This window comes from Pseudoalteromonas sp. Z9A6 (genome assembly GCF_011378805.1).
In the GTDB taxonomy this organism is placed as follows: Bacteria; Pseudomonadota; Gammaproteobacteria; order Enterobacterales; family Alteromonadaceae; genus Pseudoalteromonas; species Pseudoalteromonas distincta.
Genome location: NZ_WTKZ01000005.1, coordinates 1 through 115,343, shown reverse-complemented (window position 1 = coordinate 115,343; position 115,343 = coordinate 1). Strand labels below are relative to the sequence as shown.

Here is a 115,343-nt window from a genome sequence, read left to right as displayed (position 1 = left end):
GCGCCTAATTGATAATCACACGCACCTATTTTAATATTTTTATGAGTAATATTTTTTTGATGATTTTGACATATTAAAAATACATTTTTATGGAGCTTTTCAACGTAGCTATTCAACTCGCTAATAGAAATGTTTGGTAAGGTAACCGCTAAGTAATTAGAGTTTAGTATTTTTACCGACACATCCTTAAGTTCGGCTAATTTTTTAGTAATTAAGACTTTAAAATTGGCTTCTATATCCGTTTTTTTATCAAAGCTACAATCACACTCAATAAGTAAAAATAAGTTATGTGATGCAGTATTAACTCCATACAAAGAACTTAAATCACATTTTTTTGCCTGTTCGATTAGTTGAGTATTTTTATGCCTTTGTTGAATAATTTTAGTCGGCTGTATAACTGTATTTTTAAGCATTACTTTACGGTTTACTTTTAACAGGCTCCACCAGCGATAAGACCAATTAGCAGCGCCTAATATAATCAGATTTAAAAATATAAATAAGTAGCTTTGTGTTACCCACACTGGATAGTGATAAAGGCTCAAACTTAACGTTTTAAAAGTAAAAACTTCGCGTTCTAAATTTACTAAGTTCCTAAAGTGATCTGAAGAATTTTGCACCCCCAGCTTAAAGCCTTCATTTTTAGCTAATGCGACCAACACTTCATTATTTATAGAGGGGGATAAATTTAATTCGTAAACACGCTTAACAAACTGCTGCCCAGAAACATGTGCTTTTTGATGTAATGCATCATTTAAAATGAAATTAAAACTAATAAGTATCACCAGCAACAGAACAAAAGAGATACCTTTGAAGTACTTTAAAAGCCAGAGTTTACTCTTTTGCATAGCCTGCCACTCGTTATATTAATAGCTAAAGTGTTGTTCAATATCTATAGAAGCACAAGGTTGCAAACAAAGTTTAAACTTTTATTAATAGCACTAAACAAAAAACACTCAAATAAACGAGAGCTTACAAAAATAAACAGCTATGCCCTTTATTCTGTAAATAGATGAAAGCCATCGACAAAGCATTAAATCTCGTAACTCTTGTACTTTAGGGTGTGATTCATCTTCACTATCAGTTTGAGGTAAACCTTCAGGATTAAAAATTTTAACCTCAGCACCAAAATACGTTAATAAACGTGCACTCTCCTCTATTACCAACTTGCTATAAGAACGCGCTCTTAATGATCCATATAACAATAAAATTTTAGGTTTGTGCTCAGAAAAACTAACATTAAAATTTTTAGTGTATGGAACAACACTGTGTGTTTTATTTGTATTTGGTAACCCATTAACTTCTAACATTTATAACTCAACCTTTGCCAAGTGAATATACGAAAAATCGAATATATGAAATTTCACATACAAACACGTTAGTCAAATTCTATTTTATAAATTTTTTAAGTTATTAAAAAATCGGCTCAAGCCAATGGAAGGGATTACGGTAGGTATTTGATAAAAATATTAAATTATATGTATAGCGCAACTATTTATTTAAACAGCGAATTATAGTTTCACGTAGTTTTTGTGTTTTAATGGGTTTTGCAACATGAGCATTCATGCCAATAGATAAGTATCGTGTAATATCATCTTTCATAACATTAGCTGTTAAGGCAATTATTGGAATATTTGCGATAGTTTCATCACTATCATTACGAATAATTTGAGTCGCCTCAACACCGTCCATGATAGGCGTATGAATATCCATTAAAATTATATCAAACGACTCTAATTTTACTGTTTGGATGCACTCTAATCCATTATCAACTAAGTAAACCTGAGCGCCGCTATTTTCTAGTATGTTGGTAACTATTAGTCGATTGATTGAATTATCTTCCACAACTAATACTCTAATACCCGCCAGCGACTGTTCACTCACAGTATTTACTTTAGGCACTTCATTAAAAAAACCTAACACTCTACTGCTCACCTCCTTATACAAGACACTCGAATAAACAGGTTTTTGCAAAATTGTGTTTATATTTATTTTGTTAGCCACATCATTAAGTAAAACCTCATGATCCCTTGTAAGTACAATTATATTATTGCAAAGCTGGGGATTAATATTATAAATACGCGTTAAAAATGTTTCACTACTCATCGCTGGCATTATCCAATCGACAATAATGACTTTAAATTTTTCTTTATTCTGTTCAATAATATCAATAGCTTGCTTAGCAGACGAGCACGCAGTACATACTAAACCCATAGCTGTAAGCTGATTTTCAATTACTTTAAGGTCATCTTCATTATCATCTATAATTAATACATCAAACGGATCAGTAAAGATTAGGTTAGCCGTATCATCAATCAACGCTTGGTTGTTCAATTTAACTTCCACCGAAGCAACAAACTCACTACCCACACCTTGAGTGCTGTGTACCGTTATATCACCACCCATCAATTGGCATAAACGCTTACTAATTGTTAAACCTAACCCTGTACCACCAAACTTCCTAGTTGTAGAACTATCTGCCTGAGTAAATGATTCAAATAAATTGCTAAGATTATCCTCAGCGATGCCAATACCTGAGTCTTTAACTGTAAAATATAAGCAAACACTTTGCGGATCGTCTAATAACTTTCTTGACTCAATTAAAACCGATACAGTGCCGTGAGGGGTGAATTTAATTGCGTTAGAGCATAAATTTAACAGCACCTGATTTATTCGCACTACATCGCCGATTAAGTCCAGTTTAACTGCCTCATCAATGCTAATATCAAATGTGACCCCTTTACTTTGGGCCAATTCATTGAAGGTTGCTTTGATATAATCAACAACCGAATTTACGGAAAAAGGAAATTCTTCAAGGTTAACATTTCCAGACTCAATTTTTGAAAAGTTTAAAATATCGTTAATAACCACCAGGAGTTGATCTGAGGAATATTTAATTTTATCTAAATAATGCTCATACTCATCAGGTAAACCTTTTTCGAGCAAAATATTAGTCAAACCAATAATCCCACTCATAGGGGTTCTAATCTCATGACTCATATTTGCTAAAAACTCAGACTTAGCGGATGTCAGATGCTCTGCTTCCTCCTTGGCGTGCAAAAGCTCTTCAGTGCGCTCTTCAACGCGCGACTCTAATCTTTGCTTTTCTTCATCAAGCTCTTTTAAAAGTTGAATGCGGCGTTGGTTTAAAAACAAAAACTAAAAAACTGCTAAGAATAAAAATAATTGCAGTAGCGCTGTAAATTAATATTTTATTTTTCTCAAAGTAAGTTGGCTCGTAATAAGAGATAATTGACTCTTCTGGCAAGCTCTGCGAAGCAATATTAAACTTACTTAATTGTCGCCAATCATATGAGTATGTACTAAGCCCTTCACCACTAATTTCATTTAACGCTTTATTTTCATTATAAAAAACTATTGAATCGGCAATACGTTTACCTATTTTTTTCACCCGACAAAACATACCCACCAACAACACCTGAGCCTAATAGTACTTCCCAATAGCTAAACACTGGCGCCGGACTTTCTTCAGTTAATCGCTCTACTAGCTGATAAGGACTAAGTGATTTATTATCGAAACGCCTAAAAATGGGGGTTAATAAAATAATTGAATCTGCTGGGGCATTTCTTACTCTGGTGAGTAATTCTGGTAATGGAAGATCAAACCACTTTTCTACATTTAAATACGAAAAATCACGGTTAATAACCGAAAATAGTCCTCGATGAAAGCTCATACCAATATCGTTTTTTGTATCTAAAATCACGATCAATTTTTTAGGCTTCATTAAATTAACAGCATTTGCTGTTGCTTGCGCATAATCTAATTTAGCTTGGATCACAGCTCCGCTAGTCTTTTTTGGTAGATTAAACTGGGTGCCTGGCTCTAAGTATATTCGTGGAGCATTTATAAAAAAATCATCTAATTGAGATAGTAACGTCGCTGCAGATGGCGACTGAGTAACGATGATATCGATGTGCTTATTTTTATATTTTTGTTTGAGGTAGTCTTTCATTAACTGTTTTTGATTAACTTCATCAAAGCGATTTACATCCATATTTTCGAAAAATAGTTCATAACTAAAAGAACGTTTTGTAAGCTCTGTACGCAGTCCAAGCTCAACACTTTTATACCAAGGCATATCTTGATTTGTTGAATTTATAAATAAAATATGAGTAACGTCTGAAGGAGGTTGAGCGTGTGAACTAGGGCTCAAGAATTGAAAAACAAGAAATAAAAATAAGATATTAGTTTTCATGTTTCTCATTGTGTAATCAGGGGAAAGTAGTTTAATGGTAAGTGTTAACGATATATATCAATTAAATACAAGATAAAATTTACTGTAATTTAACATTACCAACAATACTATTTCACTTTACAGCCTAATGAGGTCTAATATTGATAGTTTTTTGATTATCATCACAGCGCAATACGCATAAAAAACCCAGTAATGACACTGGGTTATGGTATGCTTAGATCTCTATTCTTACACTCTTAGTTTAACTGTGGTTAAAATGGTAATAACCAATAAAATGCCAATATTAACTGCGAGTGAGTGAGTGAATCACTTAAATTATAAACCTCAAAGCAACACTCACCTAAAATTTAATTATACAGTTATTATGTCATTGTATAGTTAAAACCAAAAAATAGCTATCTATACGATTAAATAATACAAATTTGAACATCATTTTGTGCAATTAGTTTAGCTTCATAATTTTATGAATGCTATTCCGTAAGACCAAATCAATGGCTGGTACTGGTTCATTAATTATAGACCTGCATTTCAGATTATATTTACGTTCGAAACCCAAATGCATTCGATAAAGCTTAGTAGCTTTCACTTTAATTGAACGGCTTTTGTTGCAAGCTTACTTTTGGAAGTTCTGTTTGATTACCTAAGTCATAGCTATTCAAGTTCAAAGTAGAACTAAAATATTTACCATTTGACTGAAACATAATAAACAACTCATTCTCTGATAAAACTTGACTATCAATTACTTGTTCAATGTTGGTTAGTATTTCTTTGTAGCCTGAACCGTCAGGCTTTGATATGGCTATGGTTATTTTATCACTCGGAGTTAAGCGGTTGTCATTATTTGAATCTAGTTTAACTAGAGTGTAAAGGATAGCTAAAACAGGTTTTTTGAGGTTAAAGTCATCGCCAATACGCAAGTGACTTGCTTCCTCAATAAGGTAATTTGTATGTTCAAAAAGCCATTTTTTTGAATTAGTTCGGGTATCAATGAATAGGTAATTTCTAGTTGAATTCGAAGATTTACTAAAATAACCACGATCAAAACTTTGATCAGAATTCAGCGGAACTATTAGGATATTTTGATCCGTCAAGCTGATAAAACGACCAACCATCCAGTTTTCTTTTACCGCGCTATTTTCTTCGACGTTAACTATATTTTGGGTGTTGCGGTCCCTCGTAGTTTCTTTAAAAATCTGATACATACCGAATAAGAGAACGCAAATTGCTAGGACTCCTGCAACTGAGATAAGCAAACCATTAAAACGCCAGACTAATTTAAAGAATTTATTTTCTTCCATGTACGATATCCTATAGGCTTAAGCAGCCTTAAAATGTTAATTTTACTAGTGCTTTGACGGAAAGTCAGAGAGTAAAATTCCCGCTTACCGTGCTTGTTGGGTGCTGCACGCTAGTGCATTGTTTACTTAAACCTTGGTCCGCAAAATTGACATAATCCGCGTTCATCAAGCTCCATCACTGGAAACATATTCTCAAAATTAACTTTTGGAATATCATCCGGCGTTTTAGTATCTCTACCATATTGACCGCAAGCAGCACACTGTCTTATCCATTTCCGTGTTCTTGGGTCATCCAAGAACCATTTTTGAGTTTTAGTTTCACTTCTCATCTACACCCCCAAAATATATTCACATATACAATTGAAGTAATTTGCCATGTAAACAACAATTTAAAAATTTATTGCGTACATTCACCACTGAACATTATCATAAAAGCACATATTCAGTCATTCTTTGAACTTTTCAACAAATCAAACAAATAACTCCTTCTACTGTGCACGGTACTCTGCAATATGGTTGTTGCTTCAAAGTCGGCTCTACTTCCTACAATATGTATTTCATGCTCTGCTCGTGTAATTGCGGTATATAACCAAGACCTATCAACAATGCGGCTATTTTGGAGTGCCACAATGATTCTTGGGAACTGCGACCCCTGCGCCTTGTGCAAGGTAATACAATATCCAAGCTTCATACAATCAAGAACGTCTTGAGTTATTTTAATCTCAGAACCAGTGTCTAGAGTTACGACACCATAGTGAGTATTAGTTGGCTTAACACTACTAAGTGTTCCAAGTGAGCCGTTTTGAATGCCTTTATCATAATTGTTTTGGGTAAATAATATAGCATCGTTAAGCCGTAAGTTTTGATAAAACAGCTCTCCGTTCATCTCAAATTGTAGCACTGATCCATCTGGATTATGCTGTGTTTGAGTCAACCTGTTTATGTCAGCTACCATTTTTTTGGTTGCCGCTAGAATACGGCTGTTTGAGGCGGATTGCTGGTATAGCTTAGAGCATACATTGGCAATATCACTTGCCGCAGTTTCATGAAAGTAGATGTTACCTATGCTTAAGTACGCTGGTATCAGCCCTTTGTTTATCTGCTTTGAATATTCGGGAATACCAGTAGCACCCTCTTGTCGTTTAACAATATCCAATGTTGTATTCACTATTAATTTTGATTCAACAATGTCAGCCAAAACTTTACCGCAGCCGATTGGCGGGAGTTGGTCGGGGTCGCCTGTCAATATTATTCTGACGGATGGATGAAGTTTAGTAACTAAGCGATACATGGTTGGTAAATCTACCATTGAGGCCTCATCAATCACTAAAACATGGAGGCTTTGTTCCGACGAAGGCGAAATAGGCTCATTTCTTAAAAGCCGGGCTATTGTCATGGTTTCGAATCCAATAGACTCGTGCAGTCGTTGCGCCGCCCTGCCCGAGAGAGCAACTGCGTGAATCATAAACCCTAAATTAAAATACGCCCTAAGCGTCGTTCTCAATACTGTTGTTTTGCCTGTTCCTGCTCCACCTGTAATGCAACTAACGGCATTATCAAGTGATGCCAAAACTGCTTGCACTTGCTTTTTAGTTAAATCGTATGGCAACTCTTTAGTAGCATATTGATATGCTGCTTCGGCACTTTCGTCATACAAGTCTTTTTGTTTTACTAGTTTTAACAAACGCTTAAAAACAACTGTCTCCATCAGAAATTGAGCAGTTGGATGGAAGTTGCCCTGTTCTTTGTTTAAAACATACTGAGCTTTATTGTAGCCCACCAGAAATGCTTGTGAAACTAGCTCTTTTTCATTTAATAGCTTCTTTAAGTGGGGAGTAATGTGTTCTCGATTGGCGTAGGTGTTACCTTTTCCTACCTCATTATGAATTGAAATCTCAAGTGCTGAACTTAATCGTCTGTGATCATCTTTTGTGATTCCAAACTTTGACTGTGCTAAAGCATCGACTTTGTTGAACGCCATACCAAAGCTAATTAAAAGGTATGGGTTAGCTTTAATCGCATCTATCGAATTCTCTTGATGATACTTGAATAATCGCTCTTGCACTTTTGCAGGTATACCATGCTCTGACATCCAACCATAATGGCTAAGGTTTTTGTATTTAGCATAGCCCTTATATAGCGCATCAATAGAATCGCTGCTAAGAAGCCCTTCTAGGCGTTTGCGTGATTCTTCGCTATCAGTTCTCAGTGTTGAATGAAAAGACTTGCCTAATGCCCTCCAAAGCTCTCTAGCTTTTACTTCACCTATCCCTTTGAAGTCTGATCCTTTAGCAATAAAATTTATGAGTGCTGCTCCGCTCTCTGGCAATGTGCAAAATATTGCGCGAGGTGAATCATATACATGCTGTTGCATTACATAATCACCCTCTGCTATTTCCTGTATCGAACGAATACCTTTTACTATCCAATTTTGGCCTATTGTCGGTTCTAAAGGCTTTTGAGATGAAGAATCAATAGGCAAAACAGCAAGCTCTGTCTTGACAGAAACATAATATTTACCATTGTTGACTTTGAAAGAATCACGATCGATGGGTACGCCAACAAATATAACGTATTTGCTGCTAAGAAACTTAATGCTCGTAATGCGCACTGTTTCAGTAAAAAGTTTCCCATCATCAACAGCTTTATTCATCGTGACATCAAGCCCATTTCAAATAGTGTTTCACTAAGTTCTTGGAAGTTTTCGTGTTGTTGTTTTAACTCACTTAGCTGGGCTTTTAATTCGATGTTCTCTTGCTCTAATTGGGATAACCTCAAGGAGTCGTTTAATTTTCGACTAGCTGTTTGATCGTATTGTTTTGGCGTACTGACCGATTTTTGTGCAGCAAGCGTTAGTGGCGGAAGAATTTGTCTTTTCCGTAGTATATCCTCAAGTTCCACCAATGCATTTTTGAGTTCTGGATTTTGATTTAAGGCAGATTTTCCGCACCCAACAGCTTTAGCTATTTCGCCACGATTTAACTGCCCTCTAAAAATAATTTGTTTGAAATCTTCATCGGTTTGAGTTGCCACCCATGTCTGAAAACTATTGAGGTTTTGCTTAGCTTTTTGTTGTCCATTGGCCATTATTCACCTCCATCACTTTTAAATAGATTTGATTTAATCATGGCGACTTCGTTTGCGTTTTTTATCATCTGCTCGTGTTATCTTTGGCAACGGTCGATTTAAACTCTCAGGGTCTACGTTACGCGGTAGCGCTCTATCTTTTACCTCTTCAATGTCAGCATTAACTGGGATTGCAGCGTTCATCTCATCCATGTTATGTTCCATTTGATATAGGTTGTACATCCACCTGATAATTTGTTCTCTCATAGCAGTAACTTCACTATGAAGGCTCTTATTCTTTGATTCCAACTCGTCTATTCGCTTATATGCGTTTTGTAGTTGAACATCCTCAGTACCATGATATTGGCTAGGAGTTTCTTTTAACATAGCTTTACGGTTATTGAATGCTATCTCAATATCTTTGTAGGCCAATAAAGTATGCCTAGATACCTCTTTTTTTAATCCAAACTCTCTAGTAATGCGTTCGCATAATAGTTTCCACGTTAACTTGCCTTTCCATGTGGACAATAAGGTGAGTATGCTTTTGTGAACATCGTCACTGATAACTATTTTTGGCATTAGCTAAACCCCAATAGTTGTCTCACACTAATATTTGAGGAGATCTTATCTTCGTCTTTCTCGGATTTTGTCTCATTAAGATCAGTATTTAATCCCTTGTCTGCTAAAGCTAAACGTGTTGGTGATGGATCATGCTCAACGGGGATTCTGATGATTGTGCCGTCTGGTATGTTCTCATCGGTTTTATTTTTAATCAGGGTGCGAATATGAGCTAACTTCCAACCCAAATGTGTAACCCAACGATCAGCGCCGAACGTGTCATCAGTAGCCTCCTTCAACGCATGGTCTAATTGAGTCGCTATGTTTATTTCTAATAATTCCAACTCCTCAAGCGTTTCTGGTATCCCTTTTATACAAACATGTTCTTTGCAGGTCACACATTCCCCAGCCTTGGTGCAGGGTGTTCGAGCAAAATCATGAACACAAAATCCGATACCAGTAAAATCAGCTACACCTTCTCGATTAACTCCAATAGATTTCAGCGGAACTGGTAACCTTGCTTTTCGCAACACTAATGCACTTGGGCTGTCTTCATAGCTCGCTACCATAAGTTCTGTTTTTAGAAGATCCTTTTGTTCAAGGGTTCTCAAATCATATGCTGCGTTCTGGGTTAAATCGGCTCTACCAGACCATTGCGCGATTTTCCAATCGTCAACACCACCTATTTTTGCATGAGTATTCAACCAAACGCGAAACTGATGGGTTGTCAATGACAGTGGCTTGCCATTTTCATTGACCATTTCAAATCGCTCCCAAAGATTACTCATTTTTTTATCTTTGCGAGTAGTCTGAACATTAAATGTATCAACGGAAGGCATGACCCAACTAAAGTCTTTTGTTGCAGAAGCTGGTTTAAGTTCGAGGTCTCGAATTAGCAAAAGATTTTCCCAAATAGGCCTGTCACTCTTAGGGTTATTTGGCCACTTCTTTTTCTTATACTTTTCGTGCACTAGCGAATTCAAGCGTCGATAGGTTAACTTATTTTCCTCTAAAAGCTGATTTATCCATTTTGTGGGCGTGTTTAGCTTTTCTTTATCAGAATGATGCAATGATCCAACTACATTCATTGCATAAGCAAACTCACTATGTGACAACTGTGCATCCTCTAGATGCTCTGGCTCAGTTTTACACTGTTTATGGCGAAAGAAAGTGTTTGGGTGATCATATGCCCACTTTGCAGCCTTTCTAGCGGGTTCGCTAATATCAACTAACCTCTTAAAGGCAGACTTGACGGTGTCCAACATTAGCATTGGTACACCCTTGCGGTGATCCCGGTACTCTTTTGAACCGAACCAGACGACATACCAATCACCATCATCGCCTTGTTGAAGTGAATGAATGGTAAGCCCTCCAAGTTCATTAAATCGGGCGGGCGCAAAACATAACAAGACTAATGCACTAGTATAGTATTTATCTGCAACAGTTTTCGCTCTAGCAAAGCAATCGGCTAAACAAAGCATTTCATGCATTGAGGGGCAGCGTTCATCTCGAAACTTATCGCCTTCCTCCCCTAATTGCTCAGATGTATGGGCAGGTTTCTTGAATGGACTCTTGTATACCGGCAAAGTTAGCAAAATTTTATTTTTTAAAAGCCAGCTTACAAGGGCTTGTAGCTTGCCACCGAGATGATATTTGCGCATTGGAACAACATTATCATCTCTTATCTTTTGCTCAGTATTCTTAATCGTTTGGTTATTAACATTAAGTATGCATGGCGGCAAATCGGCATACTGTTCTTGCAGTACTTGATATAGTTTACGAAACGTTGCAATCCACATGTGGGCAGAAGAGACTTCTTTGATCGTCATCTGCTGCCTTATAAACGCTTTAGCAAAATCCATAAATGGCTTCTCAAATGGTTCTATAGGCGCATAGTTACCGTCTTGAAAGCCAAAAACGAGTGTTTGCCCCTTGTTAGGCTTCCATTTTTCAACTTCCCAACCTTGTTCTTGATAAATCGTCAAATCGTCTTTTGCAAACCTTACAAACTCTTCGAGATTCTTTTTACCATCCTGCTGGTGTTTAGCCTCCCAAATTTTGATTACATTATTCATTAACGACTCCTTCGTTTTTTTCAATTTCGGCGCAAAGTTGGACAACTTCGGTGATCGCTAACACAAGCCTATCCGTCGATTGAATGACGAACTTACTCGCCCCCCTCTCCCTAAGCCTCTCGCGCTCAGCTAACACACCATCTAACATAACTTGATGGCGACCAGTAATCCAAGGCTGAAACTTTACACATGTGTAACATGCTCTGCCGCCTTTCGCGCAAAAACCATAAGTTCCGCAGTTGCCAACTCCATCCCCTTTTTGATTGCGAATGCGTGAATGAGGATCGTTTGCTCGCAGCGCTTCGGCCTCATTTGCAATCAGTGTGCCTGCAAACGCTTGAGCCAATGGCGCTAATACTGGCGCAAGTGCCTCGTTTATTTCCTCCGTCAATTCCTTAACGTTTTCGGTATAAACTTTTACGTTCTGTATGCCGCCATGCCCTAATATTTTAGCAATTGCGAATGCACTAAGTCCTCTGCGAGCTGCATTTGTCCCCATTGTGTAGCGAAATCGTCTTGCTGTTAAGTGGACAAACTCCCCATCTAAACGCTCAGATTTGGCCATGCATTTTTTGCTAATTTGAAACAAAACTTTTGTACTACTTCGGCGCGGCAGATGAATTGCGTCAGGGGTTTTATTCATTATTTCAATAAGTTGGCGAACAGAAGATAAATTCTTAATTGCTTTCGGAAAACCGAATAATGGCATCTGTGCTCGCAGTTCTTCTGGCAGTTTGCCTACTTGCGTCTCTATCATGTTCAAGGTTCGAGTGGCTTGATTACTGAACAAGAGCGCCAGATCTTCATCAATATCAGATTCCTTCATTACCTCCCTAAAGTTTGTAGAGCCATGCTTCTTGGCTTGCGGAACGTTTAATTTGAATTCTGTACTACCGCTTTTTGATTCCTTCACTAGGTCGCATGCTTTTAGCTGACAAAACTGAGTTGGCCTAGCACCTAAGTACACATTTAACAAAAGCCATGTGTAATCACGAAGCGACATTCGATCGTCAAAAAAGGCATTCACTCCCCAAAAAAGTATCGCTTGTTGTTCTTGCAAACTGTATGCGCCAGTGTGGGGACAACCTTTCGCAACTGGGACACCTTTCGCGATACCTTTTAAAGTTATTTGCTCTAGCCAAGGAGCAAGCTTAGGGTCAATTCCATCAATTTCTTTGTCATGCCAATTCAGCAAAAAGGCTCTAATCGAGCCGAGTTTATATTCATTGCTGGCATCTAGCTGTCCTAAATAGTTTTGAACAGTAATTAGGTCTAAGGTGACACTTTTTGTTTTACGAAGCATCGCGAGTATTTCATTAAAAATGATTGAACAGCTGCTAGCCGATAGCTCACAGGCATAATCTGCCATTTGCTCTTTGAAACCAACTATGAAGTTCAAATCACACTCATTAGGAAGTAGTCCCCAGTTTAGAGTGATCGAGGTGTCAAGTTTCCAAGTCCTCTGAGTTACATCAAAGTCATATCCCATCTTACTTGTTCTTTGTTTTTCTTCGGCGAGGGGAAAGCTAACCTTTTTGTCTAGCATCTATTATATCCTTAACGGTTGCGCTTGTTTCATTCATCATTTGCTTGTGGATTTTGTTAGCGATCTTCGTAACACGTCGATCCAAATAAGGTCGAGCACTTTTAGGATCTGAGTGTCCCATAAGTCTCATCCGAGTATCGATCTCGTGCCCATCTTTAATTAGCTGTTGACGCAGACGCTTTACAGTATCGACCTCGCCTAGCGCCTCTGCCTCCTGAATTTGTTGTGATATGTTTGAGTTATGCTCATCAATACGATCTGAAAATCGTTCGTTGAAATAAATTCGGAAGCCCCTACGTTGAATATTTGTAAAATTTTTATCTACGCGCTTTAACGGCGTTATTACTCCCGATGAAAAGTTTTTATCACTCATCGCAGAACCAGAACTTTCACCCTTATGGGATATAAAAATATAAGGATGACTCTTGGCTAATTTATAATTTGGTCTAACTTTTCTGATGTAGTACTCAAGATCTGTGTACAAAGCTGGGGGGATCTCAATATCACGTTCCTGTGTTTTAAGAGTTGGCTGGACTTTTCTCGGGTCATTTGGATCATCATGCCGCCTTTTAAACCGCAACTGTGGACTCTCTATGTCATGATTGATGTCGTCGAGTGTTAACGACAAAACTTCTGATGGCCTACAGCCAGTCCAATACAAAATTTCCAGTAGTAGATAATTACGTAATCGTGTATCAAAATTCTTAAATGGATTGTCTGGGTGATCAGTTCTGGTTACTTGTCGAAAGTTTTCAAAAACAGCGGCCTCCGCATGAGTTACCTTTGAGAGGTTACTTAATCCTTTCGGATAGTGGCTTTTGAAAAGCGCCTCCATCTTATCTATGCGATCCACTAAATCACTAGCATTGGGTTTAAATTTGCAAATTTCCCACGCACAAAACTTTAAATATCGATTTATGCCTGTCATACGCTGATACTGATAATTTTTATCAACAACACTGAGCGGTGATTCGGATTTAGCGAGGCGAGTAAAGTGAACTACTTTTTCAGTTTTGCGGTTTTGTTGCTTAGCTGACAATCTACAAAAGTTCTTGATGGACTGTATAGTTTCTTTGTCTAAAAGTTTTTGCCTACGGAATTCTGCAAACAGGTCCCTACCAGTAGAACGCTCCCATTTATGCAAAAGCATGATGTTATACAGCTCTTTTTTTATCGTGTTTTGCTTACCGTCTGCACGTAATTCTACTGTAACGTAAAGCGTTGACCAGAAATCGATTGTTCCGTCGTCATTAATGATAAGAGGCCTTCGCTCTCCGTCTGAAAGTATTTCGTCTGTTACTCGCATCAACCACCCCTATACTATACAAATTTTATATTAGCATAACTAAAATGGATGGCAACTTTTTAATATACAAAAAAAAATCCCACTTTCTTTATAAATATAGGCGAAGGCTACTATTTATAAAGACTAATGGGATTTTAAATTATTTTAATATACAAAAATAACTTTATCAGAAATTAAAATGGGATATCGTCATCAAAATCAATGGTTGGTTCCATTGGGTTTGATGCACCACCTTGCGGAGCACTTTGTGGTTTAGGAGCGAAACCACCTTGCTGCTGCGGTGCACTATTTTGTTGTGGTGCAAAGCCGCCTTGCGGTTGTTGGTATTGATTATTTTGTTGTGGTGCTGGCGCTGACTGAGGTTGCGCTGCAGGTGCTGCTTGCTGTTGTGGAGCATAACCACCTTGTTGCTGGTTATTTTGGCCTTGATTATTTTGACCGTAACCACCGCTTTGTTGAGCACTTTGCGCTTGATTACCTTGGTAACCTCCACCTTGTTGCCCACCTTGTGATTGATTACCTTGGTAACCACCACTTTGCTGATCGCCACCACGTGCGCCTAACATTTGCATTTGACCAGTAAAGCCATCTACAACTATTTCTGTAGTGTACTTTTCTTGGCCTTGTTGATCGGTCCACTTACGTGTTTGAAGTTTACCTTCAACATAAATTTGTGAACCTTTACGACAATATTCACCAACAATTTCAGCTAACTTGCCAAAAAATACAACACGGTGCCACTCAGTTTTATCAACCATTTGGCCAGTGTTCTTATCTTTATAGCTATCCGAAGTTGCTAGGGTAATATTTGCTACACCGTTGCCGTTAGGCATATAACGAACTTCAGGATCTTGCCCTAAATTACCAACCAAAATTACTTTGTTCACACCGCGTGCCATGGAACCATCTCCTATAAATGTTAGATTAAACCAGCGACTTTACGCGCTTGGTCTAGGTCAAATTCTTTATCATTAATCTTTAAATAGCTGCGACTTTCATCGCGAACTACAGTTGCTTCTATTACACCTGGTAAAGCAACTAACTGAGAAGCAAGTACTTGAGCATGCTCTTCAGAATCTAATTTGGTCATTAAACTAATAACTTTACTTTTGGGTGGGACTTGCATTTTCCACGCAATAATAAGCCATATTAACCCAACAAGTGCCGCTGCCGCAAACACAGCTTGCGTCGTTGTAGTTTGTGCTACATAGCCACCTAACATACCGCCCAAAAAGGCGCCTAAAAACTGACTCGATGAGTAGCCACCCATTGCTGAGCCTTTTTGGCTTGCTGGTGCTATTCGCGATACAAGCGCAGGCATAGTGGCTTCTAAAAAGTTAAACGCCACAAAATAAAGCAGCATACACACAGCAATACCTACTACACTATTAACCCATACCGACATTGCTAACATACTAATAGTTAACAAGGCTACTGAGCCAATAAATGCTTGTTTTTCTTTCTCTTTTTTAATGGCCACAATCATTATTGGTACCATTAATAAAAATGCTAAAAATAGCACTGGAATATACAAATACCAGTGATGGTCGGCAACCAAGCCATCTTTAATTAATTGGCTCGGCAGTACCACAAAAATTGTGGTTAGCGTTAAATGCAATAACAATACACCTGCATTTAATCGTGCTAACTGAGGATGTTTAATTAATTTTTTAATGTCGCTGAAGCTTGCTAATGTATCGCCTTTGGGCGCTTTATTTACCGCCTTTGGCACTAGCATGGTCACTATAAATATACCAAAGACAGCTAAAATAGCAGTCAACCAAAATACACCAGCAATACCCCACGAAGCTGCAACAATTGGCCCAAGTAACATAGCAAAGGCAAAGCTCATTCCTATGCTCATACCAATAACGGCCATTACTTTTGGTCGTTGCTCATCGCGGCTTAAATCTGAAGCAAACGCGAGTAGCGCACTGGCTATTGCGCCCATACCTTGTAAAGCACGGCCTACGGTAACCATTTGGATAGAGTCAGCTAATGCAGCAACGACAGAGCCAATAGCAAATACAACTAAGCCACCAACAATAACCTTTTTACGACCAATCTTATCGGATAATCGACCCATAGGTATTTGTAGTACAGCTTGCGTTAAACCATACGCACCAATGGCAAAACCAATCCAAATAGGCGAAAAACCTTCAAGCGATTGTCCATAAATAGCCAATACAGGCATCAGCATAAACAAGCCGAGCATTCTAAATGCAAACACACTCGCCAGTGATGCAGCGGCGCGTTTTTCTCGTGAATTAAGTGAAGATGCGGTCATTATCTGCGTGATCTTACTCTATGAAAAATTGAGGTTGGGATTCTACCATAAGCTTGGCAATAATTAATCGCCTATAAGTAAGGATTTTTCATTGATCAAGGATTAATATTGCTTCGTATTATGCGATACTGAGTAAATAATTTTGGTAATAAACGAGATAGCATGGAAAACATTGAAGTCCGAGGCGCCCGAACGCACAATTTAAAAGACATCAGCCTAACCATCCCACGTGATAAATTAATAGTTATTACGGGTCTATCTGGTTCGGGGAAGTCATCACTTGCATTTGATACGCTTTATGCAGAAGGACAACGCCGATATGTTGAATCACTCTCTGCGTACGCAAGACAATTTTTATCGCTCATGGAAAAGCCTGATGTGGATCACATCGAAGGCCTCTCTCCTGCCATTTCTATTGAGCAAAAGTCAACGTCTCATAACCCGCGTTCAACCGTAGGTACTATTACCGAAATTTACGATTATTTACGACTTATGTTTGCCCGCGTTGGCGAACCACGATGTCCTACACATGATTTACCACTTGCTGCGCAAACCGTTAGCCAAATGGTAGATACTGTTTTGGCTCTACCTGAGGGCAGTAAATTAATGCTGCTTGCGCCAATAGTAAAAGAGCGTAAAGGTGAGCATGTTAAGTTATTAGAACAGCTATCTAGCCAAGGTTATATTCGCGCCCGTATAGACGGTGAAGTATGTGACTTGTCTGATCCTCCAACGCTTGAGCTTCATAAAAAACATACAATAGAAGTTGTTATAGACAGATTTAAAGTAAAAGATGGCTTACAACAACGCTTAGCAGAATCGTTCGAAACTGCACTTGAAATGTCTAATGGCGTTGCACATGTAGCATACATGGACGATAGCAGCGCTGAAGAGATTCTATTTTCAGCAAATTTTGCCTGCCCTACTTGTGGCTATGCAATGACTGAACTTGAGCCGCGTTTGTTTTCGTTTAATAACCCAGCTGGTGCTTGTCAAACCTGTGATGGCTTAGGTATACGTCAATATTTTGATCCTAATCGCGTAGTGCATAACCCAGAGTTAAGCCTTGCTGGCGGTGCAATTAAAGGCTGGGATAAACGCAGCTTTTATTACTATCAAATGCTACAAGCCGTTGCTGAGCATTATAGTTTTGATTTAGATGTGCCTTATCAAGATTTAGACAGCGAATCGAAAAAAATTATTTTAGATGGCTCTGGTAGCACTAAAATTGCGTTTAATTACCGTAACGACCGTGGCGATTTAATTACGCGTAACCATGAGTTTGAAGGCGTTTTAAATAACATGAATCGCCGCTACCGTGAGACCGAGTCAAACTCTGTACGCGAAGAGCTTGCTAAATACCAAACAAGCCAAGCGTGTCCTAGCTGTCATGGCTCGCGCTTACGCGAAGAATCTCGAAATGTATTTATTGGACAAACCAACTTACCTGCAATCACATGCATGAGTATTGGTGAAGCCATGGAATTTTTTGAAGGTTTAGAGTTAACCGGACAAAAAGGCCAAATAGCTGAAAAAATATTAAAAGAAATTCGCGACCGCTTATCGTTTTTAATTAACGTTGGCCTAAATTATTTATCACTTGAACGTAGCGCCGATACATTATCAGGTGGTGAGGCTCAACGTATCCGCTTAGCCAGTCAAATTGGTGCCGGTCTTGTAGGTGTAATGTACGTACTAGATGAGCCATCTATTGGATTACATCAACGCGATAACGACCGTTTATTACAAACATTGGTCCATTTGCGCGACTTAGGTAACACCGTTATTGTGGTAGAGCACGATGAAGATGCTATTCGTGCTGCAGATCATATTATTGATATTGGCCCAGGTGCGGGTGTTCATGGTGGGCATATTATTGCTCAAGGTACGCGCGACGATATTTTAGCAAGCAAAGAATCTGTTACGGGCCAATTTTTATCAGGCGTACGTAAAATAGAAATACCAAAAGAGCGTCACCCAACGAACGACAAATGGCTAGAGCTATTTGGCGCAACGGGTAATAACCTTAAAAATGTGGATTTAAAAATCCCATTTGGTTTAATGACCTGTGTGACAGGTGTATCGGGCTCGGGTAAATCAACGCTAATAAACGACACTTTATTTAAACTTGCTCATACAGAGCTAAATGGCGCAACCACTGCCGAAGCGGCACCGTATAAATCAATTAGCGGTTTAGATCATTTTGATAAAGTGATCGATATTGATCAAAGCCCGATTGGTCGTACTCCGCGTTCAAATCCGGCAACCTACACAGGTATATTTACCGGCATTCGTGAGTTATTTGCAGGTACACAAGAAGCGCGTTCACGTGGCTACAAAGTAGGTCGCTTTAGTTTTAACGTTAAAGGCGGACGCTGTGAAGCGTGCCAAGGTGACGGCTTAATTAAAGTTGAAATGCACTTTTTACCTGATGTGTATGTACCGTGTGATGTGTGTAAGAGCAAACGCTATAACCGTGAAACACTCGAAGTCCAATACAAAGGTAAAAACATACACCAAGTACTTGAGATGACTGTTGAAGACGCGCATGAGTATTTTGACAAAATACCGGCTATTGCCCGTAAGCTTAAAACCCTAATGGACGTTGGTTTATCGTATGTCCGCTTAGGTCAAGCCGCTACCACGCTTTCAGGTGGTGAAGCGCAACGTGTAAAACTAGCGCGCGAGCTATCAAAGCGTGATACCGGTAAAACACTCTACATATTAGATGAGCCAACAACAGGCTTACACTTTGCTGATATTGAACAGCTGCTTGTTGTACTTCATCGCTTGCGCGACCACGGCAATACTATTGTTGTTATTGAGCACAACCTCGATGTTATTAAAACAGCAGATTGGGTTATCGATTTAGGACCTGAAGGCGGAGCTGGCGGTGGTGAAATACTCATTGCAGGTACACCAGAAGAAGTAGCTGAGTGTGAGCGTTCACATACTGGGCATTACTTAAAACCTCTATTAAATAAATAGAGGTTCAGTTGTGACAAATTAATCGGCTTTGAGGTTATTTAACTGTCGAGATTGCACTTAATTAAAAATAGCGAGAAGAGTTACTTCTCGCTATTTTTTGGCTCTAATTTTTCTTTTATCAACATAATACCAATCGAAAATGTTATTAAAGAAAAACAACACACTGCTGCAAATTTAACCTTGAAAGATCAACAGACCCTAGTCATTCCAACTTATCTGTATTATTTGCATGTCTTTATATTTTGATTCTGTAAAGAAAATTTGATTGTTATCACTAATAAAAAATGCGACAGGTTTAAAATCCACGTGCACATCTTTTACTGTTTTATCTTCTAAATTAAGCCGAGCAACTCTTGAAATCGCATCAGAGTAGTAAAGGTAATTACCATTAATAGCAAAAAGTTGTGCTTGTCGCGCGTCTTTGGGTAATTCCCAGCTCTGTTTATTTGATAGTTTAATTAACTGATTATTAGTAATTGCATAATTAGTACCGTCAGCGCCTGAAATTAATTTGTTGGCTTTAACATCCTCTAATATAGTTGTGTCTCGCGTTAATAAATTAAACTGAGCAAATAGGTTTTCTGAACCACTTCGCTCTAAATAAATTATACTTTCATTATCTTTAGACCATACATAGTTTAGTATTTTTCGCCCTTTAAACTCAGCTATGGTATAGAGCTTGTTCGACATAACGTCAAAAAATGCAATATCGCTATTAACTCTTAATAAAACACGATCTTGCTTACTCGATACTCTTAGCCCGCCAATAGCAAAGGTAGATTTCCCTTCATAAGTAAAGTTACTAAGTTGCTTTGTAAGACCATTTTGAGAGAGCCACAATTGACTGCTGCCAGAACGCTCTGATACAAAAACATGTGCTGTCCCTTTCTCATTAATGACTTCTACAATGTGGTAGTCGTCTTCATCACTTTTGTAGAGTGCTTCATACTCAGGAACATCGCTAAAAAGATTAGTCGCTTTAATTAACGAAAATGCTTGTGTTTTATTTGCTGAGTAAAAGAGGCTATTAGCAGATTGAACTGCAATATAATAAGGTGAAATTGCTGGGGTAACCGTTAGTGTGCGTTTAATAATATTATTTTCATCAAACACAATGGTTGAAAGGTCAGAGTCTTCAAAAACAATCACGCCTTTATCGTCTGCAAGCCAGTCAAACGCGAAGCTAATTATACTTTTGTTTGCTTTAAATAACCGCTTAGTCTCACGCGTAGAAAAGTCGTAGCTGAACACCGAAAAAGGCTGACCTTTTTGACTAAGTATATATGCTATTTTATTACCTGAAGAAGATAAGCGCGGCATTATTACGCCATACATTACGCCTGGTGGTGGAATAACAATGGACTCTTTTTGTAACTCTAAATCAAATTTATATAAACCTGAGCCATCTTGCTCATTTTTATATTCAGTGTAATAAATATATTCACCACTTTCGTCTACTTGCGCATAACCTGTGTATCTAAGGTCACACTTTTTAATTAATGTAGCCTCACCAACAATAGGAAACTGGCTTAAATCAACCAGTACCATTTCGCACTGCTGTTGTTTTAAGTTTGTAGCTTGTATAAGCACTGCGTGCTGATTTAACTGCCACGATAAAATAGATACTTGAAAGCCAGGATAGGTAATTTCAACCTCCCTTTGATCAGATAGTCGCTTTACAAATGCATGCATTATGTCATTTTCAGGCTCAACATTTGTATAAGCTAAATATTGTTTATCTGAGGACATCTCAGGGTGAACCTCACTGCCTATATTCCACGTGCTTGCTACCTTATTAACCGTGATCTGTTTAATCTTTTCGCTAGAAGGTGCATTAATAAAAAACAACCCAAACCATACTAAAAAGCACAGGCAAATAATGGCGAATAAAGAATAAATCAAAAAATTTTTACTACTCTTTTTTTGAACTGGTTGAGAAGTAGTTGCAGTAGCTATCTCTTCATTTTTGGCAGAAATACCCGGTGAGTCAGGCAAAATGTTTACAGGCTCTTTCAAAACGTTTGCTTGCGTTAAACGCTCAGGTATTACTGTTAGGCTATATCCTTTACGGTAATGCGTTTTTAAAAGCGGCGCTTTTTCAATTGGGTGGGCAAGCTGCTTTCTTAACTCTGAGATTGCACGGTTAATCGCATTATCATCAACAAAGCTCTGTAGCCACACACTCTCAATAAGCTCTTGGCGGGAAACAATTTGTTGAGGCTTGTCTATAAAGTGAAGTAATAGCTTTACTAAAAGTGGATCTAATTCCCTTTCTAAATGGTTTGAAGTAATCACACAGCGATTACTAATAAATTGCCAAGGTCCGATTTGATAATTCATAGTCTTTACGTATTTTTATTTTTATAAACCGTATCACATCTACACTTTCTTTTATAGAAAAAGCATTTTAAACCTTATATTAGCACTATAAGGTTTAAAGCTAACATACTAAATTTAAATAATTATTTAGCTTTAAAACCTTATCTATTAATTGCTCATAACTAGATAAGCGACTCTCAATAAATTCAGCGATATTCTTTAAACCGCCATCAACAAGCAGCTTAGTAAAAAATCATTTGTGATTCTAAATTGGCTGCAATTAAAAATATAAAAGGTTTAATTATGAATAGCACAATGAAAAAAGTACTACCGGCTTTACTACTAGCAACTGCTTTTAATACAACTTCAGTTATTGCAGCTGACGCTAAACAACACAACGTTCAAAGCAATTTTAATCAATGCATAATTGGTGAAAGCGTAGAGGCGATTAACCCAGTTAATAAAAAGCAGCAAGAAACAAACAACATAGACGCCACTGAGTCTTTAAAAAGTAATGTTGATACACAAACGTTACTTTCTTCGATAGATGAAAAAATATCAGCTGAGCTTGACTCTTCAATGAGCAAAATAAACTCGCAAATTGATAAAAACCTTTCAAAGGTAACATCCTCAATCACTGCATATTTCAGCACTGTGTTATCGAACTAAAAACAATAAAATTAAAAGTTACATAAAGGAATTATCATGAAAAAATTCACAAAAAAATTAGTATCTGCCAGCGTATTACTTAGTTGTAGTCTTTTAGCAAATACAGCACAGGCCCAAAGCTCTGTATGGCAAGTAAGCAATGGTAATGACTCACTATTTATTGGCGGTACAGTTCACATACTACCTAAAGCCGAAATGCCACTACCCGCTGAGTTTAACCATGCTTATGAACAAGCGGATACAATTATTTTAGAAGCACCGTTATCTGACCCAGCCGATACTAATGCGCAAATGCAAATGTTAGGCGCACTATCGTATACAAATAACGAAACGTTAAGTCAAAAACTAGAACCCGAGATTAAGGCATCACTTGAAAATAAGCTTAACAAGTTTGGCGCTAATCTCGCTAAGTTAGATGGCTTTCGCCCTGCTATGGTTGGTATTGTTTTAATGTCGATGGAGCTTCAAAAGCAAAATTTAATGGGTGAAGGTGTTGATGCTTACTTTACTAAAAAAGCGACTGAAGATAACAAAACAAAAAATTACTTAGAAACAATCGAATTTCAGTTAGAGTTTTTTAAAACAATGGGTCAAGGCAACGAAAACGATTTCATTAAACGTAACTTAGCCGAACTTCACAACTATAATGATATGTTTGAAGATCTTTTAGCTGCATGGCGTAAAGGCGATACCGACGCGCTAAATAAAGTAGCACTTGAAGATATGCAGCAAAATGATCCGAATAGCTATAAACAAATCATTGCAGATAGAAATAATGATTGGTTACCAAAAGTAGAAGCCATGTTTAACAACGACAAAAATGAGTTTGTACTTGTTGGAGTTGCCCACCTTGCAGGACAAGATAGTTTACTTACCTTACTTGAAAACAAGGGCTATAAAGTTTCTCTAGTTGATATTGATAGCACGGAAAATATAACAGTAAGAGGGGCTGAATAATGGATAAAACAGACAAACTAGCGATATCGCTACTGTTTCTATTTGGGTCTATCATGTTGATATGTGCTATATAAAAAATGCCGCTAACAAGCGGCATTTTTTATTTTAATAAACTTACCCTCGCGCAATAAAACCAAGCGCATCGTATACCGATTTCAATGTTTTCTCAGCACGTACACTTGCTTTTTCAGCACCTGACTTCATTATGCCATCAAGTAGGTTTTGATCTTCTCTGATCTCTTTAAAGCGTGCTTGAATTGGCTCAATCATATTTACAACTGCATCTGCTGTATCTTTCTTTAAATGGCCATACATTTTATCTTCATATTCAGGAACTAGGTCTTCAATTGAGCGCTTAGTTGCAACACTCAATAAAGTAAGCAAGTTTGATACGCCAGGCTTTTCTGTGCGATCAAAATAAATACGTGCTTGTTCATCTGAATCAGTTACTGCTTTTTTAAGCTTTTTCACAATTTGCTTAGGCTCATCTAATAACATGATGTAACCATTTGGGTTTTCGTCAGACTTAGACATTTTTTTAAGTGGATCTTGCAAGCTCATTACGCGTGCACCAAACTCAGGGATGTACGGCTCTGGTAATTTAAATACGTCGCCATATAAATTATTAAAGCGTGTGGCTATATCGCGAGTCAGCTCTAAGTGTTGCTTTTGATCATCCCCTACTGGTACTTGATCAGCTTGGTATAATAAAATATCCGCAGCTTGCAATACTGGATATGAAAATAAGCCCACGTTTACGTTATTTGCATGCTTAGATGACTTGTCTTTAAACTGAGTCATTCGATTAAGCTCACCCATTTGCGCGTAACAATTTAATACCCACGCTAATTGTGCATGCTCAGGTACTTGCGATTGTACAAATAACGCAGATTTTTCAGGATCAATGCCACATGCCGCGTAAAGAGCAATACCATCTAACACTCGAGAGCGCAGTAATTCAGGCTCTTGGCGAACCGTAATAGCGTGTAAGTCTACTAACATAAAGAAACTTTCGTGGTCTTCCTGTAACTTTAGCCACTGGTTAATAGCGCCAACATAGTTGCCTATTGTCATACCACCGGTTGGCTGAATGCCGCTTAAAACTACTGGTTTACTCATGATTTTCCTTTATTTTGCTTAATGAATAATATTTAACGCTTCGTTAGAACAGGTATTATATCTAAGAAGTTATCGCATAGGTACTGCGGATTATAATCCTCAAGACTTTCACCTTGGTTATAGCCATAACTAAGTGCAATTACGTCTATATTAGCGGCTTTAGCTGCAAGTATATCGCTTTTAGAATCACCTATCATTATTGCTTTATTAGGCTCCGCATTTAGTTTTTTGCAGGCAAATAGCAATGGTTCTGGCGATGGTTTTTTTGCCATGTCGTCACCGCATACAACCACATCAAAATGACTCGTTAGTGCCAATTTTTCGAGTAGTTTCTCTGTAAAAATTCGAGACTTATTAGTGATTAATGCTTTAGGCATACCGCGAAGTGCTGCAAGCCCTGTTTCTACATGTTGGTACAAAACACTATACTCACCAACTTGCTGTTCATAATACTTATAGAACTGTAATATTGCTTTGCCACTAAGTGACTCATCTAAATTTTCACTCACTTGCATATCGCCACTCAAAGCGCGTTTAACAAGGACTTCAACCCCATTACCAATCCAACTTTCAACCAAGCGTTGACTAACAATAGGAAAAGCAAAATCGCTCAAGGTTAAATTAATAGCGATATACAAGTCGTAAACGCTATCAACCAAAGTACCATCTAAATCAAATAAGGCGACATCGTACTTCATTACTTAACACTTCCAAGCTGCTCACGCATTTGATCAATCACCACTTTGTAATCAGGTTGATTAAAAATAGCTGAGCCTGCAACAAACATATCAGCACCCGCTCGAGCCGCTGCTGCAATATTATCGACCTTAATACCACCATCAACCTCTAAGCGAATATCTCGGCCTGATTCAATAATACGCTGTTTGGCTTGGCGTAATTTTTCAAGCGTATGAGGGATAAAGCTTTGCCCGCCAAACCCAGGATTTACCGACATTAGTAAAATGGTATCTAGCTTATCAATAACATGATCTAAATAACTTAGGCTTGTTGCTGGGTTAAACACTAAGCCTGCTTTACAGCCGTGATCTTTAATTAACTGTATTGTACGATCGACGTGCTCACTGGCTTCAGGATGAAAAGTAATAATAGAAGCACCAGCCTCAGCAAATAAAGGTATTATGCTATCTACAGGCTTAACCATTAAATGTACGTCGATAGGTGCTGTAATACCGTAATCTCTTAGTGCTTTACACACCATAGGACCAATTGTGAGATTAGGTACATAGTGATTATCCATTACATCAAAGTGAACTACATCAGCACCCGCTTCGAGAACTTTATCAACATCTTCGCCTAGCTTTGCAAAATCAGCAGACAAAATAGAAGGGGCTATTAAATATTTTTGCTCTGGGTTAAACATGATTAACTCCATCAATAAATAGTGTATTGCGTTAATGTAACTTAATTGAAGATGTTACCCAAGTAATATGGCGTAATAGCCCCCATTTTAGGTAACTTTAAGTTTGATATTTAACCAGTATTTGCTATGATTAAAAAAGTAACAAATTATTGGATTTCATCATGCGTGCTTTTAAAATTGGGATATTAATTGCGTCGGCATTACTGCTTATCGGGGCGTTTAGCTTTGGTTCAAGCTCTGAGCAAGAATTAAGCTCAGTGAGTAATTGTCATAATACACAAGTGGTAAGTGCTCAAAACACTTTAACTGCGTGTATTAAAGCTGAAGAAGAGTCATCATGGTTTTCGTGGTTAACTGGCGATAGCCGTAGTGCTCAGTTTCATTACCTTGATTTACTGGAACTACTTACTAGTTCTGAAGATTCTAAAAACGCTCCTTCTTTAAAACCTTTATTTTAAATAATGCTACAATTTTTTAGCGCGTTGCAAAGTGTGCTAGCTGCATTTTTTGGTGTTCAATCTGAAAATAAACGCCAAGTCGATTTTAAACAACATTCCCCTTTATCCATCATTTTAATTGCGATTGTACTATTTGTTGCTTTTGTTATCGCAATTTACGCAGTGGTTGCTTGGGTGCTAAATACATAGCCATCAACTCGTCAACTTTATTTCTAGAGCCACCTTTGGGGCTAATAGTGCGCTTTACTTGAATTTGCTCAAGCGATGCTTGGCTATAAATTTTACGCGTCCACACGGTATCGTGATTTGAAATAAGCACAGGCGTGTTATTTTCAAATGCGGCTTGTTCTGCCAAATTAGCTAAGTTAGCCTGATCATCTAAATTAAACCCCCCTTTTGCGTATGACGTAAAAGAAGCCGTTTTACTTAATGGCACATAAGGCGGGTCGCAATAAATAACAGCATTGTTAGGTACTAACTTAAAAACGTCATCGTAATCTAAACAAGTGAACGTTGCTTTTTGTGCTTTTTCAGCAAAAAAATACATTTCTTTTTCAGGAAAGTAAGGCTTTTTATACTTACCAAAAGGCACATTAAAAATGCCTTTTAAATTATACCTACACAGTCCGTTGTAACCATGGCGGTTCATGTATAAAAACAAGATTGAACGTTCGTATACATCACGGCTTTGATTAAACTGCACACGGTATTCGTAATACGCATCTGCGTGATTATTCAAATCAACAAATAGCTTTTTAGCGTCACTAATAAGCTCATCTGGAGAGCTTTTAAGCTCTTTATATAAGTTAATTAAGTCTGCATTGATATCGTTGAGGATATAGTGCTTAAAGTCACTATTTAAAAACACAGAGCCTGCACCAACAAAAGGTTCAACCAAAGTATCAGCATGCTTGCTAGCTTGGTTTAATCGCGCATTAATGTTTTCAACTAGGCTGTATTTTCCGCCGGCCCATTTAAGGAAGGCTCTACTTTTTTGCTGCATTGGCTCTTTACTTCAATCTGGTGTTGCGCGATTTTACACTAAAGCAGTGTGTTTTACTGATCAACGACTGCTATTTCTTGCTTTATTTTACTAATTTTTTTATAGAAAGGTTTATTTTTTCTAACCCCAGGGGGTAAAGTATCCATTGCTGATTTTGCCTCGTTTATACTCTCAAAGCTGCCAAATGTAACAACCCACCATATTTGATTATTTCGCTTCGTTTGGTAAGTGTGTGCTTGCTGCTGTAGATTGAATTGAGCAATAAAATTATCGCGAACTTCCTGCTGAGTTACCGCTAATAATTGAATAACACTATTTGTATCTGCTTGCTGCATGTACCAAATATTATCTTGGCTTATCTGAGTTTGCTCTGCTGTATTTACTTTCTCTACTTTTAGAGCTTTAGATACAACGTCACCTGCTTCACTGCTTTTGTTTTTAGCGCTATTATCAATAGCATTGTCTAATACCTTAACTGTATTTGCAGGTTCGCTAAGACTTTGCATGATAGCAGGCACATCATTAATGTGTACGCTCTTTGGCTCAATATCTGGCTCAACTCCTTCAGGGTCATTTAAGGTAACTACTGAGTCATTTTGCTTTATAACCGGCTCACTTACTTGCTCTACAGATATTGCTGTATTTAGGACTTGTGTTTCTTCCTGCTGATAATATTGTTGCCACCACTGCGTCATATCAGACTTATAAAGCAGACCAATAATTAAAAGCATAATTAACAACATCAAAATCAATAAGTGTAATCGCCAAGATACTTTATCTTTAACGATAATATCGGCTATGTGCTCGCTAGGTTGCCAAGCAAGCAATAAACTGGGGTTACCATGAGCCTCGGCTAAAAAAGTACTAAAAACAGGGTCTTCATCATAAGGTAAATCAGTAAAGTACCACTGCAATAACATCTTGCTTTCTCGAAGCGTTAGTGGCTCCAAGTAAATTTCGACAGCGTCATTTAAAGCAAGTTTAGACTGTGATGCAATTATGATATACAACGTATTAGGGCTATTTTTAGAAAGCAGCTCAAGCTCAATTAGTATCTCTTCAGATAGTTGCCTACCGCCATCAAGCACCCATAAACAAGGTCCGCACTGCTGTTGCTCAAGCAGCTGGTAATAGTTTTCAGGTAAACTTAAATTATGATCAACCAAAGGGGAATTAAAGCTTTGCTCTAATAAATCGCTCATTAGCTGAGCGTCAGTCATTTGTGCACTTACTTGCACAAACGCTTTATTAAAGTCATTGTATTTATCTGTAATGAAGGTTTCGAGCATATAACTTTTACCTAGCCCCGATGTGCCAAGTAAAACTATTAAATTTTGTCCGTACTCAAATTGCAGTGCGATTCTATCCACCAAAGCCGCACGGCTTGGTAAAATTTGTGACTGCATTTACTGCTCGATTAAGTCTCTAACTTGGTCATCAGAAACATCATCAACTAATGCACACTGGCCAAATTGGGTAGGTAGAATAAAGCGTATAGTGCCTCTTTTATTCTTTTTGTCTTTACGCATATGCGTTAGGAACTGCTCGCTAGTCATTTGCTTTGGAATTTCTGTTGGTAAATTATATAGCTCAAGCAGCTTAATAATTCGATCAACTTCACTTGCGCTTAAATCTTGGCGTGTCTTGGCAAGTTTAGCTGCTAATACCATGCCTGTTGCAACAGCTTCGCCATGTAACCAAACGCCGTAGCCCATTTCTGCCTCAATTGCATGGGCAAATGTATGACCTAAGTTTAATAAAGCACGTAAACCATGCTCTTTTTCATCTTGCGCAACTATAAGTGCTTTTATTTCACAACATCTAAAAATAATATGCTGTAAACATGTTTCATCTAGTTGCTGCAAATTAGCTACGTTTCGCTCTAAGTATGCAAATAATTCGGTATCGTAAATCAGACCATACTTAATTACTTCAGCCATACCTGCTGCAAACTCTCTTGCTGGTAGGGTGTGTAATGTTTGTGTATCAATAAAAACCGCTTGAGGCTGATAAAATGCCCCTATCATATTTTTACCTAAAGGATGATTTACTGCCGTTTTACCACCTACCGATGAGTCAACCTGTGAAAGCACTGTCGTTGGTATTTGAATAAACGGTACGCCGCGCTGATAACACGCCGCTACAAAACCAGTTAGATCACCTATAACACCGCCACCTAACGCAATTAAGCACGTATCTCGGCCACAGTTATTTTGGAGTAAAAATGCTGATATTTTTTCAAACCATTCAAGTGATTTATATTGTTCACCGTCAGGAATAATAAAAGATAGCGGATTTTGATCTGCTAATGAGTCAAGTAACGCTTGTAAATATAAAGGCGCTATTGTGTCATTAGTAATGATGATAGGCCGACAATCACCAATGTGGTGAACCAGGCGGCCATTATCTTGAAGTGCAGATTGCCCAATATAAATAGGATAACTTCGCTCGTCCAAATTAACTGTTAATTTAAGCATGCTTAGTTATTTCCTTATTATTGGTTTTTAAAAATCTAATTTCTCGATGATTTGGTTAGCAACAACTTTAGCGCTTTGCTCATCGGTACGTACAACAAAATCGGCAACTTCTTTGTATAGGGGCTCGCGTTCTTCTGCTAAGCGCTCTAGTACGTTACGAGGTGCTTCTTCAGTTTGCAGTAATGGGCGACGCTTGTCGCGTTGCGTGCGTGCAACTTGCTTTTCTATAGGTGTCTCTAGGTATACAACGATACCTCGAGCCGAAAGCTTGTTTCGAACTTCTTTGCTCATTACTGAACCACCACCGGTAGCAAGTACAATACCTTGCATCTCGGTTAAATCGCCAATAACAGACTCTTCTCGAAGTCTAAAGCCTTCTTCACCTTCAAGATCGAATACCCATGCAATATCTGCACCTGTGCGGCGTTCGATTTCTTGATCAGAATCAACAAATTCAAGGTGTAATTGGTCAGCGATGTGACGACCAATCGTGCTTTTGCCAGCCCCCATGGGGCCAACTAGAAATATATTACGTTTCTCAGCCATATCTTTTAGTACAAACAAACTCTAAAATTTGAAATAAAACCCCGCCTAACGACCTGGCCCCAAAATTAAGGAGGGGATTATCTCAGTAATTGCAGGGGTATTTCAAGTCAATTAGAATAAAAAGCCATATAACGAGCAATTAATCTAAATAATCACCCGTTGGTTAACATAAAACCACTGTATTTTAATCAATTTGTATTTTCGGTGTCACGAAAATAAGTAATTCACGCTTTTCATTAAACTCACTTGTGGTTTTAAATAGTCTTCCTACGTAAGGAATGTCACCTAAAATTGGCACTTTACTCGTAGTATTAATGATTTGCTGTTGGAAAATACCACCGAGTACTACGGTTTGGCCATTCTCGACTAACACTTGTGTTTGAATTTCTTGAGTATCAATAGACACCGCTTCACCAGTACCTGTTTGAACAGTATCACCACGTGTATCTTGAGTAATAATTAAATCTAGAATTACTTTATTATCAGGTGTGATATGAGGTGTAACTTCTAAGCTCAGTACCGCTTTTTTAAAGCTTACGGTAGTAGCACCGCTTGAAGCTGACTCTGTATAAGGAATTTCAGTACCTTGCTCTATTCGCGCTTTTTGCTGATTAGCCGCTATTATACGTGGACTTGCAATAATCTCGCCTTTATTCTCTTCTTCAAGCGCACTTAGTTCTAAATCAATCAGCGTACCGTTAGCCAGTTTTGCTATGTGTAAGCCAATGCTAGCCGCAGGGTTAGTGATAGGTAAATTTACATTCAATCGGTCTGAAATACTTGGTGCATCTGAAGTAGATGTCGCATTATAAATACCTTCTGCGCCTTCAAGAGAGCCTGAAATACCAACACTACTGCCTTGGTCACTAAAGCCCCAACGTACGCCTAAGTCTTCAGTAACGTTATCGCGTACCGTTACCATCCGAGATTCTATTACAACCTGCTGCACTGGAATATCAAGCGTTTCAATCATGCGGCGAATGTTTTCTATACTCTTAACAGTATCTTTTACTAACAAAGTATTTGTACGTTGATCAACAGATACACTACCACGGGCAGTTATAATACTGTTTGTATCTGTTTTTAATAAGTCAGCAAAATTTTCGGCTTTAGCATAGTTTAATCGGATGTATTCACTATATAGAGGCTCTAAGTCTTCAACTTGCTGTTTAGCTTTTAAATCTTTGGCTTCACGTGCTGCAAGTTCTTCTGCAGGCGCTACCATTAATATAGAGCCATCCATGCGCTTATCTAGCCCTTTAATACGTAGTACTACGTCAAGCGCTTGATCCCACGGTACACCATCTAGGCGCAGCGTTATATTGCCCGTTACTGAATCACTGGTTACTAAGTTAAAGTCGTTGTAACCCGCGATAATTTGCAGTGCTGCACGCACAGAGATATCTTGAAAATTTAAGGTCATAGGACGACCTTGATACTCAACCCCACCATCTAAGTACGCATTTTGCGTTTCATCTTTTTCTATTGTCAACGTTAAAATATTATCTATTTGCTGATACGTAAACGTGAACTGAGCATTAGGTTCGATAACAACACGACTTAAACCATCTTCTTTAAAAGTCTCGATATTACTTACAACAGTTCCAAAATCTAATACATCTAATTCATAAAGTAGATCGTCTAAAATATCGGTGTGATGAAAGTCAGCATAAATTTTCCCGCCACTTTCATGGACTTCAATTGCAGCTTGAGTGTCTTGTAAAAATACAAGTACTTTTGCTTCACCCTTCTCACCACGTCTAAAATCAATTGACTGGATACGGTTAATGTAATTTCCACTTACATCACCTGAGTCCATCACTACATCTTCATTTTCAGATTCTGTAAGAGGGTTATCAGAGACACGTATCGATACTAAATTATTATGAACTTCAGTCTCATAAATTTTTAATCTATCTAAGTTTATCGTTACCTTTAAACCACTGTTAGTTAAAACATTAGTAACACTGCTAATTCCAGCTTGATTAACTTCAACATCATTTAAACCAACTTCTAACTCTGCAGTATCAAAAAACATTTCGATTCGGGCTGGGCTATTAAACACTTGAACTTTTGGTTCAAAGGTTAACTCTTCATCAAAAACAAGCTGTAATTCAGTTTCGCCTTTAAGTAATGGATTATAACGAACATCATAAAGCAATGGCCCAGCTATGGCTGAGTTTACAGTGACTAAAGCAACAGCAGCCAGTAATGTCCGTGAAATACGATGAAGCCAAAGTACATCCTTATGCATCCTATTTTTACCTTTTTTATTATTAATTTGCGCCATCTGTTGCCGCCTCTAACATTTCTAATTTCGTCAGGCGCTCTTTCCAACAGCCAGACCCATCAGGGATTAATTCCACTAATTCTATATAGTCGTTGCTTACTATTTTTACTTTGCCATCATAACTTCCAAGATAATTCCCTACCGTTACGCGGTGCAAAGTGTCATCTGTTGCTGTAATTAATGCCCATATTTGTCCACTAGAGCCAATTGTGCCTTTCATTGCTAAATTATCTAGCGGGTATTTCTCTAACGGTTCGCGGCGACGCTCTTGATCTGGGTGCAAACAGTTTTTTACTTGCGTTAGTTTATTTTGAATAATCTCAGGCTGAGGCGCTACAAACGGGCTACGTAGCTGACCAGCACTGTACTCAAATATTTCAAACTTTGTCAGTTCAGGAATCGTCTCAACCTTTGGTGTGGTGCTTGCTTTTACCTGATCAATAAATTCTTTTTGCTCAGAAGTGTCATCATTACAACCAGCTAAAACAAACGCTATAGCTAAAGGTACTACGCGAAGGAGTTTCATTTTTTAACCCCTTCTTCATAACGATATGTTTTTGCAACAACACTGAATGTTAACTGTTTATCGCCCGATGATAAAATAGAAAAGTCATGTAAGCTTACAATTCGGGGTAACTGGGCCACTTTACCTACAAACTCACCAAACTCATGGTAGCTACCTATTACTTCGATTTTAATAGGTAGCTCGGTATAAAATTCTTTTTCAACTTCTGGCAGCCAACCTATTTTTAAAAAAGTCAGACCACTCGTTGTCCCAACATATGATAAATCATCAAGTAAACCAGGAGTTTCGTTCGAAGTGGGTAGACGCTTTAATAGCTGTGAAAACTTATCTTCCATTTCAATCATTTGTTGACGATATATTTCAAGGTTGCTCGCTACTGCATACTTAGTTCGATAAGTTGTTCGTAGTTCAACTTCTTTTGCCACGGCACTATGGTAGCTGTCAATTTCATCAGAAACTAATAGGCTATAACTAAAAAACAATACAAGGCCCGCAACAAATGTGCAGCAAATTGCTTTAACAGCAATTGGCCAATCACCAATGTTATCAAGCTCTATTTCATTCCAATCAATTTCACTCAGTGCTTTAAAATCAAGGTTCATCGCTAACCTCACCAATTTTATCAAATGGTTTTACATAAAATTCCATATTAAAATCACTAAGTAAACGCGAAGATTGATCGCCTGCAACAATGCCCTGCATTGAAGGATTCTCTAGTAAATATGAGCTTTGTACTTGGCGGAGCATTGTTGATAGGCGATTATTAGATTCACTACGTCCTAAAACATGTATTTGGCTGCCTTTGCGCTCCAGCTTTGTTAAATAAACGCCACCTGGCACTATTTTGGCAACTTCATCCATTATTTGCGTACCCAAATTACGGCTGCTTTGCAATTCTTCAATGAGCCTCATACGCTGTTGTAAATTTTCCTTTCTTTTATCTAAGCTTCGTATTTCACTTATTTTTTTATCTAGCATGCTAATTTCTGAGCTTAAATAATTATTCTTTAAATTTTGACCGTCTTTTAAAGCGCTATAAAAAGAACTTAATAAATACATACTTGCAAAACAAAGTATGACGACACCAACAAGTATAGTTACAAATTTCTTTTTCGATTCTTCGCGTTGTGATTCACGCCAAGGCAGTAGATTTATATGTGGCATGTTGAAAAACTCCTTAATGCCAACCCTGTTGCAATTGCAAACTGCGTTTTGTGACGCTGCATTATATTACGGTCTACCTTTGGGGAAATTTCCATATTTATAAAAGGCTCTGCAACAACTGAGTGGATACCGAGTTCTTCAATAAGCAATCGGTCGATACCTTTTATCATCGATGTACCGCCCGTTAATACAATATAATCTATTTGCTCTTTACCACTGGTTGTTAAAAACATTTGCACAGCTCTGCGAACTTGTTGAAGTAACGAAGTTTGAAAAGGGGCTAATACTTCAAAGGTATAGTTTGGCGGTAAATCACCTGATGTTTTGCCTATTTCGGCTTCATCAAAGCCTTTATTATAATAAGCAACAATACTATTTGTATATTGATCGCCACCAAAAACTTGGTCACGGGTATAAATGGTTTCCCCAGCTTGCACAACACTCACAAGCATTAAAACTGCGCCAATATCGACCACAGCCACACACTTATTAAATGCATCGCTAGGTAATTGTTGATAGTAAACGTCCATAGCACGGCTCAATGCGTAGCTTTCTACATCTACTATTTTGGCTTCTAAATTTGCGGCTTCTAAAGCGCCCACCCGTGCTTCAACACTCTCAGTACGAGCAGCCGAAAGCAAAACATTCATTTTGCTAGGATCGGCCTCATTCGTCGAAAGCTTCTCAAAATCGAGGCTCACTTCATCAAGCGGGTAAGGGATTAAACTATCAGCTTCAATTTCAATTTGCGATTCAAGTTCAGCATCTGTTAACGATACATCCATGAAGATCACTTTTGTAATAACTGTTTGGCCAGAAACAGCCACTGCAGCAGATTTTAACGACTTCGGTAATTTTTTTCTTAATTTTGTAATAACGTTACCAATCGCTTCAATATCTTGGATTGTGCGCTCACTCATCGCACCTTTTGGCATAGGCTCAATTGCAAGTGCTTCTAGTCGAAATCCAGTTTCAATTTCACGTAAAAGCACCGCTTTGATAGAGTGCGATCCAATATCAATTCCTACCATCATCGGGGACGGTTTTTGAAATAGTTGACTTAGCATGTTTCAACTTGGCCTTTGTTTTAATAATAAACAAGTTATAATTTTTATCTGAAAAAATATTATTCATTTTTTAATCAATATATACTAGCAGTCAAAACTCGCAATTGGGAGTCCATTTAGGGAAATATAAGTGATTTTATTAAAACGAACTTTACAATTTTTTATCATTTGTGTGTTAATTGGTCTGATCACTTTGGTCAGTCTTTATTACTACGTTAAACCTGATATCCCCAGTGTGCAAGTTTTAAAAGACGTGCAATTACAAACTCCTATGCAAGTATTCACAAAAGATGGGCTTTTAATCAATCAATTTGGTGAAAAGCGTCGTATTCCAGTGACTATTGATGAAATTCCTCAAACCCTCATTAATGCATTTTTAGCGACAGAAGATAATCGATTTTACGATCATATAGGCATAGATCCTATAGGTATTGTACGTTCGGCTATTGTTCTTATATCTACCGGCGAGAAAAAACAAGGCGCAAGTACTATTACTATGCAGCTTGCTCGTAATTTCTTTTTAACTCGCGAAAAAGCATATATTCGTAAAGTTAAAGAAATATTTATAGCGCTACATATTGAAGGTGTATTAACAAAAGACGAAATTTTAGAGCTTTACCTTAATAAAATAGAATTGGGTAATCGCGCTTTTGGTATTGGTGCTGCAGCACAAGTTTATTACGGTAAGGAGTTAAAAGATTTAACACTTGCACAAATGGCGATGATTGCAGGTTTACCGAAGGCCCCTTCAGCTTTAAACCCAATTCGTAACCCAACGCGTGCAAAAGCACGCCGAAATGTTGTTTTAGGGCGTTTATTAACTGAAAATTATATTACTCAAGAAGAATATAACGAAGCAACGAGCCAACCTATCACCGCTTATTTTCATGGTGCTGAAATAAATTTATACGCCCCGTATATTTCTGAAATGGTGCGCGCTGAAATGGTCTCGCGTTATGGAATAGATAAAGCTTACAACTCAGGTTTTAAAATTTTCACCTCGGTAGAGTCTAAAGTTCAAAAAGCAGCGCAAAACGCACTTGTAAACAACTTACATAATTACGATATGCGCCATGGTTTTAGAGGACCAACAGATGTTTTATGGGATCCTGAAACACAACCTGCTTTAACTGAGCAACAAATACTCAATAAATTACAAAGCGTAAATGAGTTGGGTACTTTGAAAGCAGCAGCCGTGCTTAGTGTTAATGATAAAACAGCGTCGGTATTACTTAAAAGTGGCGAGCGCACAACTCTTACTTGGGATAACTTAAAATGGGCGCGTAAATATATTACTCGTTACCGCCAAAGTTTTGCTCCAAAAGCAGCTACAGATATTTTAACGCCAGGAATGCAAATATGGGTGCGTAAAAATGAAGATGACAGCTACTTACTAAGCCAAATACCAGAAGCATCAAGTGCTATTGTGTCACTCGACCCACAAGATGGCAGAATTAAAGCTATTGTAGGTGGTTACAGCTTTGAGCAAAGTCAATATAACCGAGCGGTACAAGCAAAGCGTCAAGTAGGTTCTAATATAAAACCTTTTATATATTCAGCAGCACTTGAAAAAGGTTACACGCTTGCGTCTATATTAAACGATGCTCCTATAAACCAATGGGATAAAAGCCAAGGCGTAGCATGGCGCCCTAAAAACAGCCCTGCTGTATATAATGGTCCGATAAGAATTCGCCGTGCTTTAGCACAATCTAAAAACGTTATTTCGGTGCGCTTACTACGCGGCGTTGGATTACAACGTACAGCTGATCATTTATTAAAGTTTGGCTTTAAAGATTCAGACATTAATCGCAGTGAATCACTAGCACTGGGTAGTGCTTCCATTACACCACTTGAACTTGCTCGTGGCATGAGTGCATTTGCCAATGGTGGCCACTTAATTGAACCTTACTTTATTTCAGAAGTTCAAGATGCTTACGGTAATGTATTGTTTAAAGCAAACCCTGCCCTAGCCTGTGATGAAGAGCCTTTACCAACACGCAATGAATTCTCACTTCATAATAGTAGTGATGAAGTGGAACCAACAAAAAAATGTGCACCGAGAATTATTTCTAAGCAGAATGCATTTTTAATTGCTGATGCAATGCACAGTGGTATTTGGGGCGGCGGTAGTTGGGCCCATAAAACGGGTTGGAGTGGCACAGGTTGGCGCGCACAAGCTTTAGAACGTCGTGATCTTTCGGGTAAAACAGGCACAACTAACGATTCTGTAGACACCTGGTTTAGTGGTTTTAACAGTAAAGTAATGACTTCTGTGTGGGTGGGCTTTGATAACCCAGGTAACGCTCTTGGCCGTTCTACGTACAATAACAACTTAGATAGCAGCCAAATATCTGGTGCTGAATCGGGGGCTAAAACAGCGCAGCCTGCATGGATTGAATTTATGAAAGCCGCACTTGAGGGAACACCTGAAGCGCCAATTGAGCCACCTGAGGGGCTTGTTTCGATTCGTATTGATTTAGCCACTGGTTTGCTAAGCCACAAAAATGACTACACCAGCCGCTTTGAATACTTCGAAAAAGGCACTGCACCGACAAAGTATGTGCTATCTCAGCCAAACGATATATTTGAAGAAGACACAAAAACCGAAGAAGAGCTATTTTAATAATATCTCTGTAATACAAAAAACGGCAGCTTATTTAAGCTGCCGTTTTAATTTAAATAATCGCTTATTTTAAGTTTTGAACAAGCCAATATAAGTCAGAGTGTACACCCGCAGCGGTTACTTCTTTCCCAGCCCCTGGCCCCTGAATCACAAGCGCGTTATCACTATACCATTTACTATTAATTACAAAAATATTATCGCCAGGTGTAAGGTTTGCTAACGCATCCCCATTGGGGACATACGTAATTCCTACTTTAGCGATAACTTCAGTTTTTGTTATATCTAATAGGCCTGTGTATCTCAGTACTGAGTTATTAGCTTTTGCTGTATCAGCATGCTCTTCAATGAACGCATCTAGCTGGGCTTTATTGTTTAGAAAGTCTTCCCAGCTTCCTAGCGCAAGCTCGCCGGGCATTAATGCCGATAAGCTAATATCACCAAGCTCAAGCTCTATACCTAACTCTCGGGCTAAAATAAGTAACTTACGCTGCATATCTCGTCCAGATAAATCCTCGCGAGGGTCAGGCTCTGTGAACCCCATTTTCTGTGCTTCTAATACCAACTCAGAAAAAGCAGTCGTACCATCATACTTACTACATAACCACGAAAGTGTACCCGAGAACACGCCTTCAATACGCGTAATTTTATCACCACTATTTTGCAAATCAGCCAAAGCAAAATTGATAGGTAAGCCTGCGCCTACACTTGTATTATATCGCCAATGTAAATTACGTTCGCCAAGGTTACTACGAAGTGCTTTATACCATGAAGTAGGTGCTGTACCTGCATATTTGTTAGCACTAATTAAATGACAATCTCTGTCTACAAAATCTGTATATAAAAAGCTAAACTGCTCACTTGCAGTAATATCAATTAACACTTTATGTTCGTAGTCAAGCTCGCTTATCGCATTAAGTAAATCCGCAGCTTCATAGCTATTCGCCTCATGCTGCCATTGAGTTTTCCATTGCGGTATATTTATGCCACTTGCATTAAATAACATATGTTTAGAGCGAACCAGCGCTACCAATTTAATACTAAAGTCGTCTGATAAACGCTCAAATTGTGCCGATAACTGCTCAATAAAAGCATCGCCTACATTGCCAAGGCCCGCAACTATAACGGCTATTTCTTGGCCTTTATTGATTAGCTTATCGTGTAAGGCGCTTTGTATATCGCTATCTATAAATTGGTCTGTTAGTAATAAAACATAACCATTATCTTGATGCACAAAACGCGGATTTATAGTCTGCTCAGCTAATACCTCTAAAGCTTGCAGTTTTAGTACGCTAACGTCTTGCTCAGGGGCAACAATTGCACAGCCATTTAAATTTGACTCACTAATATTAGCTCTACCAGCAAAGTAATTAATAACTTGATATGTTTGTGCAGCCGGTACTACTAAATACACTTCACCATTATGGTTAAAATGATGAAGGCTATGCTGAATAAGCTGACTAACGCTTGCGACCTCACCTTCACTTAATCCTTCAACCATTAACAGATCAACATTTTGCAGCGTGGTTATAAAGCGCTTTTTCTTTGCTGAACCTTCTTTTACTATATCTGTTGGGCTTGCTTGCACATCAAAACTACTACGAACAGCTAGCTTAATATCTGTGTTTTTAAGTGGCGATAATGTTTTTGCATGTAATACAGGGTTACCCAAACGAGCTAATAAATTAGCTTGCCCACGACAAATTTTGCCGTACTTAATCGCCTTTTTTACCTTTCGAGGATCAGTGCTAAACACACCCTGTGTATCGGTCCAAATACATACTTGCTTAGCATTACAGTAATTTGCAAGTAGTGTTGCACTATAATCGCTACCGTTGCGTCCAAGTGTTACGGTCTCACCTTTCGTATCGGCGGCAATAAACCCAGTAACAACATTTATCTTATTAGGTAAAATTGACTGTCGACATTGCTGCGCATTTTGCGCATGCATTAATTCACCATCGTTTAAGGTAAAAAGACTACGGGCATCTTGAGCACACGCCTCAATATTTAACTGCTGTAAATAAGTAGCGAGTAAACGTGCTGACCACAGTTCCCCATGCGCAAGTAACGCAGCCTCTTTTAGCTGCTCAGCTTGAGCAAGTTCTGCAATATTACTAAGCTCGGTATTTAGTGTTTTAAGTGCGCAGCGCTTTAAATCAGCTTGTAATAACTGCTCAATTAAATCGCTTTGATGGTTATTTAACTGCAGTAAAATATCAGCGACAGCTTGCGTGTCTTGCAGCTGATAACTTTGCCACAACGACACAAGTGTATCTGTAGTCTTACCTGCAGCAGATACCACAACACAGTCACCCGGCTGAGTATGCCCAATAATTATTTTAGCTACGCTTTGATAGCGCTCACTAGAGCTTAAGCTTGAACCACCAAATTTATGTACACAATTGACCATATTTATACCAATTCGCTTAATTAAGTTGTCTATTTTGAGGTAAAAAACCGTATCGATAACAAGGCAAAAATTTCGTTATTTAGTTGTTCTATATTAGGAATTTTTAACGATGTTATCGTGCGGTTTAATCCCTCAAATTGATTAGGTATTATTGCGGATTGGTATTACTTACCAAAGCGCTGGACGGGCTGCACTTAATTTAACGTTTCCACCAGAAGTGCCAGCACCTTTGCCTACACGGCCAACATTTTTATTTTTCCCTGGTTTTACAAGTTCAAATACTCGTTCAAAGTCAGCTATTAAATCGTGTATATCTTCAATCCCAACCGAAATACGAATAAGCGTATCGCCCACACCCGCTTCTAAACGTGCCTTTGCCTCCATACCTGCGTGCGTCATAGTTGCAGGGTGACAAATTAAACTCTCTACGCCACCTAGTGACTCAGCTAAACTAAACGTTTTAAGGCTAGTTAAAAATGCTGCGGCGTCGTTTATATCGCCTTTAATATCAAAACTAACCATGCCACCAAAGCCAAGTTGTTGTGCTTTAGCAAGCTCATGTTGAGGATGTGACTCAAGTCCTGGATAGTAAACTTGGCTTACAAAATTGGAGCTTTCAAGGTACTTAGCTATTGCTAGCGCATTTTCTTGGTGCTGCCTTAAGCGCACATTTAAAGTACGTAGACCACGAAGCGTTAAATAACTATCAAAAGGGGCGCCCGTAATACCAATATTATTTGCCCACCAAGCAAGCTCATCACCAAGCTCTTGTGTTGCAGCAATAACAGCGCCGCCCACTACATCTGAGTGCCCGTTAATATATTTAGTAGTTGAATGCACCACAATATCTACACCAAACTTAATAGGGTTTTGTAAGGCAGGAGACAAAAACGTGTTATCTGCGGCAACCAATGCACCGCATTGCTTAGCAACATCGGTAACCGCTTTAATATCGGTTAAACGAAGTACTGGGTTACTTGGAGTCTCTATCCAAATAAGCTTAGGTTTAATTGCTAAAATTTGTTGAAGGCTTTCTTCTTTTGTTAAATCTAATACTTCAAGCTTCAATAGTCCGCGTTTTTGTAACGATGTAAATAAACGATAGCTACCACCATAACAATCATGTGGAATTACTAACGTGTCGTCACTGTTAAGTAGCTGAGTAGCTAAATGCACGGCAGCCATACCAGTGGCCGTAATTATGCCACGAGCGCCACCTTCAAGCTTAGCAAGCGTCTCTGCTAAAATATCACGATTAGGGTTACCACTGCGGCCATAATCATACTCACGCTTAGTATCAAAGTCGGCAAACGAATAAGTCGTTGATAAATAAATTGGCGGCACCACTGCACCATGATGTTTATCAGCATCAACGCCGTTACGTACAGCAATGGTCGCTTTGTTTTTTTCGCTCATATTCGTCACCTGATTAATTTGGATGTTTAGACGTCTAAAAGAGTAAGTTATCCGTTTTAATAAGTCAAAGGATTTTAAAGCTCTAGATGGCTAAATTTAGGGAAGGCGTTTGCTAGTATCATATTTTAGCTCACAAAAGTGAGCTTATTTTTACATCCCAAATAGGCTTATTAAGATAGATCGGTATCTATTATTTGACTATCTTTTTTAAATCGATAGAATTTCACGCATATTTACACGCTTTTTATACCGTGTGAGAAATTAATAATCTGAGGCAACGATACATCTTATGGCTAAATGGAATGGTGAGTATATTCACCCATACGCAGAACACGGGAAAAAATCAGAGCAAGTTAAAAAGATCACCGTTTCGATCCCGCTAAATGTATTAAAAGTTTTAACGGATGAGCGTACGCGTCGTCAAATCAACAACCTCCGCCATGCAACAAATAGTGAATTGCTATGTGAGGCGTTTTTGCATGCCTTTACTGGTCAACCTTTACCAAATGACGATGACCTACGTAAAGACAACGCAGAAAAAGTACCAGAAGAAGTTAAAAAGATAATGCAAGAAATGGGTTTAGAAGTGCCTATTTTAAACGAAGAATAAATCGTTACCTTTTTAATAAAAAAACCTCAGCATTGCTGAGGTTTTTTTGTTTAAGCGTTATATATTACGCCATATAATTTTCCGGCAAGTCAATTTGCGCAACACCCGACTCAACCGCAGCAAGTGCTACAGCTTTAGCTATACGCGGTAGTAAACGCGGATCCATTGGTTTTGGAATAATGTACTGCGCACCAAACTCTAGCTTATCTACGCCTGCGGCTTTTAAAACTTCTGCAGGTACAGGCTCTTTGGCAATACTACGAATAGCCTCAACTGCAGCAATTTTCATTTCATCGTTAATCGCGCTTGCACGTACATCAAGTGCACCACGGAAAATAAACGGAAAACATAAAACATTGTTAACCTGGTTAGGGTAATCAGAGCGCCCTGTTGCCATAATTAAATCGTTGCGTGCGCCGTGAGCAAGTGCAGGATCGATCTCTGGATCTGGGTTTGAACATGCAAACACGATCGGCTTTTCTGCCATTAGTTTTAAATCTTCGGCAGCTAACAAATTAGGACCCGAAACACCAACAAACACATCAGCATCTGCAATTACATCTTGCAATGTGCGTTTATCGGTATTGTTAGCAAAAAGCTGTTTATATTCATTTAAATCATCGCGACGAGTATGAATAACACCTTTACGGTCAAGCATATAAATGTGTTCACGCAGTGCACCACACTTAATTAACAGTTCCATACACGCAACTGCAGCAGCGCCTGCACCTAAACATACAATTATTGCATCTTCAATTGATTTACCTTGTACTTCTAGCGCATTTAACATGCCGGCAGCCGTAACAATGGCGGTGCCGTGTTGGTCGTCATGAAAAACAGGAATGCTACAACGCTCTATTAATGCTTTTTCAATTTCAAAACACTCTGGTGCTTTAATATCTTCAAGGTTAATACCACCGAATGTGTCAGCAATATTGGCAACCGTGTTAATAAAGTCTTCTGTTGTTTTGTGCTTTACTTCAATATCAATAGAATCAAGCCCTGCAAAACGTTTAAACAATAACGCCTTGCCTTCCATTACTGGTTTAGACGCTAAAGGACCTAAATTACCCAAGCCCAAAATTGCAGTACCATTAGTGATAACCGCAACCATGTTACCCTTACCGGTATATTTATATGCATTTGCAGGATCTGCGGCAATTTCACGTACAGGCTCAGCGACACCTGGGCTATAAGCTAGGGCTAAGTCTTGAACTGTTTCAGCTGGTTTTGTTAGCTCAATGCTAATTTTACCAGGTACGGGATGTGAGTGATAATGTAGTGCTTGTTCACGAAAGTCAGACATAACGCGATGGTATCCTGCAATTTAAGTTAAAGTGAGAGGTGGAGTCTTGGGGTACGATACCCTTATTATTTTTAAATTCCAAGCAATATCAGGTCTATCCTGTTATATGCTATATCCTTTAATTTTAAGAGGTTTTTCAGTAACTTTGCAGGATTATATAAACATTTGATAAATAAAAATTCACCAAAAAAGTAAGTTTTGAGGTGCGTTTATGTCTATTAAAATATTAAAAAAATGTATGTTTAACGTATCATCATAAACTTAAAATAACAGCCTACTACACTACTTTAAAAACAGATAAGCCCACGTTAGCTACTTTTATCAACCTAGTTAAAATTTGTACTATTTAAAATATAGAGAATATCTATCAATTTGTCTGCAAAGGTTTATGCATACTCAGAATAAGAATAGGAAATAGTTATGCAAGGTGTGATGTAGCTCGAGCAAGCTAAATAAGATAAGAAGTGGTAAATTTTAGACATAAAAAAAGCACCCTAAGGTGCTTTTTTTAACTAAACAGCAATAATTACTTCTTGCTGCTAAGTGCACCGAAGCGCTTGTTGAAGCGATCAACACGGCCGCCAGTGTCTAAAATCTTTTGCTTACCAGTGTAAAACGGGTGACACGCAGAACATACGTCTAAGTGAATGTCTTTACAAAGAGTTGAGCTAGTTTCGAATTTGTTTCCGCATGAACATGTTGCAGAAATTACTTCGTACTTAGGGTGAATACCTTCTTTCATAGGAACCTCTAGTTAAGGCCGCATCGCTCTCCAAACCCGAAGTCTGGCACCATACGTCGTTAAAACAAATTTGTTGGTGGCGGATTTTATCCAACAACCTTCCCCTGCACAAGTATTTATTTATCTTTTCGCTAAAAAAGTGAACAATCTCTTTCTCAAGTACTATTGCTAGTAGGTTTTTAGCGGTATTTTTAGTACATTACAGCATTAATTTTACGGGTTGAGTTGTTATGAGTTTTGTTGAAGTTGCTATTAAAGTCCCGCTTCCACGCACCTTTGATTATAAAATAGAAGAGCAGCTCAGTGGCTTATCAACACCCATACTACCGGGCATGCGGGTTTTAGTACCTTTTGGTAATCAAAAAAAAGTAGCTGTTGTTCTGGGTATTAAAAACAGTACCGACGTCCCTTTAGATAAAATTAAGAATATTATAGAGGTAATAGACGATACCCCTATTTTAAGCGCCCAACATTTAGAACTCCTTAGCTTTACTGCCCGCTATTATTGCTATCCCTTAGGCGAAACTATTCACATAGCGCTACCGAGTGCACTTCGCCAAGGTGAATCGCCAGATAAAACCAGTATTAACATGGTTGCTCTGACAGAAAAAGGCGCAAAAGTACCGTCATTAAAAGCCAAAACACAACTCAATTTATTAAAGCAGTTGTCGCAATCGGGGAAATCATCGTTAACCGAATTAAAAGCTCTTGGCTTTAGTAAAAAAACAATAGATAGCCTAATAGATAAAGAACTCATTACGCAAACTATTGAACACGATAACCAATGGCAAAGCGTTGCACCAACTGTCGGTAGTAAACCTGTACTTAATAAAGAACAAGCGGTTGCCTGTACAGCAATAAATCAAAGTAATGGATTTAGCAGCTTTTTATTAGAAGGCGTAACTGGCAGTGGTAAAACAGAAGTGTATTTACAGTGCCTAGAAGAAGTACTCAAACGTGGCGAGCAAGCATTAGTATTAGTGCCAGAAATAGGCTTAACGCCACAAACTGTAAACCGTTTTCGTCGCCGCTTTCCTGATACACCCATTATGCTTTGGCATTCAGCCCTTACCGACAACGAGCGATTGCAAACATGGCGTTTTTGCGAAAAAGGCAGTTGTGCAATAGTTATAGGCACACGTTCGAGTATTTTTCTGCCATTTTTAAAACTCGGTATGATAGTTGTCGATGAAGAGCACGATTCATCATTTAAACAACAAGATACCCTTCGTTACCATGCTCGTGATTTAGCTGCATACAGAGCTTTTCAGCATAAAATACCACTTATATTAGGCAGTGCTACACCCGCACTTGAAACACTTCACAAAGCAATTAATAACAAATATCAGCTACTAAGTTTAACCGAGCGCGCGCAAACTGCGACAGATAACCAATTTAAGTTACTCGATATGAAAGGCCAACCCGACCAAGCAGGTATTGCACATGCAAGCCTTGCAACTATGCGCCAACACTTAAATCGCGGTAAACAGGTTATGGTTTTTTTAAATCGTCGAGGTTTCTCACCCACTCTTATTTGCCATGAATGTGGCTGGCTAAGTGAATGTAAACGCTGCAGTACCAGCGCCACATTTCATAAAGCGATTGGGCAAATGATTTGTCATCACTGTGGCGATCAATACCCTGTTCCTCACCAATGTCCTGATTGTGGAAGTACGCAAATATTTCCAAATGGCAAAGGTACAGAGCAAATTGAAGAGTTTTTATCGACCGAGTTTCCAGATACACCCGTTACTCGCATAGACCGCGATTCAACTCGCCGTAAAGGCAGCCTTGAAAAAGCACTAGATGAAATAAACCTAGGCGGTGCACGCATTTTAGTTGGCACACAAATGCTTGCCAAAGGCCATCACTTTGCAGATGTAAGCCTTGTTATAATTTTAGACGTAGATAGCGGTTTATACTCATGCGACTTTAGGGCGACAGAGCATTTAGCACAGTTAGTTACTCAGGTCGCGGGGCGAGCTGGGCGTTCAGGGGAGCCTGGGCAAGTATTATTACAAACACACTTTCCAGAGCACCCGCTTTTACAAGACTTAGTTAATAATGGTTACCAAGACTTTGCTCGCTTTGCACTGAGTGAACGCGATGATGCAGACTTACCACCCATTACAAATATGGCTATTGTCCGTGCACAAGGACACAGCATTAAGCTAGTCGTCGATTTTTTGACAGATTTGGTTCCTGTGAATGGGGTATCTGGTATACAATTGCTCGGTCCGATCCCTGCTCCACTTGAAAAAGTCGCAGGTATGTATCGTTTTCAATTACATATTCAAGCGCAAGATCGCCGCATATTACATCAGTACCTTGCGCAAATGGTTGATTATTTAAGTTCAAGTAAACTTGCACAAAAAGTACGCTGGAGCTTAGACGTAGACCCTATAGACATGATTTAGGTTAAGGCCAAAATAACACCATGGCACAGCACGATTATATTAACAAAAAGCCTGCAGGCAGAAACAGTAAAAAAAACGCACCCGCTAAAAAACCATTTCCTATTCTTTTAGCTGTCATAGCCATCTTACTCGTCGGTGGTTTTGCTTATACATTATGGTTTATTAAAAGTAATGCAGATCCAAAACTTGTCGAAAAACAAGCAAATCCCACTGCGCCCGCAAAAGTAGAAGTGGTTATTCCACGCACACCAGAGTTTATTAAAGAAATTAGAAACCACGAGATTCAAGTTGAAGTGAAAGAACTTGAGCAAAAAGGCCCTTACGTTATGCAGTGTGGTTCGTTTAAAACCCACGCACAAGCGGAATCGCTAAAAGCTAAAATAGCATTTGCAGGCCTCATTTCTGAAATAAAACAGGCTGAAGGCAGCAATGGTACTTGGTATAAAGTGCGCTTAGGCCCTTATAAAACCAAACGCCAAGCCGAAAGTGATAAAAACAAACTTAAACGTGTAAAAATAGTCGGCTGCGGAATTTGGGGCTGGACTTGAAAATAAACCATTCACCCATATAACCTCTTCATAATCGTTTTTTACGAGTTGCCTCTGCAGCTCGATGATGAGGAATAACATGACTACTATCGTAAGTGTACGCCGTGGCGACAAGGTTGTAATTGGCGGCGATGGCCAAGTGTCTCTTGGTAATACCGTAATGAAGGGCAACGCCCGTAAAGTTCGACGTCTTTATAATGGCAAAGTAATCGCTGGTTTTGCCGGCGGTACTGCTGATGCCTTCACTCTTTTCGAACGCTTTGAAAGCAAATTAGAAATGCACCAAGGAAACCTAACTAAAGCCGCAGTAGAAATGGCTAAAGATTGGCGCAGCGACCGTGCACTTCGAAAACTCGAAGCGCTGCTCGCTGTAGCAGACGAAACAGCCTCTTTAATTATTACCGGTAATGGCGATGTGGTTCAACCTGAAAACGACCTAATTGCAATTGGCAGTGGTGGTAACTTTGCACAATCAGCTGCAACCGCCCTTTTAGAAAATACAGATTTAAGCGCTCGTGAAATAGTAGAGAAAAGCTTAACTATTGCAGGCAACATCTGCGTATTTACTAATAACTTCCAAACAATCGAAGAATTATAATAGGAACTATCATGTCTGATATGACCCCAAGAGAAATTGTTCACGAGCTAGATCAGCACATTATAGGTCAGGCTAAAGCAAAAAAAGCAGTGGCTATCGCACTTCGTAACCGCTGGCGCCGCATGCAACTCAAAGAAGATTTACGCAGCGAAGTAACACCAAAAAACATTTTAATGATTGGTCCAACCGGTGTAGGTAAAACAGAAATTGCCCGCCGATTAGCAAAACTTGCTAACGCACCCTTTATTAAAGTAGAAGCGACTAAGTTCACTGAAGTTGGCTATGTTGGTAAAGAAGTTGAGACTATCATCCGCGATTTAGTCGATGTATCAATTAAAATGACTCGCGAACAGCAGACTAAGAAATTTAAACATCGCGCCGAAGAAGCAGCAGAAGAGCGCATTTTAGATGCCCTTTTACCACCAGCGAAAGATCAATACGGCGAAACGCAGCGTGATGATAACTCATCAACTCGCCAAACGTTCCGTAAAAAGCTACGTGAAGGTCAGCTAGATGATAAAGAAATTGAAATCGATTTAGCACAAGCACAACCAAACGTAGAAATTATGGCGCCTCCTGGTATGGAAGATATGACCAACCAGCTACAAAGCATGTTTCAAAACATGGGCGGCGATAAGCGCACTAAGCGTAAACTAAAAATCAAAGAAGCCTTCAAACTATTAACGGAAGAAGAAGCCGCTAAATTAGTAAATCCTGAAGAGCTAAAAGAGCAAGCTATTTTTGCAGTAGAGCAAAACGGTATTGTGTTTATTGATGAAATAGACAAAATTTGTAAGCGCGGCGATTCTTCAGGTCCAGATGTGAGCCGTGAAGGTGTTCAGCGCGACTTACTACCGCTAATTGAAGGTTCAACTGTAAATACTAAGCACGGAATGGTTAAAACTGACCATATGCTGTTTATTGCCTCTGGTGCGTTTCAGATGGCGAAGCCATCAGATATGATCCCAGAGCTACAGGGCCGCTTACCGATTCGAGTAGAACTTGAAGCACTTACTGCAGATGACTTTAAACGCATCCTTACAGAGCCTCATGCATCGCTTACCGAGCAACAACGAGAGCTGCTTAAAACTGAGCAGGTATCGATTGAGTTTAGCGACGATGCAATTGAGCGTATTGCCAAAGCAGCTTGGCAAGTTAACGAGAAAACCGAAAACATCGGTGCTCGTCGTCTACACACTGTAATGGAAAGATTGATGGAAGAAATTTCATACGACGCTTCTGAAAAAGCAGGCTCGTCATTAGTAATCGACGCCGCTTATGTTGAAAAACACTTAGGTGCACTTGTTGAAGATGAAGACTTAAGCCGCTTTATTCTATAAAACGAATATAAACGTTATACTAAAAGCCTCCAGATTGGGGGCTTTTTAATGGGATATATTAAATGAAACACGTAACAAAAGTGCATTACCACAGTGTAAGTAAAAATCTAGATGTTTACTTTGATGATGACAGTAAAGCTGTATTTAGCTGTGAGTTTTTACGTGTACACTCCCCTTCAGCTGAAGTGCAGGGCCATGGCTCTGGCCCAATGAAGCTAGTACTTAATAAGCAAGCTGTAGGAATAAAAAGTATTGTACCTGTTGGGTATTACGCACTTCGTTTAGATTTTGACGATGGCCATAACAGCGGACTATTTAGCTGGCGCTACTTTGAAAAACTACAACAGCAACAAGATACATTGTGGAGTGAATATTTAGCGCGGCTAACTGAACACGAAAAAAGTAAAGATAGCGTGCCTATAAAATTTGTTCCTTAAACTTTATAGGCCCGTTCTATTAAGCGTTATTAAACCTTAAATTTATCAATTGCAGTGAACAGAACGCGAGCCTGCTCAGAGACTTCTTCACTTGTTTGCGCATTGTTAGCAGCATGTTCAGTTGCGTCTTGTGCAATATCGCGAATTCTTACTACATTTTTATTAACCTCTGATGCCACTTGGCTTTGCTCATCAATAGCAACTGCTATTTGAGAGCTCATTTCCATTATTGTTTGTACATCTTCAGTAATTGCGCCTAATAGCTCACCTGCTTTAATTGCTTGTGAGGCACTTTCATCACCTTGAGAGCGACATTTGTGCATAATACTCACCACTTCTTGAGTACGCTGCTGTAAGGTACTTATAATACCTTCAATCTCACTTGTAGACTCTTGAGTACGCTTTGCTAATGAACGAACCTCATCTGCAACAACAGCAAAACCACGACCATACTCACCAGCACGGGCCGCTTCTATTGCCGCATTAAGTGCAAGTAAATTTGTTTGATCTGCAATCCCTCGAATTACATCAAGCACTGAACCAATTGTTTCACCATCTTTTTCAAGTTGCGACACTACATTTGATGCATTCCCCAGCGAATCAGATAGGGCCCTAATGTGCTTAACGGTAGAATCTACTTCACTGCGCCCTTGTTGTGCACTTAAATTTGTTGACTCTGCTTTTTTCGCAGCCGCTTCAGTATTATGTGAAATATCCTGAATCGTCGCCTGCATTTCGGTGGCTGCCGTTGCAACCATGTCGGCTTCATGTAGTTGCTCTTGCATACCAGAGCTTGTTGCTGCGGTACTTTGTGATAAATGCTCTGTTGCTACATTAAGCGTGTTTAGAGCACCATTAACTTCGTTAATTAAGTTCTTAAAATCGCCTATTAAGCTATTAAAGTCGACCGTCATGGTGGTAATTTCGTCTTTACCAGTTTGCTCTATCATCACGCTCAAATCATTATTACGACGAATATCGTTAATGGTGTGATAAACCCGCTCAATAGGTACAATAATGGAGTGGCTTGTAAAATAAACGAGTGCTAATACAATCACACCTGCAATCACAAATACCAAAATAGCTAAAAATTGAGCCTGCTCTACACTTTGCTCTACTTGTAACTTAGTGTCTTTAACGATTTTAGAAACAATGGCGTCGCTTTTATCTACACTGTCACGCATTACTCCAAGTGCGCCTGACTCAAGATCTAGCCCTAGCTTAGTTTGCGCCTGCACAAGTGTTTGAAATTCGCTTTGGTATATATCAATCAAAGGATTAATTTGTGCTTTATAGTCGCTTGGCAGCTGTGCTGCAGCTATCTGCTGCTTAAATGTATTAATTCCCTCATTAAAACGCCCTAGGTACTTAATATCAAATCTCAGCATGAAATCTTTTTCTGAGCGTCTTAGTTGCAGCATTGACGACAGCAGTTGGTAATTTTGCTGCTCTTTTAATAGTTGCTCAACTTCATGAACCGAGCTTCTAAGCTTGCCATATAACCCGTCGGTCGGGGTTAAACCAATCTCTTTTTGAAGCTTAACAACAGTTTCAAAATCATTATTATAGCTATTTATTAGTTGCTCAAAGTGCTGGACCTGCTCCTATGCGATACTTTGGTTAGCCATTAACTGTTGTAACTTTTTTACTTTATCACTTAACTGCTCAAAACCCGTTTCAAATGCAGTTAACGCGTCTTCTTGTTTATAAAACAAAAAGTTTTTTTCATGTTTACGCAATGCTAATGCATGTACGTTGAGCTCTTCTGCTAATTGAATAGTCTTGTTTAAGCTCAAGGTTGTACGTGATTCAAAAATAATCACGCATAAAAGGACCACCATTGCTAAACCAACAACGACTGCGTTTAGTTGTAAACGTCGTTTAATTGTTAAGTTTTGTAAAAAACTCATCGCTAACGCCTTTTTTGAATATGCATTTTTATTATAGCTAATAGATCAAAAGCGACTAATTAATTTAACTTTTTATTATTGGTAATTCTAAACAGTTTAAATGTGATGGCTATAAGGCGACACTATCCCACAAACCTTTATGTAACGATTGTGTGTTATTCCATTGTTGTTTAACCAACCAATCAATTAAAGGCGCGGGATCGCTGGGGTAATTTATCTGCTTGTTTTGCGGCGCGCTATTCCAATCATCAAGGGCTTGTGGGTTTAAATAGTTCATAACATGCGCCATGCCCATGGCAAATAAAGTTTTTGCATTTGCTGCTTGCTCAAACTGACCATCTAAAGGCTTTAATAGTAACTTTTTACCTAACTTAAGCGCTTCACTGGCAAGCTCAAATCCCGCATTACCAATAACGCCACTTGTGTTTGCTAAGTCGTTTAAAAAACCAGAGCGTGAAGGGGCTCGTAAATGTATATGTCCAAAAGATTGATTGGTGGCATTTGGGTGATAGCAATAAAATTCTTTTTCGGGAAAGTCTTTTAAATAATCAACAACGCTATCTAAGTTTTCGAAAGGTAAATATACCAATACCTTGTTCATTACTGCTACAGGGTTGTCGTGATTATGATGAGCAATAAAAGGCGGTATTATATTATTTGCAAATGGTTGCCAGTGCACGCCTAAGTAGGTAGTCGCTGGTGCATAATGCTTGATAAGTGATTTTCTCAGGACGCCACGACCAAACATAGGTACGTTATCTGACAAAAATGCCGCTTGGTGACTAATGCCAATAACGGGTATACCTGCCCGTTTTGCAGCCCATGCTGTCACAGGCTCAAAGTCGTTAAGTACAAAATCGTACTGTTTTATCTCAAGCGATTTTATATCACTCACCAACTTACAAATTCGCATGTTTTTAAGTGTTTTTAAATTTTTAACTTGCCCATTTTCAGTGCTAAACGACAAACCACGATACGCTTTATAATCTGAGAATTCGTGCATATCAAAGTAATCTTTATTTGCGCGCCCTGAAAACACATAATCAACATCAATACCGAGCTTATTAAAGCAGCTTGCCATAACCCGAGCGCGCGTTATATGACCATTACCGGTACCTTGTACTCCATACAATATTTTCATGCAGGCACCACAAGTGCTAACGCAAATAAACCACAAAAACTACCAATCGTTGCGCCTATTATAATATCAGCAGGAAAGTGCACACCCAATACCACACGAGACATAGCAACGCCGGTAGCCCAACTAAATAGTAGTAATGCATATTCTGGAAAAAAATGGCTTAATATAATTGCCACTAAAAAAGCAGCGGCACTGTGACCCGATGGTAAACTAAATTTATCGCTTGGTACTATATAGGCATTTGTTACTAAGCAGTCGCATGGACGGATCCGAGCAAATCTATTTTTAGCTAGTAGGTAAATAGGTCTTTCTATAGCAAAACCAATTAATATAGTGACAGGCAATAATTGGTGCTTTTCATTATTACTAAGCCACCACACTGCTAAGCATATTAATATATAAAGCCCACCATCACCGCTTTTAGACAAACCAAAGGCCATTGTTTTAAACCACCTCGGTGAATTGCAATTAAACAAAGTTAAAAATAATTGCTCATCTATCTGAGTTACCTTTTTAAGCATATTATTATTCATCACCATCCCTCATTGCATAACATATGAACACCGATTTAGCTTATGTGTTGTAAATAACAATTGAGTGACGCTTTTAATACACTATTATTGCGATTAATGATTTAGCGCTTGTTTTGCCTAAATTTACTGCGATTAAGTCGTTGTTATTGCTTATAAGGAGGGTATACTGAGATATAAATTAATGTACCTTTTGAGGATAAAATAATGGATTACAGCACTTCTGATTTATGCGACCACTTTGCTGACGTGGTTGACGTGCTAGAGCCTATGTTCATCAACTTTGGTGGTCGACACAGCTTTGGTGGCCGCATTAAAACGGTTAAATGTTTTGAAAATAATGAACTCATCCGCGAATTACTTTCTCAAGATGGTACAGACCTAGTACTTCTTATTGATGGTGGCGGCTCAACTCGTCGCGCACTAATCGACATTGAACTGGCTGAGCTAGCACTTGAAAACAACTGGAATGGTATTGTTGTTTACGGCGCAGTACGCCACGTTGATGAGCTTGAAGAGCTTGATTTAGGCATTCAAGCAATTGCTTCAATCCCTGTTGCAGCCGACAGCGAAGGTGCTGGTGAAGATGCTATAGGCGTTAACTTTGCTGGGGTATCATTTTTTGATGACGACTTTATTTATGCAGATAGCACAGGCATTGTTTTATCTGCAGAAGAATTAGAATTGGAAGTTGTAGAAGTATAACGTGACTTCCCATTTAAAAGTATATGATGAAAGCGCGGTTAGAACACTTTGCTCTAGCCGCGCAAATGAGAAAAAAGCATGGCAATCAATGGCCTTGCTCGACACCCAAGTAAACCTGCAACAAGCACTTGTTGACGCTGCTCAATTTGGTATCCGCTATGTACTTCTGGGTATTTGCGAAGATATCGGCCCAAAAGCAAACTTAGGAAATGGTGGTGCAAACGAAGCATGGCCTGCTTTTTTAAAACGCTTTTTAAACCAACCTCACAATCAATTTATTGCCACTCAAAAAGTGCTTTTATTGGGTGAAGTTAATACTGATGATTTAATGGCGCAAAGCAACCAGCTTAATAATCAGCAAGGCCAGCAATTAACTCAATTACGAGATTTATGCCAACAGCTTGATGAACGCGTAGAGTCGGTATTGAGCCTTATTTTTAAAGCGGGGCTTGAGCCAATCGTTATTGGCGGAGGTCATAACAATTGCTTGGGAATTATCCGTGCCCTGAGTAAGTCAAAAAATACACCTATTAATGCTATCAACTTTGACCCTCATGCCGACTTTAGAGAATGTGAAGGTCGCCATAGCGGCAATGGCTTTCGCTACGCTTATAACGAGCAACATCTAAGTAATTACCACGTTATTGGCTTACATGAGATAAAAAACAATCAAGCAATTATAGATGCAATGAGTGAAGCTAACTTTACGTTTGATAGCTATCAATCAATACAAGTTAAGCGAAAAATTACACTCACTCAGGCAATTGAAAACGCATTAAGTAATTTTAACGATTTACCACTGGGTATTGAAGTTGATTTAGATAGTATTACTTACATGCCGGTTAGTGCGTACACATGTTGCGGATTTAGTGTGAATGACACTGAGCACTTTGTGCACTTAGCAGCAAACCATCGCCACTCTAAGTACTTACATTTATGTGAAGCAGCGCCTAGCCAGCACCCTAGCGGGTTAGATGCCGGTGCTGCCCATGTAGGGCAAGTGATCAGTGCACTTGTGAATAGCTACCTACAAGCCAAAGAAAACACTTAGCGCTGTTGAACTAATCGCCACTCTTTTAGCCAGCTCATTAAACCGATACTACTTAGCGGGTGACCAAAGTAATAACCTTGGGCAGCATAACCTTTTAAGCTTTTTACAAACTTAAGTTGCTCAAGTGTTTCTACCCCTTCAAAAATCACTTTTGTTTTTTGTTGGTTATGCATTTCAACCATTCCGCTAACTAAACTGCGTATATTGTTTTGATTACTAAAGTCAGCAGTAAGTGAAGGTGAAACCTTAATATACTCTACCGCTAGACTTGGTAACTTAGAAAGCAGTACCGGGTTATCACCAAGTCCATCAACACATACTTTTAAGCCTATGTTATTAAGCCTTGCGATCATGCCTCTGCCTTTATCATCTAGTCCCGCAAAAATATGCAAAGGGCATTCAACAATTAAATCGCCAGCTTCCAAGTGATGCTCACTTAAAACAACATCAACAAATTCAATAAACTCTTCGTTAAGCATTTCAGGACCAAATACGTTAATGCTAAGCGGTATAGAAATACCTTCTATTCTAAGCGCCATTGCAAGCTCAGCAGCTCTCTCTATTACAAATTTAGCGAGTGGATAACCAAGCCCTGCAATTCTAATGTCGTCGATAAACCTGTTAGCGGATAAAATCCCTTGCTTAGGATGCTGCCAACGCAGTAGTAATTCTAAAAACTCAATTTGACCGTTTTCGTTACAAATAATAGGCTGAAAATAAAGCTCTAACTCGCTCGAAAAATCAATATTTGCTAATTCCTTTAGTCGCGCTTGTTGCTCTCGCAATTCAATCATCATTTGTTGATGATAAGGCACAACCTTGCGATCTGGGTGGCTATCGAGTGCTAGGTATGCGTACGATATTAAATTATCAAAGTTGTTATCTTGCTCATTACAATCAACATAACTCGCTCTAGCTTTTACTTCTACAGTGCAGTTAGCAACATTAAATGGCTTAAGCGTTGCACCCAGTATTTGGTCAATAACTAATTCATGTAAGTGTTTTTGATTCGCGAAACTACAAATAAATGCAAAGTTAAGACCCCCTAAGTGGGCTAGCTTTTCTTGCCCAGTTAAAGTCACTATTTCGTCACTTGAAAGTAGCTCTTTTATTCGATTAGCCGATTGCGCTAAAAGTATATCGCCAAAGTCGCGTCCAATATGCTGGTTAACTTGCTCAAAGCCTTCAAGGCGAATAACGATTAACGCTGCGCTTATTTGTTTGTTGTCGCACCATGCATAGTAACCTTGGCGTAACTGTTTTCTATCTGCAAAAACTGAAAGCGGAGACTCTTCAATAAATGCATCACCTTCAGGTTCTGGCTCTATAACGACTTCTATTTCAGCACTTTCATCATTTAAAAAGCCAACAATAGCTAATAATAATATTGCTAACACAACCCAAAATAGCGGAACTTCCAATAATAAATGAGCTGAAAATAGAACAACAAATAAAAGACCAGCCATTGAGCTGGTAATTATCATGCTCCAATTATTTCGCTCAAATGCTTGCCATAAGTGAAAACAAAACCCAAAGGCTAGTAAAATAGCAAGCCAAGCCGCACCGCTGCTTAAGATAGCTAAACCAACAGCAGCTGTGCATAAATAGCTGAATTTAATACTGGCATTTTTAACAGCAAATAAAGTGGCGATCATCGCCATTAATAGTGCACCACTAAAAAATATTGGGAAATTACTGTCGGTTAGTATGTTCAAATTAACGGCATCCGTATTCGCTAAAAAAGTTTAAACCAAGTTATATGTGGGTAAAAATAATACAAACTAATTAATTCTACCCAAAATCCATAAATTTAACAGTTTATTTACGCCAAATTGGTAACTTAATTGTGATGGATGACTTATTTGCCAATGCGCAATATCAGCTCTTGCGCCAACCTTTAAAATACCACGGTCGTCTAAACCTAGTGCTTTAGCTGCATTTCGAGTAACACCAGCTAATGCTTGCTCGGGTGTTAATCTAAACAATGTGCATGCCATGTTCATCATCAAGTGCACTGAGCACAGCGGTGAAGTACCTGGGTTAAAATCACTCGCAATAGCTATAGGTACTTTATATTGATTAAGTAATTCAATAGGTGGGAATTTAGTTTCTCTTAAAAAATAAAATGCACCTGGCAATAACACCGCTACCGTCCCAGCGTCTGCCATGGCTTTTACACCCTCTTCATCTAGATGCTCAATATGATCCGCCGAAAGGCCATTAAACTGCGCCACCAGCTTAGCACCCTGTTGATTAGATAACTGCTCAGCATGGCATTTTACTGGGAGGTTATGCTTTTTAGCCGCCTGGAAAACACGTTTGGTTTGCGAATAACTAAACCCAACATTTTCACAAAATACATCGACTGCATCAGCAAGATTATTAGCCACTACCTGATCTAGCATGTCAGTACACACTAAATCAATATATTCATCAGCACGGCCTTTGTATTCAGGCGGTAGAGCATGCGCCCCTAAAAAAGTAGTTTTAATATCAATAGGGTGATGTTCACCTAATAAACGAGCGACTTCTAATATTTTTATCTCGTTTTCTGTATCTAGCCCATAACCAGACTTTATTTCAACGGTGGTTACACCTTCTTTTAACAACGTATTTAAGCGATCTTTTGCATCAACAAACAATTGTTCACGGTCGGCTGCTCTTGTGGCTTTAACCGTACTTGCTATGCCACCGCCTTGTGCCGCAATTTGCTCATAGCTTACGCCTTGCAAACGCTGTTCAAACTCTTGCGATCTTGAACCTGCAAATACTAAGTGAGTATGGCAATCTACTAAGCCCGGCGTTAACCACTGTCCTTTTACACTCAATGTCGGCGTTGCAAACACATCAAAACTAGGCAATGTCGATTGCTCTCCAATCCACGCAATTTTACCATTTTTAATGGCTATAGCAGCATTTTCAATTGCGCCATAAGGGGCATTTATATTGCTATCCATAGTGGCAATATTGGCATCAGTTAAAAGTAAGTCGATTTCTTCTAACTCATAATTTTGTGTTGTGCTTTGCATATCGCAGCCCTTTTTACACCGTGAATAATGAAAATATAGTCTAACAACCCATCTTGTATATACAAGGTAATTGTGTCATCTTATTTATATAGTTTATTTTTAATGTAACCATAAATTTAATGACGACACCTAAATTTGCGCAAATAAAACAATTCATTGTTGATAAAATTCGCAGCGGTACGTGGCAAGAAAACCAACGTGTTCCCTCTGAAAACGAACTAAGTAGTCAATTTAGTGTAAGCAGGATGACAGCCCGCAGAGCACTAAGCGAATTAACCGAGGCAGGTATTTTAACCCGCAGCCAAGGGTTAGGTACATTTGTAGCTACATTTAAATCGCAGTCATCGTTACTTGAAATAAAAAATATTGCTGATGAAGTAAAAGAGCGTAACGGCAACTACACCTGTAGTGTACTCATACTCGAATCAATAAATGCAGTCGCACCTATTGCCATTGCACTTGGTGTTGAGGTTGACAGTGTTGTATATCGAAGTGTACTTGTGCATAACGAAAACGACAGCCCTTTGCAGCTAGAAGAGCGTTTTGTAAACCCTGCCCTTGCGACTGGCTACTTACAACAAGACTTTAGCATGCTTACACCTCATGAATATCTATCTAGTGTTGCCCCACTTACCCAAGCAAGGCATACAGTAGAGGCCATTATGCCAAACAGCGAAATGTGCCAATGGTTAAACTTATATAATGAAGAGCCATGCTTACAAGTGATCCGACGCACCTGGTCTGTTAAAGGCATTGTAAGCTTTGCGCGCCTTGTATCACCTGGCAGTAAATATCGCTTAGGTGGCCACTTAACATTTAAAAAATAACAAACAATAGCGCTTACTGCGCTTTTTTTATAACAAATCACCTTGTATATACAACAGGAGCAAAACATGAACAACCGACTCGACACAAGTCGCGTAATACGTGCACCTCATGGAGATAAAATAAGTGCTAAAAGCTGGCAAACAGAAGCTGCTAAGCGCATGCTAATGAATAACTTAGACCCTGAAGTTGCAGAGCATCCTCATGCACTTGTTGTATATGGTGGTATTGGCCGAGCAGCTCGTGATTGGCCAAGTTATGACAAAATAATTGAGACGCTTGAGCGCCTTGAAGATGACGAAACCTTATTGGTGCAATCAGGTAAACCAGTGGGGGTATTTAAAACTCATAGCAATGCACCGCGGGTATTAATTGCAAATTCTAACCTTGTTCCGCACTGGGCTAACTGGGAACACTTTAATGAGTTAGATAAGAAAGGCTTGATGATGTACGGCCAAATGACCGCTGGCTCTTGGATTTATATTGGCTCTCAAGGAATTGTTCAAGGCACTTACGAAACCTTTGTAGCTATGGCAAAACAACATTTCTCAGGCGATGCCAAAGGTAAGTGGGTGTTAACAGGTGGCTTGGGAGGAATGGGCGGTGCACAACCATTAGCTGCAACCATGGCTGGCTTTAGTGCCTTAGTGGTGGAATGTGATGAAAGCCGTATCGATTTTCGGATAAAAACAGGGTACGTCGATGTAAAAGCCACAGATCTTGAGCATGCACTAAAATTAATAACAGATGCTTGCATAAAAGGTGAAGCGCTTTCTGTGGGTTTACTCGGTAACGCGGCTGATGTTTTTAGTACCTTAGTAAAAAGTGGTATTACTCCCGATATAGTCACCGATCAAACCTCAGCTCATGATCCACTTAACGGTTACCTGCCACAAGATTGGAGTATGGAATACGCAGCTAAAATGCGAATCGATAACCCACAAGCAGTTATAAAAGCGGCTAAACAGTCAATGGCAGTCCAAGTAAAGGCGATGTTGGCACTGCAAGATGCGGGCGCAGCAACAACCGACTATGGCAATAATATTCGTCAAATGGCCCTAGAAGAAGGCGTGAGTAATGCATTTGATTTCCCTGGATTTGTGCCTGCGTATATTCGTCCATTATTTTGTGAAGGGATTGGTCCGTTTAGGTGGGTAGCACTATCTGGCGATCCTGAAGATATTTACAAAACAGACGCAAAAGTAAAAGAGCTAATTCCTGATGATAAGCATTTGCATAATTGGCTTGATATGGCGCGTGAGCGAATTCAATTTCAAGGCTTGCCTGCACGTATTTGTTGGGTCGGTTTAAAAGATAGAGCGCGCCTTGCTGTTGCCTTTAACGATATGGTTAAAAGCGGTGAGCTTAAAGCGCCGGTAGTTATTGGACGAGATCATCTCGACTCAGGCTCAGTTGCCAGTCCTAACCGTGAAACTGAAAGTATGAAAGATGGCTCCGACGCGGTCTCCGATTGGCCACTATTAAATGCTCTGCTTAATACCGCAGGCGGTGCTACTTGGGTATCGCTTCATCATGGCGGTGGTGTAGGCATGGGGTTTAGTCAGCACTCTGGTGTAGTTATTGTTGCCGATGGTACTGATGAAGCTAAAGAGCGTATTGCTCGTGTACTGTGGAACGACCCTGCAACAGGTGTAATGCGCCATGCTGATGCCGGATACGACATAGCAAAAAACTGCGCTAAAGAACAAAATTTAGACCTACCTATGTTAAACGAGGAATGATCATGTTTGAACTTACTCTCACACCCGGATCACTTGATTTAAACACACTAAGAAAAATTAATAATTCACCGGTAAAATTGAGCCTTGCAAAGCATGCCGAGTCGCAAATAGCAGCCAGCGCGCAAACCGTTCAAAACGTTATCAATGAACACCGCACTGTATATGGAATTAACACCGGCTTTGGATTATTAGCCAATACTAAAATTGCCGACGACCAACTTGAATTATTACAGCGCTCCATTGTACTTTCACACGCTGCGGGTATTGGTGAATACATGGATGACAGCACAGTAAGGTTAATGATCACCTTAAAAGTAAACTCGCTTTCACGTGGCTATTCGGGCATTCGCCTGCAAGTAATCCAATTTTTTATGCAGCTGCTTAGTAGCGAAGTATATCCATGCGTGCCTAAAAAAGGCTCCGTGGGGGCATCGGGAGATTTAGCTCCTCTTGCGCATATGTGTCTACCTTTATTAGCTGAAGGTCAAATGCGACATAAAGGAGAAATAATTAGCGCAGCACAAGGGTTAAAAATAGCGGGACTTGAACCCCTAACACTTGCAGCCAAAGAAGGCTTAGCATTATTAAATGGCACGCAAGCCTCTACTGCATTTGCACTTCAGGGATTATTTAGAGCCGAAGACTTGTACGCACAAAGCTGTGTTATTGGCTCTATCAGTATAGAAGCTGCCATGGGCAGTCGCGCGCCATTTGATGCACGTATTCATGACATTCGTGGTCAGCGCGGACAAATAGACACCGCGCACGTATTTAGAGAATTACTCGATACGCACTCACAAATTAGTGACTCACATATTAATTGTGAAAAAGTACAAGACCCATATTGCCTGCGCTGCCAGCCGCAAGTTCTTGGTGCATGTTTAACCCAAATACGTCAAGCCGCCGAAGTACTACTGTGTGAATCAAACGGTGTAACCGATAATCCGCTAGTTTTTGCCGATGTAGGCGACATAATATCGGGTGGAAACTTTCATGCTGAGCCCGTTGCTATGGCCGCCGATAACTTAGCTATCGCAATTGCCGAAATTGGCGCATTAGCAGAAAGGCGAATTGCATTACTTATCGATTCAAACCTATCCAAATTACCGCCATTTTTAGTTGAAAACGGCGGGGTAAATTCAGGATTTATGATTGCCCAAGTTACCGCAGCAGCGCTTGCGTCAGAAAACAAATCATTAGCGCATCCGGCTTCGGTCGATAGCTTGCCTACATCTGCAAATCAAGAAGATCATGTTTCTATGGCAACCTTTGCAGCAAGGCGCTTAGATGAAATGGCCAATAATACCCAAGGTGTTTTGGCAATAGAATGGTTAGCATCGATTCAAGGGCTAGAATTTAGAAAGCCGCTTGAACCATCAAATAAAGTGCAAAGCGCTAAAGCGTTGTTACGCGAGCATGTGAGTTATTATGATAAAGACCGCTACTTTGCTCCCGATATCGAAGCTGCTAACACATTACTAAGTGAAGGTAAGCTATGCGACTTTATAGAGAGCAGTCCCCTGCCTTCAGCATATTAAATACCGTGCTGATAGCTAAACCCTAAGGCTTCAATGGCTGAGCCTAATATTTTTCGCTCAGCCGGTTCAGTTCCTGTAAACGTTGGCATTTCACCACCATGTTGCTGACACTTCATCGCGTAGTATTCAGCTTTTGTGGGGTGCGCGGGATTAACCACATTATAAATATTTTGCCCTACTTGCCAGTGCTCTATCACCGCATAAATAGCATTGATCACATCTTGTTGATGCACCATATTCACCACTTGCTCACTTGATGTGTTGAGTTCTTTACCCGCCACAAAACGCCCCGGTTCTCTATTAGGCCCTAGTAAGCCAGCTAAACGAAGTATTTTGCCATCTTGTTCAAGCACTTGCTCTTCAGCTTCGTAAAGCTTTATTTGGCGCTCGTTTGTGCATGAAATATCGCTACTTTCACTATATACACCAGGCTCTTGATCGTACACCCCGGTTGATGAGCACAATAAAAAGCCCTTTGCGTTTAGCTCCTTTGAAAGCTTAAGCGCTGCGGTGAGTGTTTCAGGATAATTACTTTCACTGTGCCTGCTACGTGGTGGAATAGCACATACCCAATAAGCACCTTGTAAATCAACTTGATGCCTTAATTGTCCATCTTCAAGTGTAAACTGACGCTCAAAGTCAAACTCGTGTATATCTGTTCTATGCGTTCCTTGTACTTGCCAGTCAGCTTTTTGTGCACTTACGCACAAAGCATGTCCTAACCAGCCTGCACCTAATACTACTAATTTATTACTTTTATTTGTCATTTTTGTATAAGCCTTTATTTTAAACGCATAATTAGTTCTTTCTATCTAACTTTATAGAGATTTTAAGTAAGATATGATTAGATATAATTTCATAAATAATAAAAATATGTGTACTCATGCTAAATAATTTATCATTACGGAAGAAAATATTATTATTGATTGGTGGAACAATTACCGTTTTACTAATTATCGCCTCAACATTTTTTGTTAAACACATTGCCAATCTCTCTAGAGAAAACATAGAAAACGAAGCACAAAGTTATCTACAGGCCGAGCAACTTTCAATGCAAAGTTACTTCGCGATGTACGGTAAAATGGTATCAACCTTTGTTAATAACCCACATTTAATCAACTTTTTTGAAAATTGGGATACACGCGATCAAGCACTCGAAAGCGCGCCAGGTTACAACGAAGTAAACCAAGACTTTGTGCGTTTAAGCTCAAATGACGAAAACATTTTATCGGCCTTTTTTGCCTCAGCAACCACCGGTGAATACTTTAAAGAAAACGAGCGTACAAGTCACTACAACGGCCAGCCTTATTACGCCTACAAGCGTGGGTGGTGGCAAGAAGCCATGCAAGTTAACAAGCTTTATGTAGGTCCAATCTCTGTTGATTTAACCACAGGCGTAGCATCCGCAGTAGTACAACAACCTGTTTATAACGCTCAGCGAAAACTCATCGGTATGGGCGGTGTTGATTTACAATTAAACAAAATTAACGACATGGTCGAAAATATTCGCTTTAACGGCCAAGGTTATGGATTTTTACTCGATGGCAATCAAAAAGTAGTACATTTTTCAAAGGCCACTGGGCATAAACTTTCAATTACAGATGAAGGTGCAAATGGTAAAGAAGGGCTCGATGCGCTTGAGCAACAATTTACAAATACAGCAGGCTTTAAAGAGTTAAATACACAAATGCGAAATAACCTTGAAGGCAGCCAAATGGTTACTTTTAAAGGTGAGCAGTTTTATGTGGTTTACCATCGTTTGCAGCTAGAGCAGCCTTATATAGATTGGTATGTAGGTCTACTTATCCCAACTACTATGATTGATGAGCCCGTAAATGCTGCTGTAACCGCTACAACAACGGCGGTAATTATTATCTTAATCATTATATTAGCCATGATTTTATGGGCTACCCACATGATTTCAAAACCCATTACAACGCTTACGCACATTATGCGTGATATAGCATCGGGCGAAGGCGATCTTACTCAAAAAATTGATATTAATAGTCAAGATGAAGTGGGACAGCTGGCCAATCATATGAACACTTTTATTGATAAGTTGCACGCCATGATGCTTGATACCGCAGCGCAAGCAGAACAACTAAGTAATGCAGCGGCCCAGTTAAGAAGTGTTTCTGACAAAACAAATTCTGAAATTCAGCAAGAGAAGCAGCAAGTTGATAGCGTGAGCGCAGCGGTAACTGAAATGGCGACTACTGTGCTTGAAATATCACGTAACGCACAACACACAAATAACGCAGCTGAAGAAGTACAAGCAATTACAGCTGAAGGAGCTAGCCGTTCTACACAGGCGCAAACAGTAATGACTGAACTGGCATTACATATTGGCGAAGCATCTAAAGTGGTTGCAGGTCTTGAGCAAGAAAGTAATAACATTGGTGCATTAGTCGATGTAATTAATTCCATTGCTGATCAAACCAACTTACTTGCACTTAATGCGGCTATAGAGGCTGCTCGTGCCGGTGAACACGGTAGAGGCTTTGCCGTTGTTGCTGATGAAGTTCGTTCACTTGCAAGTCGCACACAAGAATCAACAGACGATATTCGAAATATGATTTCGCGCTTGCAGCAAATAGCTCAACAAGCCTCAGTAATGATGCAACAAGGACAAGATCAAACCGAGGGCTCAGTGCTTCAAACTAAAGAAGTGCTTAGCTCACTTCACAATATTGCGCAGTCGGTTACTAAAGTACAAGACCAAAGTCATCAAATAGCCACATCTACCGAGGAGCAAACTGTTGTTGCTGAGGATATTAATACGAGCCTTTCGGCAATTAATAACTTAGTGAACAGTACCGCTGACCATGCGCACACCCTCGCTGACGAAGCTCGTGACTTAAGTGATTTAGCTGCGGCGCTTAACAAAACGGTTAATCAATTTAAATTATAAAACATGTATTTAATAGTTGTGTTTAAGCGTAAAACTTAAGCGCAACTATAACCCTTGTTTTTAATTTATTTAGCACCATATCTTTACAGTTCGCTGCTATTTTTACTGTAATTGAGTAATACAAAGTGATTTTTACGAACCAGATCAAATTTTTCGATTTTATACACCGATCTTTTTATTGAGATAGTTTGTTGTTTGGCAGAGTCTGGTATAGTAGCGCACGTAATAAACAGTGCTTTTTGAACAGTTTATTACAAAATTGCTAATTAATATGTTCTAAGTGTTACTTAAAAGCACATATTAATTACCAATTATTAAAAATGGGTTAGCCGATACTCGGCTGACAAAGAATACATTGTAACGGTTTTATCATGATATCTAATTTATTTACCAAGCTTTTTGGTAGTCGCAATGACCGCACTATTAAAAACTTAAGAAAGACGGTCGCGCTAATCAATGCGCTAGAAACGAAACTTGAAGCGCTTTCTGATGAAGATTTAAGAGCTAAAACAGCTGAGTTTAGAGAACGTTACGATAACGGACAAAGCCTTGACGACATTCTACCAGAGGCTTTTGCTGTGGTACGTGAAGCGTCAAAGCGTGTAAATGGCATGCGTCATTTCGACGTGCAGTTATTAGGTGGTATGGTTTTACATCAAGGTCGCATTGCAGAAATGCGTACCGGTGAAGGTAAAACACTTACAGCTACTCTACCAGCTTATCTAAACGGCTTAACAGGCAAAGGTGTTCACGTAATTACCGTGAATGACTACCTTGCTAAACGTGATGCTGAAACCAACCGTGCGTTATTTGAATTTTTAGGCCTTACAGTAGGCTGTAACGTACCAGGTATGATGCCGCAGCAAAAGAAGCTAGCTTATACTGCTGACATTACATACGGTACTAATAACGAATTTGGTTTTGACTACCTTCGTGACAACATGGCTTTTAGCATTGATGAACGAGTTCAACGTCCATTATTTTATGCTGTAGTCGATGAAGTGGATTCAATCTTAATTGATGAAGCACGTACCCCGCTTATTATTTCAGGCCCAGCTGAGGATAGCTCTGAGCTATACACTGAAATAAACACCATCGTTCCTTTACTTGAGCTTCAAGAAAAAGAAGACGAAGAAGGCATTGAAGGTGACGGCGATTACACTATCGATGAAAAATCTAAGCAAGTTCATTTAACAGAACGTGGTCAAATTAAAGTAGAAGAGCTACTTACTGAGCGCGGCTTAATTGAAGAAGGCGATTCGCTTTATTCAGCAGCAAGCATTACGCTACTAAGCCATGTTTATGCCGCTCTTCGTGCTCATAAGCTATACCAAAAAGATGTTGATTACGTTGTAAAAGAAAACGAAGTAATTATTATCGATGAGCATACTGGTCGTTCAATGGAAGGTCGTCGTTGGTCAGAAGGTTTACACCAAGCTGTTGAAGCAAAAGAAGGTGTAAAAATTCAAAACGAGAACCAAACACTTGCCTCTATTACGTTCCAAAACTACTTCCGTTTATACGAAACGTTAGCAGGTATGACAGGTACAGCCGATACTGAAGCATTTGAATTTCAGTCAATCTACGGCCTTGATACCGTTGTTATGCCAACTAATAAACCGATGATTCGTGATGATCGCGCCGATTTAGTTTACCTAACGCAAGAAGAAAAATACGAAGCTATTTTAATTGATATTAAAGACTGCCAAGACCGTGGACAACCGGTGCTTGTTGGTACTATTTCAATTGAAAGCTCTGAGTATTTATCGCAGTTTTTACGCAAAGAAAAAATTAAGCACAATGTACTTAATGCTAAATTTCATGCGCAAGAAGCTGACATCGTTTCAGATGCTGGCCTACCAGGAACAGTAACAATTGCAACAAACATGGCCGGTCGTGGTACCGATATCGTGTTAGGTGGTAACTGGAACAGTGAAGTTGAAAAACTTGAAAACCCAACTGATGAGCAAATTGCTGAAATTAAAGCAGCTTGGAAAATTCGCCATGATGCAGTAATTGATGCCGGCGGTTTACATATCATTGGTACTGAACGTCACGAATCTCGTCGTATAGACAACCAATTACGTGGTCGCTCTGGTCGTCAAGGTGATGCTGGTTCAAGCCGTTTTTACTTATCGATGGACGATGCGCTAATGCGTATATTTGCCGGTGAGCGCATGACGAACATGATGCGTAAACTCGGTATGCAACGCGGTGAAGCAATTGAACATCCATGGGTTAACCGTGCGATTGAAAATGCACAGCGTAAAGTAGAAGCACGTAACTTTGATGTACGTAAGCAACTACTTGAGTACGATGATGTAGCAAACGATCAACGTCGTGTTGTTTACTCTCAGCGTAACGAACTACTTGAAGAAGGCGATATTTCAGAAACTATTACTGCAATTCGTGGTGACGTACTTAGCAATACAATTGATCAATATATTGCACCGCAAAGCCTTGCTGAAATGTGGGATATTCCTGGCCTTGAAGAGCGTTTAAAACAAGACTTCTTAATTGAGTTACCTATTACTCAGTGGTTAGCAGATGACAATAAACTATACGAAGAAAAGCTTCGTGAGCGTATTGAGCAGGCGGTTGAGCAGTCATACAAGCAAAAAGAAGAGCAAGTTGGCGATTCTGTATTACGTCAATTCGAAAAAGCGATTATGCTTCAGAGCCTTGATCAGCATTGGAAAGATCACCTTGCTGCAATGGATCATTTACGCCAAGGTATTCATTTACGTGGTTACGCGCAAAAGAATCCTAAGCAAGAGTACAAGCGTGAATCGTTTGAGCTGTTCTCTGAAATGCTTGAAAACTTGAAAGTAGATGTTGTAAGCATTCTAAGTAAAGTACAAGTACGCGCAGAAGAAGATGTTGAAAAAGTAGAAGAGCAACACCGTAAAAGTGAAAATGCTCCTCGCGAATACCAACATGAAGAAGCTGAGCACGTAGGTGGCGAAGCGCCAGAAACAGCGACAGTAATGGCTCGTACAGAACCAAAAGTAGGTCGTAATGACCCTTGTCCTTGTAAATCAGGTCAAAAATTCAAACAGTGTTGCGGTAAATTAAAATAACCCAATATTGTCAGTAGCTTATTAAAAAGCGGCGCTAGCGTCGCTTTTTTTTATGGAGTTTTAAAGTAATGACTATAGAAATTGTACATGTAGCTGTTGGTGTTATTAAGAAAAATAACGCTATATTCATTTGTAAACGTGCAGATGAACAACATCAAGGCGGTTTATGGGAATTTCCTGGTGGTAAAGTTGAAGCTGGAGAAAGTGTGTTTGTTGCACTTAAACGCGAGCTTATTGAAGAAGTTGGACTAACCATTCACAGCTCTAGCCAATTGATGGTGATTGAACATGACTACGGCGATAAATGCGTTAAATTAGATGTACACGTAGTAAGTAACTTTAGCGGTGAGGCATATGGCGCTGAAGGGCAACCTAGCGAATGGGTAGCAATTACTGAATTAGAAAATTATGACTTTCCTGAAGCGAATGCTGAAATTATCGAAAAAATAGTTGCCCGATACGCATAAAAAAAGAGCATAAGTGAGCACAATGAATATCTCAATACAAAATAAGCTAAGCGAACTGTTAGCACTGCCCCCTGAGCTAACTCAAGTTAGTGCGATTGGTAGCGGCCATATAAATAGTACATGGCTACTTACAAGTATTGATAAACAGTTTATTGTGCAAAAACTAAATACTGAGGTATTTAAATACCCTGCTCAGTTAGTGAGTAATGCAAAACTAATTGAGCAGCATTTAAATGCTAAACAACTGCAAAATAATTACCCGCTTGAAATAATCAAACATATAGCGACACAAAGCGACGAACACTTAATAAAAATTGATAATGCGTATTATCGCGTCCTTAACTATATTAGCGATAGCTACAGCGAAGACGTTGTTAAAAATACCCAGCAGTGCGAGCAAGCGGCTTACGCCTTTGGCGTATTTGCTCATGCATTACAAGATTTTGATGCGCAACAGCTACACACTGTAATTCCTGGTTTTCATAACTTAGCGATGCGCTTTGAGCAATTAAATACCGCAATCACTAACAACGTAGTTAATAGAGTAAAGCACTGCAATGGTGAAATAGAGTATTGCTTAACGCAGCAGCATTTAATTACTGAGCTTAGTCAGGTAGCTAAACATATACCCCTTAGAGTGTGTCATAACGATACAAAAATAAATAATATGCTATTTTGTAATACAACTCACAAAGCAAAAGCAGTTATTGATTTAGACACCTGCATGGCAGGATTTTGGCTTTATGACTTTGGCGACATGGTACGTACATTTTGCTCCCCCGAAGCCGAGGATTCAACTAACTTACACAACGTTGTTATTCGAAAAGATATATTTTCAGCCATTGTTAAAGGCTATGTAACGCCATTAAAAAGTAGCATGAGTATACTAGAGCAAGAAAGCTTATTATTAGGCGCTAAAATAATGCCGCTCATGTTAAGTGTGCGCTTTTTAACTGATTACTTAAATAACGATGTGTACTTTAAAGTATCTCATGCAGAGCATAATTTAGAGCGAGCACAAAACCAACTCGCGCTTTATAAAAACATACTGAGTAACGAAGAATGGATGCACGCGTGCTTAGTCGATGAACAAATTCTAGATACAAAAAAACCAGTAAGCTAAAAACTTACTGGTTTTTTGTTATTTATAGTAATGCAATTACCAGATTTTTACGCGATCTTCTGGTTTGATATACATTTTATCACCTTCTTTTACGTCAAACGCTTCGTAAAACTCAGGCATGTTCGACAAGATACCGATTACACGGTAGTGGCTTGGTGAATGAGGGTCTGTTAATAAACGATTACGTAGCTCTTCATCGCGGTAGTTACGACGCCAGATTTGTGACCAACCCATAAAGAAACGTTGATCGCCTGTGTAACCATCTATCACGGGTGCTTTTTTATCACCTAAAGATAGCATATACGCTTTATGCGCAACTGTTAACCCACCTAAGTCACCAATGTTTTCGCCAAGCGTTAGCTCACCATTAACACTTGCATCTTCAAATGGTTTATATTCGTTATACTGTGCAACTAAAGCCGCTGTACGCTCTTCAAATTGCTTAAGATCAGTCTCACTCCACCAGTTACGTAAGTTACCGTCACCGTCGTATTTAGCACCTTGGTCGTCAAAACCGTGGCCAAGCTCATGCCCAATTACCGCGCCGATTGCACCGTAGTTTACAGCATCATCTGCTTCTAAATTAAAGAATGGTGGTTGTAAAATAGCGGCTGGAAATACAATTTCATTATTTACTGGATTGTAATACGCATTTACTGTTTGCGGAGTCATGTGCCACTCAGAGCGATCAACTGGTTTACCCAATTTAGCAATCATGTCTGCGTATGCCCATTCGCTATAACGGATGTAATTACCTACTAGTTCATCTGAGTTAATCTCTAGCTCTGAGTAATCTTTCCATGTATCTGGATAACCAATCTTAGGCGTAAATTTGTCTAATTTTTCTTTCGCTGCAAGCTTTGTTTCAGGGCTCATCCACTCAAGATTTTCAATAGCAACGCCATAACCTTTAATTACGTTATCAACTAACTCTTCCATGCGCGCTTTAGCTTCTGGCGGGAAGTTATCTTTAACGTATACCTTACCTAAAATTTCACCAAGTACACTGTTAGATGCGTCAACCGCTTGCTTCCAAAGTGGTGCTTGTTCTTCTACGCCACGAAGTGTTGTGCTGTAAAAGTCAAAGTTAAGGTTAACTAAGTCTTCACTAAGTAGCTCTGCATAACCGCTTACAAAATGAAATTTTAAGTAGTTTTTCCACGTTGCTAAATCAGTATCTTTATAAATAGTAGCAAGCGCTTCTAAGTAGCTTGGTTGACGTACAATAATATCACTTACACTCACGCCGGCATCTTTAAAGAATGCGGCTAAATCAAGTTCCCCCATTAGCTTACTAGCATCTGCTACTGTCATCTTGTTATAAGATTTAGTTGCATCGCGGCTTTGCACACGGCTCCACTGAGCATCAGCTAGTGTTTTTTCAAATGCAAGTACGCTCTTGGCAGCTTCTGCTGCATTTTTAACGCCTGACGTTGCTAAAACATCTGTGATGTATTGCTCGTAAGAAGCGCGAATTTTAGTGAATTTTTCGTCATCATTTAAGTAATAATCACGATCTGGTAAACCAAGACCCGACTGAGATAAATACAATGCATACTCGCTTGAGTTTTTAGCATCGTTATTTACAAACCAACCAAATGGTAAAGTACCGCCTTGTTTTTGAATTTTAGCCATTAAACCCACTAAATCAGCTTTAGATTTAATGCTATCAATCGTATCTAATGACGGTTGTAATGGCGTAATACCTAACTCATTACGCGCATCTTTATTCATGTAGCTTTTATAAAATGCGCCAATTTTATACTCATCGCTGCCTTTTTTAGCGGCCTTATTCGCGGCTGCACTTTCAAGGGCAATTTTCATCGCTTTTTGTGACTCATCATATAACTGCGAAAAAGAACCGTAGTTAGATTTATCACCTGGTATTTCAGTTTTTGCTAGCCACTCACCGTTTACATGGTAATAAAAATCGTCTTGTGCGCGTACTGAACTATCCATATTAGCTAATTCAATACCAAGCTCTAGTGGCTTTTCAGCGGGTGCTGTTACTACAGAAGTATCGGTTACTTTAGTTTCTTGTTGTTTTTCACCACAACCTACTAGACCAAGTGCAAGCGCTATACTCGCAGCGGCCATTGTTACTTTATTCATAATGATTCCGTTTGTTAGTTAGAATTTAATACCAACTCCATTAAATTCTTGAATATAGCAGGAGTAAAAATAGCACTGCCTGTACGCTTTTACTTAATGGAATGGGTATCAAGGGAGCTTTAAATAATAAAGCACACCACGCAGTATCATAAACCTCATTAGACCAACAATAAAATGGAATATGTAACAAAGTATTTTGAATGCGGTGAGCTGCAAAAATAGCCCTACCAATAACAATATAGTGGGTGGCTAAGGCTAACTTTTATTCTTTCCGTGGAGCGCTAAACGCTCTAGTTTTTCTTTTAATGAAGGGGGGGCAGAAGCCGCTATCGCATTTAAGTAATTAGCGGTTTGCTCACTCATTTTCCGTGAGTTGGTAACTGTAGGGCTGCCCGATTTATTCGCGGTACTTAATCGCTGAGTTGCTTGAGGATTTGCAGTTATTTTTATTTGTCCAAGCTCTGCCATTCCAGCTGCTCTAAAGTGTGAAAGCATATCCATTTTTAAATAATTAAGCCTAAGCGCGATAGGCGCAGATACCGCCTCTATCATTAGCGTGCCGTCTCGGTAATTACTAACTCGGCATTTATCACCCAATTTAGGGCCTAAAAAATCTTTTAATAAGGTTTGCTGTGTATCAAGTGCTTGGCTTTTGCCTGCATAAGCCGATAAACGATTATTTAACCCCGCCATAATATCGGTTAGCGGTTTTGGTGCATATCTATCTTTAGCCATTTTACACCTCGTAAAAACTCACTTAGACCCAGAGATAATACTCTGGGTCTAAGTATACACTGCGTATTAATACTACGCGCCGGCTATTTGCATTTGCTCTATTAGTACTGAGCCTGTTTGAATACCACCACGGCGTTCTATATCACCACCAATGGCAGAAATACCTTTAAACATGTCTTTTAAATTACCAGCAATAGTAATTTCACTTACCGGATATTGGATTTCACCATTTTCAACCCAAAAACCTGCAGCACCACGAGAGTAGTCACCCGTTACGGTATTTACGCCCTGCCCCATTAGCTCTGTAACTAATAAGCCAGTACCCATGGTTTTTAATAGTGCAGTTAAATCGTTATGAGTTTGCTCAACGAGCCAGTTATGTATACCGCCTGCATGCCCTGTTGGCGTCATATTCATTTTACGCGCGGCATAACTTGCTAATAAATAGGTTTGTAACTCGCCGCCTTGAATAATTTCTCTATCGAATGTTTTAACACCTTCGCTATCAAACGGTGACGATGCCAACCCTTTTAAAATATGTGGGCGCTCAGCAATATTCACACAATGACTAAATACCTGAGTGCCTAAGCTATCAAGTAAAAAACTTGATTTACGATAAAGCGCGCCACCACCAATTGCCGACACCAAGTGACCAAACAATGAATTTGCAATATCTGCTCTAAAAATAACAGGCACTTTCATTGTGCCTAACTTTTGGCTGTTTAATTTAGCTAAGGTTTCAGCTGCCGCTTCAAGACCCACTGCCGCCGCATCATTTAAACCAGCCTGATCGCGAGCAACTGTATAAGCAGAGTCGCGCTGCATGTGTTCGCCATCTTTACCTATTACCATAGTACTAATACTATGACGAGTACGTGGAAAGCCTGCAATTAAACCGTGGCTGTTACCATAAACACGTAATCCCTGATGCGATGAAAAACTCGCACCATCAGAGTTAACAATGCGCTCATCTGCATTTAATGCAGCTTGCTCAGCAGCATGACAAAGCTCAATGCCTTCCTCAGGACTTACATCCCAAGGATGATATAAATCTAAATCTTTAGGATTAAATTCAAGTAACTCTTTATCAGCAACGCCGTTAAATGGGTCATCAGATGTAAATTTGGCTATATCAATCGCTTTTTCGACTACCGTGCGCAATGTTTTTGGATTTAAATCAGCAGTTGACGCCGAGCCTTTATTATTACCAACATATACACTAATGCCTAAGCCGCCGTCTTGGTTGAACTCAATGGTTTCTACTTCACCCATTCGTGTACTAACCGATAAACCAGACGTGCTAGACATCGCAGCTTCTGCAGCTGTAGCGCCTAATTTTTTAGCATGTTCGAGTACTTCTGCTACCGCATCTTTAACTTGCGATATTTGAGAATAAATTGGATCGTTTTGTTGGCTTTTCATAAATTAAGTCCTGAGCCTTAGAGGCATAATGCACGCATTTCTTATATTTAAATGCTAACACACTCAATGCATCACATCAGCTAATATTCCTAAGTATCATATTCATGTATAATGGCAAAAGTTATTTTTATTTAAGAGCACCCCATGGCAAAGAAAAAAGGCAAGCCTGCTGAAATTGAAGAAGAAATTGAATATGTATCAAGAACGGAGCTTAAACGCGAAGCGCAAGAGTTTCATCAGTTAGGTACTGAAATTGCCGAAATGGGTAAAAAACAGCGCGAACGCCTGCCATTAAATGACGATTTAAAAGAAGCGATGGTTGTTGCTGATAAAATAAGTAACAAAAGCGACGCGTATCGCCGCCACTTAAATTACATCGCTAAAACACTGCGTACTGTAGAAAACATTGATGATATTAAAGCGATTATCGATGTGATGCTTAATAAAAATAACCAAGCTGAAGTATTGGTCAAAAAAATTGAGCAATTACGTTCAGATTTAATTGAGCAAGGTGATGACCTTATCAATGAGACTATTGAGCAGTTTCCGTCTCTTGATCGTCAACAAATGCGCCAATTAGTTCGTAATGCAGCAAAAGAAGCGAAAGCTGAAAAGCCAGGTAAAGGTTATAAAGAATTATTTCAATACCTTAAAGATGCTCATACTGTTACATATTAATTAGACTGTATTAATTGATATTTTATTAAAAAAGGTGCTTCGGCACCTTTTTTGTTATAGATCAAACCGCCTTCCTGAGTACTTTTTTATAATCCCTCCTAAATAAATACTTAGGTGCGCGTGATGATTAAACTTCCACAATGGGATGAAACCCTAATAAACAAATATAATGTGTCTGGTCCGCGTTATACCTCTTATCCCACGGCTTTATCACTGCGTGACGGATATCAGCAACAAGACCTACTAAGCGCTATAGAATCGTCAACAAGTCGCTCTCTTTCTTTATATATTCACATCCCGTTTTGTAGTCAGCTTTGCTACTACTGTGGCTGTAATAAAATAATTACCCGTCATCAATCTAAGGCAGATACGTATCTCGACTTTTTAGCAAAAGAAATTACTGCCCAAGCGCCTTTATTTAAAAGCTACACGGTTGAGCAATTACATTTAGGTGGCGGTACTCCCACCTTTTTAACCGCAAAACAAATGACCCGTTTAATTAAGCTTTTAGAACAACACTTTAATTTTACACGCACGACAGAGCGCGGCATTGAAATAGACCCACGCTCACTTGCCGATAATATGCTTGTTGATTTAAGGATGCTTGGCTTTAACCGCGTCTCGTTTGGGATTCAAGACTTTAACGATGACGTGCAACTTGCTGTTAATCGCCCGCAAAATGCAGATACCGTCAAGCAATTAATTACACAAGCTCGCCAGTTGGGGTTTCAATCTATTAATGCAGATATGATTTACGGTCTGCCACTGCAAACACCACAAAGCTTTAAACAAACTATAGAGCAACTTATTGAGTTAAGCCCTGATAGAGTATCAGTGTTTAACTACGCGCATTTACCAGAGCGCTTTGCTGCACAGCGTAAGATTAAAGATGCAGATTTACCCAGTGCTCATAATAAGCTCACCATGTTTAAAAATACGCTGGAGCAGATGACGCAAGCAGGCTATCAATTTATTGGTATGGACCATTTTGCAAAAACTGATAATGAACTAACTGTTGCGCAAAATGAAGGCAAGTTACACCGTAATTTTCAAGGTTATACAACCCATGGAAATTGTGATTTATTAGGTTTAGGCGTGTCATCAATTTCACAAATTGGCACCGCCATTTTACAAAATCAAAAAGAATTAAAACATTATTACCACAGCGTAGAAACACAAAGCGGCAGTGCTCTTAATAAAGGAGTGCACTTAACAAATGATGATGTAATTCGTGCTGATGCAATTAAACAGCTCATTTGCCAATTTGAATTAGATATACAAGACTTTAGTGAAAAACACGCGCTTATATTTAATGACTACTTTGAGGATGCATTAGTAGCGCTGGCGCCACTTATAAAAGATGAACTAGTAACTATAATTGATAATAAAATTAGCGTAACACCACGCGGTAACTTATTCATTCGTATTATTTGTATGTGCTTCGATGCTCACTTACAAAAACAAATTAACGCAACGCGCTTTTCAAGAGTGATTTAGCCTGAACTATGGATAATAAATACATCAGCACAAAAAAAGCAGACCTAGGTCTGCTTTTTGTATTTAAGTTGTAGCTTTAATTAAAAACGACTTTATCGCTACCTGGAGCGGCTTTAAACTCGATGATAATTTTAGCGCAATCAGCTTTAACTTCATCTTTAAGTGTTTTTTCAGCTTGCCAACGAGCTTTATCCAGCTTAAAAATCTCTTTTTTAGAGTATTTTTTACGTGCGTCGTGCGTCGGCATTTCTTTAACTACCTGATACATTTTATAAATACCAGGATACTGCGTCGTTAAATCACGCTCGCTTTCAAAGGCATACTGAGAGATAAGTACCCATATGCGTAAACAGCCTTCAGAAAACTCACACTGCTCTTCATTCATTGCACGTGCGATTAAATGAATACTATCGGCTAGTTTTGCGTTTCGCTTTAAACGCGACTTTTCAAGCTTTTGCTTTTGTTCAGCCTGCGTTTTAGCAATTAACTTTTTTTGCGCATTTAACTTATACAGCAACTGACCCGCATAAAATGCCAAACCAGCTATGATAGCAGCGCCTAAAAGTAAGGCTAAAATTACCGAGGTACTCATTATTTATCCTTACTATTTGTCGTCTTCATCTAACCATTCGTTGGCTAAATCATCAGATAAGTATTGATCGAAGTCAGAATTGCCTTGGCTTTCAAGGTCATCTTCAAACTCGTCTTCGTCCTCATCTTCAATACCAAGAATTTCACATAACGCCTGATGACGGGCAATGCGACTATTGAAGTACTTCGCATCTTTACCTGTTAGCATTTCACCTTTTTCATGACGCTCTACTAGTTTAAGTAAACGTTCGTCATTCTCAAGTGCTTCTAGCTCTTGTTCAGGTGTAAATTCAGGCTCGATTACTTTTTTCAGCTCAATAGTTGGCTTTAAGTTGCGTTTCATTTCAACTTTAGGCTCAGGCGCGGTTGCGATTAACGGCACAGGCTTTTTACTGCCTACACGCTTATCTTTAGGCGCATGATTACTATTTTGGCTTTCGCTATCTAGTAAATCTGGCGCATTACGAGAACCCGGCTTTGCGCCTTTGGTTTTTTTAACTCGCTGCTCTTTTAATGCGCGCATTTCTTTAAGCTTATCTTGGCTTATACGAACAGGTCCGTTTGCTGGGCTTTTGCGTGACTTTTTAGTTCTACTCATATCTTGATCATCTCACTTAAGAGGTTTTGAGCGAAGCGCAAATTAATGGGCATCGCAGTGCTGGCCTAGCCAGAAGAATTCAGTTTGCGCTATAGAGGTTGGGTTTCTCATTTAAAAGCGCCTTAGCTAATTAATCGCTAATTTTAAACGGTGGGTATTGTAACAGGACAAATAAAAAGGCGGTAGAGAAAACATCTCTACCGCCTGCTAATCTGAGCGCCATTATCTGGACACTTCTCCCTTCGACTTTTTTTAGTCTTTATTATTTTTATTATTATCAGTCCGTATTGTTATTATTTTTACGTTCCTTGTTACATTCCATTTTGTTTTTGTTATTAAACTTCCATGAGTTTTTTATTATTTTCGGTCATTCTGACACTTTTTTATTATTTCCTTTAGTAGCACCAATCTTGTGCTATGTAGTCATGCCGCGCCACTTTCCTTATAGCTTGTTTCCGTTTTGTTATTGTTCTTTTGCGACAGTGGTTAATTTACTCGTTAATGATTTTGTTACAACTGGCTTATATAACTTTTATTATACTTATTACATTCTAAACTCAAATAAACAATAAAATACAATAGGTTAATGACAAATAAAAAATAAAAAGAAGACTTTTCTCACACTAACGCATGGTCAATGTCTTACATTTTAACGGGTGATATCGTTAATTTTACGCACAAAAAAAGCAGCCAAGGCTGCTTTTTGTAAAACATTGTAGTGTATTTATTATTAATTGCTAAATAAATACGACTTTAGTGTAAACCACCTAAGTACTGAGAAAGTACTTCAATATCTTTATCTGTTAATTTCTTCGCTATATCGCCCATCATGCCATTTAAGTCATTGTGACGAGTTCCATCACGGAATTTTTCAAGTTGAGACTTGATATATCCAGGATGCTGAAAAGAAATTTTTGGAAACTTAGCAAGTGATGAACCGTTACCACGTGGACCATGACATGCTGCACATGAAGGAATCCCACGCTCCGCATCGCCTGCTTTAAAGAGCATTTCGCCAACTTCAACAACATCTTTAGGTGTAGCACCTTCAGTCATGTTCATTGAAGAAAAATAAGCAGCTAGATCTTTCATGTCTTGCTCGCTAAGTGGCATAGCCATAGCGCTCATTACTGGATCCATACGCCCTTCTTTGCCGCCTGACGTCATACCTAATTTTAAATCCTGAAGTTGCTTAAGGATATAATCTGGATGTTGACCTGCAATTTTTGGGTAAATATTAACCGGCGCATTACCGTCTGGGCCGTGACAAGCCGCACACGTTGCTGATTTTTCTTTACCTGCGTTTACATCGCCATCAAATGCTGTTGCGTTGCTTGCTGACAACGCACCAAGCAATATTGTTAAAGATAGTGCTATTTTTTTCATGGTGAATTCTCTGTTTCCGACCCTGTATCATCTACAATCGTGATGTTGTAATACATATATTCTACACGATAATAAATTCTCTGGCACGTTTTCTACACATATTAAGCTTATAATTTACAGGGTTTTGACTTAGATTAAGCTTTAACATGTTTTAAATGTACCATAGGTGCTGTTTTTAGGTGGTTAAATACGCTTTTTAATACATCCTTTATAGTATAAAATACGCGCCCTGAGTGAATTTGGTTTACTCAATGTTATTTTTTTAAGTTTTAGGAGAGCCTGTGCTCAAATCTCGTATCAAATATAATACTGCGTCTTTCGTAACAAGCGCTCCCGACATTACTAAATTACCTGCTGATACGGGAATTGAAGTTGCGTTTGCCGGTCGCTCCAATGCAGGTAAGTCGAGTGCATTAAATGCATTAACCGATCAGAAGCTAGCACGTACAAGTAAGACACCTGGACGTACTCAGCTAATCAATACATTCGATTTAGCGGATGTTGACGATATGCGCCTTATCGATTTACCAGGCTATGGCTTTGCTAAAGTACCAATCGAAATGAAAAAGAAATGGCAAAAGTCGTTAGGTGAATATCTGCAAAAGCGTCAAAGCTTAAAAGGTATTGTTATTTTAATGGATATTCGTCATCCATTAAAAGATTTAGACCGTGATTTAATTAACTGGGCAATTGGTAGTGAGATTCCAGTATTGGCACTATTAACTAAAGCCGACAAACTAAAGCAAGGCCCTCGTAAATCACAAGTACTGCAAGTTCGCCGTGAATTAAGCACGCTTGATGGGGATATTACAGTTCATGCGTTTTCATCATTAAAAGGCACCGGTTTACCAGAAGTAGCTAAAAAGCTAGATGAATGGTTTTTAGGCCCTGTTATTGCTGTACCACCTACCGATGAAACAATCACTGACGAAACAAACCCAGAGGCTTAAACGCTGGCGTTACGATAAATAAAACTGCTTTCCTGCAGATTTAATAAAATAGCCGAGCTTATCAGACTCGGCTTTTTCAGCCCACTGATAAAATACACTGCGTGAAACTCGCGCACTACAACCATACGGTAGCTTTAAATAAGGCACCTTTGAACCTTTGTAGTCTTTTATATACAAAGGCTGCTGAGCGCTCACTAGCCACTGCCTAGCTAAATTATCAATACAACACAACACTTGCCCTTGCGCTGTATTTTCAAAACGCCAATCAACAATAATAAACGGTGCATCTTCAACCGTTATTGTTATTTTTTCGACAGGGGTTTTTAAATAAAATTGCTCATCTTCTTTACACAATACAGAAGCAAACAGCTTCACCATGGCTGGGCGTGTTATTCCGCTGCCATCGTAAAACCATTTCCCTTCATTATTAATAACAATTGGCAGCTCCCCACAATGGTTAGGCTGCCAACTATCAAAAGGTTTGCTTGGCTCGCTTAATCGCTTGCTAAGCTCACTTAAAGAAATCACTGTTTTTTAAGTGTTATTGCAAATGTAACAGGCACAGCTGTGGCAATTGAAGGCAAGCCCGCTAACTCTTGCAGCTTTTTAACGCCTTCGGTTACACCAAAATCATCACTATTAATAATAATAGGTGTTAATGATGATACCGTTAAATCACCACTTTGCGTGCTGTTAACGAGTACATCAATTGCCAATGGTTTTTTATTACCATGAAAATCAAGCTCAGCTTTAATACCCTTCAATACATATTGACCAGGCTTTTTGATATTACTTAGCTCTTTAGTTAAATTTGCAGTTAAAACAGCATTGGGGAATTTAGCCGCTTCGAATAAAAATGTAGCTAAACGCTCATTACGAATAGGGATTAGAGTTTCGGCTGATGTTAAATCAACATTAACGCTAAACTCACCTTTATCAGAAAGCATACCTTCAAGGTTAGTAAAATGGTGAGCTTCAGCAATCGAATCTTTTTTAATTGAAACAAAGCTTAGTTGGCTTTTATCATTCACTAGCTGCCAATTGGCCTGAGCAACATTAGAAATAACTAAACTTGATAAAGAAAAACCTGCAATAGCTAATGCTTTAAACATAACGCACTCCTTAGTAATAAAATGAAAAGAATAAAAATGATAGCACTTCGATGGTATCACCTGCGATGTACCCAAACCACCTCGAAGTGACGAATGAACAATACAATTGGTATAGCGCAAAAAAAGAATTAATTAGATAGGATTTTTAGGCATAAAACAAAAAACGGCCCACCAAACAAGTTGGTAGGCCGGTATAGCAAACTGGGGAGAAGCTATCAATTTGTTGCACCCTTTCAGATGCATCATCAACAGGATGTCCTACAGGATAGGACAGGCGGGACTTTAGCAAAAGCACGCATTAAAATACAATCATATTCCTGTAAAATAGCTCGAATTGACGAACATATAACTATTTAATACAAATAGTTGCTTAAATTAACCTTATTTTAACTAAAGCTTGCATATAGCTAATTAAATAGCTGTTATTCGCCATTTTTATTAAACATAAAAAAAGCGCCAAAAGGCGCTTTAATTAAAATGCTCAAATTGCATTAATGGGCTTGTTCCCAGTTGTCACCTTCGTCGGCTTCAACAATAAGCGGCACATCAAGCGCTGCAGCTTGCGACATCAGCTCACAAATATGCTTTGTGTATTCTGGTGCGCAGTCTGTTTTAATTTCAAATACCAATTCATCGTGAACTTGCATAAGTAACTTAATCGTATTTGGCGCTTGTTCGTGTACCCAGCGGTTAACGCTCAGCATTGCCTTTTTAATAATATCAGCAGCAGTACCTTGCATTGGCGCATTAATAGCAGCACGTTCGGCTCCTTTTCTGCGCGCCCCATTACGTGCGTTTATTTCTGGCAAATGTAGGCGGCGACCAAATATTGTTTCAACATAGCCATTTTCAGCCGCTTTTTCGCGTGTTGTTTCCATGTACTCTAATACACCTGGAAAACGCTCAAAATACTTATCTATGTAATGCTGCGCTTCGTGGCGCGGCACATCTAGTTGACGTGCTAAACCAAATGCCGACATACCGTAAATTAAGCCAAAATTTACTGCTTTTGCCTTGCGGCGCATATCGGTAGTTACATCATCAAGCTCTACACCAAATACTTCAGCGGCAGTTGCACTGTGTACATCTAAGCCGTTAGCAAATGCATTTAATAAACCTTTGTCTTGTGAAAGATGCGCCATAATACGCAGCTCAATTTGGCTGTAATCGGCAGCGACAATTTTATAACCATCTGCAGCTATAAACGCTTCACGAATTCGACGCCCTTCTTCTGAACGAATAGGAATATTTTGTAAATTAGGATCGGTTGAACTCAAGCGCCCCGTTGCTGTAATTGCCTGATGATAAGACGTATGCACACGCTGGGTTTTCTCATTCACCATTAATGGTAATTTATCAGTGTAAGTTGATTTAAGCTTTGATAAACCACGATGCTCTATGATTACTTTAGGTAGTGGATAATCATGAGCAAGCTCTTGCAATACTTCTTCTGCGGTAGAAGGTGCACCTTTAGGTGTTTTTTTGATAATAGGCAGGCCAAGCTTTTCAAACAACAGTACTTGTAGTTGCTTAGGAGAGCTTAAATTAAATGGTTCCCCTGCTATTTCAAATGCTTCTTTTTCAAGCTCAATTAAACGCTCGCCTAAACGCATACTGTGTGCTGCAAGCATATTACTATCTATTGCAACGCCGGTTCGTTCAATATCAGAAATCACACTAACAAGTGGCATTTCTATATCTTCGAATACAGATTTTAGCTTTTCATCAGCCGCTATTTTTGGCCAAAGCACTTCATGTAGGCGCAAAGTAATATCGGCATCTTCTGCAGCGTAAGGCGCAGCTTTTTCAAGTTCAATTTGGTTGAAGGTAAGTTGCTTTTTACCTTTGCCAGCAATATCTTCAAAGCTAATATTTTTATGACCTAGATATTTAAGTGCTAGCGAGTCCATATCGTGGCGTGTACCCACACTATTAAATACGTATGACTCAAGCATGGTGTCAAACTTAATACCGTTTAACGCAAAACCTGCATTCGCTAATACACTTTTGTCGTATTTAAGGTTTTGCCCTACTTTAGCTTTGTTTTCATCGGCCAAAATTGGACCTAGCTTTTGCATTACAAATTCCAGACTTAGTTGCTCAGGCGCACCCGGGTAGTCATGCGCTAGAGGTAAATACACAGCTTCACCCGCTTTTACGGCAAAACTCATACCCACTAATTGCGCTTTCATGTAATCAAGGCTGGTAGTTTCTGTATCAAATGCAAATAACTCGGCACTATTTAATTGCTCTATTAACGTATCAAATTGCGCTTGCGTTAAAATAGTTTCGTAATGAGCATCTTCTACTTTTGGTAATTCAGTGGCTTCGGTAGGTACAGCTAGATGTGTTTCTGCATCTTTGGGGTTATCTAGTAACTCAGCTAACCAACGACGAAATTCGCACTCACCATATAGTGCAATTAATTCGTCTTTATTTGGCTCTTGTAGTTTGAACGTATCAAGATCTGATTCGACTTCAACATCGCACTTAATTGTTGCAAGCTCGTAGCTTAAAGGCAGATGATCGAGAGCTGCAGCTAACTTTTCACCTATTTTACCCTTAATCTCACTTGCGTGATCCATTACACCTTGCAACGAGCCATATTTCTCTAACCACTTAACGGCCGTTTTTGGACCACAGCCTTCAACACCTGGGATATTATCGACCTTATCGCCCATTAGTGCCAAGTAATCGATAATAAGCTCGGGGCCTACACCAAACTTTTCAACTACGGTAACGGGATCTGAAATACTGTCGGTCATCGTGTTTATTAATGTAACGTGTTCATTTACAAGTTGCGCCATATCTTTATCACCAGTGGAGACAAGGACATGCCGTTTTTGCTCAGTTGCAATGCGTGCAAATGTGCCAATAACATCATCAGCTTCAACGCCTTCGATACTAATTAGCGGAAAACCCATCGCTTTGATAATGCTATGTATTGGTGCTATTTGCGTACGTAAGTCATCCGGCATCGGCGGGCGATTTGCCTTATATTCGCTATACATATCGTTACGGAACGTTTTGCCTTTAGCATCAAATATAACCACCATGTGTGAGGGATCATATTGTCTGATCAAGCTTTTAAGCATGTTGATCACGCCATAAATAGCGCCCGTAGCCTCACCTTTAGAATTAGTTAAATGCGGCGGAGAATGATAAGCACGAAATAAATATGACGAACCATCAACTAAAATAAGCGGGTTTTCGGGGATCTGAGCCATGGTGAATTTGGATCCTAAATGCAAAAAATTAAGGTAATTATAAGCATGCCATAAGGTAGTAAATAAAACGACTGTGAATTACTGTTTATCGTGTTATTAAAACTAGAGCAAGCTGTGGATAAGTGTGTAGATAACAGCCACGAGCTATTCTTCCAAAGCATTATAAAATGCCTAGAAAATACTTTAACTGTATGTTTTAATTTAAAAAAAATAATACGAGGTTCTTTTTTTATTATTTTAAACCAATGTGGAAAAAGGTTTTCTAACGACTACTTCTGTTGTTATTCACTTTGATTATTCGCGTTCATTTAAATAACCGGAGGAGTATTCTAGCACAATGGATCGAAGATCATAGCGATCCTTTATAATTTTTTTAAAGGCAAAGTGATCGCAAATGGCATAAACCGCAAAACGACTTGCACTGCGAATGATTTTTGTACTAAAAATTTATTTTCGCGAGAAATTTTGAGCATGTTAAACTTCATCCGATCGACTTATAAAAAAGACTTTAGGGGCACAAAAGCATGAAAAACGTAGCAGTAATATTAGCAGGGTCTGGTGTGTACGATGGTAGTGAAATTAATGAAGCAATTTTAACTTTATTACATATAGCCAAAAATGGCGCAACGTATCAGTGTTTTGCACCAGATATTGAGCAACTTCATACCATAAACCATTTAACAGGTGAAGTAATGCCTGATAAACGCAATGTATTAACAGAAGCTGCTCGCATTGCACGAGGTGACATTAAATCGCTGATTGAACTAGACGTGACTCAGTTTGACGCATTAATTGTACCTGGCGGTTTCGGTGCTGCAAAAAACTTATGCGATTTTGCAATTAAAGGCGCAAAAGCAAATATCAATCAGGAAGTCCTTAATGCTTGTAAATCATTTGCAAAAGCAAATAAGCCTGCAGGTTATATGTGTATTGCACCCGCATTGATCCCATTTATTTACGATAACGCCGCACTTACTATTGGTAACGATGTAGAGACAGCACAAGCGCTAAGCACATTAGGCGCTAAACATATAGATTGTGCGGTTAACGGTGTAGTTATCGATGAACCAAATAAGTTAGTTACCACCCCTGCTTACATGTTGGCAGAATCGATTCTTGAAGCCGACGCAGGGATCGCAAAACTAGTTAGTAGCGTATTATCAATAAATTGATTTTGATCTTAGGATCTAAAAAGTTAATTGTATGACTGATTACGCTTATTAAATTGCTTAACAAAAAACAGTAAATAATTAAATTTTATTGCGTTAACGCAAAAAGTAGTCAGTTTTATTAATAAAAACGGCTCTTAGCATTTTATAAATTGGCTCAGAGAGTTATAATCGGTTTAATTTCCGTCATCTTTAATCGTGATTGATCACGTTCAAATCGAAGTGAGCAAGGCAAAATGAAAAAATTAACAGCTGCAGCATTATTATTGCTAGCAACCACTGCATACGCACAGCCATATGATAACTCTATGACTGAAGATGCAATTAAAGCACGTCTCGCGCCGGTTGGTGCTGTATACCTTGAAGGCGATAAAGCTGCAGTTGCAGCGGTGCCTACAGGTCCTCGTTCTGGTGAGCAAGTATATCAAGGTGCATGTTTTGCATGTCACGGCACCGGTGCACTAGGCGCGCCTAAATCGGCTGACGATTGGGCTCCACGTATTGCTAAAGGTAAAGATACTTTACTTGAGCATGCGCTAAATGGCTTTAATGCTATGCCTCCAAAAGGCACGTGTATGGATTGTTCTGATGATGAGATTAGCGCTGCTATCGACTTTATGACATCTAAATAAGCTCGATTGAAATATAAAAAAGGTTTACTTCTGTAAGCCTTTTTTAATGCCTAAAATAGTGTATCTAGCTACTGCTTTAGTAGGAATATCAACTTGACGATAAGCACTAAAAGTGAAAGTATAAGGCTAATAACTATACAATAAAAATAGCCGGTTAGATCATTGGAAGATAAACTATCAGTATCGAGTAAATTGGCGTATCAAAATAAACGCCTTAGAGCGCTTCTCGAGAAATACAAACAATCACATCACTTACAAAATGCCCTGATCCAATTATCAGAGCAGGCAAGTACTGTGGCCGAGCTGACCCTGCTATACCCCGCCATCCATGATATTTTACAAAAGTACGTACCTAGTAAAAGTTTTTATGTGGTGCTGCTAAATCAATACAGTCAATCACTGGAACTTTCTTACTTTTCAGATGAAAAAGATGGTATTGCCGTCGCCCTTAACCAATCAAATAGCTTTGATGAAGGCGCCACGGGTTATGTATTTAAACAGGGTAAAACCACATGTTTTACCAAGCAGCAAATGCAAGATGCTGCAGCAGAAGGTTTATTTAAAGCATTAGGCACTCCTGCCGAACACTGGGTAGGCGTACCTGTTTACCAAGAACACAATATTATCGGTGTATTAGCAGCTCAAAGTTACGATACAAAACAAGGCTATAGCTCACAGCAAATACAATTACTTGAGTTTATGTCGCTTTATTTGGCAACAGCAATAGAGCGTGTAAAAAAACGAGAGCTTCTTGAGTCAGAAGTTAAAATTCGCACCCGCGCACTCACTCAAAGTAACGATGCACTAAACCTTGAAATAGAGCAGCGTAAACGCGCACTTCAACGCCAACAAATTCTATTTAAAATATCTGAGATAGCAACACAAGCTAAAAACCTTGATGACGCTTATTTTAAAATACACGAAATAATAAAAACAATTACCTACGCAGAAAACTTATATATTGCACTTTATGATAAAGAAACAGGGTGGATTAGTTTTCCTTATTGCGTCGATGAATTTAAAGAAAATACACAGCCAAGACGCTTTGCTAAAGGTTATAGCGAACTGGTAATAAGCACCGAAGAAACACAACTAATACACCCATGTAGAGCAAAAGAATTAATAGAAAGCGGTGTAGTACAACGTTCAGCACCTGTACCAAAAGAGCAAATGGCCACTAGCTGGTTAGGCGCTCCACTTAAAACAGCTCAAGGTGTTATCGGCCTTATTGTTTGCCAAGCCTACGATAACAAACATATCTTTAGCCGGGATGATTGCGAGTTAATTACCTTTGTATCGCATCAAATTGCAGCTGTTTTACAAACAAAACTCGTCAATCAAGCAATTGCAAAAAGCCATCAAGAACTCGAATTTAGAGTAAACGAAAAAACCAAAGAATTGCGTCAAACTAATCTGCACTTACAAATGCAAATAGATGAGCGAAAAAAAATAGAGCTGCAGCTTTATCATGATGCACATCACGATTCACTTACGAGCTTGCCTAATCGTAGTCTATTTTTAACTCAGCTCGAAAAAACGCTACAACATTATCAACGTTTTCCTGAGCACCACTTTGCTGTTTTGTTTATCGATTTAGATAAATTTAAAGATATTAACGATCAGCTTGGCCACCATGCAGGCGATCAATTTTTAATTAACGTGAGTGAGTTATTTGCCCAATGTATACGCGAGCATGATTTACTAGCACGTTTAGGCGGGGATGAATTTGTTATTTTATTAACCCATTTAACTGAGCCTCAACAAGCAGAAGATGTTGCAAATCGTATTATAGATTTAATGAAAAAACCCTTTTATCTCAAAGGTGAATCTTTACAAAGTGGCGCAAGTATAGGGATAACCTACTCAAAGAAAAGCTATACGCATACAGATGAAATTATTCGTGATGCCGATGCCGCCATGTATCACGCCAAAAACTCAGGAAAAAATCGTTACGAGTTATTTCATCCGCTATTAACGCAATCAATACCTGCGCAGACTCTAAAAGCACAACATCACCTTGATATATTACCTATGAGTTTTAGAAGCTCAGAAATAATTACGCTTGATGAGCAACAACAGTCTGAATCTTTATTTGAAGCATTTGGTGAACACCCAATGCTTGGCTTTACTAGCTTTGATATTTTGAAAAAGTTTGCATCAGATAAAGAGCAGCATCTGCAAGTAGAGTTACAACTATTACAACGCGCCTATGCACAAGCAATTACTGCAAATGTAGCTATGGCATTGGTTCCTTGCTCTGGTTTGCTACTTGAGGAACACGAATTTGTTTTATTTACAGATACGCTAAATAAACAACAAGGACAAAGCCAACTCTGTTTATTATTTGATGAACAAGAAATTCGCCACGCATGTGCAACGCAAATAAAAAACCTCAAAACGCTATCACAACTTGGTTATTCAATTGGTTTAAACAATTTTGCTAAAGACAGGTGCGAACTTAATTTACTAACCGATATTAGTTTTGATTATTTACTACTTAGCTCGACCTTTAGTAAACGTGTTTTACAACAAGAAAGTTACGATTTTCAGCTACAGGGCGTGCTTGCAATTACAAAGCTCAAAGCAATGAAGGTCATTGCTAAAGGCCCTTCAATACTTAATTTTAGAGCTTTATTAGATAAACACGGTTTGGCATTTTTTGTAGGTAAACAACACGCTTTAGTATGCTCTGAGTTACCTGAAGTGCAAGCAACTCAGTCTCTATAAAGTTAGCCTGAGGTATTACTCAGGCTTTTTAAACATGGCGCGAAGGTTAGCGACTCTTGCTTGGCCTTTTTCCATGCGCTCTGCTTGGGTATTTGGCGCCTTTTTGTTTTCGAACGCGAGATCGTCCTGCGGTAACTCTTGTACAAATCGGCTTAATTCAGTTTGTGAGGTTTCACCAAATTGACGACGTACCTTTGCGTAAGTAAGTGTTAACTCCTGCTGTGCGCGAGTAATACCAACATAAGCTAAGCGACGTTCTTCATCTACGTTGTCCTCATCAATACTTACCTGATGCGGAAGTAAACCCTCTTCCATACCCACCATAAATACGTACGGGTACTCTAAGCCCTTTGATGCATGTAGTGTTGATAAGTGCACTGCATCGGTTTCATCTTCTTCTTCGTTACGCTCAAGCATATCGCGAAGGGTTAGCTTGCTAACAACCTCGGCTAATGTCATTGGTTCGTTGTCGGCATCACCGGTCAACATATCTGTTATCCAACGATACAGCTCTGATACGTTTTTCATACGCATTTCAGCCGCTTTTGCACTCGGTGACGACTCGTACAAATATGCCTCGTAATTAATATTACGCACTAAGTCTTTAACAGCTTCGAGCGTATCACCGCGTACTGCGTTATCAGATAGCTCAACAACCCAGCGTGCAAACCCAGCAAGCGCATTAAAGCCACGCCCTTTTAGTCTGTAGCCTAAATCGTTATCAAAACAGGTAGCAAACAAGCTCGCGTGCTTTTCATTAGCAAGCGTACCAAGCTTTTCAAGGGTAACCGTACCTATTTCGCGTCGTGGTGTATTTACGATACGTAAAAACGCATTGTCATCATCTTGATTAACTAATAGGCGTAAGTACGCCATAATATCTTTAATTTCTGAGCGAGCAAAAAACGACATACCGCCACTAATTTTATAAGGGATACGGTTACTCATTAGTGATTTTTCAAAGCCACGTGCTTGATGATTACCACGATATAAAATCGCGTAATCTTTATAGCTGGTTCGCTTCATAAACTTATGTGAAATTATTTCAGCAACCACACGCTCAGATTCATGCTCTTCATCGCGGCACCCTATTACTTTAATCGGCTCACCATAACCTAGTTCACTAAATAACTTTTTTTCAATATCGTGAGGATTATTGGCAATTAAAATGTTAGCCGCTTTTAGTATTCGCCCTGCACTTCGATAGTTTTGTTCAAGCTTTATAAGTCTAAGCCCTGGGTAGTCTTTACCTAATAACACTAAGTTTTGCGGGCGAGCACCACGCCATGAGTAAATTGATTGATCGTCATCACCTACCACAGTAAAACGGGCACGCTCGCCTACTAGCAATTTAACAAGTTGATATTGGCTTGTATTGGTATCTTGATACTCATCCACCAGCAAGTATTTAAAGCGTTGCTGCCAGCGCTCACGAGATGTGGCGTTATTAGTAAGTAACAAAGTAGGGATCATAATTAAATCATCAAAATCCAGTGCATTATAAGCACGCAGCTGGTTTTGATAGCGCCCATATAACTGCGCGAACAATGCTTTTTGCGGATCACGCGCTTCGCGTATTGCTTGCTCTGGCAGTACTAATTCGTTTTTCCAGCTACCAATTTCCATTTTAAGTAGTTTGAGTAAGTCCTTGTCTTTTTTGAGCTCATCTTCGGTGAGTTCACTAAGAAGCTGATTGGTATCTTGATCATCAAATAGCGAAAAGCCGGGTTTAAACCCTAATGTGCTTAACTCTTTTTTTATTATTTCTAAACCGAGTGTATGAAACGTTGATACCCATAAACCTTTAGCGTCTTGCTTACCGAGCGTTTGCAGTACTCGCTCACGCATTTCTTTGGCTGCTTTATTGGTAAAAGTAACGGCGGCTATATTTCGCGCTTTGTACTCACATTTTTTCACTAAATAAGCGATTTTATTCGTAATAACACGGGTTTTACCAGAGCCTGCGCCCGCGAGTACTAAGCAGGGACCACTAATATATTTTACGGCTTCATCTTGTTTAGGATTGAGTTTCATAACGACCAAAGAAATTTAAAAGACGCGCAATTTTAACGTAACCATTACAGCGAGCATAGCAATTGCCTTAATTAATTAAGGTAAAGATGATCATGTGTTAAATACCGTGGGTATAAGGTAATATTAGTTATTATCATTTAGGCAATGCCGAAGGTACAAATATGATCAACCCAGCAAAACTTGAAGAAATTGCTAAGCAAATTACTAGCAATATGCCGCAAGGTGTAAAAAACCTAGCAGACACACTCGAAGGTAAAACAAAGCAAGTTCTACAAAACAAGCTTGCTGAGATGGACTTTGTGAGCCGTGAAGAATTTGATGTGCAAAGCCAAGTACTTATTCGTACTCGCGAAAAGTTAACCGAACTTGAAGCTAAAATTTCATTGCTTGAGCAACAACTTAGCGCTAAAACTGACGCTGAATAATTATACCAATTGCATTAAATTAGTGTTCTATTATAGCGATAAGAAAATAGCTCAATAACAAGGCTAAAATTATGGTACGTAGTTGTTCTATATAAATAATTTTTAACGTAGTTAGTGAGTTATTTAATACACTAGGATGATCATTTTTTTAATAAAATTGGTATTAATTTAATGTACAAAAAAGGCAGCTCAGGCTGCCTTTTGCGTTTTACCAAGTTTATTCAAATAGCTCATCAAGTACATAATAAGACAACTTAGCCTGCTGAGCTAAACTCACACTCAGCATTTTTTGCGCAACTTGTTCGCCAGTTATTGGTTTGTAACGCTTTAAAAACGCAAATCGTGTAATAACAGGAAAAATAATACTGCCTATCTTTTCTGCCACTCTAAATTGCTCACGATCGCCTAATAATAAAGATGGTTGTAAAATACTTATTTTATCAAAAGGGAGTGCTTTAATATGTTGCTCAAGCTCTCCCTTCATTTTCAAATAAGCACTATTACTGTGCGTATTCGCCCCGCTTGATGACACTAAGCAATAATGCGTAACGCCATTACATGCCGCTAACTGCGCCGCTATAAACTGATAATCAAAATCTACTTTACGCTGAGCGTGTATCGAGCCCGCTCGTTTACGGGTTGTGCCCAAACACGAAAACAATACATCACCTTTAAAAAGCTCAACATATTGAGTTAATTTTTCAAAATCAATAACGTGATTAACTAGCTTTGCATGTGTGACAGGCAGAACTCGACGGCTTAACGTAACTACTTTTGTATAACGATCGCTATTAAGTAACTTATGGAGCAACTCATTACCGACCAAGCCTGTAGCACCTATCAACACCGCCGTTTTAGTCATGGATTTATTTATTTTCACCCACTTTTTTAAATACGTGTTGCACTGCTTTTTTGTAGCTTTGCGTTTCTTCACTCGCGCACGTTACTACAGATTCTAAATCATGAAGATGGCCGTTTTCTAAACCATAAACCCAACCATGAACGCTTAGTTCTTGGCCGCGCTCCCAGGCATCTTGCACAATGTTAGTACGACACACATTACGTACTTGCTCAATTACATTTAGCTCAATAAGGCGGCTTAAGCGTTCGCTTTCTGGCATTGCGTCAAGTTGTTCAAGATGCTTTTCTTTTACATCTCCTACATGGCGTAGCCAATTATCAATAAAGCCAAATTTAGCATTGTTTAAAACGGCTTGTACGCCACCACAACCATAGTGACCTACTACCATTATATGTTTTACTTTTAAAACCTCTACAGCGTACTGCATAACCGATAAGCAGTTATGGTCAGTGTGTACAACCACGTTAGCAACGTTACGATGTACAAATAATTCGCCTGGTAATAAATCAACTATTTGATTTGCAGGTACACGAGAGTCTGAACAACCAATCCATAAATACTCTGGATTTTGTTGCATAGATAAAATTTTAAAAAACTCAGGGTCTGCTTCACTTGTACGAGCAGCCCAACGTTTGTTGTTATCGAATAAATTTTTTAACTTTCTCATTGCATCTCTTATTAAGTCGAGGACGGAAATTTAATGGACATTAGCAAGAATCAAAATATTACGAGGCGTTAACTGCTTTTCACAAAACGTTTTAACGCTTACTTGATAACCTTGCTGTTGCAAATATAAAGCACGATCGAGCACAAGCCAAACTTCAATCGCTCTTCTGAACACATGTCGAACCAGTTCAACTCGGTCAGTTATTTTTTTTCGAGCCACCCCAACCTCTAAATATTTAATATAATCAATACCTTGAGGTAATTTCATTGCCTTTTCATCTGCAGCCCATGAACAAAACGATTTAAACGAATCTGAGAATATAGCTTTGTTAACCGACGGTACGCTTACGTAATATTGCTCGCCAGTGATCGACTTTCTTAGTGCATCAAAACCAAGTCGCCACTCAAGTTCTGTTTTACGTACTTTTTCCAGACGAGAGGGCGCTGTGACGGTTTCTTGTAATGCGAGCTTTAAATCACGATGCGTTAAATTAAGCTCACTTTTATTTGCAACCTCACTCATTGCACGGTACTCATTAGCCGTAAATAAATGGTAGCAACAAGGTGAAAAGCTAATTTGCTGTACTTTCGCTAAACTTGCTTGGCGCATAAATGCTTGGTGTAAGCCACCGCATGCGTGAAGCGCTACAGCATGCATGTCTGTATTAAAAAATTGAGTGATATCGTCTTTTAATACATCTGCTTGGCTAAAGTGCATTGCTAAGCCTTGTTGCTGTGCACTTTTTTGTCCTTGCTCGCATAAGCTTTGTTGAAGTTCAATACTATGTACATTACTTGCGCCATTAAACGCAAGCATTCGACCTAAGTGCCCTTTACCCGCGCACCACTCTAAAACAGGTTGTTTGGTATTAGGTAGTGCAGATACAAAATCTTGTAACTGTGCAAACTTACGACCTTTAATGCCGTTACTTATCCAAAATGGATAATCAGCTCGAGAGTGGGCTGTGCTAGGTAACTCGCATAACTTTACAAGTTCATCAAGTTGGTTTATGTGCTGGCTAAAAAATTGGTATAGCTGGTTTTGATCGTTATCAAGAACGCTTACCTGGTCATCAGTTAGTTCGCTAAGTATGCCTTGTAGCTCTGGCCAAGGTATAGTGTCAAAATCAAATGCAGTGCACTGCCAATACTGACGATGACGCATTAAAAGTGAATCAAGTGCTAAAAATTGCTCAGCTAAAGTCATAACAGCTTAAAAAATAAAAAAGACAATTAATTATATCAGTTTCGGGAATTACCTAAGCAGTTAATTTTTACTAAAAATCAGCCGTAAATACAAAGGTATTGAAATAATACTTACCAAAATAGCTGCCATGAGCATCCACGATAACTGCATCTTTTCAGGTTCTTGGTATTTATAAATAAAGTGAGATTTTACTTCGTCAAATTCGTTTTGCGGTATGCCATATAAGTCCGCAATTAAGCGCCACTTTGCTATCGACATATGTCCTAAACTGGTGGTGGGTGGGGTTATATAACTTTTTAGTACTTCAGCCTCAAAAGCGAGCTGATAAAAGCTTTTACCCGGTGCATAGTTTTGCTGGGTGACTGCAATGGCTTCATCCATGTTCATCATTGCATAACGCCATCCTTTTAGGCTCGCTTGGTAGAATTTTTCGACCGTTTGAGGATTTTTCTTCAGCATGTTTTCGCTGGTAAATAAAATGTCGCTATATACGTCCATACCATAACGCTGTGGGCAAACAAGTCGATGAGCTACGCCTTGTTGAGTCATATAATAAGGCTCTGTAGTAACATACACTTGCATAGCATCTAGCTTGTTTTCAATCCAAGCCTGGCCTGGATTTTCGCCATCGTAAACTTTGAGTTTATCCACATCAACGCCACTGCGTTTAAGCATAATAAGTAGTTCGGTACCATCATTTTTGCTTACCGCAGTGATACGTTTATTAACAAAGTCACGTGGATGAAAAATATCAGACGTGTCTTTAACCATCCAGCAGTAAGGTGAAAATTGCAATAAGGCAGCCATAGCAACAAGAGGTTGTCCATTAATACGTTGCTGTAAAATACCAGAGTGCCCAACTCCAAATTGTGCTTCGCCACTGGCGACAGGAGCAAAGGTATCAGGTTGCATTGGATTAGCTTGCTTAATGGTTACATCAAGGCCCGCTTCATTATAAAAGCCTTTTTGCTTTGCCATATAGTAGCCAGCAAACTGAAACTGATGTGTCCATTTTAGCTGTAATGTGACTGATTCTTGCGCCGCGATATGGCTACAAAAAAAGCACAATCCAATGATTAATCCTTTAAATAGCAACTAGGTGTCCTCAAAAAGTATGTTGATTACCTGTAACTATATGTAAAACGTGCGATAAAGCAAGCACCCTAGTTAGGTGCCTGCCTTTAAAGAAGGATTATACTGAGGCGAGTTTTTCGGCTTTTTCTGCTTGGGGCTTTGATGTTAAAAATTGGCTAAAGCACGGATTTTGTGTTTCATCTTGTACACTGTAACCTAAACGGTTTAAGTGCTCGTTAAACATCTCATACTGACTCGGCTCAATAGCAAAACCTGCCAGTACATTCCCCATCGAACCACCGTGATTACGATAATGAAATAAGGTAATGTTCCAATTGCTACCTAAAGTATCTAAAAAGCGTGCAAGCGCACCTGGATACTCTGGAAATTCAAAGCGAAGTAAGCGCTCATGCAATTGCTCGGGTGCTTTTCCGCCAACCATATAGCGCACATGTAATTTAGCGAGTTCGTTATCCGACAGATCGCAAAATTGGTAGTCATTATTTGTTAAGTCTTGCTTTAGCTCATTAAGCTCTTGCTCGCCTTGGCGCAGGGCAATACCTACAAATATTTGTGCTTCACCAGGTCCTGCATAACGGTAGTTAAACTCAGTAATAGCACGGCCACCTAAAGAAGCACAAAACTGTTTAAAGCTGCCTTTTTCTTCTTTAATAGTAACCGCTAATAACGCTTCGTTTTTTTCACCCAGCGCAGTGCGCTCTGCAACATAACGCAGGCGATCAAAGTTTAAATTAGCACCGGATAAAACAGCCGCTAAATGTAACCCTTTTAACCCCGACTGCTGGCTCCACTTTTTAAGCCCTGCCGTTGCAAGTGCACCTGAAGGCTCTGCTATTGCACGGGTAGATACAAAAATATCCTGCATGGCAGCACATATTTCGTCGCTGGTGACGGTTATAACTTCATCACAAAACTTTTGCGCTAAGCGAAATGTTTCAGTGCCAATAATTTTAACCGCTACGCCATCAGCAAAACTGCCAACGCGCTCAAGCTCTACCGGTTTACCTGCTTTAAGTGCCGCTTGTAAACATGCACTTTCGTCGGCTTCTACACCAATTACTTTTATATCTGGACGCAGCGATTTAATATAAACCGCCATCCCAGCAAGTAAACCGCCGCCGCCAACAGGAATAAACACCGCATCAAGCTCGTTTAATTGCTGCATAAGCTCACGCGCTACAGTACCTTGACCAACAATGACGTCTGGGTCATCAAATGGTGGAACAAATATACCGTTTCGTTGCTCTGTAAGCTCAAGCGCATGTGCTTTTGCGGCATCAAAATGATGCCCATGTAGCACAACTTCACCGCCTAGCGCACGTACCGCACTTACTTTTATTTCAGGCGTTGTTACTGGCATTACAATTGTAGCTTGATGCCCTAAGTGAGAAGCACTTAGTGCAACCCCTTGAGCGTGATTACCCGCTGAAGCAGTGATAACCACTGAGCCTTTAGGTAATTTATTTAATTTGTTATACGCACCGCGTAATTTAAATGAATACACGGGCTGTTGGTCTTCACGCTTTAACCAAACATGGTTACCTAATTTAGCACCGAGCTCAGCCATTTCGCTGACCTCGGTAACTTTAGCCAAAGGCTCCATGTTTGCTTGAATAATAGCGCGAAAATAATCGAGCTCTTGAGAGACCATAATTAACTAAGCGCCTCCAATTTAGCTAAGTCACGCACTGCGCCTTTATCAGCACTTGTTGCAAGTAATGCATAAGCCTTTAAAGCAGACGATACATAGCGCTCACGATCAACTGGTTTGTAAGCCAGTTTTCCGCGTGCTAATTGTTTTTGTTTACGTGCTTCAAGCTCTTCATCACTTAACGCTAACGTAATTTCACGGGTTGCGATATCAATAATGATTTTGTCGCCATTTTCAACATAAGCAATTGCACCACCACTTGCCGCCTCTGGTGACACATGACCAATTGATAAACCCGAAGTACCACCCGAAAAGCGACCATCAGTAATAAGTGCACATTTTTCAGCTAGTCCTTTTGATTTTAAGTAGCTAGTTGGGTATAGCATTTCTTGCATACCTGGGCCGCCTCTAGGGCCTTCGTAACGAATAACCACGATATCACCGGCTTTTACTTCATCGTTTAAAATACCCTCTACAGAATCATCTTGTGACTCGTACACGACTGCAGTACCTTCAAAATGTAGCATTTCATCAACAACGCCAGCGCTTTTAACAATACAGCCATCAACTGCTAAATTACCCGAAAGTACAGCTAAGCCACCATCTTGACGAAAAGCGTGTTCGACACTTCGGATACACCCATTAACACGGTCGTTATCGCCCTCGTCCCAACGACACTCTTGGCTCATTGCTTTAGTGGTACGAATGCCCGCAGGGCCAGCACGGTAAAATTTGCGCGCTGCTTCGTTAGTAGGATCTGTTGCATCCCATTTTTTAACGAGCTCAGCCATAGTTGACCCAGCAACATGATTAACTGACATATCAACTAAGCCTGCTTTGCCAAGTTCACGTACGATTGCCATCATGCCGCCTGCGCGGTGCACATCTTCAATGTGATATTCAGGTGTCGCTGGTGCAACTTTACATAAAAATGGTGTTTTACGAGAGAGCGCATCAATGTGCGACATATCAAAATCAACGCCCGCTTCTTGCGCTGCAGCAAGTAAATGCAATACCGTATTTGACGAGCCACCCATTGCAATATCAACAACCATTGCATTCATAAAGGCTGTTTTGTTAGCAATAGCACGTGGCAATACATCTTGATTATCTTTTTGATAATACTCACGACATAAATCAACAATACGAGCCCCCGCTTCAACATAAAGTTGTTTACGGTCTTTATGAGTCGCAAGCGTCGTGCCGTTACCTGGCAATGCTAAACCAATCGCTTCTAGCAGACAGTTCATTGAGTTTGCAGTAAACATGCCTGAACACGAGCCACATGTTGGACACGCAGAGCGCTCTACTTGCTCTGAATCTGCATCACTTACCGATTCATCAGCGCCTTTAACCATGGCATCTACTAAATCAAGTTTAATATCGATGTTAGCAAGCTTAGTTTTACCAGCTTCCATTGGACCGCCTGATACAAATATTACCGGAATATTTAAGCGTAGTGCTGCAAGCATCATTCCTGGAGTAATTTTGTCGCAGTTTGAAATACAAATCATCGCATCAGCACAATGACCATTTACCATATACTCAACTGAGTCAGCAATTAAGTCGCGTGAAGGCAGCGAATAAAGCATGCCGCCGTGACCCATTGCAATACCATCATCAATCGCAATAGTATTAAATTCTTTAGGGACGCCACCGGCTTGTGTAATGGTTTCAGCCATAAGTTCACTTAGCTGATTAAGGTGAACATGCCCTGGTACAAATTGTGTAAACGAGTTAACTACGGCAATAATCGGCTTACCAAAATCGGTGTCGGTCATACCTGTTGCGCGCCATAATGCACGAGCGCCTGCGCGTTTACGCCCTTCAGTTGTTGTTGCACTTCTTAATTTAGCCATAGTTACCTCAGTTTTTGCCGCAAAATAAGCGGGCATTCCTCATTCTAAAATTGGTGAGTAACCGAGTGATTCAGTTACTCGTAAATTGTTTTTCAGTTCGTAATTACACAGCCTGTTGTTGCTGTAAATTTTGTAAAGTGACTTCTTTGACATCCACCAGCTTATTTAACTGGCTGGTTAAAAGGTGAATTGGTTTATCACTATCTACCGTCATGTCTACATTATAAAAACCATCGTCCATATTGAGCTGAAAATGCGTAAGGTCAAAACCACGATGACGCACCACTCGTAAAAAGCGCTCTACCGCTATACTTTGGCTTTTTAATGCAATAGTTAGGCTATGTTTCATTTTGCTTTCTCCGTCATCATTTCGTCGTTAGCAGCCCCAGGTGGTACAAGTGGCCAAACATTTTCTTTATCATCAATACAGGCATGTACTATGTACGGACCTTTACTGTTAACTAATGCAGTTATCGCATCATCAACTTGGTTAGCGTGAGTAATTGTTTGCCCTGGGATACCAAATACAGCAGCTAATTGCACAAAGTCTGGGTTATCCGACAGGTTAGTTTCAGAATAACGCCCTTCAAAAAATAGTTCTTGCCATTGGCGAACCATCCCTAAACGCTGGTTATCTAAAATTAATATTTTTACAGGTAAATTGTTACGACGAATAGTGGCCAATTCTTGAATATTCATCATTATAGAACCATCGCCCGATACAGTGATAACAAAGTCATCTGGGCGTGCTACTTGTGCACCAATAGCCGCAGGTAGACCAAAGCCCATTGTCCCTGCACCACCACTGCTTAAATGATTACTCGGATGAGTAAACTTCATGTGTTGTGCTACCCACATTTGGTGCTGACCTACATCGCAGCACACAACCCCTGTTTTTGGCATGCGTTGGCTTAGTTGGTTTAATAAGTACGGTGCAAAAACCTTCTCACCTGGGTAGTCGTAACGCCACGCATGCTTAATATTCATTTCTTTATTTGTGTCACACCAAGCTTTAGGTGTTACAAAGCATTCAAGTGCGGGTAACGACGTCTTTAAATCAGCAATTAATGAAGCTTTAGCAGGTTTTCGCTTACCAACTTCAGCAGCATCTATATCTAAATGGATTACTTTAGCTTTAGCTGCAAATTTAGCTAAGTTGCCTGTTACGCGGTCATCAAAGCGTGCCCCTATACATACAAGTACATCACATTCTTGCACTGCGATATTAGCAGCTTGACCACCATGCATACCCAACATACCTAAGTAATGTTCGTAATCTGGTAATACACTGCCCAACGCTTTAAGTGTAGATACAGCTGGCATCTGAGTTTTATTTAAAAATTGCATTAGCTCGTCTTGCGCATCAGCGGCTTGTACACCACCACCTACATACGCTACAGGCTGTTTAGCCTCACTCAACAATTGATTAGCAATAGCAACTTGCTTTAAATCTAACTCTGGTAAGTATTCATCAGCTGCTAGCCAAGGTTTAAAAGGGACTTGAGCCATTTGAATATCTTTTGGGATATCGACAAGTACGGGACCTGGGCGGCCGCTTTGCGCTAAATGAATTGCTTCTTGTAATATCTCTGCTAAGTCTTCAGCTCGTTCTACCATGTAGCTGTGCTTAGTACACGAAAGCGACATACCTAGTACATCTATTTCTTGAAACGCATCTGAACCAATCGCTGCAGTAGGCACTTGGCCGGTGATCGCCAATAATGGTACTGAGTCCATCATCGCATCAGCAAGAGCGGTTATTAAATTAGTTGCACCTGGGCCCGATGTTGCAAAACATACGCCTAATTTACGTGTGCTACGAGCATAACCAACAGCTGCAAACCCTGCACCTTGCTCATGGCGAGTTAGGTAGTGTTTGACTGGCGCGCCATACAGCGCATCGTAAATTGGCATAATAGCTCCGCCTGGGTAGCCAAATACTTCGTTTACGCCGTGTTTGGCCAATAAGTCGATTGTTAGTTCTGCGCCTGTCATTAATAAACCCTCATTCCTCAGTGACAACCCAATTACAAATTTTACCCTTAAAACTAAAAAGCCCTCCGAACGGTTAAGTGCGGAGGGCTTTTTTAATGCTTAAGTTTTTAAAGCACTACGAAGCCCTCGCGGGGATAATCACCACGATAATAATCAGGACTAGGTTAAGTGCGTTTGTAAGCATGTAATCAATACCAAATTTTGTTCAATTATCGCGAAGGTTATTCCTTCGCTCTCTTTTTATATTAGTACCGCGCTAGGCCCTTTAAGTCAACACCAAAGTTAATCTAACAAAAAGACTAAAAGGCAATTTATCAGGTTTTAAAATTCATTATACAAGCTGGTAGTGGTTTTTTTATGCTCTAATTTTAATCTCAGAAATTCACTATTCTTATATCCCTTATTTAAGGTTTGATTAATTTTTGAGAATATTTTTATAAATAAAATTATTTATCACCTTCAGGTAATGCGTAGGTTCTCTTAAGCGACTCTTAAGTGTTGTTGCATAGCATGGCGTTGTTATTTTAAACGAGCCTAAATATGAACATAACTAGCCAAACACCAGCACAAAAAAAGCCAAATCGTAGTAAGCGGTTTTACATTCACTGTAGTGCAAATGCCTTTGTAGTGATGATTGCCTGTTATTACTGTTTAGTTATAAACATTCCTTTTATTCAAGGTTCGTTTAGCGCCATCACCTCCCTTGCATCTTTTTCATGGCTATTTTTACTTTCAGTGCCACTGCTGTTGTTATGCCTTTTAATTATTTTCTTTTCAATAGTGTCGGTTAGGTGGTTACTAAAACCAATTAACTACCTTTTACTGATAATTTCGAGTGCCGTACTTTACGGCTCATTAAATTACGGCGTCGTGTTTGACTATTCAATGATTCAAAACACGTTCGAAACTGATTCAAGCGAAGCGCTGAGCTATTTAAATCCGCAGCTCATAGGCTTTCTACTACTGTTTTGTGCGCTACCTGTTTTTATATTAAGCAAAGTAAAAATACACTTTACCCGCCCTCACCAAGAAGCAATTAGTCGTATAAAACTTATTGTAGCGTGCTGCTCACTAATTGCTTTAGTGGTCGCTAACTTTTACGCCGATTACGCAGCCACTGGTCGTAACAACCGCATTTTGAAAAAAGAAATTATTCCGTTTCAATACCTCTCTAGCGGTTATAAATATATGCGCGATCAGCTGCTGTATACCAATATAGAATTTAAAAATATAGATGCAACACCCACTCTTATTGCGCCTAACACCACCAGCGTAACAGTTATGGTTGTTGGCGAAACCGCACGAGCAGAAAACTTTGCGTATCAAGGTTATAAGCGCAACACCAACCCTTATACACAAAAGTATAATGTGACGTATTTTAATAATGTGGCGTCTTGTGGCACCGCTACTGCAGTGTCTGTGCCGTGTATGTTTTCACTGCAAACACAAGATAACTTTGATCGATTAGCTGCCGACAACCAACAAAACCTGATTGATTTAGCACAACAAGCTGGCAGCGACGTACTGTGGGTTGATAACAACAGCGGCTGTAAAAACGTATGCACCCGTGTTGTTAACATTGATATCCCAATCACCCCATCAGCGCTTTGCGATGGAAAATATTGTTTTGATGAAGCACTGCTTGCTCCACTTAAGCGCAAACTCGCTAATTTAAACCAAGCTAATACCGTTATCGTCCTACACATGATGGGCTCACACGGACCAACCTACTTTAAACGCTACCCAGAAAAATTTAAGCAATTTACGCCCACGTGCGACAGAAGCGACATTCAAAACTGCTCACTCGATGAATTAGTTAATACCTACGACAACACAATTGCGTACAGCGACTTTGTTAACGCCCAGGTAATTGAGCAATTAAAAGCGCTGCCAAACAACATAGATAAGCAGTTTTTATATGTCTCTGATCATGGTGAATCACTTGGCGAAGCCGGTGCTTATTTACATGGTTTTCCGTATAGCTTTGCACCTAGCACACAAACGCACGTTCCTCTTTATATGTGGGCTGATGAGCATAATCAGCGCATTACTAATACCTGTTTAGCTAATTTAGACACCCGCGCTGCACGCTCACACAACAATATTTTTCACACCCTTTTAAATTTAATTGGCATTAAAAGCAAAACGTATCAGGCATCGCTCGATTTACTTGCTAACTGCCAAACAACACCAAGCGAAATAAAACTATGAGTAATAAAACCGTTATAAAACGCCAAGGCTTAATGCGCCTTATTTTTACCTTAAGCCATTCTTTTAACGGCTTAAAATGGATGAGTCGATTTGAAGCAGCGTTTCAACAAGAGCTAGCACTGTTTTCATTATTGGGTGTGTTTGTATGGCTACAAGAAATTGCACTAAAGGATAAATTACTGCTTATAGCTAGCCTGCTTTTTGTATTGTTTGCTGAGCTGGTAAATACGGCAGTTGAGGTTGTAGTTGATAGAATTGGCAGTGAATACCATGAGCTTTCGGGGCTAGCTAAAGATATAGCCTCTGCAAGCGTGTTTATAGCTATGCTAATTGCCGCACTTATTTGGTGGGCTGTGTTATGGGCATAAAGCTAACTTTTATACCTAAAATACAAAATGCACTTGGCCCTGTATGGACTTTTGTTGTATTTGCTGTTGTGGCACTTAGCTTTTTAACACTTGCTCGCTTTGGATTAAGTGTATGGCAAGGGGAGCGTGTATTTGGATCGCATGCGTGGTTATCTATATTTATAGGTGGTTTAAGAGTTGATATAGCCACTCTAAGCTACATTATTATGCCCGCATTACTACTTATTTTACTGATGCAAAGCGTAGGGTGGCAAAATAAAGTACGCGGCCTCATTAAAATTTATTTAGTGACGATGTCTGCTTTACTTGTTTTTTTTGAAGTGATTACGCCTACGTTTATAAACGAGTACGATTTACGCCCAAACCGCTTATTTATAGAATATTTAATTTACCCTAAAGAAGTCTCAAAAATGATTTTTTCAGGCTATAAGTTAGAAGTATTTATTGCTGTTATAGCACTTATTTTAAGCTGTAAATTTGCAAGTAAAATATTTAGCAATCAATGGCAAAGCAAGTCATCACTAACAGGTTTAAATCAATCAATTTTAGCGCTTATTTTAGTATGCTTAACTATTTTTGGCGCCCGCAACTCATTAGGGCACAGACCACTTAATCCCGCCATGGTCTCGTTTTCTACTGATCACTTACTTAACGACTTAACCCTTAACTCACTTTATAGCGTCGCGTTTGCAGTTAAGCAACTTTCTAATGAGCAATCGAGCCAAGACTATTACGGTAAAATGCCCACCGATGAATTACTTAGTATTGTGCGTAATAACATGCAAAATACGCAAGCCGCATTTAGCGATGTAACCGCCCCTACAAAAACGTTTCATCGCGCAAGTAATACAGGTAAACCCAAAAATTTAGTCATTATTTTACAAGAAAGTTTAGGTGCTCGTTATGTAGGCACGCTTGGCGGTTTACCGCTTACACCTAATATAGACGCCCTTTATAAACAAGGCTGGGGGTTTGATAATTTATACGCCACGGGCACACGTTCAGTACGTGGAATTGAGGCAGTAATTACAGGGTTTACACCAACGCCTTCGCGTGCAGTTGTTAAGCTTGATAAATCACAACGCGACTTTTTTACCATTGCTGATTTTTTAGCGAAGCAAAATTACAACACGCAGTTCATTTATGGTGGCGAAAGTCATTTTGATAACATGCGCAGCTTCTTTTTAGGCAACGGTTTTAAAAGTATCGTAGATACAAATAACTTTAAAAAAATAGACTTTAATGGCTCGTGGGGCGCATCAGACGAAGACTTGTACGACCAAGCCGATATAGAACTTACTAAGCTTAAAAATCAAAACAACCCCTTTTTTAGCCTTATATTTTCAAGCTCTAATCATAGCCCGTATGACTTTCCTGACGATAAAATAACGCTGTACGATAAACAAAAACAAACCCGTAATAATGCTGCCAAGTATGCTGATTACGCACTAGGCACCTTTATCGAAAAAGCTAAAAAATCGAGCTACTGGGATGATACTGTATTTATAGTTATTGCCGATCACGACTCGCGCGTATCGGGTTCAAACTTAGTACCGGTTGATCACTTTAAAATTCCGGCCGTTATTTTTGGAAAAGGTATTACCCATAAACGAGATAGCCAACTAGCCAGCCAGCTCGATATCCCTGTTACTCTACTGTCTTTAATTGGCGCAAGTGGTAAGCACCCAATGATAGGTCATGATTTATCAAAGCCAATTAGCGACAACAAACAACGCGCAATGATGCAATACGACAAAAACTTTGCCTACATGCACGATAATAAAGTGGTGGTGTTACAACCACAAAAACCAGCAACCACCTATACGTATAGCAATAACCAGCTTGTACCATGTGAAAACGATGAGCAACTAGTTAAAAAAGCCCTAGCCCACGCTAACTTAGGTAATTTAGCCTACACAAATGGTTGGTATCATTAACCAAGTGACTTGATAATAAAGCCTTGTTAAAGTAACAAGGCTATTTTTATAAACCGAGTAAACATGAAAATCCTCGTTATTGAAGACTCAGAAGCATTAAGACGCAGCTTGCAAGTTGGCCTTAGCAACCTTGGTTTTACCGTAGATGAAACTGGTGATGGCTCAGAAGGGCTGAGTATGGCACTAAGTGGAAACTACGACCTCCTCGTACTTGATTTAATGTTACCGAGCGTTGATGGCATGAGTATTTTACAAGCACTGCGCAGCAGTAATAGCCAAAGCCGTGTGCTAATTTTATCGGCACGAAGTGAGCCTCAAGATAAAATTAACGGCCTTATGAAAGGCGCTGACGATTATTTAACTAAGCCATTTTCGTTTGAAGAACTCCATGCTCGTGTCCTTGCATTACTTCGTCGTGGTTCACTGCAAAATCAACAAAATACCCTTACCGTAGGTGATTGCGTATTAGATCTCTCGCTTAAAACTCTTCACTACAAGCAACATGCCATTGAGCTCACGCGCAATGAATATAAAATAATAGAATGCTTATTTAACGCCCCAGAGCGAGTATTGGGGCTTGAGCTTATAAGTGAAGCGGTGGTAGGTCAGTTTGATATGCTCTCTAAAAATGCGCTTGAAGCACACATCTCAACCATACGTAAAAAAGTAAGACAGTTTGATGGCGAGCTCCCGATAAAAAATAAACGTGGATTTGGTTATGTCGCAACAACAAAATAAAAATCACTCAATAAAACGTAAACTCGTTAATAATATTAGCGCCGTGATCTCAGTTATTTTATTCACCATATTTTTAACCGTTGATTTAAGTGTTGATACTTGGGTGGAAGATCAGTTTAATCAGTCTTTAACTAACAAAGCTAACTACTTAAAAACCTTAGTTGAAGATGACAACAACGTGGTTGAATTTGATTTTGCTGGTGAGTTTATGTCGGAGTATGAAGCAGCCGATGCCACGGAGTTTTACCAGTTATGGCATGGCCGTGATGTGTTTGAGCGCTCGGACTCATTAGCGCTTTATGAAAATGCTAACCTGCCTTTTTTAGAAATGCCGATAAACGAATCTAAAATTATAGATTACGAGCTTCCTAACAGGCGTGATGGCCGAGCACTTATAAGTCACTTTGTAGCCCAAAAAGATGATAGAAATCCCACTCACTCTGCTGTTTTTAATACCATGACGCTTGCAATCGCAGCGCCGACAGCCGAACTTAATAAAGTACTGATTATTATTGATGTAGTCTTTATTTTAACCTGTGTGCTTGGTGTGTTTGGTGTGCGCTATTTAGTGACACGTATTGTAAATAAAGGCCTGCATCCTCTACACAATTTAAACGACCAAATTAAGTTACTCGATATTACCGGTGTTGCGCAAACAATAGAAAGCGACTTTAAAGTAGAAGAAATAGAACCTATACGTAACGAGCTAAATAAGTTTATTACCGTTAATCAGCAACTCTATAGTAATGAAAAACGCCTAACAAGCGACATTGCACACGAGCTTAAAACCCCAATAGCTGAACTCATAAGCCTCTCAGAGGTGGCTATTCGCTACCCTGACGATAAACGCATTAGCGACACCTATACCAGTGATGTGCTTAATATTTCACAGCGTATGAAAACGATTGTTAGCAACCTCTTATTATTGCAGCGCTCAAGTAGTAGTGCTATGCAATTGGATGCACAAAATATCATGCTAAATAACTTAGTAAATCAAATTATTGATGAGCTGACCTTTAAGCATCCAAGTATTAAAACGCGTTTAAATAACGAAATAAGTGACGAGATTACACTTAATGCTGACGAATTTAGTTTAAATACCATTTTATGTAACTTAATCGATAACGCACTATTTTATGGACTTCCTGAGGCGCCAATTAAATTAACTGCCGTAAATAACAGCACAAACATGACCATCTCTGTTAGTAACAAAGTAAATAAACCACTAAGTAATGAACAGCTAACTGCTATTTTTGACCCGCTCTATCAGCTAGATTCATCTAGAACTAATAACCAGCGCCATGGTTTAGGATTATCAATTGTACAGAGCTTATGTAACTTAAATGGCTTTACTATTACGGCCAGTAATACCGAAAACAATACGTTAACGTTTATATTAACGTTACCTCTGAAGTAAATTTAGGTTAGTATTTACACTACTAATTTTGAGATTTTAAGGACAAACCATGAATGCTCTTACCCGTATTAGCCACTTTTTTATTGTGGCATTACTTATAACATTTAGCCTTAACAGCTATGCTGCTCCTGCCTTATATAAAATAGAAAAAAATGGCGTTAGCTCTTACTTATTTGGCACCGTACACGTTGGTGATGCCAGCATGAAAGGCTTACCTAAAAATGTAACCGATGCGATTAGCGCAAGCAAAGAAGTGATTGTTGAAGTTGATATAAGCAAACTTACTCCACTTGAAATGCAGCAGCGCTCAATGCCATTTATGATGCTAAGTGACGGTAAAACACTGCAAACTGAGCTTTCAAAGCAAAATTATACCAAGCTAAAAGATTACTTTGCTAAAAAGTCGATTGATATTGCTATGTTTAATGGCTTAAAGCCTTGGGCTGTTATGGTGACTATGATGCAAATTGAATTTCAAAATGCAGGATATTCAGATAAAACCGGTATAGACAAGCAAGTGCTTAGTTATGCTAAAGAGCATAATATTAAAATTGGCGAGCTTGAAACCCTAGAGCAACAACTACAAATGTTTGATGGTATGGCGCTATTAAGCAATGAAATGATTGAAGAAACCTTTGAGCAACTAGCCGATATTAATACTTACTTTATCAAGTTAGTTAATGCATGGAAAAGCGGTGACATGGATACACTAACCGATTACTACAACATGAGTTTTGATGACAGTAATTACGGTGAAATTAGCGAGCAAGTAATGCTAACTAACCGCAATAATAATTGGGTTAAACAACTCACACCGCGTTTAGCAAACGAGCAACTATTTATTGCTGTAGGCGCTCTGCATTTACCTGAAAAACACGGGTTACTTAAACAACTTCGAGATAAAGGTTTTAGCGTTACTCGTCTTTAAAATAAAAATGGGTTGAGTGAATTCCCCCTCAACCTTTCTCTGAGCTTTTAATGAAAGTCTTCCATTTTTAAGTAATTCTCTATTCCTTTAATTTTGTCTGCCGCATGATGATTTACATAAATCACAGTACTTGTATTGGCAGCACAAATTTTCTCTATTAGTAGCAGTACACGTTGCCTGTTTGCTTCATCTAAGCCTAAGCAAGGTTCATCTAAAATAAGTAACGTTGGATGTTTTACCATAGCCCGCACAATTAACAACATACGCTGATCGCCGTACGATAGCTGGGTGAATGAGGTATTTTGTTTATCACTTAAACCAATAAATGCCAGCCACTGTTGAGCAATATTAATTTGTGCGTCGCTCGGTTTTTGATATAAACCTATGCTATCGTAAAATCCTGAAATAACAGTATTTAAAGCCGATATACTTACGCGGTAATCCATATGTAGCGCGTTAGATATAAAACCAATATGCTGTTTTATATCCCAAATACTCTCCCCTGTCCCACGTTTAAAACCGAACACTTCAATGTCATTGTTATAACACTGTGGGTTATCACCTGTTATTAAATTTAATAAGCATGTTTTGCCTGAACCGTTCGCTCCACTGAGCTGCCAATGCTGATGCTTTTCTATAGTCCAATTGAGATTTTTGAATATGCTTACATCACTGTAACTAACTTTAGCATTACTCAATTTAACTAAGGTATTACCGGTGAATGCCTTTTGCTCTTGTTCGGTATCAGGAGATGGCACATCCAATGAGGTATGTTCTAAATGAAGTAGTTTTAGTAAATCACTCAATTGCTCACTGTCTGGCTTTGCTAAAGTATGTAACAAGCAACCTTGGCTTACATAGCCATAGTGAGTAATGAATGAAGGGATTTCGTCTAGGCGGTTTAGTACAAAAACAAAAGTAATAGTTTGGCTAAGTTCTATGAGTATTTTATTGAGCTGCTGGCAAGATTGTACGTCGAGTCCATGAAATGGCTCATCAAGCACGACTAACTCACTATGGGAGCTGAGTGCTTTTATAAGTAGGAGTTTACGAGTTTCACCCGTTGAAAGGTCTCTAAAATGCCTATTTAGTAATGAGCTAAATTTAAATAACTCTATTAGCTGCGCTAATAACTCATCATTATTACTATGCTCTGTAAAAATAAGATCTTTAACGAGGCTGTGCTTTTCATGCGCTAATTCTTGGGCTAGTAACTGTTTATGCGAATCTGAAGACACGAGCATAAGCTTATTAATACTACTTATTACGCTGACCACTTTCGCACTTAGCTTCACCGATTAACGCAGCTGTCAGAGCAGATTTACCGGCTCCATTAGCACCTAGAAGCAGCCAATGTTCTCCTAGATTAACTTGCCAATCTAGGTTGCATATGTCGTAACGACTTTTGCCTTGTCCTTGTAAGTAACCATTAAATTGCTCAAGCGTAATTGACTGCACTAACTTTTCCTAATAAACCTTAAAACAGCAAGTTAACGTATATTAAAAGTGCTTAGCAAGCTTGTTATCTGCAAAATTAATTTATTTCACTAACAACGCTAATACTATTTAATGCGTCTTTAATTGCTTGCTGACTTATTGGTTTATGCATATGAAGGTTAGCCCCGTATTTATAAGCTCGCTCTATATCATTTTGTGAAGTATTTGCTGTTATAACAATAATTGGCATTATTTTATTAAGATCAGAGCGTATTTTTTTAATCGCCTCAAACCCATCCATTACAGGCATATTTAAGTCCATAAAAACAATATCGTACTGATTTTCACTCACCATATCACACGCGACTTTGCCGTTTTCAGCGCAATCATAGCTTAAACCTAATAAGCTAAGTATGCGGGTTAATAACATGGTGTTTAATGGATTATCTTCAACGACTAAACACGTTAGCTTGTCGTTTACTTTAAGAGGTGTTGGGAGGGCTTTACTTATTGTTACTGGTAAACACAAAGACACCAAAGCACCATGAGTTTTATTATTTGTAAAAGTAATTTCACCATGCAGTGCTTTTACAACGTATTGAACCCGGGTTAGGCCTGTTCTCAACCCTTGAAAGTGATTGGTTTGTTTAAATGAGTCAAATTCAAGACTGGTAATCTTCTTCGAAAAGCCACTGCCAGTGTCACTCACTGTTAAATGAAATTCATCATTTAAAAGCTTAGCTGAAACAGTAATTTCACCTTTTTGTGTAAACTTAATTGCATTACTAATTAATTCTGTAAGTGTGTGCTGCAAACGTTGATGATCCAATTTACATACACAATTTAACGATTCATCTAAAGAGCTAACTAGTTTTAGGCCTTTTTGCTTACACGCATGCTTGTAAGCTATTACTACTTTATTACACGACTCTAAAAGGTTTTCGTCATTTAAATGCGGTACCCATTTACCTGCACTTAAAGCCTGCAAGTCTTGTAATTCATCTAATATGGCTATTAACCTAAGCGCGCAATAGTTAGCTGGGTTTTAACGCTTTGCTGTTTATCAGAAACCTCTAGCTCCTCAATAGACGTAATAAGTCCCTGCAAAGGTGTTCTAAATTCGTGACTAGCTCTGGCAATAAAATGTTCTTTATTTTGACTTGTTTGATAAACAAAATCTTTTTGTTTTTGTAGCTCTAAAAGCGTGTCTGAAACCTCTTTTTCCATTGGTATAAAAACAAATCTTAACTCAATAAGTAATAATGTCATTGCCAATAACCAGCATAGTATCTCTAGGTTGGCGACCCAATTTACTTTTTTAACAGCTTGAGATTCAAATAAGCTCACTGCCTTATCAAGCTTTGTTAATAACGTTTCAACATGCTTTATAGAAAATACTGAGTGGTTTATCTCTCCTTGCTGATACAAAAGCCGCTCTGTTTGTTCTATATAGTCAAATACCGCTTTATCTAACCCTATCGTTTCACCAAAATATAAGTCTACTAACGCTGGATTTAAGTAAATGTATTCGTCATCAGAGTTTTTAGTTAATAATGTTTGATGGGACTTTTTAAATGTATTGAGGGACTTCTCAAGTGACTCAGTATGAGCTGGCGAGTAATTACTGATGTTAAGCATAGCATTACTGTGCCAAGCAATTTTCTGTGAGAGCATACGCTGGCTACCAGCGATGTTAATAATTTTTGCATCAAACTTCTGAACAGAAAAACTATGCTGCATTAATAAAGCAGAGCCACTTATTAATAGCGCTATTGCAATTAGTGCCCATCGGTAACGTGTTCTCACGCTTTTAATAATATTGAACATGTATAAACCAGTTTTTTATATAAGTGTAGACTAATTTTTTAAAACGAAGAATCAGTCAAAATAATTAAGCGAATTATTAATACCCAATAAAAAAGCCCAGCATCAAGCTGGGCCATAGTAGTAAAATTATATTAGCGATTCTCTAATCGATTATAATCGAACATTCCATATTCTATCCCACGATACTTTTTAGCTGTATCGTGCAATATATCGCTGTATTGCCAAAACTGTGGATGAGTACGTCGAATACCAAACTTAGATTTCAAAGCACCATAATCGGCTTCTATTTGCATCATAGGCAATTGCTCGGCAAAAGCATTTACTTGCTGCTCGTTATTTAAATACCAAATAGCTGCGGGGTAATCACCGATAAAGCCAGGAACAATAGTCGCGGTATCTTCTTCATAAGCACGTTGACCATCTTCGTTTAGTAAACTAGAAATATTGTAGTGCGCATTATGGTGAATAATAGTGTAGCCCTTATGGCTATCATCTTTTTGCTTTACAAGTACAAAGGAAAGCTGAGGTAACAAGTTTACCGCTTTTGCTGGCATGTTACTTACTACATTTAACGGCTTTGGTACTTCAGTGTAGTTGTATCTTTCACTTAAAACTGGCGCTAAGGCTTCTTTCATCAAAGTATATAGCTCATGCTGTGGATCATCAGTTTTATAGTTAATACCACTTGGCTGACTAAATTCTCGGTTATTTTTAAAGAACTTAGATAAGTCAGGTGGTGAGTTACGATACCACTGCTTTTTGATTTGATTACGTTTAGCCTCAGGTAACAATGCTAAAAAGTTTTGCTCTCCCTCTAAACGTAAAAAATCCATATATAGGCGTGTCACTAATTGATGGCCTATATTTCCGTACACATCAAAGCCTGCTACAAGCAAATAGTGAATACGCTCAAACAAAGCATAATCTAATATCCAGGTGGTTTTAGGCTCTTGACCAATAAAACCTTTAACTACAGTTGCACTATCAAAATGGCGGAAAATAGTTAGTGCCGCATTTTTATTATGCCCATCACCTTTCCAAAGTAAGTCTGTTGTAAGGTGCTCACCACCTTTGAACATTTTGTTAGCCAGCTCAACTTTCGCCTGTAAATACTTTTTCTCGCGAACTGAATATTTAACCCAGCTAGAAATGGGTAAGGCATTACTTTCCTCAGCGGCAGGAAGCTCTAATGCCTCTTCATGTTGCATTAGCATTTCCCCTACAGCAGGGGTCGCAACCTTATCAGGATCAGCAAACGCCACCCAAAAATGATCGTTTATAACATTTAAAGCAATCTGACCACGACAAACAGGCCCTTTTATAAAGCCCATAATAATTAACTCTGCCTCATCAAGCATAAATTGATACTTAGAATTAATTGGAATAACTTCGAAAGTTTTAAAAGGGTTAGATGCTGCCTTAGCCTCATAACTCGGCATTTGCGTAACCGTATAATCTGGTGCAATAAACTGCTCATATAAACGCAGTAATTTAGCTTCATTAAGCTCAAGAGGTAAATGTGTTTTAGAAAGTATGGTTGTACGCTCTTGCATAAAACGATAATAAACACGGCTAACTTTAGGGTCATCGTATGGGCGACGCGTGTTAATTAACTTTATTTCCTCACCAGGAGGCGTACTTGAGCGAACTAGTTTGAAAAAGCTTTGTGGGTTTTCTGAAGTAAAATAAATATGTGCTAAAAACCAATGCTCATAAATATACCGTGCTGATAACTGATACTTTAAGCTATCTTGATTTAAAAATGCTTCCCAGCCCGCTATTTTATTCTGATCATATTTACTCGGTGGCTGAATATGTGACATTTTACCACCACCTTTAAGCCAGTTCTGTAAATGATTAAACTCTTCACGCGAAACACCAGGTAAACCATAAGGCATGCCGCCATGAGGTTGATCACTTGCCAATCGATCGAACTCACCCATTGTTGCGCAGGTTTGCGAACGCGCTAACGAAAAGTCAAACTCATCACCTAACACTTCATTTACTGGCAATTCATGGCTTTGCTTTAACACTAAGCTATTAAATAACACACTGCCCGCTAAGTTAGCTTCTTCACTTTGCACGCGCTCATTTAGCACTGGCGTAAAGTTTTTTTCTCGCCATTGCTGAGTATTAGTTGCATCAAATAATAAACGGCTTGGGGTCGTTGCCAATAAACGAGTTCCATCGTAAACAAGCTCTTTACTCAACCCCCGGTCAATACCTTCAGGGGATGAGAGCTTCAGTTGACATGGTGCATCGTAACAACCATGACAAACGACGCAGCGGGTATCGAGTACAGGTTTTACATTTTGTAAAAAATCAGCACCAGCACCTGTGGTATGAGGCACCATTCTCTCTTGTGTTTGTTCAGGTCCAAAAAGATCATCGTAGTGAGCATTTCCCAAATATGCACAACCACTTAAAATAATGAGTGCTATCGTACTTATTAGTATTTTTCTCATTCGTCGTCCTCATCACCTAAATCAAATGTGGGCATCATATCCATTTGAGGAGAAACGAATGTATTCTGACCTTCAGTATTCAAAACAATACTTAAAAGAGGGCCATGCGTTAATGTTATCTGCGCATCGTGCTCTTGATCTAATATAGCTAAGTACAGAGGATTAGTTATAAGCAACTCATAACCGCTAACAGTAATAGCGACACTGCTATCTTCACTTGGGTTCTGGCAAATTTGAGCAAGTAACTCATCATCAAGTCCAATTGATATTTCAAAATCAGGCTGCTCTAAGTCTCTATTACTTAATGATTCATCTAATAGAAATAAAGGGAGGGTTAAATTACTATCTTGTTCAAATTCCATTGCGTTCTCTGCACTTTCTGACGATTTAATTGACGAGTATTATATCAAACTAGCGAGCAAATTAACGCTAAAGCTAATGTAACTGTGTTTAAACGTCATCCATAACAGATTCGATCACCGAAAATGCAGCACCTTGAGGGTCGCATATAACACTAAAACGACCAACATCGGGGATATCTGTTGCAGGAACACATACTTGTCCACCTAAGCTAGCGGCTTTGCTAACAATTACATCGCAACTCTCTACTGCAAAATAAATCATCCAATGAGCAGGGGTATCATCAGGCCATTCACTTGTCATTTCAAGCATACCGGCAATTGGTTGTCCATCGACTAAAAATAAAATGTAGTCCATCCCTTCCATAGGCTTTATTTCGCTTTCCCAGCCTAGTAAAGCACAGTAAAAGTCTCGACTTACTTTACTATCTCTTGTTGCTAACTCATGCCAATAAGGCGTATTTAATTCACCTAAGTGCTTACAACCTGTATGCTCATTCCCCTGCCATAGTGCAACAGTTGCGCCTACTGGATCTTTTAGCATAAGCATGCGACCTGCATTCATAACATCATGAGGACCGGCAATAACTTCAGCACCCAGTTCTTTTGCTTTTAGCGCACAATCATCAACATTATCGACGGCAATGTAAGCCAACCAATGACTTGGGATACCTGCACTAATTTGCTCTTTAGGCATTTCGTACATTGCAGCGATATCATCACCTTGCTTTTGTAGCATGGTGTAGTATATGTTCTCTCCAATAGGTTGATCGTCATGCCCCCAATCAAATAATGATGTATAAAACGCCTTACCGTCTTTCCAATTGTGCGTACAAAGCTCTGACCAACAAAAAATACCATGCGGATGGTTTTCAACTTTACTCATGATTAAGCCCTTATTATTCTAATTTTACCTAAACGAACTCTGTCACATTTTATAAACGAGATAATGGAACAGACTATAAATTGAGATTAGAGCAATAACTAAGCGGAGTCGATAAAAGAAGGGCAAAAATTCGTTATTCAGGTGTTTCATATTTGAGGTTTTTAACGCAGTTAGGGTCAGATTTAATCCCTCAAATTGATTAAATATTATTGCTGATCGATATAAATTATTTACTAAGAAGTCCTTCGCTCTAGAAGAATCCCTGAATCACTTTTCTGCAGACGTAAAAAAGCCCGACTATTTCTAGTCGGGCTTTCTACAATTTGA

Annotated in this window: 91 protein-coding genes and 4 pseudogenes (1 of these 95 running past the window's edge); 34 read left to right on the top strand and 61 right to left on the bottom strand. The window is 39.1% G+C overall.

Going from position 1 to position 115,343, the window contains the following annotated elements:
• From GQR53_RS03430 to GQR53_RS03370, 15 genes and pseudogenes are all read right to left on the bottom strand, one after another.
• Positions 1-845, bottom strand: partial view of an EAL domain-containing protein gene (locus GQR53_RS03430; RefSeq protein WP_165742879.1) — the 5' portion only. It extends 844 nt beyond the left edge of the window; 845 of the gene's 1,689 nt are visible here — the first part of the coding sequence; its start codon is at positions 843-845; its stop codon lies beyond the left edge, outside the window.
• A gap of 180 nt (positions 846-1,025) precedes the next feature.
• Positions 1,026-1,307 (bottom strand): annotated as a pseudogene (locus GQR53_RS03425) (NAD(P)H-dependent oxidoreductase); the annotation flags it as partial.
• 181 nt (positions 1,308-1,488) lie between these two features.
• Positions 1,489-3,153: a response regulator gene (locus tag GQR53_RS20765; protein WP_240917438.1), complete on the bottom strand. Its 1,665-nt coding sequence runs from the start codon at positions 3,151-3,153 to the stop codon at positions 1,489-1,491.
• Entirely contained in the window at positions 3,110-3,409 is a 300-nt protein-coding gene (locus GQR53_RS20760; RefSeq protein WP_240917437.1) for a hypothetical protein, read from the bottom strand. The genes GQR53_RS20765 and GQR53_RS20760 overlap by 44 nt, the downstream gene beginning before the upstream one ends.
• Positions 3,393-4,214 carry a diguanylate cyclase gene (locus GQR53_RS20755; protein ID WP_240917436.1) on the bottom strand — a complete coding sequence of 274 codons (822 nt, stop codon included), beginning with the start codon at positions 4,212-4,214 and terminating at the stop codon, positions 3,393-3,395. Before GQR53_RS20755 ends, GQR53_RS20760 begins: the two co-directional genes overlap by 17 nt.
• Positions 4,215-4,801: 587 nt before the next feature.
• Positions 4,802-5,512 carry a hypothetical protein gene (locus GQR53_RS03415; protein WP_165742878.1) on the bottom strand — a complete coding sequence of 237 codons (711 nt, stop codon included), beginning with the start codon at positions 5,510-5,512 and terminating at the stop codon, positions 4,802-4,804.
• Between the two features lie 122 nt (positions 5,513-5,634).
• The gene (locus tag GQR53_RS03410; protein WP_165742877.1) at positions 5,635-5,841 is read right to left on the bottom strand and encodes a hypothetical protein; all 207 of its coding nucleotides are present in this window, start codon (positions 5,839-5,841) and stop codon (positions 5,635-5,637) included.
• 113 nt (positions 5,842-5,954) lie between these two features.
• Positions 5,955-8,165 (bottom strand): AAA family ATPase, encoded by a 2,211-nt coding sequence (locus GQR53_RS03405; protein WP_165742876.1) that lies wholly within the window; start codon positions 8,163-8,165, stop codon positions 5,955-5,957.
• Complete coding sequence (locus GQR53_RS03400; RefSeq protein WP_165742875.1) at positions 8,162-8,599, bottom strand: VPA1267 family protein; 438 nt, start codon at positions 8,597-8,599, stop codon at positions 8,162-8,164. The genes GQR53_RS03405 and GQR53_RS03400 overlap by 4 nt, the downstream gene beginning before the upstream one ends.
• 33 nt (positions 8,600-8,632) lie before the next feature.
• Positions 8,633-9,157, bottom strand: coding sequence for a hypothetical protein (locus tag GQR53_RS03395; RefSeq protein ID WP_165742874.1), 525 nt, complete (start codon positions 9,155-9,157; stop codon positions 8,633-8,635).
• Positions 9,157-11,211, bottom strand: coding sequence for a hypothetical protein (locus GQR53_RS03390; RefSeq protein ID WP_165742873.1), 2,055 nt, complete (start codon positions 11,209-11,211; stop codon positions 9,157-9,159). Before GQR53_RS03390 ends, GQR53_RS03395 begins: the two co-directional genes overlap by 1 nt.
• Entirely contained in the window at positions 11,204-12,757 is a 1,554-nt protein-coding gene (locus tag GQR53_RS03385; RefSeq protein ID WP_165742872.1) for a site-specific integrase, read from the bottom strand. The genes GQR53_RS03390 and GQR53_RS03385 overlap by 8 nt, the downstream gene beginning before the upstream one ends.
• Positions 12,738-14,063, bottom strand: coding sequence for a site-specific integrase (locus GQR53_RS03380; protein ID WP_165742871.1), 1,326 nt, complete (start codon positions 14,061-14,063; stop codon positions 12,738-12,740). Before GQR53_RS03380 ends, GQR53_RS03385 begins: the two co-directional genes overlap by 20 nt.
• Positions 14,064-14,236: 173 nt before the next feature.
• A complete protein-coding gene (ssb, locus tag GQR53_RS03375) occupies positions 14,237-14,962 on the bottom strand; it encodes a single-stranded DNA-binding protein (RefSeq protein WP_039485810.1) in 726 nt (241 codons plus the stop codon).
• 20 nt (positions 14,963-14,982) lie between these two features.
• Positions 14,983-16,350: an MFS transporter gene (locus tag GQR53_RS03370; protein ID WP_165742870.1), complete on the bottom strand. Its 1,368-nt coding sequence runs from the start codon at positions 16,348-16,350 to the stop codon at positions 14,983-14,985.
• A gap of 162 nt (positions 16,351-16,512) precedes the next feature.
• On the opposite strand from GQR53_RS03370, the gene uvrA reads away from it, so the two are divergent.
• The gene (uvrA, locus tag GQR53_RS03365; protein WP_165742869.1) at positions 16,513-19,338 is read left to right on the top strand and encodes an excinuclease ABC subunit UvrA; all 2,826 of its coding nucleotides are present in this window, start codon (positions 16,513-16,515) and stop codon (positions 19,336-19,338) included.
• A 198-nt stretch (positions 19,339-19,536) separates the two neighbouring features.
• On the opposite strand, the gene GQR53_RS03360 is transcribed toward uvrA, so the two are convergent.
• The gene (locus tag GQR53_RS03360) at positions 19,537-21,678 is read right to left on the bottom strand and encodes a winged helix-turn-helix domain-containing protein (protein ID WP_165742868.1); all 2,142 of its coding nucleotides are present in this window, start codon (positions 21,676-21,678) and stop codon (positions 19,537-19,539) included.
• Between the two features lie 282 nt (positions 21,679-21,960).
• Here GQR53_RS03360 and GQR53_RS03355 point away from each other — a divergent pair, with 282 nt between their 5' ends.
• Positions 21,961-22,326 (top strand): hypothetical protein, encoded by a 366-nt coding sequence (locus GQR53_RS03355; RefSeq protein ID WP_154903930.1) that lies wholly within the window; start codon positions 21,961-21,963, stop codon positions 22,324-22,326.
• Between the two features lie 36 nt (positions 22,327-22,362).
• Complete coding sequence (locus GQR53_RS03350) at positions 22,363-23,283, top strand: TraB/GumN family protein (protein ID WP_165742867.1); 921 nt, start codon at positions 22,363-22,365, stop codon at positions 23,281-23,283.
• Between the two features lie 114 nt (positions 23,284-23,397).
• Here the strand turns inward: GQR53_RS03350 and trpS are convergent, their stop codons facing one another.
• Genes trpS through rpe form a run of 3 tightly spaced genes read right to left on the bottom strand, consistent with a single transcriptional unit; the run spans position 23,398 to position 25,783 of the window.
• Positions 23,398-24,402, bottom strand: coding sequence for a tryptophan--tRNA ligase (gene trpS, locus GQR53_RS03345; RefSeq protein ID WP_165742866.1), 1,005 nt, complete (start codon positions 24,400-24,402; stop codon positions 23,398-23,400).
• Between the two features lie 32 nt (positions 24,403-24,434).
• Positions 24,435-25,100, bottom strand: a complete 666-nt coding sequence (locus GQR53_RS03340) for a phosphoglycolate phosphatase (RefSeq protein WP_165742865.1) — start codon at positions 25,098-25,100, stop codon at positions 24,435-24,437.
• Positions 25,100-25,783: a ribulose-phosphate 3-epimerase gene (gene rpe, locus GQR53_RS03335; protein WP_002958386.1), complete on the bottom strand. Its 684-nt coding sequence runs from the start codon at positions 25,781-25,783 to the stop codon at positions 25,100-25,102. The genes GQR53_RS03340 and rpe overlap by 1 nt, the downstream gene beginning before the upstream one ends.
• Positions 25,784-25,944: 161 nt before the next feature.
• On the opposite strand from rpe, the gene GQR53_RS03330 reads away from it, so the two are divergent.
• On the top strand, positions 25,945-26,241 hold the full coding sequence (locus GQR53_RS03330) for a hypothetical protein (RefSeq protein WP_002958385.1): 297 nt from the start codon (positions 25,945-25,947) through the stop codon (positions 26,239-26,241).
• A 3-nt stretch (positions 26,242-26,244) separates the two neighbouring features.
• Positions 26,245-26,430 carry a DUF2970 domain-containing protein gene (locus GQR53_RS03325; RefSeq protein WP_002958384.1) on the top strand — a complete coding sequence of 62 codons (186 nt, stop codon included), beginning with the start codon at positions 26,245-26,247 and terminating at the stop codon, positions 26,428-26,430.
• On the opposite strand, the gene GQR53_RS03320 is transcribed toward GQR53_RS03325, so the two are convergent.
• The 9 genes from GQR53_RS03320 to GQR53_RS03280 all read right to left on the bottom strand — a co-directional run bounded on the left by GQR53_RS03320 (position 26,387) and on the right by GQR53_RS03280 (position 35,314).
• Positions 26,387-27,244, bottom strand: coding sequence for a Dam family site-specific DNA-(adenine-N6)-methyltransferase (locus tag GQR53_RS03320; RefSeq protein WP_002958383.1), 858 nt, complete (start codon positions 27,242-27,244; stop codon positions 26,387-26,389). The genes GQR53_RS03325 and GQR53_RS03320 overlap by 44 nt on opposite strands.
• A gap of 53 nt (positions 27,245-27,297) precedes the next feature.
• Positions 27,298-28,650: an AAA family ATPase gene (locus GQR53_RS03315; RefSeq protein ID WP_165742864.1), complete on the bottom strand. Its 1,353-nt coding sequence runs from the start codon at positions 28,648-28,650 to the stop codon at positions 27,298-27,300.
• Positions 28,651-29,721, bottom strand: coding sequence for a 3-dehydroquinate synthase (gene aroB, locus GQR53_RS03310; protein ID WP_024596026.1), 1,071 nt, complete (start codon positions 29,719-29,721; stop codon positions 28,651-28,653).
• Between the two features lie 27 nt (positions 29,722-29,748).
• The gene (aroK, locus tag GQR53_RS03305) at positions 29,749-30,267 is read right to left on the bottom strand and encodes a shikimate kinase AroK (RefSeq protein WP_004589350.1); all 519 of its coding nucleotides are present in this window, start codon (positions 30,265-30,267) and stop codon (positions 29,749-29,751) included.
• Between the two features lie 184 nt (positions 30,268-30,451).
• A complete protein-coding gene (locus GQR53_RS03300; protein ID WP_165742863.1) occupies positions 30,452-32,557 on the bottom strand; it encodes a type IV pilus secretin PilQ family protein in 2,106 nt (701 codons plus the stop codon).
• Positions 32,544-33,083 carry a pilus assembly protein PilP gene (locus GQR53_RS03295; protein WP_024605281.1) on the bottom strand — a complete coding sequence of 180 codons (540 nt, stop codon included), beginning with the start codon at positions 33,081-33,083 and terminating at the stop codon, positions 32,544-32,546. Before GQR53_RS03295 ends, GQR53_RS03300 begins: the two co-directional genes overlap by 14 nt.
• Positions 33,080-33,685, bottom strand: a complete 606-nt coding sequence (locus tag GQR53_RS03290) for a type 4a pilus biogenesis protein PilO (protein ID WP_002958377.1) — start codon at positions 33,683-33,685, stop codon at positions 33,080-33,082. The genes GQR53_RS03295 and GQR53_RS03290 overlap by 4 nt, the downstream gene beginning before the upstream one ends.
• Positions 33,675-34,247, bottom strand: a complete 573-nt coding sequence (locus GQR53_RS03285; RefSeq protein WP_002958376.1) for a PilN domain-containing protein — start codon at positions 34,245-34,247, stop codon at positions 33,675-33,677. Before GQR53_RS03285 ends, GQR53_RS03290 begins: the two co-directional genes overlap by 11 nt.
• Complete coding sequence (locus tag GQR53_RS03280) at positions 34,235-35,314, bottom strand: pilus assembly protein PilM (protein ID WP_165742862.1); 1,080 nt, start codon at positions 35,312-35,314, stop codon at positions 34,235-34,237. The genes GQR53_RS03285 and GQR53_RS03280 overlap by 13 nt, the downstream gene beginning before the upstream one ends.
• Positions 35,315-35,444: 130 nt before the next feature.
• On the opposite strand from GQR53_RS03280, the gene GQR53_RS03275 reads away from it, so the two are divergent.
• Positions 35,445-37,937, top strand: coding sequence for a PBP1A family penicillin-binding protein (locus tag GQR53_RS03275; RefSeq protein WP_165742861.1), 2,493 nt, complete (start codon positions 35,445-35,447; stop codon positions 37,935-37,937).
• A 64-nt stretch (positions 37,938-38,001) separates the two neighbouring features.
• On the opposite strand, the gene metL is transcribed toward GQR53_RS03275, so the two are convergent.
• Together metL and metB are read right to left on the bottom strand one after the other, a co-directional pair.
• A complete protein-coding gene (gene metL / locus GQR53_RS03270) occupies positions 38,002-40,347 on the bottom strand; it encodes a bifunctional aspartate kinase/homoserine dehydrogenase II (RefSeq protein ID WP_165742860.1) in 2,346 nt (781 codons plus the stop codon).
• Between the two features lie 168 nt (positions 40,348-40,515).
• On the bottom strand, positions 40,516-41,763 hold the full coding sequence (metB, locus tag GQR53_RS03265) for a cystathionine gamma-synthase (RefSeq protein WP_165742859.1): 1,248 nt from the start codon (positions 41,761-41,763) through the stop codon (positions 40,516-40,518).
• Positions 41,764-42,052: 289 nt separating this feature from the next.
• Here metB and metJ point away from each other — a divergent pair, with 289 nt between their 5' ends.
• Positions 42,053-42,373, top strand: coding sequence for a met regulon transcriptional regulator MetJ (metJ, locus tag GQR53_RS03260; RefSeq protein ID WP_002958371.1), 321 nt, complete (start codon positions 42,053-42,055; stop codon positions 42,371-42,373).
• A 64-nt stretch (positions 42,374-42,437) separates the two neighbouring features.
• On the opposite strand, the gene GQR53_RS03255 is transcribed toward metJ, so the two are convergent.
• Together GQR53_RS03255 and rpmE are read right to left on the bottom strand one after the other, a co-directional pair.
• Entirely contained in the window at positions 42,438-43,679 is a 1,242-nt protein-coding gene (locus GQR53_RS03255; RefSeq protein ID WP_024596313.1) for a malic enzyme-like NAD(P)-binding protein, read from the bottom strand.
• A gap of 526 nt (positions 43,680-44,205) precedes the next feature.
• Positions 44,206-44,421: a 50S ribosomal protein L31 gene (gene rpmE / locus GQR53_RS03250; protein WP_002958369.1), complete on the bottom strand. Its 216-nt coding sequence runs from the start codon at positions 44,419-44,421 to the stop codon at positions 44,206-44,208.
• A 230-nt stretch (positions 44,422-44,651) separates the two neighbouring features.
• Between rpmE and priA the strand changes: the two genes are divergently transcribed.
• The 5 genes from priA (at position 44,652) to GQR53_RS03225 (ending at position 49,761) form a co-directional block, all read left to right on the top strand.
• Positions 44,652-46,838, top strand: coding sequence for a primosomal protein N' (gene priA, locus GQR53_RS03245; protein ID WP_024596312.1), 2,187 nt, complete (start codon positions 44,652-44,654; stop codon positions 46,836-46,838).
• A 20-nt stretch (positions 46,839-46,858) separates the two neighbouring features.
• Entirely contained in the window at positions 46,859-47,386 is a 528-nt protein-coding gene (locus tag GQR53_RS03240; RefSeq protein ID WP_024596311.1) for an SPOR domain-containing protein, read from the top strand.
• Between the two features lie 79 nt (positions 47,387-47,465).
• Entirely contained in the window at positions 47,466-47,984 is a 519-nt protein-coding gene (hslV, locus tag GQR53_RS03235) for an ATP-dependent protease subunit HslV (RefSeq protein ID WP_002958366.1), read from the top strand.
• Between the two features lie 11 nt (positions 47,985-47,995).
• Complete coding sequence (gene hslU / locus GQR53_RS03230) at positions 47,996-49,324, top strand: HslU--HslV peptidase ATPase subunit (RefSeq protein ID WP_024596310.1); 1,329 nt, start codon at positions 47,996-47,998, stop codon at positions 49,322-49,324.
• Positions 49,325-49,386: 62 nt separating this feature from the next.
• Positions 49,387-49,761 (top strand): gamma-butyrobetaine hydroxylase-like domain-containing protein, encoded by a 375-nt coding sequence (locus tag GQR53_RS03225; protein WP_165742858.1) that lies wholly within the window; start codon positions 49,387-49,389, stop codon positions 49,759-49,761.
• Between the two features lie 29 nt (positions 49,762-49,790).
• Here GQR53_RS03225 and GQR53_RS03220 read toward each other — a convergent pair.
• The 3 genes and pseudogenes from GQR53_RS03220 to GQR53_RS03210 all read right to left on the bottom strand — a co-directional run bounded on the left by GQR53_RS03220 (position 49,791) and on the right by GQR53_RS03210 (position 53,348).
• Positions 49,791-51,671, bottom strand: a pseudogene (locus GQR53_RS03220) (methyl-accepting chemotaxis protein).
• A 109-nt stretch (positions 51,672-51,780) separates the two neighbouring features.
• The gene (locus GQR53_RS03215) at positions 51,781-52,812 is read right to left on the bottom strand and encodes an MJ1255/VC2487 family glycosyltransferase (protein WP_165742857.1); all 1,032 of its coding nucleotides are present in this window, start codon (positions 52,810-52,812) and stop codon (positions 51,781-51,783) included.
• A complete protein-coding gene (locus tag GQR53_RS03210; protein WP_165742890.1) occupies positions 52,809-53,348 on the bottom strand; it encodes a phosphatase PAP2 family protein in 540 nt (179 codons plus the stop codon). The genes GQR53_RS03215 and GQR53_RS03210 overlap by 4 nt, the downstream gene beginning before the upstream one ends.
• Positions 53,349-53,549: 201 nt before the next feature.
• Here GQR53_RS03210 and rraA point away from each other — a divergent pair, with 201 nt between their 5' ends.
• The gene (rraA, locus tag GQR53_RS03205) at positions 53,550-54,047 is read left to right on the top strand and encodes a ribonuclease E activity regulator RraA (protein ID WP_002959955.1); all 498 of its coding nucleotides are present in this window, start codon (positions 53,550-53,552) and stop codon (positions 54,045-54,047) included.
• A 1-nt stretch (position 54,048) separates the two neighbouring features.
• A complete protein-coding gene (locus GQR53_RS03200) occupies positions 54,049-55,098 on the top strand; it encodes a formimidoylglutamase (protein ID WP_165742856.1) in 1,050 nt (349 codons plus the stop codon).
• Here GQR53_RS03200 and GQR53_RS03195 read toward each other — a convergent pair.
• Both GQR53_RS03195 and hutI read right to left on the bottom strand, forming a co-directional pair.
• Positions 55,095-56,759, bottom strand: a complete 1,665-nt coding sequence (locus tag GQR53_RS03195; protein ID WP_002959950.1) for a GGDEF domain-containing phosphodiesterase — start codon at positions 56,757-56,759, stop codon at positions 55,095-55,097. The genes GQR53_RS03200 and GQR53_RS03195 overlap by 4 nt on opposite strands.
• Positions 56,760-56,879: 120 nt before the next feature.
• Entirely contained in the window at positions 56,880-58,127 is a 1,248-nt protein-coding gene (gene hutI, locus GQR53_RS03190) for an imidazolonepropionase (RefSeq protein ID WP_165742855.1), read from the bottom strand.
• 119 nt (positions 58,128-58,246) lie between these two features.
• Here hutI and hutC point away from each other — a divergent pair, with 119 nt between their 5' ends.
• The 3 genes from hutC (at position 58,247) to hutH (ending at position 62,232) form a co-directional block, all read left to right on the top strand.
• Positions 58,247-58,954, top strand: coding sequence for a histidine utilization repressor (gene hutC / locus GQR53_RS03185; RefSeq protein ID WP_002959947.1), 708 nt, complete (start codon positions 58,247-58,249; stop codon positions 58,952-58,954).
• Positions 58,955-59,020: 66 nt separating this feature from the next.
• Positions 59,021-60,694 carry a urocanate hydratase gene (gene hutU, locus GQR53_RS03180; protein ID WP_165742854.1) on the top strand — a complete coding sequence of 558 codons (1,674 nt, stop codon included), beginning with the start codon at positions 59,021-59,023 and terminating at the stop codon, positions 60,692-60,694.
• A gap of 2 nt (positions 60,695-60,696) precedes the next feature.
• Entirely contained in the window at positions 60,697-62,232 is a 1,536-nt protein-coding gene (gene hutH / locus GQR53_RS03175; protein WP_165742853.1) for a histidine ammonia-lyase, read from the top strand.
• On the opposite strand, the gene GQR53_RS03170 is transcribed toward hutH, so the two are convergent.
• Positions 62,229-62,999, bottom strand: a complete 771-nt coding sequence (locus tag GQR53_RS03170) for an NADP-binding protein (RefSeq protein ID WP_165742852.1) — start codon at positions 62,997-62,999, stop codon at positions 62,229-62,231. The genes hutH and GQR53_RS03170 overlap by 4 nt on opposite strands.
• Before the next feature lie 116 nt (positions 63,000-63,115).
• Between GQR53_RS03170 and GQR53_RS03165 the strand changes: the two genes are divergently transcribed.
• From GQR53_RS03165 to GQR53_RS03150, 4 genes are all read left to right on the top strand, one after another.
• Complete coding sequence (locus GQR53_RS03165) at positions 63,116-65,143, top strand: methyl-accepting chemotaxis protein (RefSeq protein ID WP_165742851.1); 2,028 nt, start codon at positions 63,116-63,118, stop codon at positions 65,141-65,143.
• A 371-nt stretch (positions 65,144-65,514) separates the two neighbouring features.
• Positions 65,515-68,223: a preprotein translocase subunit SecA gene (gene secA, locus GQR53_RS03160; protein WP_165742850.1), complete on the top strand. Its 2,709-nt coding sequence runs from the start codon at positions 65,515-65,517 to the stop codon at positions 68,221-68,223.
• A gap of 68 nt (positions 68,224-68,291) precedes the next feature.
• Positions 68,292-68,690 carry an 8-oxo-dGTP diphosphatase MutT gene (gene mutT / locus GQR53_RS03155; RefSeq protein WP_165742849.1) on the top strand — a complete coding sequence of 133 codons (399 nt, stop codon included), beginning with the start codon at positions 68,292-68,294 and terminating at the stop codon, positions 68,688-68,690.
• A gap of 22 nt (positions 68,691-68,712) precedes the next feature.
• Positions 68,713-69,813 carry an aminoglycoside phosphotransferase family protein gene (locus GQR53_RS03150; protein WP_165742848.1) on the top strand — a complete coding sequence of 367 codons (1,101 nt, stop codon included), beginning with the start codon at positions 68,713-68,715 and terminating at the stop codon, positions 69,811-69,813.
• A 36-nt stretch (positions 69,814-69,849) separates the two neighbouring features.
• Here the strand turns inward: GQR53_RS03150 and GQR53_RS03145 are convergent, their stop codons facing one another.
• From GQR53_RS03145 to pmbA, 3 genes are all read right to left on the bottom strand, one after another.
• Entirely contained in the window at positions 69,850-71,925 is a 2,076-nt protein-coding gene (locus GQR53_RS03145; RefSeq protein ID WP_165742847.1) for a M13 family metallopeptidase, read from the bottom strand.
• A 255-nt stretch (positions 71,926-72,180) separates the two neighbouring features.
• Positions 72,181-72,660, bottom strand: a complete 480-nt coding sequence (locus GQR53_RS03140; protein WP_002959934.1) for a DUF721 domain-containing protein — start codon at positions 72,658-72,660, stop codon at positions 72,181-72,183.
• A gap of 72 nt (positions 72,661-72,732) precedes the next feature.
• Complete coding sequence (pmbA, locus tag GQR53_RS03135; RefSeq protein ID WP_165742846.1) at positions 72,733-74,082, bottom strand: metalloprotease PmbA; 1,350 nt, start codon at positions 74,080-74,082, stop codon at positions 72,733-72,735.
• 144 nt (positions 74,083-74,226) lie between these two features.
• On the opposite strand from pmbA, the gene yjgA reads away from it, so the two are divergent.
• Positions 74,227-74,760, top strand: a complete 534-nt coding sequence (yjgA, locus tag GQR53_RS03130; RefSeq protein WP_165742845.1) for a ribosome biogenesis factor YjgA — start codon at positions 74,227-74,229, stop codon at positions 74,758-74,760.
• 123 nt (positions 74,761-74,883) lie between these two features.
• Positions 74,884-76,257 carry an oxygen-independent coproporphyrinogen III oxidase gene (gene hemN, locus GQR53_RS03125; protein ID WP_165742844.1) on the top strand — a complete coding sequence of 458 codons (1,374 nt, stop codon included), beginning with the start codon at positions 74,884-74,886 and terminating at the stop codon, positions 76,255-76,257.
• Positions 76,258-76,333: 76 nt separating this feature from the next.
• Here hemN and GQR53_RS03120 read toward each other — a convergent pair whose 3' ends face one another.
• The 3 genes from GQR53_RS03120 to GQR53_RS03110 all read right to left on the bottom strand — a co-directional run bounded on the left by GQR53_RS03120 (position 76,334) and on the right by GQR53_RS03110 (position 78,832).
• Entirely contained in the window at positions 76,334-76,849 is a 516-nt protein-coding gene (locus GQR53_RS03120; RefSeq protein WP_149593325.1) for a DUF2489 domain-containing protein, read from the bottom strand.
• A 12-nt stretch (positions 76,850-76,861) separates the two neighbouring features.
• Complete coding sequence (yihI, locus tag GQR53_RS03115) at positions 76,862-77,446, bottom strand: Der GTPase-activating protein YihI (protein WP_165742843.1); 585 nt, start codon at positions 77,444-77,446, stop codon at positions 76,862-76,864.
• 753 nt (positions 77,447-78,199) lie between these two features.
• On the bottom strand, positions 78,200-78,832 hold the full coding sequence (locus tag GQR53_RS03110; RefSeq protein ID WP_024596955.1) for a c-type cytochrome: 633 nt from the start codon (positions 78,830-78,832) through the stop codon (positions 78,200-78,202).
• A gap of 281 nt (positions 78,833-79,113) precedes the next feature.
• Here GQR53_RS03110 and yihA point away from each other — a divergent pair, with 281 nt between their 5' ends.
• Positions 79,114-79,782, top strand: coding sequence for a ribosome biogenesis GTP-binding protein YihA/YsxC (gene yihA / locus GQR53_RS03105; protein ID WP_007377272.1), 669 nt, complete (start codon positions 79,114-79,116; stop codon positions 79,780-79,782).
• Between the two features lie 9 nt (positions 79,783-79,791).
• On the opposite strand, the gene GQR53_RS03100 is transcribed toward yihA, so the two are convergent.
• From GQR53_RS03100 to polA, 3 genes are all read right to left on the bottom strand, one after another.
• Positions 79,792-80,310 (bottom strand): DUF1285 domain-containing protein, encoded by a 519-nt coding sequence (locus GQR53_RS03100; protein ID WP_165742842.1) that lies wholly within the window; start codon positions 80,308-80,310, stop codon positions 79,792-79,794.
• Positions 80,307-80,894 carry a YceI family protein gene (locus GQR53_RS03095; RefSeq protein WP_024605301.1) on the bottom strand — a complete coding sequence of 196 codons (588 nt, stop codon included), beginning with the start codon at positions 80,892-80,894 and terminating at the stop codon, positions 80,307-80,309. The genes GQR53_RS03100 and GQR53_RS03095 overlap by 4 nt, the downstream gene beginning before the upstream one ends.
• Before the next feature lie 491 nt (positions 80,895-81,385).
• A complete protein-coding gene (gene polA / locus GQR53_RS03090) occupies positions 81,386-84,121 on the bottom strand; it encodes a DNA polymerase I (RefSeq protein WP_002959914.1) in 2,736 nt (911 codons plus the stop codon).
• 524 nt (positions 84,122-84,645) lie between these two features.
• Here polA and elbB point away from each other — a divergent pair.
• The 3 genes from elbB to GQR53_RS03075 all read left to right on the top strand — a co-directional run bounded on the left by elbB (position 84,646) and on the right by GQR53_RS03075 (position 88,649).
• Positions 84,646-85,293: an isoprenoid biosynthesis glyoxalase ElbB gene (gene elbB, locus GQR53_RS03085; protein WP_165742841.1), complete on the top strand. Its 648-nt coding sequence runs from the start codon at positions 84,646-84,648 to the stop codon at positions 85,291-85,293.
• A 233-nt stretch (positions 85,294-85,526) separates the two neighbouring features.
• Positions 85,527-85,922 carry a cytochrome c5 family protein gene (locus GQR53_RS03080; RefSeq protein ID WP_165742840.1) on the top strand — a complete coding sequence of 132 codons (396 nt, stop codon included), beginning with the start codon at positions 85,527-85,529 and terminating at the stop codon, positions 85,920-85,922.
• A 162-nt stretch (positions 85,923-86,084) separates the two neighbouring features.
• A complete protein-coding gene (locus tag GQR53_RS03075; protein WP_165742839.1) occupies positions 86,085-88,649 on the top strand; it encodes a diguanylate cyclase in 2,565 nt (854 codons plus the stop codon).
• A gap of 15 nt (positions 88,650-88,664) precedes the next feature.
• Here the strand turns inward: GQR53_RS03075 and rep are convergent, their stop codons facing one another.
• Positions 88,665-90,683 (bottom strand): DNA helicase Rep, encoded by a 2,019-nt coding sequence (gene rep, locus GQR53_RS03070; protein ID WP_165742838.1) that lies wholly within the window; start codon positions 90,681-90,683, stop codon positions 88,665-88,667.
• 161 nt (positions 90,684-90,844) lie between these two features.
• Here rep and GQR53_RS03065 point away from each other — a divergent pair, with 161 nt between their 5' ends.
• Positions 90,845-91,108 (top strand): accessory factor UbiK family protein, encoded by a 264-nt coding sequence (locus GQR53_RS03065; protein WP_165742837.1) that lies wholly within the window; start codon positions 90,845-90,847, stop codon positions 91,106-91,108.
• 217 nt (positions 91,109-91,325) lie between these two features.
• On the opposite strand, the gene GQR53_RS03060 is transcribed toward GQR53_RS03065, so the two are convergent.
• The 8 genes from GQR53_RS03060 to ilvG form a co-directional block, all read right to left on the bottom strand.
• A complete protein-coding gene (locus GQR53_RS03060) occupies positions 91,326-91,970 on the bottom strand; it encodes an NAD(P)H-binding protein (protein ID WP_024596948.1) in 645 nt (214 codons plus the stop codon).
• A gap of 4 nt (positions 91,971-91,974) precedes the next feature.
• Entirely contained in the window at positions 91,975-92,637 is a 663-nt protein-coding gene (gene can, locus GQR53_RS03055; RefSeq protein WP_002959903.1) for a carbonate dehydratase, read from the bottom strand.
• A gap of 30 nt (positions 92,638-92,667) precedes the next feature.
• Complete coding sequence (locus tag GQR53_RS03050; RefSeq protein ID WP_165742836.1) at positions 92,668-93,843, bottom strand: methyltransferase; 1,176 nt, start codon at positions 93,841-93,843, stop codon at positions 92,668-92,670.
• A 60-nt stretch (positions 93,844-93,903) separates the two neighbouring features.
• Complete coding sequence (locus GQR53_RS03045) at positions 93,904-94,938, bottom strand: ABC transporter substrate-binding protein (RefSeq protein WP_165742835.1); 1,035 nt, start codon at positions 94,936-94,938, stop codon at positions 93,904-93,906.
• A gap of 97 nt (positions 94,939-95,035) precedes the next feature.
• On the bottom strand, positions 95,036-96,589 hold the full coding sequence (gene ilvA, locus GQR53_RS03040) for a threonine ammonia-lyase, biosynthetic (protein WP_039485942.1): 1,554 nt from the start codon (positions 96,587-96,589) through the stop codon (positions 95,036-95,038).
• 2 nt (positions 96,590-96,591) lie between these two features.
• Positions 96,592-98,448, bottom strand: coding sequence for a dihydroxy-acid dehydratase (ilvD, locus tag GQR53_RS03035; RefSeq protein WP_024596945.1), 1,857 nt, complete (start codon positions 98,446-98,448; stop codon positions 96,592-96,594).
• Between the two features lie 103 nt (positions 98,449-98,551).
• Entirely contained in the window at positions 98,552-98,797 is a 246-nt protein-coding gene (ilvM, locus tag GQR53_RS03030; RefSeq protein ID WP_002959893.1) for an acetolactate synthase 2 small subunit, read from the bottom strand.
• Positions 98,794-100,443: an acetolactate synthase 2 catalytic subunit gene (ilvG, locus tag GQR53_RS03025; RefSeq protein WP_002959891.1), complete on the bottom strand. Its 1,650-nt coding sequence runs from the start codon at positions 100,441-100,443 to the stop codon at positions 98,794-98,796. The genes ilvM and ilvG overlap by 4 nt, the downstream gene beginning before the upstream one ends.
• A 540-nt stretch (positions 100,444-100,983) precedes the next feature.
• On the opposite strand from ilvG, the gene GQR53_RS03020 reads away from it, so the two are divergent.
• The 6 genes from GQR53_RS03020 to GQR53_RS02995 all read left to right on the top strand — a co-directional run bounded on the left by GQR53_RS03020 (position 100,984) and on the right by GQR53_RS02995 (position 108,042).
• The gene (locus tag GQR53_RS03020) at positions 100,984-102,654 is read left to right on the top strand and encodes a phosphoethanolamine--lipid A transferase (RefSeq protein WP_165742834.1); all 1,671 of its coding nucleotides are present in this window, start codon (positions 100,984-100,986) and stop codon (positions 102,652-102,654) included.
• Positions 102,651-103,022 (top strand): diacylglycerol kinase, encoded by a 372-nt coding sequence (locus GQR53_RS03015; RefSeq protein WP_007377290.1) that lies wholly within the window; start codon positions 102,651-102,653, stop codon positions 103,020-103,022. The genes GQR53_RS03020 and GQR53_RS03015 overlap by 4 nt, the downstream gene beginning before the upstream one ends.
• Positions 103,013-104,959, top strand: coding sequence for an LTA synthase family protein (locus GQR53_RS03010; RefSeq protein ID WP_165742833.1), 1,947 nt, complete (start codon positions 103,013-103,015; stop codon positions 104,957-104,959). Before GQR53_RS03015 ends, GQR53_RS03010 begins: the two co-directional genes overlap by 10 nt.
• Positions 104,960-105,022: 63 nt before the next feature.
• Complete coding sequence (locus GQR53_RS03005; RefSeq protein ID WP_007377292.1) at positions 105,023-105,697, top strand: response regulator transcription factor; 675 nt, start codon at positions 105,023-105,025, stop codon at positions 105,695-105,697.
• The gene (locus tag GQR53_RS03000) at positions 105,678-107,114 is read left to right on the top strand and encodes a HAMP domain-containing sensor histidine kinase (protein WP_165742832.1); all 1,437 of its coding nucleotides are present in this window, start codon (positions 105,678-105,680) and stop codon (positions 107,112-107,114) included. The genes GQR53_RS03005 and GQR53_RS03000 overlap by 20 nt, the downstream gene beginning before the upstream one ends.
• 49 nt (positions 107,115-107,163) lie before the next feature.
• A complete protein-coding gene (locus tag GQR53_RS02995) occupies positions 107,164-108,042 on the top strand; it encodes a TraB/GumN family protein (RefSeq protein ID WP_033038531.1) in 879 nt (292 codons plus the stop codon).
• 47 nt (positions 108,043-108,089) lie between these two features.
• Here GQR53_RS02995 and GQR53_RS02990 read toward each other — a convergent pair.
• From GQR53_RS02990 to GQR53_RS02970, 5 genes and pseudogenes are all read right to left on the bottom strand, one after another.
• Positions 108,090-109,500 (bottom strand): annotated as a pseudogene (locus GQR53_RS02990) (ATP-binding cassette domain-containing protein).
• A gap of 76 nt (positions 109,501-109,576) precedes the next feature.
• Positions 109,577-111,306, bottom strand: a pseudogene (locus GQR53_RS02985) (response regulator).
• A gap of 131 nt (positions 111,307-111,437) precedes the next feature.
• Complete coding sequence (locus GQR53_RS02980) at positions 111,438-113,771, bottom strand: fatty acid cis/trans isomerase (protein ID WP_165742831.1); 2,334 nt, start codon at positions 113,769-113,771, stop codon at positions 111,438-111,440.
• Entirely contained in the window at positions 113,768-114,133 is a 366-nt protein-coding gene (locus GQR53_RS02975; RefSeq protein WP_002959878.1) for a hypothetical protein, read from the bottom strand. The genes GQR53_RS02980 and GQR53_RS02975 overlap by 4 nt, the downstream gene beginning before the upstream one ends.
• A gap of 88 nt (positions 114,134-114,221) precedes the next feature.
• Positions 114,222-115,016, bottom strand: a complete 795-nt coding sequence (locus GQR53_RS02970) for a VOC family protein (protein ID WP_165742830.1) — start codon at positions 115,014-115,016, stop codon at positions 114,222-114,224.
• Positions 115,017-115,343 lie beyond the last annotated feature (327 nt).

Bases quoted from the DNA above. Each gene is read 5' to 3' on its own strand.
- GQR53_RS03295 (WP_024605281.1), bottom strand. From the start codon at position 33,083: ATGAAACTCCTTCGCGTAGTACCTTTAGCTATAGCGTTTGTTTTAGCT.
- GQR53_RS03145 (WP_165742847.1), bottom strand. From the start codon at position 71,925: ATGAATAAAGTAACAATGGCCGCTGCGAGTATAGCGCTTGCACTTGGT.
- GQR53_RS03240 (WP_024596311.1), top strand. From the start codon at position 46,859: ATGGCACAGCACGATTATATTAACAAAAAGCCTGCAGGCAGAAACAGT.
- GQR53_RS03410 (WP_165742877.1), bottom strand. From the start codon at position 5,841: ATGAGAAGTGAAACTAAAACTCAAAAATGGTTCTTGGATGACCCAAGA.
- GQR53_RS03280 (WP_165742862.1), bottom strand. From the start codon at position 35,314: ATGCTAAGTCAACTATTTCAAAAACCGTCCCCGATGATGGTAGGAATT.
- mutT (WP_165742849.1), top strand. From the start codon at position 68,292: ATGACTATAGAAATTGTACATGTAGCTGTTGGTGTTATTAAGAAAAAT.
- GQR53_RS03350 (WP_165742867.1), top strand. From the start codon at position 22,363: ATGAAAAAATTCACAAAAAAATTAGTATCTGCCAGCGTATTACTTAGT.
- hutU (WP_165742854.1), top strand. From the start codon at position 59,021: ATGAACAACCGACTCGACACAAGTCGCGTAATACGTGCACCTCATGGA.
- hutH (WP_165742853.1), top strand. From the start codon at position 60,697: ATGTTTGAACTTACTCTCACACCCGGATCACTTGATTTAAACACACTA.
- GQR53_RS02995 (WP_033038531.1), top strand. From the start codon at position 107,164: ATGAATGCTCTTACCCGTATTAGCCACTTTTTTATTGTGGCATTACTT.
- GQR53_RS03050 (WP_165742836.1), bottom strand. From the start codon at position 93,843: ATGACTTTAGCTGAGCAATTTTTAGCACTTGATTCACTTTTAATGCGT.
- hslV (WP_002958366.1), top strand. From the start codon at position 47,466: ATGACTACTATCGTAAGTGTACGCCGTGGCGACAAGGTTGTAATTGGC.
- GQR53_RS03010 (WP_165742833.1), top strand. From the start codon at position 103,013: ATGGGCATAAAGCTAACTTTTATACCTAAAATACAAAATGCACTTGGC.
- metJ (WP_002958371.1), top strand. From the start codon at position 42,053: ATGGCTAAATGGAATGGTGAGTATATTCACCCATACGCAGAACACGGG.
- GQR53_RS03060 (WP_024596948.1), bottom strand. From the start codon at position 91,970: ATGACTAAAACGGCGGTGTTGATAGGTGCTACAGGCTTGGTCGGTAAT.
- pmbA (WP_165742846.1), bottom strand. From the start codon at position 74,082: ATGAAAAGCCAACAAAACGATCCAATTTATTCTCAAATATCGCAAGTT.
- GQR53_RS03315 (WP_165742864.1), bottom strand. From the start codon at position 28,650: ATGCAGTCACAAATTTTACCAAGCCGTGCGGCTTTGGTGGATAGAATC.
- GQR53_RS03340 (WP_165742865.1), bottom strand. From the start codon at position 25,100: ATGAAGTACGATGTCGCCTTATTTGATTTAGATGGTACTTTGGTTGAT.
- GQR53_RS03300 (WP_165742863.1), bottom strand. From the start codon at position 32,557: ATGGCGCAAATTAATAATAAAAAAGGTAAAAATAGGATGCATAAGGAT.
- hutI (WP_165742855.1), bottom strand. From the start codon at position 58,127: ATGCAAAGCACAACACAAAATTATGAGTTAGAAGAAATCGACTTACTT.
- elbB (WP_165742841.1), top strand. From the start codon at position 84,646: ATGAAAAACGTAGCAGTAATATTAGCAGGGTCTGGTGTGTACGATGGT.
- GQR53_RS03255 (WP_024596313.1), bottom strand. From the start codon at position 43,679: ATGTCTGACTTTCGTGAACAAGCACTACATTATCACTCACATCCCGTA.
- GQR53_RS03325 (WP_002958384.1), top strand. From the start codon at position 26,245: ATGCTACAATTTTTTAGCGCGTTGCAAAGTGTGCTAGCTGCATTTTTT.
- GQR53_RS20755 (WP_240917436.1), bottom strand. From the start codon at position 4,214: ATGAAAACTAATATCTTATTTTTATTTCTTGTTTTTCAATTCTTGAGC.
- secA (WP_165742850.1), top strand. From the start codon at position 65,515: ATGATATCTAATTTATTTACCAAGCTTTTTGGTAGTCGCAATGACCGC.
- uvrA (WP_165742869.1), top strand. From the start codon at position 16,513: ATGGAAAACATTGAAGTCCGAGGCGCCCGAACGCACAATTTAAAAGAC.
- GQR53_RS03225 (WP_165742858.1), top strand. From the start codon at position 49,387: ATGAAACACGTAACAAAAGTGCATTACCACAGTGTAAGTAAAAATCTA.
- GQR53_RS03380 (WP_165742871.1), bottom strand. From the start codon at position 14,063: ATGCGAGTAACAGACGAAATACTTTCAGACGGAGAGCGAAGGCCTCTT.
- can (WP_002959903.1), bottom strand. From the start codon at position 92,637: ATGAGAAAGTTAAAAAATTTATTCGATAACAACAAACGTTGGGCTGCT.
- GQR53_RS02970 (WP_165742830.1), bottom strand. From the start codon at position 115,016: ATGAGTAAAGTTGAAAACCATCCGCATGGTATTTTTTGTTGGTCAGAG.
- ilvM (WP_002959893.1), bottom strand. From the start codon at position 98,797: ATGAAACATAGCCTAACTATTGCATTAAAAAGCCAAAGTATAGCGGTA.
- hutC (WP_002959947.1), top strand. From the start codon at position 58,247: ATGACGACACCTAAATTTGCGCAAATAAAACAATTCATTGTTGATAAA.
- metL (WP_165742860.1), bottom strand. From the start codon at position 40,347: ATGGTCAATTGTGTACATAAATTTGGTGGTTCAAGCTTAAGCTCTAGT.
- rpmE (WP_002958369.1), bottom strand. From the start codon at position 44,421: ATGAAAGAAGGTATTCACCCTAAGTACGAAGTAATTTCTGCAACATGT.
- GQR53_RS03140 (WP_002959934.1), bottom strand. From the start codon at position 72,660: ATGGCTAAAGATAGATATGCACCAAAACCGCTAACCGATATTATGGCG.
- GQR53_RS03390 (WP_165742873.1), bottom strand. From the start codon at position 11,211: ATGAATAATGTAATCAAAATTTGGGAGGCTAAACACCAGCAGGATGGT.
- GQR53_RS03170 (WP_165742852.1), bottom strand. From the start codon at position 62,999: ATGACAAATAAAAGTAATAAATTAGTAGTATTAGGTGCAGGCTGGTTA.
- GQR53_RS03080 (WP_165742840.1), top strand. From the start codon at position 85,527: ATGAAAAAATTAACAGCTGCAGCATTATTATTGCTAGCAACCACTGCA.
- GQR53_RS03165 (WP_165742851.1), top strand. From the start codon at position 63,116: ATGCTAAATAATTTATCATTACGGAAGAAAATATTATTATTGATTGGT.
- ilvA (WP_039485942.1), bottom strand. From the start codon at position 96,589: ATGGTCTCTCAAGAGCTCGATTATTTTCGCGCTATTATTCAAGCAAAC.
- ilvG (WP_002959891.1), bottom strand. From the start codon at position 100,443: ATGACAGGCGCAGAACTAACAATCGACTTATTGGCCAAACACGGCGTA.
- GQR53_RS03015 (WP_007377290.1), top strand. From the start codon at position 102,651: ATGAGTAATAAAACCGTTATAAAACGCCAAGGCTTAATGCGCCTTATT.
- GQR53_RS03385 (WP_165742872.1), bottom strand. From the start codon at position 12,757: ATGCTAGACAAAAAGGTTAGCTTTCCCCTCGCCGAAGAAAAACAAAGA.
- GQR53_RS03215 (WP_165742857.1), bottom strand. From the start codon at position 52,812: ATGAAAATATTGTATGGAGTACAAGGTACCGGTAATGGTCATATAACG.
- GQR53_RS03000 (WP_165742832.1), top strand. From the start codon at position 105,678: ATGTCGCAACAACAAAATAAAAATCACTCAATAAAACGTAAACTCGTT.
- ssb (WP_039485810.1), bottom strand. From the start codon at position 14,962: ATGGCACGCGGTGTGAACAAAGTAATTTTGGTTGGTAATTTAGGGCAA.
- yihI (WP_165742843.1), bottom strand. From the start codon at position 77,446: ATGAGTAGAACTAAAAAGTCACGCAAAAGCCCAGCAAACGGACCTGTT.
- GQR53_RS03290 (WP_002958377.1), bottom strand. From the start codon at position 33,685: ATGAACCTTGATTTTAAAGCACTGAGTGAAATTGATTGGAATGAAATA.
- GQR53_RS03355 (WP_154903930.1), top strand. From the start codon at position 21,961: ATGAATAGCACAATGAAAAAAGTACTACCGGCTTTACTACTAGCAACT.
- GQR53_RS03285 (WP_002958376.1), bottom strand. From the start codon at position 34,247: ATGCCACATATAAATCTACTGCCTTGGCGTGAATCACAACGCGAAGAA.
- hslU (WP_024596310.1), top strand. From the start codon at position 47,996: ATGTCTGATATGACCCCAAGAGAAATTGTTCACGAGCTAGATCAGCAC.
- polA (WP_002959914.1), bottom strand. From the start codon at position 84,121: ATGGCTCAGATCCCCGAAAACCCGCTTATTTTAGTTGATGGTTCGTCA.
- GQR53_RS03120 (WP_149593325.1), bottom strand. From the start codon at position 76,849: ATGAGTACCTCGGTAATTTTAGCCTTACTTTTAGGCGCTGCTATCATA.
- hemN (WP_165742844.1), top strand. From the start codon at position 74,884: ATGATTAAACTTCCACAATGGGATGAAACCCTAATAAACAAATATAAT.
- GQR53_RS03320 (WP_002958383.1), bottom strand. From the start codon at position 27,244: ATGCAGCAAAAAAGTAGAGCCTTCCTTAAATGGGCCGGCGGAAAATAC.
- trpS (WP_165742866.1), bottom strand. From the start codon at position 24,402: ATGAGTAAACCAGTAGTTTTAAGCGGCATTCAGCCAACCGGTGGTATG.
- GQR53_RS03330 (WP_002958385.1), top strand. From the start codon at position 25,945: ATGCGTGCTTTTAAAATTGGGATATTAATTGCGTCGGCATTACTGCTT.
- GQR53_RS03415 (WP_165742878.1), bottom strand. From the start codon at position 5,512: ATGGAAGAAAATAAATTCTTTAAATTAGTCTGGCGTTTTAATGGTTTG.
- GQR53_RS03065 (WP_165742837.1), top strand. From the start codon at position 90,845: ATGATCAACCCAGCAAAACTTGAAGAAATTGCTAAGCAAATTACTAGC.
- GQR53_RS03150 (WP_165742848.1), top strand. From the start codon at position 68,713: ATGAATATCTCAATACAAAATAAGCTAAGCGAACTGTTAGCACTGCCC.
- GQR53_RS03360 (WP_165742868.1), bottom strand. From the start codon at position 21,678: ATGAATTATCAAATCGGACCTTGGCAATTTATTAGTAATCGCTGTGTG.
- GQR53_RS02980 (WP_165742831.1), bottom strand. From the start codon at position 113,771: ATGAGAAAAATACTAATAAGTACGATAGCACTCATTATTTTAAGTGGT.
- GQR53_RS03020 (WP_165742834.1), top strand. From the start codon at position 100,984: ATGAACATAACTAGCCAAACACCAGCACAAAAAAAGCCAAATCGTAGT.
- aroB (WP_024596026.1), bottom strand. From the start codon at position 29,721: ATGCTTAAATTAACAGTTAATTTGGACGAGCGAAGTTATCCTATTTAT.
- ilvD (WP_024596945.1), bottom strand. From the start codon at position 98,448: ATGGCTAAATTAAGAAGTGCAACAACAACTGAAGGGCGTAAACGCGCA.
- yjgA (WP_165742845.1), top strand. From the start codon at position 74,227: ATGGCAAAGAAAAAAGGCAAGCCTGCTGAAATTGAAGAAGAAATTGAA.
- GQR53_RS03005 (WP_007377292.1), top strand. From the start codon at position 105,023: ATGAAAATCCTCGTTATTGAAGACTCAGAAGCATTAAGACGCAGCTTG.
- GQR53_RS03195 (WP_002959950.1), bottom strand. From the start codon at position 56,759: ATGGCGATGATCGCCACTTTATTTGCTGTTAAAAATGCCAGTATTAAA.
- GQR53_RS03400 (WP_165742875.1), bottom strand. From the start codon at position 8,599: ATGGCCAATGGACAACAAAAAGCTAAGCAAAACCTCAATAGTTTTCAG.
- rraA (WP_002959955.1), top strand. From the start codon at position 53,550: ATGGATTACAGCACTTCTGATTTATGCGACCACTTTGCTGACGTGGTT.
- GQR53_RS03095 (WP_024605301.1), bottom strand. From the start codon at position 80,894: ATGTTTAAAGCATTAGCTATTGCAGGTTTTTCTTTATCAAGTTTAGTT.
- rep (WP_165742838.1), bottom strand. From the start codon at position 90,683: ATGAAACTCAATCCTAAACAAGATGAAGCCGTAAAATATATTAGTGGT.
- aroK (WP_004589350.1), bottom strand. From the start codon at position 30,267: ATGGCTGAGAAACGTAATATATTTCTAGTTGGCCCCATGGGGGCTGGC.
- metB (WP_165742859.1), bottom strand. From the start codon at position 41,763: ATGAGCGAAAAAAACAAAGCGACCATTGCTGTACGTAACGGCGTTGAT.
- GQR53_RS03110 (WP_024596955.1), bottom strand. From the start codon at position 78,832: ATGAAAAAAATAGCACTATCTTTAACAATATTGCTTGGTGCGTTGTCA.
- GQR53_RS02975 (WP_002959878.1), bottom strand. From the start codon at position 114,133: ATGGAATTTGAACAAGATAGTAATTTAACCCTCCCTTTATTTCTATTA.
- GQR53_RS03405 (WP_165742876.1), bottom strand. From the start codon at position 8,165: ATGAATAAAGCTGTTGATGATGGGAAACTTTTTACTGAAACAGTGCGC.
- priA (WP_024596312.1), top strand. From the start codon at position 44,652: ATGAGTTTTGTTGAAGTTGCTATTAAAGTCCCGCTTCCACGCACCTTT.
- GQR53_RS03395 (WP_165742874.1), bottom strand. From the start codon at position 9,157: ATGCCAAAAATAGTTATCAGTGACGATGTTCACAAAAGCATACTCACC.
- GQR53_RS03370 (WP_165742870.1), bottom strand. From the start codon at position 16,350: ATGACCGCATCTTCACTTAATTCACGAGAAAAACGCGCCGCTGCATCA.
- rpe (WP_002958386.1), bottom strand. From the start codon at position 25,783: ATGTTTAACCCAGAGCAAAAATATTTAATAGCCCCTTCTATTTTGTCT.